The sequence below is a fragment of the Aminobacter sp. MET-1 genome (genome assembly GCF_026521175.1).
GTDB lineage: Bacteria > Pseudomonadota > Alphaproteobacteria > Rhizobiales > Rhizobiaceae > Aminobacter.
Genome location: NZ_JAMSHL010000010.1, coordinates 115,344 through 204,954, shown reverse-complemented (window position 1 = coordinate 204,954; position 89,611 = coordinate 115,344). Strand labels below are relative to the sequence as shown.

The 89,611-nt window shown below is 64.0% G+C and carries 84 protein-coding genes (1 of these 84 running past the window's edge); 58 read left to right on the top strand and 26 right to left on the bottom strand.

Going from position 1 to position 89,611, the window contains the following annotated elements:
• Nucleotides 1-193 precede the first annotated feature (193 nt).
• A complete protein-coding gene (locus tag NDO48_RS16295) occupies nt 194-1,192 on the top strand; it encodes a DUF4105 domain-containing protein (protein ID WP_040457317.1) in 999 nt (332 codons plus the stop codon).
• Nucleotides 1,193-1,287: 95 nt separating this feature from the next.
• On the opposite strand, the gene NDO48_RS16290 is transcribed toward NDO48_RS16295, so the two are convergent.
• Entirely contained in the window at nt 1,288-2,319 is a 1,032-nt protein-coding gene (locus tag NDO48_RS16290) for a LacI family DNA-binding transcriptional regulator (RefSeq protein WP_018430697.1), read from the bottom strand.
• Between the two features lie 270 nt (nt 2,320-2,589).
• Here NDO48_RS16290 and NDO48_RS16285 point away from each other — a divergent pair, with 270 nt between their 5' ends.
• The 8 genes from NDO48_RS16285 (at nt 2,590) to NDO48_RS16250 (ending at nt 10,939) form a co-directional block, all read left to right on the top strand.
• Nucleotides 2,590-3,924 (top strand): ABC transporter substrate-binding protein, encoded by a 1,335-nt coding sequence (locus tag NDO48_RS16285; RefSeq protein WP_267321786.1) that lies wholly within the window; start codon nt 2,590-2,592, stop codon nt 3,922-3,924.
• Between the two features lie 105 nt (nt 3,925-4,029).
• Entirely contained in the window at nt 4,030-4,977 is a 948-nt protein-coding gene (locus tag NDO48_RS16280; protein ID WP_018430699.1) for a carbohydrate ABC transporter permease, read from the top strand.
• Nucleotides 4,974-5,915: a carbohydrate ABC transporter permease gene (locus NDO48_RS16275; protein ID WP_018430700.1), complete on the top strand. Its 942-nt coding sequence runs from the start codon at nt 4,974-4,976 to the stop codon at nt 5,913-5,915. Before NDO48_RS16280 ends, NDO48_RS16275 begins: the two co-directional genes overlap by 4 nt.
• On the top strand, nt 5,912-6,100 hold the full coding sequence (locus tag NDO48_RS16270) for a hypothetical protein (RefSeq protein WP_018430701.1): 189 nt from the start codon (nt 5,912-5,914) through the stop codon (nt 6,098-6,100). Before NDO48_RS16275 ends, NDO48_RS16270 begins: the two co-directional genes overlap by 4 nt.
• Nucleotides 6,101-6,104: 4 nt before the next feature.
• Nucleotides 6,105-7,202 (top strand): ABC transporter ATP-binding protein, encoded by a 1,098-nt coding sequence (locus NDO48_RS16265; protein ID WP_018430702.1) that lies wholly within the window; start codon nt 6,105-6,107, stop codon nt 7,200-7,202.
• Nucleotides 7,195-8,190 (top strand): ABC transporter ATP-binding protein, encoded by a 996-nt coding sequence (locus NDO48_RS16260; RefSeq protein ID WP_018430703.1) that lies wholly within the window; start codon nt 7,195-7,197, stop codon nt 8,188-8,190. Before NDO48_RS16265 ends, NDO48_RS16260 begins: the two co-directional genes overlap by 8 nt.
• A gap of 13 nt (nt 8,191-8,203) precedes the next feature.
• Nucleotides 8,204-9,823: a dihydroxyacetone kinase subunit DhaK gene (locus tag NDO48_RS16255; protein WP_267321785.1), complete on the top strand. Its 1,620-nt coding sequence runs from the start codon at nt 8,204-8,206 to the stop codon at nt 9,821-9,823.
• A 387-nt stretch (nt 9,824-10,210) separates the two neighbouring features.
• Nucleotides 10,211-10,939 (top strand): GntR family transcriptional regulator, encoded by a 729-nt coding sequence (locus NDO48_RS16250; protein ID WP_018430705.1) that lies wholly within the window; start codon nt 10,211-10,213, stop codon nt 10,937-10,939.
• 44 nt (nt 10,940-10,983) lie between these two features.
• On the opposite strand, the gene NDO48_RS16245 is transcribed toward NDO48_RS16250, so the two are convergent.
• Nucleotides 10,984-12,372 carry an amidohydrolase family protein gene (locus NDO48_RS16245; protein WP_018430706.1) on the bottom strand — a complete coding sequence of 463 codons (1,389 nt, stop codon included), beginning with the start codon at nt 12,370-12,372 and terminating at the stop codon, nt 10,984-10,986.
• Between the two features lie 199 nt (nt 12,373-12,571).
• Between NDO48_RS16245 and NDO48_RS16240 the strand changes: the two genes are divergently transcribed.
• The 21 genes from NDO48_RS16240 to NDO48_RS16140 all read left to right on the top strand — a co-directional run bounded on the left by NDO48_RS16240 (nt 12,572) and on the right by NDO48_RS16140 (nt 35,796).
• Entirely contained in the window at nt 12,572-14,437 is a 1,866-nt protein-coding gene (locus tag NDO48_RS16240; RefSeq protein WP_026227746.1) for an adenine deaminase C-terminal domain-containing protein, read from the top strand.
• Nucleotides 14,424-15,287 (top strand): amidohydrolase family protein, encoded by an 864-nt coding sequence (locus NDO48_RS16235; RefSeq protein WP_267321784.1) that lies wholly within the window; start codon nt 14,424-14,426, stop codon nt 15,285-15,287. Before NDO48_RS16240 ends, NDO48_RS16235 begins: the two co-directional genes overlap by 14 nt.
• 119 nt (nt 15,288-15,406) lie before the next feature.
• Nucleotides 15,407-17,008, top strand: coding sequence for an ABC transporter substrate-binding protein (locus tag NDO48_RS16230; protein ID WP_018430709.1), 1,602 nt, complete (start codon nt 15,407-15,409; stop codon nt 17,006-17,008).
• A 42-nt stretch (nt 17,009-17,050) separates the two neighbouring features.
• Entirely contained in the window at nt 17,051-18,007 is a 957-nt protein-coding gene (locus tag NDO48_RS16225) for an ABC transporter permease (protein WP_018430710.1), read from the top strand.
• A gap of 12 nt (nt 18,008-18,019) precedes the next feature.
• Nucleotides 18,020-18,907 (top strand): ABC transporter permease, encoded by an 888-nt coding sequence (locus NDO48_RS16220; RefSeq protein WP_018430711.1) that lies wholly within the window; start codon nt 18,020-18,022, stop codon nt 18,905-18,907.
• A 113-nt stretch (nt 18,908-19,020) separates the two neighbouring features.
• Nucleotides 19,021-20,058, top strand: a complete 1,038-nt coding sequence (locus NDO48_RS16215) for an ABC transporter ATP-binding protein (RefSeq protein ID WP_157632936.1) — start codon at nt 19,021-19,023, stop codon at nt 20,056-20,058.
• Entirely contained in the window at nt 20,055-21,107 is a 1,053-nt protein-coding gene (locus NDO48_RS16210; RefSeq protein ID WP_018430713.1) for an ABC transporter ATP-binding protein, read from the top strand. Before NDO48_RS16215 ends, NDO48_RS16210 begins: the two co-directional genes overlap by 4 nt.
• A 413-nt stretch (nt 21,108-21,520) precedes the next feature.
• Nucleotides 21,521-23,170 carry a TIGR04028 family ABC transporter substrate-binding protein gene (locus NDO48_RS16205; RefSeq protein WP_416377206.1) on the top strand — a complete coding sequence of 550 codons (1,650 nt, stop codon included), beginning with the start codon at nt 21,521-21,523 and terminating at the stop codon, nt 23,168-23,170.
• A 62-nt stretch (nt 23,171-23,232) separates the two neighbouring features.
• Nucleotides 23,233-24,177 (top strand): ABC transporter permease, encoded by a 945-nt coding sequence (locus tag NDO48_RS16200; protein ID WP_018430715.1) that lies wholly within the window; start codon nt 23,233-23,235, stop codon nt 24,175-24,177.
• On the top strand, nt 24,174-25,061 hold the full coding sequence (locus NDO48_RS16195; RefSeq protein WP_018430716.1) for an ABC transporter permease: 888 nt from the start codon (nt 24,174-24,176) through the stop codon (nt 25,059-25,061). Before NDO48_RS16200 ends, NDO48_RS16195 begins: the two co-directional genes overlap by 4 nt.
• Nucleotides 25,058-26,755: a dipeptide ABC transporter ATP-binding protein gene (locus NDO48_RS16190; RefSeq protein WP_267321783.1), complete on the top strand. Its 1,698-nt coding sequence runs from the start codon at nt 25,058-25,060 to the stop codon at nt 26,753-26,755. The genes NDO48_RS16195 and NDO48_RS16190 overlap by 4 nt, the downstream gene beginning before the upstream one ends.
• Nucleotides 26,752-27,783 carry a putative FMN-dependent luciferase-like monooxygenase gene (locus NDO48_RS16185; RefSeq protein WP_267321782.1) on the top strand — a complete coding sequence of 344 codons (1,032 nt, stop codon included), beginning with the start codon at nt 26,752-26,754 and terminating at the stop codon, nt 27,781-27,783. The genes NDO48_RS16190 and NDO48_RS16185 overlap by 4 nt, the downstream gene beginning before the upstream one ends.
• 15 nt (nt 27,784-27,798) lie before the next feature.
• Complete coding sequence (locus NDO48_RS16180) at nt 27,799-28,422, top strand: CMD domain protein (RefSeq protein WP_051092008.1); 624 nt, start codon at nt 27,799-27,801, stop codon at nt 28,420-28,422.
• Nucleotides 28,423-28,436: 14 nt separating this feature from the next.
• A complete protein-coding gene (locus tag NDO48_RS16175) occupies nt 28,437-29,048 on the top strand; it encodes an alkylhydroperoxidase domain protein (protein WP_267321781.1) in 612 nt (203 codons plus the stop codon).
• A gap of 183 nt (nt 29,049-29,231) precedes the next feature.
• Complete coding sequence (locus tag NDO48_RS16170) at nt 29,232-30,251, top strand: ABC transporter substrate-binding protein (protein ID WP_267321780.1); 1,020 nt, start codon at nt 29,232-29,234, stop codon at nt 30,249-30,251.
• Nucleotides 30,251-31,054 (top strand): ABC transporter ATP-binding protein, encoded by an 804-nt coding sequence (locus NDO48_RS16165; protein WP_018430722.1) that lies wholly within the window; start codon nt 30,251-30,253, stop codon nt 31,052-31,054. Before NDO48_RS16170 ends, NDO48_RS16165 begins: the two co-directional genes overlap by 1 nt.
• Nucleotide 31,055: 1 nt before the next feature.
• Nucleotides 31,056-31,871 carry an ABC transporter permease gene (locus NDO48_RS16160; RefSeq protein ID WP_026227750.1) on the top strand — a complete coding sequence of 272 codons (816 nt, stop codon included), beginning with the start codon at nt 31,056-31,058 and terminating at the stop codon, nt 31,869-31,871.
• 21 nt (nt 31,872-31,892) lie between these two features.
• Nucleotides 31,893-32,603: a GntR family transcriptional regulator gene (locus tag NDO48_RS16155; protein WP_018430724.1), complete on the top strand. Its 711-nt coding sequence runs from the start codon at nt 31,893-31,895 to the stop codon at nt 32,601-32,603.
• Nucleotides 32,600-33,514 (top strand): Ldh family oxidoreductase, encoded by a 915-nt coding sequence (locus NDO48_RS16150; RefSeq protein ID WP_018430725.1) that lies wholly within the window; start codon nt 32,600-32,602, stop codon nt 33,512-33,514. Before NDO48_RS16155 ends, NDO48_RS16150 begins: the two co-directional genes overlap by 4 nt.
• Nucleotides 33,515-33,551: 37 nt before the next feature.
• Nucleotides 33,552-34,886 (top strand): acyl-CoA thioesterase/BAAT N-terminal domain-containing protein, encoded by a 1,335-nt coding sequence (locus NDO48_RS16145; protein WP_267321779.1) that lies wholly within the window; start codon nt 33,552-33,554, stop codon nt 34,884-34,886.
• A 22-nt stretch (nt 34,887-34,908) separates the two neighbouring features.
• The gene (locus NDO48_RS16140) at nt 34,909-35,796 is read left to right on the top strand and encodes a DUF1684 domain-containing protein (RefSeq protein WP_026227751.1); all 888 of its coding nucleotides are present in this window, start codon (nt 34,909-34,911) and stop codon (nt 35,794-35,796) included.
• Between the two features lie 124 nt (nt 35,797-35,920).
• Here the strand turns inward: NDO48_RS16140 and greA are convergent, their stop codons facing one another.
• Nucleotides 35,921-36,403: a transcription elongation factor GreA gene (gene greA, locus NDO48_RS16135; RefSeq protein WP_018430728.1), complete on the bottom strand. Its 483-nt coding sequence runs from the start codon at nt 36,401-36,403 to the stop codon at nt 35,921-35,923.
• A 147-nt stretch (nt 36,404-36,550) separates the two neighbouring features.
• On the opposite strand from greA, the gene NDO48_RS16130 reads away from it, so the two are divergent.
• Nucleotides 36,551-36,802, top strand: coding sequence for a hypothetical protein (locus NDO48_RS16130; RefSeq protein WP_018430729.1), 252 nt, complete (start codon nt 36,551-36,553; stop codon nt 36,800-36,802).
• A gap of 110 nt (nt 36,803-36,912) precedes the next feature.
• On the opposite strand, the gene NDO48_RS16125 is transcribed toward NDO48_RS16130, so the two are convergent.
• From NDO48_RS16125 to NDO48_RS16105, 5 genes are all read right to left on the bottom strand, one after another.
• Nucleotides 36,913-38,097 carry an aromatic amino acid transaminase gene (locus tag NDO48_RS16125; protein ID WP_018430730.1) on the bottom strand — a complete coding sequence of 395 codons (1,185 nt, stop codon included), beginning with the start codon at nt 38,095-38,097 and terminating at the stop codon, nt 36,913-36,915.
• A gap of 150 nt (nt 38,098-38,247) precedes the next feature.
• Entirely contained in the window at nt 38,248-39,099 is an 852-nt protein-coding gene (gene nadC / locus NDO48_RS16120; protein WP_267321778.1) for a carboxylating nicotinate-nucleotide diphosphorylase, read from the bottom strand.
• 2 nt (nt 39,100-39,101) lie between these two features.
• Nucleotides 39,102-40,640: an L-aspartate oxidase gene (locus NDO48_RS16115; RefSeq protein ID WP_018430732.1), complete on the bottom strand. Its 1,539-nt coding sequence runs from the start codon at nt 40,638-40,640 to the stop codon at nt 39,102-39,104.
• Nucleotides 40,637-41,611: a quinolinate synthase NadA gene (gene nadA / locus NDO48_RS16110; protein WP_018430733.1), complete on the bottom strand. Its 975-nt coding sequence runs from the start codon at nt 41,609-41,611 to the stop codon at nt 40,637-40,639. The genes NDO48_RS16115 and nadA overlap by 4 nt, the downstream gene beginning before the upstream one ends.
• 83 nt (nt 41,612-41,694) lie before the next feature.
• Nucleotides 41,695-42,627 carry an NUDIX hydrolase gene (locus NDO48_RS16105; RefSeq protein WP_018430734.1) on the bottom strand — a complete coding sequence of 311 codons (933 nt, stop codon included), beginning with the start codon at nt 42,625-42,627 and terminating at the stop codon, nt 41,695-41,697.
• Nucleotides 42,628-42,902: 275 nt separating this feature from the next.
• Between NDO48_RS16105 and NDO48_RS16100 the strand changes: the two genes are divergently transcribed.
• Together NDO48_RS16100 and scpB are read left to right on the top strand one after the other, a co-directional pair.
• Nucleotides 42,903-43,772, top strand: a complete 870-nt coding sequence (locus NDO48_RS16100; RefSeq protein WP_018430735.1) for a DUF1403 family protein — start codon at nt 42,903-42,905, stop codon at nt 43,770-43,772.
• A 2-nt stretch (nt 43,773-43,774) separates the two neighbouring features.
• Nucleotides 43,775-44,449, top strand: a complete 675-nt coding sequence (gene scpB, locus NDO48_RS16095) for an SMC-Scp complex subunit ScpB (protein ID WP_267321776.1) — start codon at nt 43,775-43,777, stop codon at nt 44,447-44,449.
• Nucleotides 44,450-44,645: 196 nt separating this feature from the next.
• Here scpB and NDO48_RS16090 read toward each other — a convergent pair whose 3' ends face one another.
• A complete protein-coding gene (locus NDO48_RS16090; protein WP_267321775.1) occupies nt 44,646-45,818 on the bottom strand; it encodes an ABC transporter substrate-binding protein in 1,173 nt (390 codons plus the stop codon).
• A 321-nt stretch (nt 45,819-46,139) separates the two neighbouring features.
• Nucleotides 46,140-47,066: a LysR family transcriptional regulator gene (locus NDO48_RS16085; RefSeq protein WP_018430738.1), complete on the bottom strand. Its 927-nt coding sequence runs from the start codon at nt 47,064-47,066 to the stop codon at nt 46,140-46,142.
• A gap of 230 nt (nt 47,067-47,296) precedes the next feature.
• Between NDO48_RS16085 and NDO48_RS16080 the strand changes: the two genes are divergently transcribed.
• From NDO48_RS16080 to NDO48_RS16070, 3 genes are read left to right on the top strand one after another with little or no spacing between them, the layout of a single operon-like run.
• Complete coding sequence (locus NDO48_RS16080; protein ID WP_018430739.1) at nt 47,297-48,454, top strand: FAD-dependent oxidoreductase; 1,158 nt, start codon at nt 47,297-47,299, stop codon at nt 48,452-48,454.
• A gap of 43 nt (nt 48,455-48,497) precedes the next feature.
• Nucleotides 48,498-49,289 carry an alpha/beta fold hydrolase gene (locus NDO48_RS16075; protein ID WP_018430740.1) on the top strand — a complete coding sequence of 264 codons (792 nt, stop codon included), beginning with the start codon at nt 48,498-48,500 and terminating at the stop codon, nt 49,287-49,289.
• Between the two features lie 12 nt (nt 49,290-49,301).
• Nucleotides 49,302-50,171: an alpha/beta hydrolase gene (locus NDO48_RS16070; protein WP_018430741.1), complete on the top strand. Its 870-nt coding sequence runs from the start codon at nt 49,302-49,304 to the stop codon at nt 50,169-50,171.
• Nucleotides 50,172-50,174: 3 nt separating this feature from the next.
• On the opposite strand, the gene NDO48_RS16065 is transcribed toward NDO48_RS16070, so the two are convergent.
• Complete coding sequence (locus NDO48_RS16065; RefSeq protein ID WP_026227755.1) at nt 50,175-51,086, bottom strand: LysR family transcriptional regulator; 912 nt, start codon at nt 51,084-51,086, stop codon at nt 50,175-50,177.
• Between the two features lie 201 nt (nt 51,087-51,287).
• Between NDO48_RS16065 and NDO48_RS16060 the strand changes: the two genes are divergently transcribed.
• The 17 genes from NDO48_RS16060 to NDO48_RS15980 all read left to right on the top strand — a co-directional run bounded on the left by NDO48_RS16060 (nt 51,288) and on the right by NDO48_RS15980 (nt 67,183).
• On the top strand, nt 51,288-52,721 hold the full coding sequence (locus tag NDO48_RS16060; RefSeq protein WP_018430743.1) for an NAD-dependent succinate-semialdehyde dehydrogenase: 1,434 nt from the start codon (nt 51,288-51,290) through the stop codon (nt 52,719-52,721).
• 35 nt (nt 52,722-52,756) lie between these two features.
• Nucleotides 52,757-53,716, top strand: coding sequence for a dihydrodipicolinate synthase family protein (locus NDO48_RS16055; RefSeq protein WP_018430744.1), 960 nt, complete (start codon nt 52,757-52,759; stop codon nt 53,714-53,716).
• Nucleotides 53,717-53,790: 74 nt separating this feature from the next.
• The gene (locus NDO48_RS16050) at nt 53,791-54,336 is read left to right on the top strand and encodes a 3-hydroxyanthranilate 3,4-dioxygenase (RefSeq protein WP_018430745.1); all 546 of its coding nucleotides are present in this window, start codon (nt 53,791-53,793) and stop codon (nt 54,334-54,336) included.
• 68 nt (nt 54,337-54,404) lie between these two features.
• A complete protein-coding gene (locus NDO48_RS16045; protein WP_018430746.1) occupies nt 54,405-55,574 on the top strand; it encodes an ABC transporter substrate-binding protein in 1,170 nt (389 codons plus the stop codon).
• Between the two features lie 7 nt (nt 55,575-55,581).
• Nucleotides 55,582-56,544 carry an MBL fold metallo-hydrolase gene (locus NDO48_RS16040; protein ID WP_051092002.1) on the top strand — a complete coding sequence of 321 codons (963 nt, stop codon included), beginning with the start codon at nt 55,582-55,584 and terminating at the stop codon, nt 56,542-56,544.
• A 27-nt stretch (nt 56,545-56,571) separates the two neighbouring features.
• Nucleotides 56,572-57,729 (top strand): ABC transporter substrate-binding protein, encoded by a 1,158-nt coding sequence (locus NDO48_RS16035; protein ID WP_018430748.1) that lies wholly within the window; start codon nt 56,572-56,574, stop codon nt 57,727-57,729.
• Nucleotides 57,730-57,805: 76 nt separating this feature from the next.
• Complete coding sequence (locus NDO48_RS16030; RefSeq protein WP_018430749.1) at nt 57,806-58,720, top strand: branched-chain amino acid ABC transporter permease; 915 nt, start codon at nt 57,806-57,808, stop codon at nt 58,718-58,720.
• A gap of 19 nt (nt 58,721-58,739) precedes the next feature.
• On the top strand, nt 58,740-59,723 hold the full coding sequence (locus NDO48_RS16025) for a branched-chain amino acid ABC transporter permease (RefSeq protein WP_018430750.1): 984 nt from the start codon (nt 58,740-58,742) through the stop codon (nt 59,721-59,723).
• Nucleotides 59,720-60,478, top strand: a complete 759-nt coding sequence (locus NDO48_RS16020) for an ABC transporter ATP-binding protein (protein WP_018430751.1) — start codon at nt 59,720-59,722, stop codon at nt 60,476-60,478. Before NDO48_RS16025 ends, NDO48_RS16020 begins: the two co-directional genes overlap by 4 nt.
• Nucleotides 60,472-61,173, top strand: a complete 702-nt coding sequence (locus tag NDO48_RS16015; RefSeq protein WP_018430752.1) for an ABC transporter ATP-binding protein — start codon at nt 60,472-60,474, stop codon at nt 61,171-61,173. Before NDO48_RS16020 ends, NDO48_RS16015 begins: the two co-directional genes overlap by 7 nt.
• Nucleotides 61,160-61,984: an aspartate dehydrogenase gene (locus NDO48_RS16010; RefSeq protein ID WP_018430753.1), complete on the top strand. Its 825-nt coding sequence runs from the start codon at nt 61,160-61,162 to the stop codon at nt 61,982-61,984. The genes NDO48_RS16015 and NDO48_RS16010 overlap by 14 nt, the downstream gene beginning before the upstream one ends.
• Before the next feature lie 195 nt (nt 61,985-62,179).
• The gene (locus NDO48_RS16005; RefSeq protein ID WP_026227756.1) at nt 62,180-62,593 is read left to right on the top strand and encodes a RidA family protein; all 414 of its coding nucleotides are present in this window, start codon (nt 62,180-62,182) and stop codon (nt 62,591-62,593) included.
• Nucleotides 62,593-63,819 (top strand): pyridoxal phosphate-dependent aminotransferase, encoded by a 1,227-nt coding sequence (locus NDO48_RS16000; RefSeq protein ID WP_018430755.1) that lies wholly within the window; start codon nt 62,593-62,595, stop codon nt 63,817-63,819. Before NDO48_RS16005 ends, NDO48_RS16000 begins: the two co-directional genes overlap by 1 nt.
• Nucleotides 63,816-64,607, top strand: a complete 792-nt coding sequence (locus tag NDO48_RS15995) for an ABC transporter ATP-binding protein (RefSeq protein ID WP_018430756.1) — start codon at nt 63,816-63,818, stop codon at nt 64,605-64,607. Before NDO48_RS16000 ends, NDO48_RS15995 begins: the two co-directional genes overlap by 4 nt.
• The gene (locus NDO48_RS15990; protein ID WP_018430757.1) at nt 64,604-65,332 is read left to right on the top strand and encodes an ABC transporter ATP-binding protein; all 729 of its coding nucleotides are present in this window, start codon (nt 64,604-64,606) and stop codon (nt 65,330-65,332) included. Before NDO48_RS15995 ends, NDO48_RS15990 begins: the two co-directional genes overlap by 4 nt.
• Nucleotides 65,329-66,231 (top strand): branched-chain amino acid ABC transporter permease, encoded by a 903-nt coding sequence (locus NDO48_RS15985; protein WP_018430758.1) that lies wholly within the window; start codon nt 65,329-65,331, stop codon nt 66,229-66,231. Before NDO48_RS15990 ends, NDO48_RS15985 begins: the two co-directional genes overlap by 4 nt.
• Before the next feature lie 7 nt (nt 66,232-66,238).
• On the top strand, nt 66,239-67,183 hold the full coding sequence (locus NDO48_RS15980; protein WP_018430759.1) for a branched-chain amino acid ABC transporter permease: 945 nt from the start codon (nt 66,239-66,241) through the stop codon (nt 67,181-67,183).
• A 112-nt stretch (nt 67,184-67,295) separates the two neighbouring features.
• Here the strand turns inward: NDO48_RS15980 and NDO48_RS15975 are convergent, their stop codons facing one another.
• The 15 genes from NDO48_RS15975 to NDO48_RS15905 form a co-directional block, all read right to left on the bottom strand.
• Nucleotides 67,296-67,994, bottom strand: a complete 699-nt coding sequence (locus tag NDO48_RS15975; protein WP_018430760.1) for a GntR family transcriptional regulator — start codon at nt 67,992-67,994, stop codon at nt 67,296-67,298.
• 100 nt (nt 67,995-68,094) lie between these two features.
• The gene (locus NDO48_RS15970; protein WP_018430761.1) at nt 68,095-69,060 is read right to left on the bottom strand and encodes an ornithine cyclodeaminase family protein; all 966 of its coding nucleotides are present in this window, start codon (nt 69,058-69,060) and stop codon (nt 68,095-68,097) included.
• A 92-nt stretch (nt 69,061-69,152) separates the two neighbouring features.
• A complete protein-coding gene (locus tag NDO48_RS15965) occupies nt 69,153-70,463 on the bottom strand; it encodes an NAD(P)/FAD-dependent oxidoreductase (RefSeq protein WP_018430762.1) in 1,311 nt (436 codons plus the stop codon).
• Nucleotides 70,460-72,757 (bottom strand): molybdopterin guanine dinucleotide-containing S/N-oxide reductase, encoded by a 2,298-nt coding sequence (locus NDO48_RS15960; RefSeq protein WP_018430763.1) that lies wholly within the window; start codon nt 72,755-72,757, stop codon nt 70,460-70,462. Before NDO48_RS15960 ends, NDO48_RS15965 begins: the two co-directional genes overlap by 4 nt.
• Nucleotides 72,758-72,786: 29 nt before the next feature.
• Nucleotides 72,787-74,058 (bottom strand): ABC transporter substrate-binding protein, encoded by a 1,272-nt coding sequence (locus NDO48_RS15955; RefSeq protein WP_018430764.1) that lies wholly within the window; start codon nt 74,056-74,058, stop codon nt 72,787-72,789.
• 537 nt (nt 74,059-74,595) lie between these two features.
• Complete coding sequence (locus NDO48_RS15950; RefSeq protein WP_018430766.1) at nt 74,596-75,579, bottom strand: beta-ketoacyl-ACP synthase III; 984 nt, start codon at nt 75,577-75,579, stop codon at nt 74,596-74,598.
• Nucleotides 75,576-76,838: an adenosylmethionine--8-amino-7-oxononanoate transaminase gene (locus NDO48_RS15945; protein ID WP_267321774.1), complete on the bottom strand. Its 1,263-nt coding sequence runs from the start codon at nt 76,836-76,838 to the stop codon at nt 75,576-75,578. Before NDO48_RS15945 ends, NDO48_RS15950 begins: the two co-directional genes overlap by 4 nt.
• Entirely contained in the window at nt 76,835-77,473 is a 639-nt protein-coding gene (gene bioD, locus NDO48_RS15940; RefSeq protein ID WP_018430768.1) for a dethiobiotin synthase, read from the bottom strand. The genes NDO48_RS15945 and bioD overlap by 4 nt, the downstream gene beginning before the upstream one ends.
• The gene (locus NDO48_RS15935; RefSeq protein ID WP_267321773.1) at nt 77,470-78,606 is read right to left on the bottom strand and encodes an 8-amino-7-oxononanoate synthase; all 1,137 of its coding nucleotides are present in this window, start codon (nt 78,604-78,606) and stop codon (nt 77,470-77,472) included. The genes bioD and NDO48_RS15935 overlap by 4 nt, the downstream gene beginning before the upstream one ends.
• Nucleotides 78,603-79,601 (bottom strand): biotin synthase BioB, encoded by a 999-nt coding sequence (gene bioB, locus NDO48_RS15930; protein WP_018430770.1) that lies wholly within the window; start codon nt 79,599-79,601, stop codon nt 78,603-78,605. The genes NDO48_RS15935 and bioB overlap by 4 nt, the downstream gene beginning before the upstream one ends.
• Nucleotides 79,602-79,835: 234 nt before the next feature.
• Nucleotides 79,836-80,594, bottom strand: coding sequence for an ABC transporter ATP-binding protein (locus tag NDO48_RS15925; RefSeq protein WP_267321772.1), 759 nt, complete (start codon nt 80,592-80,594; stop codon nt 79,836-79,838).
• Nucleotides 80,591-81,532, bottom strand: coding sequence for an iron chelate uptake ABC transporter family permease subunit (locus NDO48_RS15920; protein ID WP_018430772.1), 942 nt, complete (start codon nt 81,530-81,532; stop codon nt 80,591-80,593). The genes NDO48_RS15925 and NDO48_RS15920 overlap by 4 nt, the downstream gene beginning before the upstream one ends.
• Nucleotides 81,525-82,490 (bottom strand): ABC transporter permease, encoded by a 966-nt coding sequence (locus tag NDO48_RS15915; protein WP_051092010.1) that lies wholly within the window; start codon nt 82,488-82,490, stop codon nt 81,525-81,527. Before NDO48_RS15915 ends, NDO48_RS15920 begins: the two co-directional genes overlap by 8 nt.
• Before the next feature lie 20 nt (nt 82,491-82,510).
• A complete protein-coding gene (locus NDO48_RS15910) occupies nt 82,511-83,416 on the bottom strand; it encodes a siderophore ABC transporter substrate-binding protein (protein WP_018430774.1) in 906 nt (301 codons plus the stop codon).
• Nucleotides 83,417-83,576: 160 nt separating this feature from the next.
• Nucleotides 83,577-83,861, bottom strand: a complete 285-nt coding sequence (locus NDO48_RS15905) for a DUF2218 domain-containing protein (RefSeq protein ID WP_018430775.1) — start codon at nt 83,859-83,861, stop codon at nt 83,577-83,579.
• 331 nt (nt 83,862-84,192) lie between these two features.
• Between NDO48_RS15905 and NDO48_RS15900 the strand changes: the two genes are divergently transcribed.
• From NDO48_RS15900 to NDO48_RS15880, 5 genes are all read left to right on the top strand, one after another.
• Entirely contained in the window at nt 84,193-85,221 is a 1,029-nt protein-coding gene (locus tag NDO48_RS15900) for a substrate-binding domain-containing protein (RefSeq protein WP_026227758.1), read from the top strand.
• Nucleotides 85,222-85,311: 90 nt separating this feature from the next.
• A complete protein-coding gene (locus tag NDO48_RS15895; protein ID WP_018430777.1) occupies nt 85,312-86,847 on the top strand; it encodes a sugar ABC transporter ATP-binding protein in 1,536 nt (511 codons plus the stop codon).
• A gap of 19 nt (nt 86,848-86,866) precedes the next feature.
• Nucleotides 86,867-87,853, top strand: coding sequence for an ABC transporter permease (locus NDO48_RS15890; protein WP_018430778.1), 987 nt, complete (start codon nt 86,867-86,869; stop codon nt 87,851-87,853).
• Between the two features lie 14 nt (nt 87,854-87,867).
• Nucleotides 87,868-88,848, top strand: a complete 981-nt coding sequence (locus tag NDO48_RS15885; protein ID WP_026227759.1) for a sugar-binding transcriptional regulator — start codon at nt 87,868-87,870, stop codon at nt 88,846-88,848.
• Nucleotides 88,845-89,611, top strand: the 5' portion of a protein-coding gene (locus NDO48_RS15880) for an aldo/keto reductase (protein WP_018430780.1). Its footprint extends 223 nt past the window's final position; the window shows 767 of its 990 coding nt (coding positions 1-767); the start codon lies at nt 88,845-88,847; its stop codon lies beyond the right edge, outside the window. Before NDO48_RS15885 ends, NDO48_RS15880 begins: the two co-directional genes overlap by 4 nt.

The window sequence follows — 89,611 nt, the reverse complement described above, 5'->3', positions numbered from 1 at the left end:
AAGCTCAGCCAGCCCATCGACATCACCGACAACGAAAAGCCCGGCAAAACGCCGGGCTTTTTGCTTTTGCGATCGTGCTGCAGGGCGCGTCGTGTCGCGCCATACCTCTCACCCGCCAACCGGCACTTGCCGCCGGGCGATCGATCTGCGATCCCGGTACCGGGCAAAGAACTGGATCCACGTGGAGTTGGCATTGCGCAGTGTGGGCTTGATCGTTTCGGCCATCGTCCTTGTCGTCGCCATCGTGCTTTCGACCGCCTGGGCGGCGCTGGCGCTTTGGTATCGGCTGCCTGCGCCTGACCTTGCCAAGGCGCTCGTTGCCTGCCTTTTCGTCCTGCTCGGCCTTGCGGCAGCCATCGGGCTTTTCACCGTTTGGCGCGTCCACGCGCTGGCGCTGTTCGTCATCGGTTTCGCCGCGGTGCTGGTGTGGTGGAACACCATCGTCCCGTCCAACCATGCCGAATTCGCACCCGACGTGGCCCGCCAGGTCACCGGCGCGCGCGACGGCGACGTGCTGACCCTGACCAACGTCCGCGACTTTGACTGGCGCAGCAACACCGACTTTACCGAACGCTGGACGACCCGCAGCTACGACCTGAGTAAGCTCAAGACGCTTGACCTGTTCATGTCCTACTGGGCCGGCCCCGAGATGGCGCATGTCATCATGAGCTTCGGTTTCGAGGGTGGCGAGCAACTCGCCTGGTCGGTCGAGGTGCGCCGGCAGAATGGCGGCCAGTTCTCGCCGATCGCCGACCTGTTCAAGGCCAACCCGCTGGTCATCGTCGCCGCAGACGAACGCGACGTCGTCGGTGTCCGTTCGAATGTCCGTGGCGAGGATGTCCAGCTCTACCGGCTGAACGTCAAGCCAAGCGACGCCCGGGCGCTGCTGCTCGGCTATGTCGCCGATGCCAACGCATTGGCCGAGACGCCGCGCTTCTACAATTCGATCACCACAAACTGCACCACCGTAATCTTCAAGATGATGCGCGCCGTCGGCGACGTCAGTCCTTTCGACTGGCGGCTGATCGTCAACGGCTACCTGCCGGAATATGCCTATGCACGTGGTGCGCTCGACGGCAGCCTGTCGATGCAGGAGCTGCGCAGCCGCTCCCATATCGCCCAGCGGGCGCTGGCGGTCGGCCTGACCGATGATTTTTCGCGAGACATCCGTGAAAGGGTGCCGCAGCCTTAGCCTGCTTCTGGGTGAAGGCCATCAAATGAGATCATGTGCAGGTAGGAGCCAAGGCCTTCCTGTCGCCGCATTTGCCCCCATGACCTTTCGCCATCTCACTCGAACTGCAGATTCTCCTTGAGCAGGACCTCGATGCGGATGCGTTCCTGGGAGGCAAGGGGTTCGCGGTGGTCGGAGCGGGCGCGCAGGATACGCAGCGCGCTGCGGACGGCATGGCCCGGGTCCTGGGCGATGACGGCGTCGATGCGCTCGTCCATCAGCGCCTGCTCGCTGAACGGAGTGCGCTCGTGGGCGACGACGGTAAGCGCCCGGGCGCCTTGTGTGTTCCACACGGCTGTCAGCGGCACGCGGGCCTCGGAACTCAGCACATAGACGGCGACGGTATCCGGGTTGTGTTCCAGAGTGCGACGGATGATCAGGTCGGCACGCTTTTCGTCAGCATAGGTTTCCAGCGACGGCAGGGTCTCGAGATGCGGGAACTGGGCGTTGATGATGCTGTCGAAACCGAGGCGGCGCTGGATGCTGTCGAGCGCCATCATGGTCTCGGCGACGACCATGATCTTGCCCGGCCGTTCGCAGAGGAAGCGGCCGGCGATCTTGCCGGCGGTGGCGCCCGCGGCAAAGTTGTCGACGCCGACATAGTCGGCGCTCTCAAGCCGCTCCTGGCCCGACAGGAACTGCACCACCCGAACGCCGCGCTCGACCAGCCTGAGCATCGCGTCACGCACTTGTGGTGACTCGGGCGCCATGACGGCGACGCCATCGACAATGTCGTGGTCTATGGCCGTCAAGTATTTCGCGACATGGTGCGGGTCGCTCATGGCGATCTGCACGGCCTCGACATCGGTCGAGTCGGCGCGCAGTGCCTCCTTGGCCTCGGTGACCCGGGCGATGAGCTCGGCAAGATACTGGTCACCCGAGGTCGGCAGGACGAAGCGGAAGCGGTAGGTCTTGTTGCGGGCCAGCGCTACGGCGGCGGGATTGCGCATGAAGCCGATGCGCTCGATGGCCTCGGCCACGCTCCTTGCTGCCTTCGGGCTGACATTCGGCCGTTCGTTGAGGACGCGGTCGACGGTCGCGAGGCTGACGCCCGCGGCTTCTGCCAGGTCTTTTGTGGTTGGCCGCACGCTTTTGATCTCATTTCCAGCTTCGAACCGGATTTCTCCAACAAAAGCAGATGAAAAGCAAGTTTTGAGGTGCGTACCTCAAAAATCGCTTGCGTTGAGGTGCGCACCTCAATTATGACTCTCATCGTGGTCGCCAGGAGGATTGAGCGGGCCACACAGGCGGCGCGGAGGAGACTGGCCCGCCGGGAAGATCATTCCGCGTCAGGTGCCCGTAAAGGGCGTTTTCAGCCTTCCGATGGAGGTCGGAAGAATGGGAGGGAGGTCCCAGCCATGACATTTCGCCATGTTAGATCATTGGCCGCGTTCGGCGCCGTTTTGGCTGCCGGCGTGGCAGGTACAAGCCAAGCCAGCGCAAAGGACCTGACGCTCTGCTGGGCAGCCTGGGATCCGGCCAACGCGTTGGTCGAGCTTAGCAAGGATTTCGAGGCCAAGAGCGGCGTCAAGATGAAGTTCGAGTTCGTGCCGTGGCCGAACTTCGCCGACCGCATGCTCAACGAGCTGAATTCGGGTGGAAAGCTGTGCGACCTGATGATCGGCGACAGCCAGTGGATCGGTGGCGCGGCGGAGAACGGCCAGTATGTGAAGCTCAATGATTTCTTCGACAAGGAAGGAATCAAGATGGACGACTTCATCCCGGCGACGGTGGTCGGTTATGCAGAATGGCCAAAGAATTCGCCCAATTACTGGGCGCTGCCGGCCTTCGGCGACGTCGTCGGCTGGAGCTATCGCAAGGACTGGTTCGCGCGGCCCGAGCTGCAGGCCGAGTTCAAGCAGAAATACGGCCGCGACCTCGCGGTGCCGAAAACCTTCGCCGAGCTCAAGGACATCGCCGAGTTTTTCCAGAAGCGCGAGATCGACGGCAAGACGGTCTATGGTGCGGCGATCTACACCGAGCGCGGCTCCGAAGGCATCACCATGGGCGCGATGGACGTGCTCTACAGCTTCGGTTTCCAGTACGAGAACCCCGACAAGCCTTACGAGCTCGACGGTTTCGTCAATTCGGCCAAGGCCGTGCAGGGGCTGGAATTCTACAAGCAGCTCTATGACTGCTGCACGCCTCCCGGCCATTCCGACGCCTACATGTCCGAGGACATCGACGCCTACAAGTCGGGCCAAGTCGCGCTGCACATGAATTTTGCCTTCACCTGGCCGGGCATCAATGCCGACGCCAATGTCGGCGGCGACAAGTCGGGCTATTTCCCCAACCCGGCGGGTCCGGACGGGGTGGTGTTTGCCCAACTCGGAGGGCAGGGTATCTCAGTGGTCTCTGCGTCGGAGAAGAAGGACGACGCGCTCGCCTACATCAAGTGGTTCGCCCAGCCCGAGATCCAGCAGAAATGGTGGCAGATGGGCGGCTATTCGGCCCTGCGCAAGGTCGTCGAGGATCCGGGCTTCGCCACCAGCCAGCCCTATGCCCAGACCTTCCTCGACTCCATGGCGATCGTGAAGGATTTCTGGGCCGAGCCTGCCTATGCCTCGCTGCTGCAGGCAACGCAGAAACGCTTCCATGATTATGTCGTTGCCGGCCAGGGTTCCGCCCAGGATGCGCTCGACGGTCTCGCCAAGGATTGGACGCAGATCTTCGACGACGAAGGCAAGTACTGATCGCTGCAAAGCCCTGTCCCGCATCCTCCCAGCGGGCCATGCTACGGTGCGGAGCCGGCGCTTGCCGGCTCCGTCGCCGCACAGTTGATAATCAGGGGACTATCAATGCTGCATTCACCGGTGGATCGCGTCGCCGAAGCGACGCCGCACGCCATTGCCAAGCGTTTTCGGGGCCTGTCTGACCGTTCGCTCGCCTGGCTCTTCGTCGCTCCCTCAATCGTGCTCCTGCTCGCGGTCAACATCTTTCCGCTGATCTGGACGATCCGGCTGAGCTTCACCAACTTCCGCGTCAACCGCCCCAATGCCGAGGTCGAGTTCGTCGGCCTGAAGAACTACATCAGCATCCTGTCCGACAAGGACATCTGGCTGACCATGCAGGCGACGGCGCATTTCCTGATCTGGACCATCGTGCTCCAGGTCCTGATCGGCTTTTCGCTCGCCTATCTGATCAACAAGAAGTTCCGCGGCAACGATCTCTGGACGACGATCATCGTGCTGCCGATGATGCTGAGCCCGGCGGTGGTCGGCAATTTCTGGACCTTTCTCTACCAGCCGCAGATCGGCCTGTTCAATTATGCCATAGGCTTCCTGACGGGCGCCGATCCCTCCAGCTTCTCGATGATCGGCGATGTGGCGCTGGCGCCCTGGGCGATCGTCATCGTCGACACCTGGATGTGGACGCCCTTCGTCATGCTGATCTGCCTGGCCGGGCTGCGCTCCATTCCCGACAGCATCTATGAAGCCGCCGAATGCGATCGCGCCAGCAAATGGCGGCAGTTCTGGACCATCACCATCCCGCTGGTGCTGCCGTTCCTGATGCTCGCCGTGCTGTTCCGCGGCATCGAGAACTTCAAGATGTTCGACCTCGTCGTCCAACTCACCGGCGGCGGCCCGGGTTCGATCACCGAGCTCACCTCGATCAACCTCAAGCGCGAAGCCTTCGAGAAGTGGCGCACCGGCTATGCCTCGGCCTACGCCGTCATCCTGTTCGTGACCGTCTTCGGCCTGGCCTCGATCTATGTCAAAGCCCTGAACAAGGTGAAACAGCGATGAGCAGCTATTCCATCACCGAGCCGTCGCGCCGGCAGAAGTGGTTCGCCGGAGTGCTTGTCGTCCTCTATGCGCTGATCACGATCCTGCCGCTGGTCTGGATCATCGGCACCAGCTTCAAGTCGCCGTCGGATGCCATCGCCTACCCGCCAAAAACCTTGTTCACGCCGACGGTCGAAGGCTACGTCAACGTCTTCACCACCCGCACCCGGCTGACCGAAGAACAGTTGCAGGCGGTCGGCGAGCCCCAGACCTGGTACGACAAGCTGGTGCGCAAGGACGGGCTCGTCATCTCGGGGCCGTCGCGCTTTGCCGAACGCTTCACCAATTCGGTCATCATCGGTTTCGGCTCGACGGTGCTCTGCATCGTGCTGGGAACTGCGGCGGCCTATGCCTTCTCGCGCTTCAAGGTACCGCTGAAGGATGATCTTTTGTTCTTCATCCTGTCGACACGGATGATGCCGCCGATCGCGGTCGCCATCCCGATCTTCCTGATGTTCCGCTCGCTCGGGCTCAGCGACACCCATGCCGGCATGATCTTGCTCTACACGGCGGTGAACCTGTCGCTGTCGGTGTGGCTGCTCAAGGGCTTCATCGACGAGATCCCGATCGAATACGAGGAGGCGGCGCTGATCGACGGCTACACGCGCTTCCAGGCCTTCTACAAGGTCGTGCTGCCGCAGGCGGCGACGGGCATCGCCTCGACCGCAATCTTCTGCCTGATCTTTGCCTGGAACGAGTATGCCTTTGCCGTGCTGCTGACCTCCGGCAACGCCCAGACCGCGCCGCCCTTCATTCCGACCATCATCGGCGTCAGCGGCCAGGACTGGCCGGCGGTCGCCGCGGGCGCAACGCTGTTCCTGGTGCCGGTCATGGTCTTCACCATTCTCCTGCGCAAGCATCTGTTGCGCGGCATCACCTTTGGGGCGGTACGCAAATGACAGGGTTTCTCGACGGATTGCTTCATTTCCGGCGCGGCGCCTGGGAGATGCTGGCCTCGGTGCTGATCGCCGCCGGCGTATTCATGCTCATGCAGCCTTTCGCTTTGGTCCTCTATTCCTGGTCCTTCCTCGTAACCCTGCTGGGCACGGTGATGTTCATCATCGTCAGCCATTTCCCGGAGTAGGCCCGTGGCGCAGATCAGAATCCAGAATGTGCGCAAGGAGTTCGGCACTTTCACCGCTGTGCGCTCCTCGACCTTCACCATCGAGGACGGCGAGTTCTTCATGTTGCTCGGCCCCTCCGGCTGCGGCAAGACGACGACGCTCAGGATGATGGCGGGGCTCGAGCTGCCGACCTCGGGCGAAATCTTCATCGATGGCGAGGAGGTCGGCATGAAGCCGGCCAGCAAGCGCGACATCGCCTTCGTCTTCCAGATGTTTGCGCTCTACCCGCACATGAACGTGCGCAAGAACATCTCCTATCCGCTGGTCAGCCAGCGGATGAAACTCGAGGAGGTCAAGACGCGTGTCGAGGAGGTCGCCCGCATCCTCAAGATCGAGAACATCCTCGACCGGCCGGTGGGTGGTCTGTCGGGCGGGGACCGTCAGCGCGTCGCGCTCGGCCGAGCCATCGTGCGCCGCCCAAAGGCCTTTTTCATGGACGAGCCGCTCGGCGCGCTCGATGCCGAGTTCCGCGAGCATATGGCCGAAGAGCTGCGCGCGCTGCACGACCGCATGGGTGCAACGACAGTCTATGTCACGCATGACCAGCTCGAGGCCATGCAGATGGGCGACAAGATCGTCGTCATGAACCACGGTGTCGTCGAGCAGTTCGGCAAGCCGCAGCAGATCTACGACTGGCCGGCGACCAAGTTCGTCGCCCAGTTCATCGGCTCGCCATCCATGAACTTCCTCGACTTCGAAGGCATGATCGGCATCGGCGGCACGTCGGTCGAGTTCGGCGAGGCGAGGATCGAGGTGCCGGCGGCACGCGAGGGCAGGGCCGGCAAGCTGACGCTCGGCGTGCGGCCCGAACATGTGCGCTTCGTGACCGAGTCGGCTTACCGGGGGCGGGTCACCGCGGCCGAATATCTCGGCACCACCCAGATCGTGACGCTGCGGTCGAGCCACGGCGATCTCAAGGCGCGCATTGCCTCGGACCAGCCGGTTCGCGAGGGCGAGCTGGTCGGGCTCGCGTTCGACGCAAGGACATTGTCGCTGTTCGACGCCGAAACCGGCAAGGCGCTGCGGTCGGACGCCAATGACGGAGTGCTGGGACATGGCTGAAGTCGTCCTCGAAAATGTGACCAAGGCCTTTGGCGGCACCGTCGCGCTCGACAATGTGTCGCTGACGATCCCCGACGGTTCTTTCGTCGTGCTGCTCGGCCCGACGGGCGCCGGCAAGACGACGACCTTGCGCATGGTCTCAGGCCTCGACGTACCCGACAGCGGCGAAGTGCACATCGTCGGCCGGCCGATGAAGGGGCTGTCGCCGGCCGAGCGCAATGTCGCAATGGTGTTCCAGCAATACTCGCTCTATCCGCATCTGACAGTGCGGCAAAACCTCGAGTTCCCGCTGAAATCGCCGCTGCTCAACACGCCGCGCGACCTGATCGACCGAACCGTGAAGGAGGTTGCCGAGGTCCTGCAGATCGCCCACAAGCTCGACAACAAGGCGACTGCGCTGTCGGGCGGCGAGATGCAGCGCGTCTCCATCGGCCGGGCATTGGTGCGCAATCCGCAGATATTCCTCATGGACGAGCCGCTAAGTTCGCTCGACGCCAAGCTGCGTGCCGACCTGCGCATCGAGCTGAAGCGCATCCAGGCAAAGCTGGGGGCGACGCTGCTCTACGTCACCCACGACCAGATCGAGGCGATGACCATGGCGACCCATGTCGGCGTGCTGAACGAGGGCAGGCTGGTGCAGTTCGGCTCGCCGCGCGAGGTCTACGAGCAACCGGTCAGCGTCTATGCTGCGACCCGGCTCGGCCAGCCGCGCATCAACGTGCTGCCTGCCGATCTCTTTGCCGGCGCGCCATCGGGCGCCAAAAGCATTGGCCTGCGCCCGGAGCACATCGTGCAGGGCGATGGACAGGAGGCGCTGGTCAAGCGCGTCGAGCATCTCGGCGACCAGACACGCCTGCATCTGACGCTGAGGCGGCACGACCTCGTCACCGTCACCGACGCCCACACGCCGCTGAAGGGCGGTGAAACCATCCGGATCCAACCGTCGCGGCCGCTCTATTTCGATGCGGCAGGCATGCGTTTAGCTTGAGGAGCAACAATCCATGGCGCAATTCATCAACCGGCGCGAGGACGTCGTCACCGAGGCCATCGACGGGGTGCTGGCACTGTCGGGCGGCGCGCTGACCCGCCTCGACGGCTATCCGCATATCCGCGTCGTACTGCGCAGCGACTGGGACAGGTCCAAGGTGGCGATTGTCTCGGGCGGGGGCTCCGGTCATGAGCCGGCCCATGTCGGCTTCGTCGGCAAGGGCATGCTGACGGCGGCGGTTTGCGGCGACGTCTTTGCCTCGCCCAGTGTCGATGCCGTGCTCGCCGGCATACTGGCGGTAACAGGGCCGGCCGGTTGTTTGCTGGTGGTCAAGAACTACACCGGCGACCGGCTGAATTTCGGCCTCGCTGCCGAACGCGCCCGCGCCTTCGGCCTCAACGTCTCGATGGTGATCGTCGGCGACGACATCGCCTTGCCCGACCTGCCGCAGGCCCGCGGCGTCGCCGGCACGCTGTTCGTACACAAGATTGCGGGGGCGCTTGCCGAACGCGGCGCCGACCTGGAAACGGTGACAGCGGCGGCGAAACACGTCATCGCCGGCACCCGATCGATCGGTATGTCGCTCGACACCTGCAGCGTGCCGGGCTCGCCCAAGGAGGATCGCATTCCGCTCGGCAAGGCCGAGCTCGGCTTGGGCATCCATGGCGAAGCCGGCGTCGAGCAGATCGACTTCGCCGGCGCCCGCGCTTCGGTCGCCACCATGGTCGAGCGGCTGGCAGCCGTGATGGGCGAAGGCCCGCATGTCGTGCTCGTCAACAATCTCGGCGGCACCTCCGTGCTCGAAATGTCGGTGCTCGCCCACGACCTGTTGCAGTCGTCCATTGGCGGCAGGATCACCCATGCCATCGGCCCGTCGCCGCTGATGACCTCGCTCGACATGCAGGGCTTCTCGATCTCGGTCTTCCCGGCCGATGCGGCAGAACTGGCACTGCTCGAGGCGTCCGTCGCCATTCCCGCCTGGCCGGGTGTCTCGCTGGTCAAGCCGCTCGTGGTCGCGCCGATGCCCGACGGCCTGACGCCGATCACGCCGATGCCGTCCAACCATGCGGCGACGCGCGCCTTCCTGATCAACTGCTGCAACGTGCTGATCGCGGCCGAGCAGGACCTCAACGCGCTCGATGCCAAGTCTGGCGACGGCGACACGGGGTCGACGCTGGCGGGGGCGGCCCGGGCACTGATCAGCGCCATCGACCGGCTGCCGCTCTCCGATCACACGCAGCTCCTGCGCGCCATCGGCCAGGAACTGAGCCAGACCATGGGTGGCTCATCCGGCGTCCTGCTCGCCATCTTCTTCGCCGCCGCCGGTGACGGCGCTTCGAGTGGCCTGCCAATGCGCGAGGCGCTTCGAGCGGGGTTGGCGCGCATGCAGGAAATCGGTGGAGCAAGCGTCGGCGACCGGACAATGGTCGATGCCCTTTCCCCTGCGCTCGTGGCCCTCGATGAGAGCCTGGCCGCCGCAGCCGCAGCGGCCCGCAAGGGCGCCAATTTCACGGCGACGCTCACCCGCGCCAAGGCCGGCCGTGCCGCCTACATCAATGCCAAGCAACTCGAAGGCCACGTCGATCCGGGTGCCGAGGCCGTGGCGAGGCTGTTCGAGCATCTGGCGAACTGACGGCCCGCGTCATCAATCTGGCTGCTGTTTTGTGCTCCGATAGCGGAGCCTTCCTCTTCATCTGCGAGGCGGAGAGAAAGGCTATCGCCATCGGCAGCATGTGCACCGAGCGGCAACAGGATTTCGTCTTCGCTGTCGAAGTGAGAGAAGCTGATGTCGTTGGAAACGCTCGGTGGCGTTCGTCTATTCGGTTCGGACTTTGCGGACTTGCCGTCCTGCTGACGGTCGGAACGACACGGCGAGCAGGTTCCCAAGGATGCTATGTAACAAAAGATCATGCGGATTGGGCGCCGTTGCGCTGGGCGATTGTGCAGAACGGTTGTCCTGAGATATAGCTGATTGCTTCAGGATAGGGCGCTTGCGTCGCCTCGTTCAGCAGGAAGCAGGATGTCCAAGCACGAAGTTGTCGAACCCGAAACTGCCGAGCTCAGCACCGATGACGTCTATGCCGGTTTGGTCGAGGCGATCTTGTCGCGCGATCTCAAGCCGGCGATGAAGCTGTCGGAAGAGACGATCGCCAATTCTTTCGGCGTCAACCGCATGGTGGTGCGCGCGGTGCTCAACCGCCTGCATGGCGAGGCGCTGGTCGAGATCCACAAGAACCGCGGCGCCTATGTGTCGTCGCCGACGGTTGAGGAGGCGCGCGAGATCTTCGATCTGCGCATCGTGCTGGAGCGCGAGGTGGCTGCAAGACTGGCCAGGCAGATCACGCCGGCGCAGCTGGAGACCCTGCAAAGGCAGGTTGCCGACCATCGCGATGCCTACCGCGCCGGCCGCGACGCTGAATCGCGCAGCTATGCCGAGCGCTTCCATCAGCTTGCGGCCGAGATGGTGGGCAATCGTGTGCTGGAAGCGACATTGGGCAAGCTGATCACGCGCAGCGCGCTGGTGATGGCGCTTTATGGGCGCAGTTCGTCGTCGGAATGCGGCATCGACGAGCACGACGCCATTCTGGAAACCCTGCGCAAGCGCGATGCCGCGGCGGCGTCCGACGCCATGGTGCATCACCTCGAACATATCCTGGAGCGGGTCAGCCTCGATGGCGAACCGGCCGAGGAGCCGGGGTTGGGCGAGATTCTTTCACGCTACGCGACGCGCTCCGCCAAAACGAAGTAGGGCCGCCCCGAAGGACGGCCCGTCTCCATCGCTGTATTGGTGCCTTAGGCGACCAGCTTTTCAAACCTGTCCATGATCTCCGGCCGCCTTCTGGCGAGCCGTGCCTTGATCGTCTCGACATCGACGGTGAGGATCTCGCGATCCTTCATCACCACCTTGCCGTCGACGACGACAGTGCGGACGTCACGACCGACAGTGGTCGTCGACGCGGTGAACAGCGGATCGTAGATCGGCTGCTGGTCGATGTCGGAGGCGTCGACAAGGATGAAGTCGGCCTTGAAGCCGCTTTCCAGCCGGCCGAGCTCATGGCCGACGCCCAGCGCCCGCGCGCCGCCATGGGTCGCGATCTTGAGCAGCTCGTCGCTCGAGATCGCGGTGCGCATGTGCCAGGGCGTGCCCGCGACCAATTGCTGGCCGATGCGTGCGGCATGCGCAACCTGGAACACGTCGAGCGTGCCTGAGGAGGCCGCGCCGTCGGTGCCGAGGCCGATGTCGATGCCACGGCGCCACATCTCGGCGACGCGTGGCTGGCCGACGGAGTAGTTGTGCAGGCCGCAATGGCAGGCCGACACCTTGTGCCTCGCATACAGGTCCACTTCCTCCGGTGACAGGAAGATCGAGTGTGCGCCGTGAAAGTGGTGCGACAGCACACCCAGCTCTTCCAGATACTCCGTCGGCCGTTTGCCGTAGCGCTCCAATGCGAAGTCGATCTCGTAGATGCCTTCGCAGAGATGGGTGTGGACCTTGACGTTAAGATCCTTGGCCGCCTGGCCGATGCCCTTCACCAGCTCTGGCGTGCAGACGACGATCTGGCGCAGCGAAAGGAATGCCTTGACGCGCTCGTGCTTCGACCAGCGCTGCACTAGCTCGACATTGCGGTCATAGGCCTGCTGGGTCTTCATCATCAGCGCGTCAGGCACGCCCATGCCGGTGTCGCAAGTCGATTGTGCGATGAAGCCTCGGATGCCGACCTCGTCGGCGGCGCGACCCATCTCGTCGGGATGCGGGCCGCCGGCCTCGGCGAAGCAGGTGGTGCCGACGCGCAGCATGTTGGTGTAGGCGGCGAGCGCCGACAGATGCACGTCCTCCGGTTCGAGCATCGCCTCGAACGGCAGATAATAGTGCTTCCACACCGGCATCTTCGGCGCGCGCGTGCGGGTGATCTCCGACAGCTTGCCGCGCAAAAGGTGCTGGGCGGTGTGGAAGTGCGCGTCGACCATGCCGGGCATCGCGATCTGGCCGCTGGCATCGATGGTCCGGTCCGCCCGGTAGAGCCCCGAGGCTTCGGAGGCCTTGCCGGTCCAGACGATGCGGCCCTTGTCCACGGCAAGTGCCGCATCGCGGATGACCGTGTCGGTGTCATTCATGGTGATCAGGTCGCATCCCTTGACCACCAGGTCGACCGTTGCCGGGCCTGATGTCTGCGTAATCATCTCATCGCTCCTTCCATTGTTGATCCTGACGCTGCGGCTGTGCCGCGAGGCCGGGCAGCGGACCAGCCGTCTGCCTGCGTTGCGCGCATACCGCCAAAATTTTGAACAAACTGCAATGCTATCTTTGTGAATGATCTTCAAAAGTGATTGTAACAAAAATATCAAAATTATGTTGCAACATTTTTGGAGAGGTGCCACGATGATGAAAAGGTCGGTGGCCAAGCAGCTGCCCGACATCAGGAGGAACACTAGGATGACGCTTGAAGACGCACCGGTTGGCCCCGTAACGCCGCTGCATGACTCAGCGCCGGCGACGACAGGGGAGGCGACGCTGATCCTGAAGGGCTGCCGGCTGCTTAACGTCTATTCAGGCGTGACTGAGGAGACCGACATCACCATTTCAGGCGAGCGCATCGTCTCGATATCAAGGCGCGACAGCCATGCCGGCGCCGAGGTGATCGACTGCCAGGGCCTGTGGGCTATGCCCGGCATGATCGACGCGCACATGCATGTCGACACGACGTTCCTTTGGCCGGGTGAACTGGCGCGGGTGCTCCTGCCGCTCGGCACCACGACCGTGTTCGTCGACACCACCAACAATGCCCATACCGGCGGCGTCGAGGCAGTCGACGTGCTGCGCCGCTCTTTCGAGGGGCTGCCACTGCGAGGCTATGTGGCGGCACCTTCCTACTGTCCGTTCGATGCGTCGCTTGGCACGGCGGCGGTCGAGATGAATTCGGCCGACATTGCCGAACTGCTCAACGATGGCTGCATGAGCATCGGCGAAACGGTGTGGTCGCGGATCGCGCTCGAAGATTTCGACTACATGCGTGTCATCCAGACCTGCCGCGAAGCTGGCTTCCGGGTCAGCGGCCATGGCGGCGAGATCCGCCGCGGCGACGAAGCTGCCTTCGACGGGTATGTCGCGAGCGGCATCCAGGACGACCACTGTATTGGCCGGGGCGAGGACATCCTGCCCAGGTTGCGGCGCGGGCTGAAGCTGTTTTTTGTCGAATGCACCGGCCGGCGCGGCCAGTTGCGGCCGCTGCTCGACGAGATGCTGCGCAAGGGGCTGTCGTTCCGCCAGGTCTGCATGTGCATCGACAACAACACCTCGATCGACATGGTGACCAAGGGCTACGGCTATATCGACTACCTGGTGCGCATTGCGCTGGAGGCGGGGGTCTCGCCGCTCGACGCCTACAGGATGGTGTCGCTCAATCCGGCCGAGCATTTCCGAGTGACGGACCAGGTCGGCTCGATCGCGCCCGGCCGCTTCGCCGACATCCTTCTGATGACCGCGCCCGATGCATTCCCGCCGGAATATGTCATCGTTGGCGGCAAGGTCGTGGCCCGCCGTGGCGAGCTGCTCGTCGACATTCCGAAGCCGAACTTTCCCGAGGGCTACCGCAACTCGATCAAGCTGGACAAGGTCAAGCGTGCGTCGCTCAAATGCGAAGCGCCTGAAGATGCGACGTCGGTGCAGGCGCGTGTCTTCGAAGTGGTCGACGGCGACTCCTTCAATCGCGGTTTCGTTCACAGGCTCCCTGTTACGGGCGAAGGCATCCAGCCCGACCCGGCCAACGACATCCTGAAGATTGCGGTCGTCGAGCGTTATGGCCTGCACGGCAAGATTGGCACCGGCTTCGTCAAGGGTTTTGGGCTGAAGCGCGGCGCGCTGGCGACCTCGATATCGGTGCCGTTCAACAATGTCGTTGTGGTCGGCGCTACCGACGACGACATCTGGCATGCCATCCAGCGCATGGGCGAGATCCAGGGCGGCTTCATCGCCGTTGCCGATGGCAAGGTGCTGGCCGAAGCGCCGCTGCGCGTCGGCGGCATCATGTCGGAGGAACCCTACGAGGTGCTGCTTTCCAGCATCGACACGGCGCAGGCAGCGGCGGCTGAGCTGGGCTGCACGCTTACCGACCCGTTCAAGACGCTGGTCTCGACCATCCACACCACGCTTCCCGACCTCGGCCTGACCGACAAGGGGCTGATCAATTCGCGTATCGGCGTCGGCACCACCGTCGTCGTGGAAGGAGCTCACGATGCTGGCCACTGACGCTTCCGTCGAAACAGCGCTGGCAGGCGTTCGCGTTTCCTTGGCCCAGCAGCCGGCGGATCTGCTGCTTGCCAATTGCAATCTGATCAATGTCTGGTCGGAAGAGACCTACACGGCCTCAATCGCCATATCAGGTTCGCGCATCGTTGCGATTCGCACAGGCTATGATGGTGACGCCAGGCACGTCATCGATTGCACAGGGCGCTATGTCCTGCCCGGTTACGTCGAGCCCCTTGCGGATGTGTCGCCGGATGCCGAACGGCTCGCTGCGGCCCTGCTACCGATGGGCGTGACATCCATTGTCGCGGCCGAGGCAAGCGCAATCGAGCTAAGGTCCGGACGGGCTGATGTGAGGAGCTGGCATCTGACCGCCGAAGGACCTGGCTGGTTGGACGGTGTTGGCCGCGCTCGCCTTGTCCATCAGCGGCGGGTCTGCTCCACAGCCGGAGCCGCCGTCGATGCGGTTGCTGCGGGAATGTCGGTGGTTCTTGAAGTCGGATCCGATCCAGTCAAGCGCCTTGCCTTGCTGCGCACTGTGGCTGCTGCCGGCCTGGAGACCGCGCGGCTGATGCTTCGCCACGGCGAGGCGAATGACGGTTCCATTGCCGTGCGGCCTGTCATGGGTGCTGCCCTTCAGGCCGGCATTCCGCTTCATCACGCCGTGCAGATGACGGGCTTCAACGCCGCCGTACAGCACGGCATCGAACATGATGTCGGCTCCGTGGCGCCGGGACGCCTGGCCGACCTCCTGATCGTGGACGACATCGCCCAGGCGGTGCCTTCGGTCGTCATCCTCGACGGTTGCATCGTCGCCCGCGATGGTCGGCTGGAGGAGGGCGCCCAAGGCTGAACCGAGCCGGACCTGATGTCCGGTGCTAGAATGGCCGCCAACGGCGCGGCGGCCCGGAAGGAGCGGTCCAGGGAGGACCGAACCTTCGACGCGTCGACAATAACAAAGGGAACTCTGACATGACCAAACACACGTTCGGACGGAACCTGATCAGATGGGGCGCTGCCGTCGCGCTCGCTTCGACGATGCTGTCGCCAGGAGCCGCTTCGGCGGAGACGGTGCTGCGCGTCGCCATGACGCTTGGCGACATCCCGGCCTGGACCGGCCAACCTGATCAGGGCTACGAGGGCTACCGTTTCGTCGGTTTCAATCTGCATGACGGGCTGATCAACTGGGATCTCTCCAAGTCCGACAGGGAACCGGCGCTGCGCCCGGGGCTGGCGACCAAATGGGAGGTTGATCCCGCCAATCACAAGCGCTGGATCATCACCCTGCGCGAAGGCGTGAAATTCCATGACGGCTCCGACCTGACACCCGAGGTGGTCGCCTGGAATTTTGCCCGCCTGACCGACAAGACGACCCAGGGCTTCGACCCGGCGCAGTTTGCCCGTATGCGCACCCGCGCCAGCAACATCGACCATGTCGAGCCGCTCGGCGCAAATCAGGTGGCGTTGTTCACCAAGGCGCCGGATTCGTTCACGCCGTTCAGCCTGACCAACTTCCTCATGATCTCGAAAAAGGCGCTCGAAAAGGCGAACTGGGACTACGCCGCTTATGCGAAGGCGCCGGCGGGGACCGGGCCCTACAAGTTCGACAAAGTCGTTCCGCATGAGCGCCTCGAACTGGTGAGGAACGAGAACTACTGGGACAAGGACCGCATCCCCAAGCATGACCGCCTGGTGCTGGTGCCGATGCCGGAAGCGACGACGCGCACGGCCGCTCTTCTGTCCGGCCAGGTCGATTTCATCGAGGCGCCGTCGCCCGACACGATTCCCAGGCTGCAGTCGGCGGGGATGACCATCGTCACCAACACCTACCCGCACAACTGGACCTACCAGGTCAACATGATCGATCCGCCGTTCAACGACATCAAGGTTCGGCAGGCGGCCAACTACGCGGTCAACCGAGAGGATGTGGCGGCTCTGCTCAACGGCACGGGCGAGCCCGGTTATGCCATGCTGCCGCCAAGCTCGCGCTATTTCGGCCACCCGGTGAAATACGATTTCGATCCGGAGAAGGCGACGGCGCTGCTCAAGGAAGCGAAGTGTTTCCCCTGCGAGATCAATGTGGCGATGTCGACCGCCGGTTCGGGCCAGATGCAGCCTTTGGCGATGAACGAACTGGTCAAGTCGCAGCTGGAGGCAGTCGGCTTCAAGGTCAACTTCAACGTCATGGACTGGAGCGCATTGCACGACATCAGCCTGAAGGGCCGAGAAGCGTTTCCCGATATCGACGCCATCAATGTCAGCCGTGCGCCGATGGAGCCCTATAACGGCATTCTCGGTTTTGTCATGAAGAACCGCTTTGCGCCCAACGGCCCGAACTGGGGCTGGTTCTCGACCGACGAGATCGACGCTCTGGGCGCCAAGGCGATGGAGACCTTTGACGAGCCGCAGCGCGACGCGATGGTCACCAAGATTCACGAGCTGACGGTCGCCCAGGCGCCGATGGTCTACATCGCCCATGACCTCAACCCGCGTGCCATGTCGCCCAAGGTCAAGGGTTTCGTCCAGGCGCAGAGCTGGTTCCAGGACCTGACGCCGATCGTCGTCGAACCCTAAGCACAAGGAGAAAGGCGCCGAGGACGAACAGGAGACAGGACCATGTGGCTTTATGCATTGCGGCGGATTCTCTATGCCGTCCCCATCGCCCTCGGCGTATCGATCATTTGCTTCGGGTTGGTTTTCCTGGCCCCTGGCGACCCGCTCGGCTCGCTTTTGCCGCCCGACGCGTCACAGGCCGACATCGAGTATCTGCGCGGCGTCTACGGTTTCGACCGTCCGCTGCCGGTGCAATATTTCGACTGGCTGATGCGTGTCGTGAGCGGAGACCTTGGCAACTCGATCCAGAGCGGCCGGCCGGTGCTGACCGAGATTTCGCATGCGTTGATGAACACGGTTCTCGTGTCCTTCGGCGCGGTGGCGGTCGCTTTCTCCATTGCCTTCGTGCTCGGCACCATCGCTGCATATCATCTCGGCACATGGGTCGACCGGACGGTCACCGGCCTGTCGATCGCCGGCGTCAGCGTGCCGAACTACTGGTTCGGCGTCGTGCTGGTGATCATCTTCGCGGTCGAGTTCAACCTGCTGCCGGCCATGGGCATGGGCAGCGGCGGCTCGGAAAACTTCAGCATCTTCGAATGGGAGCAGCTGAAATACGCCATCCTGCCCATCGCCACCATGTCGCTGGTGCCGCTCGGCGTCATCATGCGCAACACGCGCTCGGCGGTCGCCGACGTGCTGTCGCAGGATTTCGTCCAGGCGCTGCGCGCCAAGGGGCTGGGCGAGTGGGCGGTTGCCCGCCACACCATCCGGAACGCATTGCCGCAAGTGCTTGCGGTGATGGGGCTGCAGTTCGGCTATCTCGTCGGCGGCTCGATCCTCGTCGAGACCATCTTCAACTGGCCGGGCACCGGCTTCCTGCTCGGCAAGGCGATCCTGACCCGCGACGTGCCTGTGGTGCAAGGCGTGGTGCTGGTGCTCGCCATCTGTTTCGTCATCACCAACCTGTGCGTCGACCTCATCCAGACGGCTGTCGATCCACGCATCAAGCGCGGCTGACGGGAGGACATCATGACAGACGCTACTTTCGACGCTGCTTCGCGTTCCACCGCCCCCAAGGTTCGGAGCTACTGGCAAAGCGTGGGCCACCGGCTGAGCTACGACCATGTGACGCTGTTCTTCGCCGGCGTCATCCTCCTGGTCGTGCTGTCGGCGATCTTTGCGCCGTGGCTGACTTCGGTCGACCCGAACAAGCCGCAAATGATCGCCCGTCTGAAGCCGATCGGCACTTCAGGTCATCTGCTCGGCACCGATGAACTCGGCCGCGACATGCTCGCCCGCCTGCTGTATGGCGGCCGCGTGTCGCTGGCGATGGGACTGGTGCCGGTCATGCTGGCGACGGTCATCGGAGGTTTCCTCGGCGTGGTCGCGGGGTATGCCGGCGGCTTCATCAACACTGTGATCATGCGGGTGATGGACGTCTTCTACGCCTTTCCCTCGGTGCTTCTGGCGGTTGCCGTTTCCGGCATGATGGGCGGCGGCATGCTCAATGGCCTGCTGGCGCTCACCCTGGTGTTCATCCCGCCGCTGTGCCGCATTTCGGAAACGGCCACTGCCCAGGTGCGCAGCCTCGACTTCGTCGAAGCGGCCCGCGCCAGTGGCGCCGGCATGGGCTCGGTCATCGTGCACCACATCCTCGGAAACGTGCTCGGGCCGGTGTTCATCTACGCCTCAAGCCTGATTTCGGTCTCGGTGCTTTTGGCCGCCGGCCTGTCGTTCCTCGGCCTCGGCGTTGAGCCACCTACGCCCGACTGGGGCCTGATGCTCTCGGCCCTGCGCCAGGCAATCTACATCGACCCGTACCTGTGCGCCTTGCCTGGTGTCGCGATCTTCATCACCTCGCTGTCTTTCAACATGGTCAGCGACGGCTTGCGGCAGGCAATGGACGTCAGGCAGTGAGATCGGAGGCGAAAATGGACGGACAATTGGCAATTCCTGCCACAGCACTTTTCGACGCCCCGGCCACGCCCGAAACGGGCGGCAGCAAGACGCTGCGCGGCGGATCGGCCGCGATGCCGGCCATGCTGGTGGTCAAGAACCTGAAGAAGTACTTCCCGGTCAAGGGTGGGCTGCTCAACCGCGAGATCGGCAATGTGCACGCCGTCGACGACATCTCATTCACCGTCTTCAAGGGTGAGACCCTCGGCGTCGTCGGCGAGTCCGGCTGCGGCAAGTCGACCCTGGCCAGGCTCCTGATGTACCTGATGCCGCCGGATAGCGGCGAGATCGCCTTCGGCGGCCGCACCGTCGGCGACAAGGACGGCCTGCCGCTGCGCGAACTCCGGCGTAATCTGCAGATGGTGTTTCAGGACAGCTATTCCTCGCTCAACCCGCGCCTGCCGGTCGAGGCCTCGGTCGCCTATGGACCACGCGTCCACGGCATGAGCGGCGACAAGGCGCGCGAGGCGGCACGCAGCCTGCTCGGCAAGGTCGGCCTGCGCCCGGAACTGTTCGGGCCGCGTTACCCGCACGAGCTGTCAGGCGGACAGAAGCAGCGCGTCAACATTGCGCGTGCGCTGGCGCTGGACCCCAAGATGCTGATCCTCGACGAGGCGGTGTCGGCATTGGACAAGTCGGTCGAAGCACAGGTGCTGAACCTTCTGCGCCAGCTCAAGCGCGAGTTCGACCTGACCTACCTGTTCATCTCGCACGACCTCAACGTGGTCCAGTACATCTCCGACCGCGTCATGGTGATGTATCTCGGCCAGGTCGTGGAAATGGGGCCCGTGGACCAGATCTACAACGGGCCGAAGCATCCCTATACGGCGGCGCTGCTGAGGTCGCGGCTGGCGATGGACCCCGACGACAAGATCGTCACGCCGCCATTGACCGGCGATCCGCCCAATCCGATCAATCCGGCGCCGGGCTGCCGCTTCCGCAGCCGCTGCCAGTTCGCCGAAGGCATTTGCGAAAGCAAGGCGCCGGCGCTCGGTGCCTGGGCCAACCGAGGTTCGCATGTCGCCGCCTGTCACATGGCCGACCCGCAATCGGGTCACACAAGAGCAGGGACCGCGGCCCACGACGCGCTTGCAGGGGAGGCGATACGATGACCGCGCCCGCAACTGAACAGAGCGCCCGGCCGCTGGTCGAGGTGCGGGATCTCAATGTCAGGTTCGAGACGCGCGACCGCACGGTGCATGCCGTCAACGGCGTGTCGTTCGACGTGATGCCGGGCGAGGTGCTGTGCATCATCGGCGAATCCGGCTCAGGCAAGTCGGTGACCATGCGTGCGCTGATGCGGTTGTTCTCGCCGCGCATCACCCGCGTCTCCGGTAGCATCCGCGTTGCCGAACACGACATCATGGCGGTCAGCGACCGAAAACTGAGCGACATCAGGGGCTCGACCATCTCGATGGTGTTCCAGGAGCCGATGACGGCGCTCGATCCGACCTACACGATCGGCGACCAGATCGCCGAAACAATCGTCCGCCACCAGCATTGCAGCCACGCCGAGGCAATGGCCAAGGCGCTGGAGCTGCTGCAGTTTGTCAAGGTGCCGAATGCCGAGCGACGGTTGAGGGCCTATCCGCATGAGCTGTCGGGCGGCCTGCGCCAGCGCGCCATGATCGCGGTCGCGCTGTCATGCCGACCGAAGCTGTTGCTTGCCGACGAGCCGACGACCGCACTTGATGCCACAGTGCAGATCCAGGTGCTGTTGCTGCTGCGCAAGCTGCAGCAGGAACTCGGGATGGGTGTGATCTTCGTCACCCACGACCTGGGCGTCGCTGCCCAGATCGCCGACAAGGTAGCGGTGATGTATGCCGGGCGCATCGTCGAATATGGCAGCGTGCGCGACGTTCTGATGCGGCCATCGCATCCCTATACGATGGGCATGCTGGCCTCGACAGTGCATGGCCAGGATCGCGACACCGACATCGACGCCATCCCAGGCACGCCGCCCGACATGAGCAGGCTCGCTGACGGCTGCAGCTTTGCGCCGCGCTGCCGCTTTGCCGTCGATGCCATCTGCACCAAGGACAGCCCACCGCCGCTCTCGCTCGCGCCGGGACGCGAAACCAGGTGCTTCCGGGCAGCGGAACTGTCCACGCGACCGGCTTTGACAACGTCATCGTCGGCACCAGTGGTTCACGCCGGCTAGACGTTCGACCTCTCCCCCGCGGCTCTAGCGCCGCGGGTCGCGCCGAGATCATTTGCGGTTTGCTTCCCCACCGCATGTTCCCATGATCCGGCGCCGCTGGTGGATTGGCTGGGAACGCAACGCCAGTCCACCAGCGCTTTTGGCCAGCTGTTGCACCAAAGGTGCGCCGCGGCAGGGTTGGCCTAGGATGGCTGTTTTGCGCCGCATAGGTCGCACGCAGGAAGCCACCTAAGGAATTCCATAAAGTCTATCAGTTAAGTAGAATTAATCCTCCTCCGGCGGCGACGATGGAACTCAGTTCCTGTCACCCAGGCAGTCAGCACGCCTATCCTTTTGACAGCAAACAGGCAGACCGGTGCGATCCCGATCCTCCCAAGGAGCGTCGATTTCCGGTCGTTATCAAGGGGATGGCTATGTCACATACACGACGCTCGACACTCAAACTCGCTCTCGGGGCGTTGATGGCCGCGACGGTGCTGGGCTTCTCGGCCCAGGCGTTCGCGCAGTCGGAGACGCCCATCAGGGGCGGCACGCTGGTCTATCTGGAGCAGCAGGCGCACACCAATCTCTACCCGCCGGCGGGTGGCTTTTATCCCAATGGCGGAGTGCTCAACCAGATCACCGACAAGCTGACCTATCAGAACCCCGAGACTCTCGAAATCGAGCCGTGGGTCGCCGAATCCTGGACGGTCAACGACACTGCCACCGAATACACCTTCAAGCTGCGTCCAGGCGTGACCTTCTCCGACGGCACCCCGCTCGACGCTGCCGCCGTGGCCAAGAATTTCGACACGTTCGGCAAGGGCAACAAGGAGCTGAAACTACCGGTCTCGGAGGTCATCAACAACTACGACCGCAGCGAGGTGATCGATCCGCTGACGGTGACGTTCCACTTCAAGGCGCCGTCGCCCGGCTTCCTGCAGGGCACTTCGGTGATCGGCTCGGGCCTTGTGTCGCCCAAGACGCTCGAGCTGCCGTTCGAACAGCTGGGCGACGCGACCAAGATTATCGGTTCCGGGCCGTTCGTTGTCGCCAGCGAAACGCTTGGACGAGAGCTCGTTCTGAAGGCGCGCGACGACTATGCCTGGGGACCGGCGAAGTTGAAGCATCAGGGCCGGGCACTGCTCGACGAGATCAAGTATCTGATCACACCAGAGGACAGCGTGCGCATCGGCGCGCTGCTCGCCGGCCAGGCAGATTTCATCCGCCAGGTTCAGGCTTATGACGAAAAGCAGGTCGAGGCGGCGGAGTACAAGGTCTACGCACCCGGCACCCGCGGCGTGAACAACTCGGTCGTCTTCCGACCGGACAATCAGCTGGTGGCCGACGTCAAGGTGCGACAGGCACTGCTGCACGCTACCAACGCCAAGGAAATCGTCGAGACGCTGTTTTCGGCCAACTATCCGCAGGCGACCTCGATCATCGCCAAGGCCGCCCAGGGTTATGTCGACCAGTCGGCAAAGCTCGCCTACGATCCGGCCCTGGCCGGCAAGCTGCTTGACGAGGCGGGCTGGACGCTGGGCGCCAATGGTGTGCGCGCCAAGGACGGCAAGGAACTGGTGCTGACCGTCTACGAGTCGCTGCCGCAACCGCAGAACAAGGAGACGCTGCAGCTGATCGCCCAGCAGTGGAACAAGGTCGGCGTCAAGCTCAGCGTGCTGGCGGGCGACTCCGGCAGTGCTGTGGCAGACAACCTCGATCCGCTGAAGACGCCTGTCGCCCCGGCAATGGTCGGCCGCGCCGATCCCGATGTCATCAAGAGCCAGTATTATCCGAAAAACCGCAACGTGCTGCAGCAGAAGGGCGGCGTCAGCGACAAGGTGCAGAGCTTCGTCGACGACAGACTCAATGGCCTGCTCGAAGCGCTCGCCTCGGAGCCGAACCGCGACAAGCGGCTGGCGATTGCTGGAGAGGTGCAGGCCTACGTGATCGACCAGGCCTATGCCATTCCGATCTTCGAGGAGCCGCAGGCCTTCGCAGGAGCGCCCAACGTTCATGACGTCGCCTTCGAGGCGGTTGGTCGCCCGTCATTCTACCGCGTCTGGCTGTCGCCGCGCGATTAAGGCGAGGACGGTCCCGTCTCCGGGCGGGACCGTAGTGCGATCATCTTCGACGGAGACCTCCAATGTCGCGATATGTCATCGGCCGGATAGGCCAGGCGGTGCTCGTCCTGTGGGCGGCGTTTACCGTCAGCTTCGTGTTGCTGCAGCTTTTGCCGGCGGACGGGGTGCTGATCAAGTTCCTCAATCCGGAACTGGGCCTCACGCCCGAGCAGATTGCCGAGATCCGTATCGCCTATGGCGCCGACGCTCCGGTCTGGCAGCAATATCTGTCGACGTTAGGGTCGTTCCTGTCGGGTGATTTCGGCTACTCGGTCCGTGCCGGCGTACCGGTGACGTCCCTGCTTGCGACGACACTGCCGACGACATTGCGGCTGGCGGCCGTGGCGCTTGCCGTGTCGGTGCTGGTCGCTGCTGTTATCGCTTATGTGGCGACCGTCAGCCGAAGTGCCTGGTTGCGCAACACGCTCCAGTCACTTCCGTCGCTGTTCATCTCGATCCCGGTCTTCTGGCTGGGCATTGCCCTGATCCAGGTATTTTCCTTCCGCCTGAAGCTGATTTCGGTGATCAATCCGGGACCGGTGGAAATGCTGGTGCTGCCGGTGCTGGCCATCGCCGTGCCGATTTCGGCGCCGCTGGCGCAGATACTCATCCGCAGCATCGACGAGGTGCGCACGCGTCCCTTCGTGGCGGTAGCGCGGGCCAAAGGGGCGAGCAGCAGGCGCGTGCTCGTGAGCCATATCGCCGGCAATGCCATACTGCCGGTGCTGACCATCGGCGGCGTCCTGTTCGGCGAACTCGTCGCCGGCGCGGTCATCACCGAGACGGTGTTCGGCCTCAATGGCATCGGCGCGCTGACCTATCTGTCGGTCAACACCCAGGATGTCGCCGTTCTCCAGGCGATCGTGCTGATCTCCGCGGCCGGCTTCGTGCTCACCAATCTCATCGTCGATCTGCTTTATCCCGTCTTCGATCCCCGTCTTCGCAATCCAGCAGGAGCCAGCGCATGACCATCATCGATTCATTGGGTGCAGTCGGTGGTATCGCCCCCCAAGCCGGTAATGCCGACGCTGACCGCGATGCCTTTTTCGCAAGGCTGAAAAGCTTGCAGCCAGGCCTGGTGCTGGCGTGGCTGGTGATTGCCCTGGTGGTGCTGTGGGCACTCCTGCCGGGACTGTTCACCGGCTACAGCGGCACCGAGGGCGTCGCCTCCGAGAAGCTCGCCGGGCCCAGCGCGCAACACATACTGGGCACCGATGCGCTGGGCCGCGACGTCTATGCGCGCATCGTCTATGGCGCGGTCCACTCACTGAGCGGCGCATTTGCCGCCGTCGGCGTCGGGCTGTTCGTCGGGACTGCGCTCGGCGTGTTTGCCGCGGCAGTCGGCGGGCGGGTCGAGGACGTCGTCATGCGCGTCGTCGATGTGCTGTTGTCGATCCCGAGCCTGCTGTTGTCGCTCAGCATCATCATTCTGCTCGGCTTCGGCACGGTGAATGCGGCCATTGCCGTCGGCGTCGCCTCCATCGGCAGCTTTGCCAGACTGGCTCGTTCCGAGGTGGTCCGCGTGCGTCGCAGCGACTATGTCGAGGCTGCCTTTGGCAGCGGCGGCCGCTTCACGTCGGTGTTGCTGCGGCACGTGCTGCCAAATTCGCTGACCCCAGTCATCGCCTTTGCCGCGCTGCAGTTCGGCAATGCCATCCTCAACATCTCGACGCTTGGCTTTCTCGGCTATGGCGCGCCGCCGCCGACGCCGGAATGGGGCCTGCTGATCGCGGAGGGCCGCAATTACGTCTCGACAGCGTGGTGGCTGACGACGGCACCCGGCGTCATCGTCGTGCTGGTCGTGCTGTCGGCCAATCGCATCAGCCGCTCCTTCGGCAGGAGCCGCGCATGACCGAGTTGACTGTGGCCAACAAGACAGCACCGGCCGGTTCGGCGGCGCCTGTGCTCGAAGTCGACAAGCTTGAGGTCTCTTATGGGCACGGGACGCACCGCGAGACTGTCGTTCACGGCATCTCGTTTTCGGTGCAGCCGGGCGAAGTGGTGGCGCTGGTCGGCGAATCCGGCTCAGGCAAATCGACGACGGCGCATGCCGTGATCGGGCTTCTGCCCGAAAACGGCCGCGTCGAGGGCGGCGACATCAGGCTGAGCGGCACAAGCATTGCGGGTTGGCCGGACAAGCGCCTGGACACGATCCGCGGCAAGGTGATCAGCCTCATCTCGCAGGATCCGGTGAGCTCCCTTAATCCGGTCAAGACCATCGGCGACCAGGTCGGCGAGATCCTCAAGGTTCATCAGTGGGGCGACCGGCGCGCGATCGACGAGCGTGTCATCGAATTGCTGGATCGTGTCGGATTGCCACAGCCGGAGCTCAGGGCCAGGCAGTATCCGCACCAGCTCTCAGGGGGTATGCGCCAGCGCGTGCTGATCGCGATTGCCGTGGCGCTGCGGCCGGCGCTGATCATCGCCGACGAACCGACAAGCGCGCTCGACGTGACCGTCCAGCGCCGCGTGCTCGATCTCATCGACGAGCTGCGGGTCGAGTTCGGGACATCGGTGCTGCTGGTAACGCACGACCTCGGCGTCGCCGCCGACAGGGCCGACCGGATCGTGGTGCTGCAAGGCGGGCAGATCCAGGAAACGGGCACCGTGACCGACGTGCTGGCCTCGCCAAAGTCGGCCTACACCCGGCAACTGCTCAAGGACGCGCCGGCCTTTGCTGCGCCGAAGGCGACGAGGAGCCGGTTCCGGGCGAACGCCGAACCAGCGGTCGTCGTGGAAAAACTGGTGCAGCATTTTCCGCTGTCGGGCGGCAGGCAGCTCTGCGCTGTCGACGGCGTTTCCTTCACGGTCGCACGCGGCACCACTCACGCTCTCGTCGGCGAATCCGGCTCGGGCAAGACGACGACGGTCCGCGCCATCGCCGGATTCCAGAAGCTCGAGTCCGGCCGCATCGTGGTCGACGGTCAGGAGGTCTCGTCCCTGCGCGGCGAGCAGCTGCGCCAGTTTCGCCGGCGCATCCAGCTCGTCTACCAGAACCCGTTCGCCTCGCTCGATCCCCGGCAATCGATCTTCGATATTGTCGAGGAGCCGCTGCTCAACTTCGACCCCGTGCCGAAAGCCGAGCGCCGGGAACGTGTGCATGCCATCCTGCAGCGGGTCGGACTGCCGGAGGCCGCGCTGACCCGCCTGCCGGCGGCACTGTCCGGCGGGCAGCGCCAGCGCGTAGCGATTGCTCGCGCGATCATCCTGAACCCTGAGATTCTTGTGCTCGACGAGGCAGTTTCCGCTCTCGACGTCACCGTGCAGGCCCAGATCCTCGAGCTGCTGGACGAACTCCAGCGTTCGCTCGGCTTGACCTATCTGTTCGTGTCCCACGACCTCGCCGTTGTCAGGCAGATCGCCGACACCGTGTCGGTGCTGCGTGACGGCAAACAGGTGGAGCAGGGCAGCGTCGAGGAAGTCTTCGAGCGTCCTGTTCACGACTACACCGGCGAACTCATCGCCGCGATACCGGGCAACCGGCTGAAGGCCAGCGCCGGCCTCGTTGGCAGGACACGCGAACCAGCTGAAGGAACTGCACAATGACCGAGAAGACCAAGCGGCTCGGGTTCTTCACCCGTTTGCTGGAGGAGGCGTCGCCTGCCGATCGCTATCGCTTCGCCACCGAGCAGATCCTGACCGCGGAGCGGGAAGGTTTCGACACCGCCTGGGTGGCGCAGCATCATTTCCGGGCCGCGGAAGGTGGGCTTCCGTCGCCGCTAATCCTGCTTGCCAATGTGGCCGCCCGCACCCGTGCCATCCGGCTCGGAACCGGCATCATCACGCTGCCGCTGGAAAATCCCCTGCGCGTCGCCGAGGATGCGGCGGTGCTCGACCTCATGTCCGGAGGGCGGCTGGAACTGGGGGTCGGCTCGGGCGGAACGCCTTCGTCCTTCACCGCTTTCGGGCTGGACAGCACCAGGCGCGGCGAGCTGCTCGGCGTGCATCTTGAGGTGTTGCGCAACGCCTTCGCCAATCGGCCGCTCGCCGGCGGCGACACGCTCCACCCGGCAGCACCTGCCCTTGCCGGACGGATCTGGCAGGCTACCTTCTCGGTAGAGGGTGGTCGGCGCGCCGGTCTCGCCGGCGACGGTCTGATGCTCTCGCGTACGCAGCCACGGCCGAAGGACAATCCGAACGCCACGCTGGATGAGGTACAGAACCCGATCATCGACGCCTATCTGGAGGCGCTGCCTTCGGGCATCGCGCCGCGCATCCTTGGGTCGCGCAGCCTGTTCGTGGCCGACAGCCATTTGGAAGCCCTGCAGCTTGCCGAGAAGGGACTGCGCCGGGTGCGCGACCACTTCATCGCCACCGGCCATACCCCGCCCGGCGACAGCGTCGAGGAGCTTGCGACTGCATTCGACACCCATGCGGGGTCGCCCGATGCGGTGGTCGCCAGCCTGTCGGCCGACACCAGTCTCAGGCGTGTCACCGACGTCGTGTTCCAGGTCCATTCGGTCGATCCCGGCCATGAGCGAACGCTGCGTTCCATCGAACTCACCGCCCAAAAGGTCGCACCAGCGCTCGGCTGGGGCAGGGCCGCACCCGCATCCCCGAAACTTGTTGCCTGAACGGAGGCCATAACCATGAGCAACCCTGACATCATCGACGAGCTTGCCGGCATCGTTGTCGGCTCCAGGCTGGATCTCATCCGCTACGACCGCGTCGAAGCCCGCGACAATGCGCAGAAAAGCTACCTGGCGCTGTTCGATCCCGACGACCAAAGCGACGTCTCGGTCCGCGACCGCTTCGCCATCGCAAGCTTCGTCGCTGGCCTGCATGGCGACGACAGGGTGACGCGGCACTATCTTGCCCAACTGGATGCCGAGAAGCCGTCGAAGGCGGTGTCGAGCGCCATCGAGCACGAGGTGCAGCAAGGCAAGGCCAGCGGCCCTTATGGCGCCTATCCCGCCGGGCCGCTGACGCGGGAAAATGTGACCGGTCCAGCCTACAGGGTCGCCGCCGCCAACCGCGATGTGCTCGGCTCGAAGCTGACTGCCGCGCTCGAACACGCGCATCTTTTGGTGCTGCATCCGCGTGATGCCGGCCCGGCAGCGCTGCAGGCCTTGCTTGACACCGGCTGGAGCACGACCGGCATCGTCACGCTGTCGCAGATCGTTGCCTTCCTCGCCTTCCAGATCAGGGTGGTGGTCGGCTTGCGCGTGCTCGACAGGAAATTTGCAGCCGACCGCCTCGACGCGGCGGAATGACAGGGAACATCACCATGACCGATCAAGTGATCACCTATCCCGACAACATCGAGCCCAATGTCTTCACCCGCGAAGAGCTTGGCTGGGTGCCATGGCTGCAGCCGCTGTCCGAGGAAGAACTGACCGACCGCCATCGCGCCGGCCTGGTCGACCCCTCACGCGCCAAGTCGCCCTATTTCATGCTTCTGGCGCGCGACCCGGATATCCTTGCTGCGCGCACGAAGACCGACAAGGATATCTTCTACAACATCAAGACCGGCCTGCCGCGGGCCGAGCGTGAGATCGCAGCCGCCGCCACGTCGCGCACCAATGGCTGCATCTTCTGCGCCTCCGTCCACGCGCGCTTCGCCTGGCAGCACTCCAAGCGCAGCGACGATGTTCAGAAGTTGCTCGGCGAGGGCATTTACGCCGACATCGACCCGAGCTGGAACGCCATCATCGATGCGTCCGCCGCTCTGACCAAGACGCCGCAAGGCTTCACCGAGAGCCACATCGACGAGCTGCGTCGGGCCGGGCTGGATGACGTCGCGATCGTCGACGTGATCAACGGCGCGGCCTTCTTCAACTGGGCCAACCGCCTGATGCTGTCGCTGGGCGAACCAACGCCGCCGGCCGCAGCAGCGTGAAGCCTTGGGCGTAAGAAATGGCTCATAGAGTGCGAAAGGCCGGCGCCGCCCGACAAAATCCCGCGCCCGGCGCGATATCTCTTATTCTGATGGAAATATCAGGTTGCGGAGGTGATGCATCAGTTGTAAGCATTCGGTTCCGGTCAGATGATCGGCTGCACGCGGTACGGAGGAGTCTCGCGCATGTCTTCAATCACTCGTCGTGAGCTCTTGGCTGTCGCGGCAGCCACCGCTTTGGCCTCTTCTCTTGCCCTGCCTGCCTGGGCGCAAAAGCAGCCCAAGCTTGAGTTCCTCTATTCGCCTTACGCCGACTACGCGCCGTTCTTCGTCGCCAAGGAATTCGGCTATTTCGACGAATTCGGCGTCGAGGTGACGCTTTCGCCCAAGGGCGATACGGCTGAGACGATCCAGATGCTCGCTTCCGGCAACATCGAGGCCGGTGGTGCCACCTGGGGTGCAAGCCTGTTCAACGCGCTTGACCGTGGCGCGACTGTTTCCATCATCGCGACCCTGGCCCGCATGCCGAGCACGGTTCCGTCGCCGTCGCCCTTCATGGTCTCGCAGAAGGCCTGGGACGAAGGGATCAAGACGGTCGCCGACCTCAAGGGCAAGCGCGTCGGCATTCCCGGTCCGGGCGGGTTTGGCATGTACTCCACGGCCAAGGCGCTCGAAAAGGGCGGGCTGACGCTCGAGGACGTCGAGGCGGTCTTCCTGCCGCCGCCCGCCACTGCAGCCGCCTTCGCCAACGGCGCGCTGGAAGCCGGCTGGAGCATCGAGCCCTTCGCCCATCAGCTCGAGAAGGAAGGCCTTGGTCGTCGCCTCGTCGAGGACCACACTTTCGGCACCGAACTCGGGCTGATCGCCTTCAACCAGGATTTTGTCGCCGCCAACGAGGATCTCGTTGTGCGCTTCATGGCGGGTTATCTGAAGGCGGCGCGCCTACTCGACAATGGCGGATGGCAGGACGACAAGGTCGTTTCGGTCGTGTCGAAATATACCGGCACCGAGCCAGACACATTGCGCGGCATCCCCTACACCGTGCGTTCCGAGGACGGCGCCATCGACATGGCTTCGGTGCGCGAGCAGGAGGAATTTTTCCGGAAGCGCGGCACGCTCGAATATGAGGGGCAGGCCAAGATCGACGAGGTCTATCGCCTCGATCTGCTGAAAGCCGCCAACGACCTGCTCGCAAGCAAAAAGTGATGGCGGCCGTGGGTGAGGCGGTGCGTCCGTCCGTGGCGGAGGCAACTGCGCCGGCCATCGAGGTCAACAATCTGACCAAGGCCTTCTATGACAGCGAAGGCGACCGCGTCACCGTGGCCGTCTCCGATGTCAGCTTCTCGGTGGCGCGTGGTGAGTTCGTCTGCATCGTCGGCCCCAGCGGTTGCGGCAAGACCACGGTGCTGCGCATCCTCGCCGATCTCGAGCAGCAGCTCGCCGGCACGGTGAAACTGCACAGCGCGACCCCGCCGGCCATGGTCTTCCAGGAGGCATCCGTGTTGCCCTGGCTGACGGTGTCGGAGAACATCGCGTTTCCGCTCAGCCTCAAGGGTGTCTCCCGGGCAAAGCAGGAAGCGCGGGTGAGCGAGCTCTTGGCGCTGACGGGTCTCACCGACTTTGCCAACGCACGCCCTCACCAACTCTCAGGCGGCATGAAGCAGCGCGTCTCGGTGGCGCGCGCTCTGGTCGACGACCGCGAAATCCTGTTGATGGACGAGCCCTTCGGCGCGCTCGACGAGCAGACTCGCCTCGTCCTGCAACAGGAGTTGTTGCGGATCTGGGAGACGACCGGCAAGACCGTCGTCTTCATCACTCACAGTGTCGACGAGGCGCTGACGCTGGCCGACCGCGTGATCGTCATGTCGCCGCGCCCCGGCACATTGGTCGCCAATCTGACGGTTCCCTTCGAACGGCCGCGCGACGTCGTCGAGATGCGGCGGGACAAGCGGTTCTGGGACATGACTTACGAGGTCTGGCGTCTGCTGGCCTCTCCTGCGGGAGCTTGAGATGAGCGCCACTCCCTTGACGCTGACGGAAGAGCAATGGCGTCGGTTGAAGGCGCCGGCGCGGCGCGAACGCATCTTCCGCATCGTGTCTTATTTCAGCCCGCTGCTGCTGCTTCTGCTGTGGGAACTGTGCAGCCAGTTCAATCTGATCGACCGGCGCTTCTTCCCGGCGCCGAGCGCAATTGCCGGCACCGCCTGGCGCATGATCGTAAGCTTCGAACTGTTCGAGCATATAGGCGCTACGCTGCGTCGCGTCGGCATCGGTTATGTCATGGGTGCCGTGCCCGGCATCATCATGGGGCTCATCCTCGGCCTGTCACGACCGGTGCGCCGGATGCTGGGGCCGATTTTTGCAGCTCTCTATCCCGTGCCGAAGATCGCCATTCTGCCGCTGATCCTCTTGATCTTCGGCGTTGGCGACGCATCGAAGTTCGTCGTCATCGCCATCGGCGTGTTCTTCCTCATGTTCTACAACACCATGGGCGGGGTGATGCAGACGCCGCAGATCTACATGGACGTCGCCAAGAATGCGGGTGCGACCAGATTGCAGATATTCCGGCGCATCGCTTTCCCGGCAGCGCTTCCGAGTATCTTCACCGGACTGAAGCTCGCCGCCGGTTCGTCCTACATCATCATCGCGGCCGCCGAGTTCCTGGGTGCGCGCAGCGGCGTCGGCTTCTTCATCTGGGCTTCGTGGCAGACTTTTGCGGTGTCGCGCATGTTCGTCGGCATCGTCGCCATCTCCGCCATGGGTTATCTCACCATCCTCGCGCTCGAGGCGCTGGAGCGGCGTTTCGTGCCCTGGGCAAAGCACTGAGGGGCTGAGGAGCACAAGCGCATGATCGTCGACGCCGATGCAATCGCCCATGCACCTGTCTCGGAGCGCATCTACCTGGCGCTGCGCCAGGAAATCATGCGCTGCGAGATCGTGCCGGGAACGACGCTCGACGCAGCTTCTATCGCCAGCAAGTACGAGGTCTCCAAGACGCCGGTGCGCGATGCCATGCAGAAGCTCGCCTCCGACGGGCTGGTGACGATCCTGCCACGCAGCGGCTACCGTGTCGCGCCCATCACCTTCCAGGCCGTGCACGACATCCTCGATATGCGCATGGCAATCGGACCGCATGCGGCGAGGCAAGCGGCGCGCTATGCCACGCCTGCCGAGATTGCGCTGCTGCGCCAGATCGTCAGGGAATATGCCGCGCCGATGGATATCGGCACCATGCAGCAGGTGGCTAGGCGCTTTCACATCGCCATTGCGCGTTGCAGTCGCAACAAGCGCGTCGTCGCCCTTTCGGAGACGCTGTTCGACGAGCTCGAACGCCTGCTGCGCTTCGCCATCGACTTCACCGTCAAGGCAGGGGAGCACTCCGACGAGCACACGGCACTCGTCGATGCAATTGCGGCCGGCGACGGTGAGCGGGCTGCGGCAATCGAGTTCGAGCATATCAAGCATTCCAGGGAATTCCTGATCGAGCGCCTGATGACCTTGGGCTATCTGTCGGAAAGCGAAATCCAGCTTGGTGGCGCGCGGAGCCCCGGCGAATGATCCCGATCCCTGAAGCAGTTGGTCGGCTGTCCGCAGCGCTGGGCGACAGCCCGGCAGCGAAGCTGGCGGCTTCGGCGTTGGTCGAGGCCGATGCGTTCGGCTTGCCGCGCTTCGGCATTGCCATGCTCGATGAATGGACTGTCGATGCTGCCCCGGTGCCGGCGAGCGATGGTGAACAGGCCATAAGTTGGCTCGACTGCACTTCCTGCTTTGCGCCACTGGCGGTCGCAAGTGCCACGCTCGACCTGGCCAGGACCGCGCGACAGTTCGGCGTCGCTGCCGTCTTCCTGCGCGGCGTCAGGGGCTTTGGTAGACTCGCTCCCTTTGTCCGCCATCTCGCCGATGCCGGGCTGCTTGCCATCGCCGGCGCCGAGGGGCCGCCTTTCGTAGCGCCCCATGGCGGCACCCGTCCGGTGATAGGGACCAACCCACTGGCGCTTGCCATGGGGCAGGGCGTCGATCGCGTGGTCATCGATGTTGCCACCAGCACGGCCACCATGGCCGATATTCGCAATGCCCGTGTTTCTGGCGCGACATTGCCTGAAGGGATCGCTCTGAACAGCGAAGGCCGGCCGACCAGTCTCGCATCAGAGGTTGCGGCCCTGCTGCCGCGCGGCGGACAGATCGGTTCGCTGTTAGGGCTCGTTGTCGAACTCATGGCTGGCGTCGCCGGCGGCGGCAGGGGTGATCCGAAAGGTCGGGGCGTGTTCCTGCTCGCCTTCGATCCGGCCCGGGCCGAAGTCAGCATCGACTGGCAAGCCAGGCTCGCCGGGCTGAACAGCGACTGGACCGATGGCGGCGGTCACTGGCCGCGTGGCGGCAGCCTGTCGCCAGAAGCCAAGCTGGGCGGCGATTTCGAAGAGCGTCTCGACTCCTATCTCGCCCACATGACCGGCCAGGCAGGCCGATGATCACGTCGGCCACCCTGTTGCAGAGTTTGTAATCCCGATGACCACAAAGCCCGCTTCAGCCCCCGTCTTTTCCATCGATGCCGTCGACGGCCTGATCGACGAGCCGCGCCGGATCGTCGTCTCCGGCCTCGCGCCTGATGAGCTCGTCGCCATCTCCGCCCGCACCGAGCGTTCACGCGGCGTGACCTGGATGAGCCAGGCGACCTTCATGGCCGATGGGCAAGGCGTGGTCGACCTGACCCGTGACGCGCCCGTCGGCGGCGACTATGCCGAAGTCTCGGCCATGGGGCTGATCTGGAGCCAGCAGCCGGTCGACAGCAGCAGCGCCGAGCTTTTTGCCGACGATGTCATGCAGCCCCTGCGGACGACGCTGACCGCGGAAACCGCCGATGGCGTGCGGGCCGAGGCCAGGCTCTCCCAGGGGTTCGCCGCGCCTGGCGTGGAGCGGCAGGAAATCCGCAAGGACGGGCTGGTGGGCACGCTGTTCACGCCGGTCGGACAAGGTCCTCATCCCGTCGTGGTGGTGCTCAACGGCTCCGGTGGCGGGATCAATGAGCCACGGGCGGCCCTGCTTGCCTCCCGTGGCTACCGGGCCTTTGCGCTCGGTTACTTCAAGGCGCCGGGTCTGTCGCCCTTCATCACCGAAACTCCGCTCGAATATCTCGAGACCGGCCTGCGTTGGGCGCGGCGGGAACTTCAGCCAAAGGACGGCTTCGTTGCGGTCAGCGGTCAGTCGCGTGGCGGTGAGCTCGCTCTGCTGCTTGGCGCCACCTTCCCGGAACTCGTCTCCGCCGTGATCGCATTCGTGCCTGGTGCAATGGTCCACGGTGCCCAGGGCGCCGGCGACCCGGCACGCGGCGGCTGGCAAGGCACGACCTGGACGAGGGGCGGCGAGCCGCTGCCGCATCTGTGGCAGAACAATGCTGCCGTCCATTGGCATCCCTGGGCCGGCGATGTCCCGCCCAGCCGGCATCATTCGGTCTTCTTCGAGGGGTTGAAGGACACAGAACTTGCCGCACGTGCGCGTATTCCGGTCGAAAACATCGCCGCTCCGGTTCTGCTGATTTCAGGCCGCGACGACCGCGCTTGGCCGTCCAGCCTCTATTCCCGCATGGTCGTCTCGACATTGCGGAAGCACGATCATCCGCATCTGGTCCGCCATCTCGACTTCGACGACGCCGGCCACGCCATCAACCTGCCGATCGTGCCGTCGACCCAGATCAGCCGCCTGCATCCGGTATCGAAGGTGCCCTACACGAACGGCGGCACGCCCTCCGGCAACTCAAGCGCCGACACCGGCTCCTGGCACGGGATGCTCGCCTTCCTGGACGAGACCACCGGTACAGCTCGGAATGCCCAAGCAAAAAGCTGAATTCTTCGAAAGGGAGACGAACATGCCCACAAAAGAACATTTGGAAGGCCAGTGGCGTGAATGGCGCTACGCCCATGTCGCCAAGATGTTCCGCCCCTATGGCTGGACCTCGCTGGTTGCCCAGTACTGGCTGGAAGCGGACGACAAGGACCTGAGCTTCGACCTGCTGCCCGGCACCTGGTCGGTCGAGAACGGCCGGGTCATGTATACTCCGCCTGCCTCGGGGGCGAACCTTTCGGTCAACGGCAAGTATCCGACGGGGCCGGTCGAGATCATCCCTGGCCGCAACCAGACTTATGGCCATGGTAAGAGCGAGCCGGTCTATTTTGGCGTCAACGAGGTCGAGACCATTCTGCGCAGCAAGAATGACGGCCAGTCGCTCTATGGCGTGCGCGTGCGCGATCCGAGGGTGGCGACGACGGTCGAAGAGGCAGGCGTCACCGCCTTCGATTACGATCCCGCGTGGCGCATCCCCGGCGTCTACACGCCGACCGGAACGACCGAATACGAAGCAGAGACCGTGGAGGCCGGCGTGCGTGAATCGACGCCGCGCATCGGCACCTTCACCTTCGATCACAACGGCAAGAGCTACACCGTCGAGCTGATCGGCAAGGACACGGCATCAGGCATACAGCCGGTGGCGCATGTCCGCGACAAGACCAGCGGCCCCGTCACCTACGGCGCCGGCCGTGTCATCGAGCTTCAATTCACCGATGACACCAACAGCCGCATCGACTGGATCGATTTCAATTACGCTGTCGCGCTGCCATGCGCCTTCACCAACTTCGTCACCTGTCCGCTCGTCCCTCGCGAGAACCAGCTCGATTTTGAGGTGCTCGCCGGCGAAAAGCGCCCCGCGCAGGATGTGGCGAGGACAATGACCTACCAGGCCGGAGCAAACGCTGCCTGAGACAGGCAGTTGGTAACTCCAGGTGTCCATGATGGACACCTGCGACACCTGGCGGTGAAGGGCGGCGGCGTTGATGCTGTTGAGGCCAAAGAACATGCTGCGCGCGTCGCACTCGACATGCCAACTAGGAAATGGACAGGATCTCGAGTTCGCGCTGGCCTAACTGGACGACGTCGCCAACTCTCTTGCCTGTCAGCGCGATGGCTACAGGCGAGCCGTGCGATATGGAAGCCTGGGACGGGTTTGCCTCATCCTCGCCGACGATGCGGAAGGTCTGCGTGCGGCCGTCGTCGCGCTCAAAAGTGACGGTGTGGCCGAAGGCGATGACTTCATTGGAGGTCGGCACCGGCATCAGCTGGGCCGTACGAACGCGCTCGGCGTAATAGCGCATGTCACGGACCGGAACCGCCGATTGCCGGCGCCTCTCGTTGACATCTTCCAGCTCGTTGGCGGCCGCAAGAGCCTGCTGGGCGCTGGCCAATTCGTCCTGCAGCATTTTGAGGCCGGCCTCGGTGACGAGGTTGATCCGATCGGAGATGGGACGCGCCGGCAGGATGGTTTCGGATGCCGCCTCGGCACTTTCCTCCTTGGCAAACGCTACGCTCAATTGGTGGGCACTCCTCGTCGAACACTGTCAGCAAGCGGATAATCTACAGCCCACAATAAAGCTGCAACAATTTGACGGCTGGCTTCGGCATCGAAACATCGCTCGGCTTCGCTTCTCTGATGTCTTGGTCGGAACAAGCCAGAAGAGGTGAAGGTCGAGAACGACCGGGTGCCTGCTTTCGACTGGAACGCCTATCCCATCTTGAAGTTTTCGGAGATCCTCGAGATCGAAACGCGCTTCATCATCGATCCGATACGACCGCCGCTCGGCGCCGGCGAGGCGTCGCAGGGGCCGGTGTCCGGAGCAATCGGAAACGCCGCGTCCCGCGCGCTTGGCCTCAGGATGCGCGACCTGCCCCTCACGCGGGACAGGTTGGTCGAGGCGCTGATGGGCGGCTGAAACACGAGGTTTTCCAACCGCAGGGCGATACCCTCGCCTGTACCGGTGGCCGCCGCCCGTCAGTTGAAGTCGGAAGTCGAGGCGACGAACCGCGGCCTGCCGGCCCAGCATCACTCCAGGACCGAAACGATGGCCTTGGCGAGTTCGGTCATCTTGCCTTCTGGCAGGCCGGCGACGTTGATGCGGCTGTCATCGACCATGTAGATGCCGTGCTCGACGCGCAGGCGCTCGACCTGCTGCGGCGTCAGGCCGAGCCGGGAAAACATGCCGCGATGCTGCGCCAGAAAATCGAAGCGGTTGGAGTTCGACTGGAGGCGCAAGGCGTCGGCCAGTTCGACGCGCAGCCTCAGCATGCGCTCGCGCATCGCGTTCAGCTCGCTTTCCCAATCGGATCGCAAGGCGTCGTCTTCGAGCACGATCCGTACCGCTGCGGCACCGTGGTCCGGCGGCATCGAGTAGATGGCGCGTGCTGCCGAAAGCATGTTGCTGAGCGCTATGTCGCCCTGGGCGCCATCCTTGGCCAGCACCATGGCTGCGCCGACGCGGTCGCGGTAGACGGCAAAATTCTTGGAGCAGCTTGCCGCCACGACCATCTCGGGAACCTTCGCCGCAACGATCCGCAGTCCCTCGGCATCGGCATCGAGACCTTCGCCAAAGCCCTGATAGGCGATGTCGATGAAGGGTATGAGCTGGCGTTCCACCAGGAGGTCAGCGATCGCCTCCCATTGCGCGGCGGTGAGGTTGGCGCCGGTGGGGTTGTGGCAGCAGCCGTGCAGCAGAACGACATCGCCGCTCGGCGCCTGCCTAAGCGTTGCCAGCATGTCGTCGAAGCGAACGCCGCCGGTCGCGGCGTCGAAATAGGGGTATTGCTCAACCTGCAGGCCGGCGCCGCGCATCATCGGAATATGGTTCGGCCAGGTCGGGTCGGAGACCCAGACTGTCGCATCGGCACGGGTCCGCTTCAGCAACTCCGCCACCAGCCTGAGCGCGCCGGAGCCGCCGGGCGCCTGGGCGGCGCGGATGCGCGACATGTCGGCTGTCGGGCCGAACACCATCCTGGCCATGGCCGAATTGAACTGGGTGTCGCCGGCGAGGCCGAGATAGGTCTTTGTATTCTGCTCGGCATAAAGCCGTTGTTCGGCCTCGCGGACGGCGCGCATCACCGGTGTTGCGCCAGTCTCGTCTTTGTAAACGCCGACGCCGAGGTCGACCTTGTCTGCTCGTGGGTCGGCCCGGTAGAGGCCGATCAGCGCCAGAATCTTGTCGGCGGGTGCGGGCTGCAGCTTTTCGAACATTGTCTCTTCCAGTCTTTTGCGGCGACGAAGTGGTATCCGCATTGCACGGCGCTCGCCAGCCCCTGGTTGGGCTGGTCCGCAAAAATCCGCTTGTCTGTCTGTACGCGATTGGCTGCAGTCGTCGAGGCAGCTGCCGACCAGGCTGTCCCGTCAGGAGATCGTGTCCAGTCCAATGTCGAGGATAGGTGCGCTGTGGGTCAGCCAGCCGACGGAAATGAGGTCGACGCCGCTGGCGGCGATGGCAGGCGCGGTGGTGGGATTGACCCGGCCGGAAGCTTCGGTGATCGCCCGTCCGTCGACCATGTTGACGGCACTCGCCAACATCTCCGGCGACATGTTGTCGAGCAGGACTGCCTCGACGCCGAGCGCAAGCACTTCGCCCAGCTGTTCCAGCGTGTCGACCTCGACCTCGATCTTCACCAGATGTCCGACATTGGCCCTGGCACGTTCGATGGCTGGGCGTATGCCGCCTGCGATTGCGATGTGGTTGTCCTTGATCAGCACCGCGTCGTCGAGGCCGAAGCGGTGGTTGGAGCCGCCGCCGGCACGCACTGCGTATTTCTCCAATGCGCGCAGGCCGGGCGTGGTCTTGCGGGTGCAGACGATGCGCGCCTTGTGGCCACTGACGGCGTCGACGATGGCAGATGTGGCGGTGGCGATGCCGCTGAGATGGGAGAGGAAATTGAGCGCAACGCGTTCGCCGGTCAAAAGGCCGCGTGCCGGGCCCCGCAGCGTCGCGATAACGTCGCCCGATGCGACGCGGCTGCCGTCGGGCTTTTCGACCTTCATCTCGATCGACGGATCGATCAGGCCAAAGGCGAGGGATGCGAGATCAAGGCCTGCGACCACGCCCGGCTGGCGTGCCGCAAGCACCATGGCGGCCTGCGCCATTGCCGGCACGATTGCGTCGGTGGTGATGTCGCCGGCGCGGCCGAGATCTTCCAGCAGTGCTGTACGAACCAGCGGTTCGAGCATCATCCGGGGCAGAGGTGTCAGGTGCATGATCAGGCGCTCCGGGCCAGTGGCTTGAGGTCGACGTGGCAAGCGGTCTTGATTGCTTGGTCGAGGGTGAGTTTCGAGCGGCGCGCGGTTGCATCCTTGGTCGGAAAGTCAGTGCGGCAATGCGCGCCACGGCTTTCCTCACGGCTGAGTGCCGCGACAGTCATCATCAGCCCGACCGCTGCAGGGGCGGCGCCAGCCGTCGTGCCGGTTGCGAGAGGCAAAAGAGCGGAAGCTGCTTGCCTGAGACCCTCGCCGTCGCGCAGCACGCCCAGCGCCTGCGAGACGATGGACCGCACGAAGGACGGGTCGGGGCGGACGGGAACCTGTTCCGGCAGGGGCTGCGTTGCGTGTACCTTTCTTGCGCCCCTGATGCTCTCAGCCACCCAGCCGGCGGCAACGACGGCTTCGGTCAGCGAGTTGCTGGCCAGCCGGTTGGCGCCATGCAGGCCGGTCGAGGCGACTTCGCCGCAGGCCCAGAGGCCCGCGATCGAGCTGCGGCCCTGATCGTCCACTGCGACGCCGCCCATGTGGTAATGGGCGGCGGGACGCACCGGGATCGGGTCGACTGCCGGGTCTATTCCGGCCTCGCGGCAGAACGCATCGATGGCCGGGAAGCGTGTGGCGAAGCGCTGCCCAAGGCATTGGCGCGTGTCGAGGAAAACCCTGTGGCCACGGGCGAGGTGGCGGAAGACCCCGCGCGCCACCGCATCGCGCGTCGCGAGCTCGGCGCCCGGCAGATCGGCGAGGAAACGCCGGCCGATTTCGTCGACCAGCACGGCACCCTCGCCGCGCACGGCTTCGCTCACCAGCCGCATCGGGCGCGCCGGCGTGTCCAGCGCTGTTGGGTGGAACTGGACGAATTCGAGGTCGGCAAGTTCTGCGCCGGCACGGGCGGCGAGTGCCAGCCCCTGGCCGAAGCAGCCGAGCGGATTGGTGGTGTCGAAAAACAGGCCGCCCACGCCGCCGGTGGCGAGCACGACATGGCTCGAGGCAAGCGCGATATCGCCGTCCAGGCCCGAGGCCATGACGCCAGAAATGGTGCCGTCCTTGGCAACTAACCTCCTGGCCGCAAGGCCTTCGAGCACCGTGATCGACGGTGTGCGGCGCACCGCCGCCACCAAGGCGCGCACCAGTTCCCGCCCGGTGGCATCGCCGCCGGCATGGACGATGCGCCTCCGGCTATGGGCGGCCTCCAGTCCCAATGCGATGCCGCCGGGTGTCCGGTCGAAGGCGACGCCCAGTCGTTCAAGCTTCTCGATTGCCAGGGGCGCTGCCTCGACGATGCGCGTGACGACCGTCTCGTCGCACAGGCCGTCGCCGGCAGCCAGAGTGTCCGCGAGATGCAGCACCGGCGAGTCGTCCTTGCCGATTGCCGCCGCCAGTCCACCTTGGGCGAGCGGGCTCGACGCCTCGCCGCCGAGAGGTGCTGCCGAGAGCAGGACCACGGGCATGGGCGCAAGTTCCAGCGCTGTCATCAGCCCGGCTACACCGGCACCGATGATGACAGGGCGGCCATCGAGGGCGCGGAGGTCGGTGGTCATACCCTCAGCATCCGCTCGACGGCGAGCCGTGCGCGGTCCGAAAGCGTGGGTTCGATGTTTACCGGATGCTGCATCTGCTCAAGGGCCGTGCGGATGTTGGCCAGCGTGATCCGCTTCATGTGCGGGCATAGGTTGCAGGGGCGGATGAATTCGACGTCGGGATGGTCGACCGCGACATTGTCGCTCATCGAGCATTCGGTCATCAGCACGACGCGCGCCGGCTTTTCTGTGCCGACATAGTCCGACATCGCTGCGGTCGATCCGGCGAAATCGGCCTCGGCAACCACCTCCGGCGGGCACTCGGGATGGGCAAGCACGGTTACGCCGGGATGGGCGGCGCGCAGTTCGCGGATATCGTCTGGCGTGAAGCGCTCATGCACTTCGCAATGGCCCTTCCAGGCGATGATCTCGACATCGGTCTGGGCGGCGATGTTCTGCGCCAGATATTCGTCCGGCAGCATGATGACGCGCGGCACGCCGAGCGACTCCACCACCGCCTTGGCATTGCCCGAGGTGCAGCAGATGTCGGAGGCGGCCTTCACCGCCGCCGAGGTGTTGACATAGGTGACGACGGGGACGCCGGGATAGCGCTGTCGCATCAGCTGCACGTCCTCCGGCGTGATCGAATCCGCAAGCGAGCAGCCAGCAGCCATGTCGGGGATCAGCACCGTCTTGCCGGGATTGAGCAGCTTTGCCGTCTCGGCCATGAAGTGCACGCCCGCCAGCACGATGACGTCGGCCTTAACGTCCATCGCCTTGCGCGCCAGGGCCAGGCTGTCGCCGACGATGTCGGCAACGCAGTGGAAGATTTCCGGCGTCTGATAGTTGTGGGCCAGGATGACGGCGTTGCGCTCGCGCTTGAGCTTCAGGATCGCCTCGATGTCATCGGTGAAGGCGGGCCATTCGATGGCGGGAATGACCTTTTCGACGCGGCTGTAGAGCGCGGCTGCGGACAGGGACATGCCAGTCATTCATCCTCCTTATTATGCTCGATATGAGTATAATAAGGACATATGCTTATCATGAGTATAAGGGCTGTCAAGCGTCGTTTGGGTTATTTCGTTCCGGCAACGGCACGTTCGTCGAGGACCGCATGGCGGAAGCGGAACAGCTTCGCCGGGCGTCCACCGGTGTCGGCGGACATCTGGCCCGTCTCCTCGACGAGGTCCTGCTGTTCGATGAGCCGGCGAAAATTCTGCTTGTGCACGGTCATTCCGGCCAGCGCTTCGACAGTCCGCTGCAGCTGCAGCAGCGTGAAGGCCGGCGGCATCAATTCGAACACGACGGGTCGGTACTTGATCTTGGTGCGCAGCCTGGCAATGCCGGTCGCGAGAATGCGGCGATGGTCGCCGTTCATCGTCCGGCCGGGCACGAAACGGGCGTTGGCCTGCCGGTTGCTATGGATGCCCTCCTCGACGAGCCCTGCTTCATAGAGGAGCTCATAGCGCTGCAGCACCAGCTCCTCGTTCCAGGGGCGATCGTCGAAGCCGAAGGCGGTGGCTGCGCGCTGCAGACGCTTGCGCCGCCGCTCTTCCTGGTCGGCGGCCTCTGCCCATTGCCGCAGGGCCGGTTCGATGACGTCGAAAACAACTGCAGGCGCGCCGTAGCGGTGGTCTTCCCAGGGAAAGAACTCATACCAGTTGCGCCAGCCGCCGGGGGCGGCGCGATGCTGCGGCTCTTCGCGCGTCAGGCCCAGATAGCTGATCGAAATCACTCGCCGGCCGGGCTCCTCGCCGCTGCGGTCGCGGTCGGCAAAGGTATAAAGCTGCTCGATATAGCCAAGCGGATGCCCGGTCTGCTGCAGCACCCAGTCGTGCAGCCCTGCCTGCAACGAACGATGGCCCGATTCGAGCGGACCCGAGGGCAGGGCAGCGGCATGTCCGACCGTCAGCACGGCAGGGTCGCCATTGACCGTCGCGACAAGCACCGCGGTCAGGTCTACCTGCACGCTGCGGTCTTCGTCGGCTCCAGCGGACCTGTCTGGCATATGGGCGTGTTTCTCTTGCATTTTCAGTCGGTTGTTGGCTGGCAGCAGTGAAGGTGGACTGGCCGCGCCATGCCGTCAATGTCGATGCGGATTTTCCCTACTCCGGGCAGTAGACACAGGCAAAGCGGTTGACAAGATGTGCGTTTCATCATGCCGCTTCTGGCCAGAACCGCACGTGGTTACTACGTTTGCAGGCGATGAGTCGGCACGTTTCAACCGCTGTTCCTACTTTTGTTCCGCCTGTCCTGCCCGGGTGGGCGAACCCGCGCGGGCCGGTGACCGACGTTGCCGAGGCGGCGTTTCTCGCCGGTGCGGCAGTTGGCGCGCTGGATCAGCTGGTGCGCGCGCAACCGGCCTGGGCCGGCGCCTGGCGCCAGCGCCTTGCACTGAAATGTGCCGCGAGCGCCTGCCGTCTGCTGGGGCGAAGCGAAGACGAGGCGGACCTGCGCGACGCCTGGTATCTGCGCAAGGCCAGCGACGACCCCGGTCCTGCCGGCAATGTCTACCGGGCCTTTCGGCAGCAGGCGGCTCGGCCGACGGCGCTCGACGCGGACAGCCTTGCGCAGGCGGTCGAAGGCCTCGGCCTGCGCAAAGATGATCGTTTTGCCAGCCTGCCGGTCGAATTTGACGAGTTGGTCCGTACCGGCCGGCCGGCCCCTTTTGCTGCAGCTGAAATGGCCCAGCGCGTCGTGGAAGCGGCACCTGATGCCGAGTCGCTGGCCTGGTGGGTCGCGGATATGACGCTGGCAGCCAAGCTGCGCTGGCCGCGACCGGTGCCGCTGCTTATGGCACAGGCATTTGGCCCGGCTTTCAGGGCAGCCAGCGGCAGCAGGATTCGGCCAGGCGAAGACGGCTTTGCTGGCGCGCTTTGCCTCGGGTTGGCGCAAGGTGCAGCGGAGGCCTGCCGGACAGCGGGGGAGGTTGCCCGCCGTGCCGAGCGGCTCGAAGCGGTTACGCCCAAGCTGCGCGCCAAGGGTGCGGGAGACGCAATCAAGCGGCTGCTGGAAGACGACGCCGTGCCGGGCACGCTTACGACCGCAAGGCTGTCGCGTTTTGCGGCACGGCGGCTGTTCGAACGGCTGGACATGTTCGAGGCCGTGCGTGAGCTCTCCGGGCGCTCTTCCTTCCGGCTCTACGGGCTCTGACGATGGACGAAGAGACCGCGTCCAAGACCCAAAGCCGGCTGATCGACACCGAACTCGAGCATCTTCCGGCCGAACTCAGATGGCGCGAATGGATGGGGCGCATCGAGGCGGTGATCTTTGCTGCGAGCGAGCCGGTGGCGCGTGAAACGCTGGCACGTATCGTCGGCAGAAACTGCAACATCGACCTGATCATCGACGACATCAGGGCGGAGCTGCGCGGCCGACCCTACGAACTCGTCGCGGTCGCCGGCGGCTGGCAGCATCGTACCAAAAAAGCCTTTGCCGATGTCATTCGCGCCGCGACCGGCCAGGGCGGCGATATCCGCCCGCTGTCGCGGCAGGAGATGCTGGTGCTGATGTGCATCGCCTATTTCCAGCCCGTCACGCGCGGCGAGCTTTCGACCTTCCTTGGCAAGGAGGTGAGCCGCGACCTGATATCGGTCCTCCGCGGCGAGGACTTCATTGCCTCCGGCCCGCGCTCGCCCAAGCCCGGCGCGCCCTACACCTATGTGACGACAAAATTCTTTCTCTCGGCATTCGGTCTCGCAACGCTGCGCGATTTGCCGGACTTCGAAGCGCTCGAGGACGCCGGCCTGCTCTCGAAGGAGCGGGGACTGGCCGAGGACATGCCGATCGGTCGCGCCGGCGAAATCGATGGCGGCGGCGAGCTCGAATGATTGCCGCATGGCGAGACCTGGCTCGCGTCTTGCGATCGCCAGGGAGATGGGTGAAAGGCCGGGGACCAATCGCACTGATCCGCCGGCAGCCATTTGGTCGGCCGGTTTCCCGGCCGACGGGCACTTATCCGGTACTAGGACCGGTGGCGCAATTCCAGGAAACCGCAAAACGCCTTTCCCGGTTTGCTCCAGACGATTACTCCGCCGGCATCTTGCACTCTGCGGCGTAGCTGTCGCTGTGGGCGGTGAGCACCTTGCGTTCGGTCTTCAGCACCATCTTGCCATCGGCGCCCTTCTCGGCCTTGAGCGAGTACCAGTCCTGGACAGGGTGCTGGTTGGGGCCGAATTTGAACGAGCCGCGCACGGTCGGGATCTCGGAGGTCAAAAGAGCCTTGCGGAAGGCCTTGAGATCGTCGACGCCTGACTTTTCGAGACCGGTGCCGATCAGAAGTGCTGCGTCATAGCCTTGGGCGGCGTAGTAGGTGATCGGGCGATCGCCGAACTTGGCCTTCCAGGCAGCGACGAAGCTCTTGTTGACCGGATTGTCGAAGTCGTCGTTCCAGTGGCTGGTGACTTTCACGCCGAGGGCTGCGTCGCCGACAGCGCCGACGATGACATGGTCGAGGGAGGCCGGATGGACGACCATCGGGATGTCCTTGAGCAGGCCAGCCTGCTGGTATTGGCGCATGAAGGCGATGCCCAGGCCGCCCGGCTCGAACTCGTAGACGACGTCGGGCTTGGCGGCACGGATCTGCGCCATCTCGGCGGCGAAGTCGGTCTGGTCGAGGCCGGTATAGGTCTCGCCTGATATCTCACCCTTGTAGAAGCGCTTGAAGGCGCCCATCGTTTCCTTGCCGGCTTGGTAGTTCGGCGCGATCAGGAAGGCCTTCTTGTAGCCGAGCGACTGGGCGAGCGCGCCGGCACTTTCGCCCTGGCTGTCATCCTGCCACGAGCTGACGAAATAGTTGGGGTGGCAATCCTTGCCGGCGAAGGTGGCAGACGCCGTGTTGGCGCTGACATAGATCGCGTCATTGTCGAGGATGTCGGGCACGGCGGCATAAGCGACATTGGCGAAGACCATGCCGGTGAACAGCTTGATGCCCTGGTCGGACAGCATTTTCTCGGCGATCTGCTTGGCGTTGCCGGGCTTGAGGCCGTCGTCCTCGACGACGAGCTCGACATCCTTGCCGCCGAGCTTGCCCTTGGCCTGGTCGATAGCCAGCTGGAAGCCGTCGCGGATGTCCTGGCCGAGATAGCCGGCCGGCCCTGACAGCGTCGTGATCATGCCGATCTTGACCGGATCCTCGGCGTAGGCGGCACTTACCGACAGCACCAGGGCGGCGGCCGACAGAATTCCCTTGAATTTCATTTGCGTTCCTCTCGTCAAAAGTTCCCCACCGCTCGGGCGCTGCTGCCGCGATCTGAGCTTCGCGGTTGTGTGCGGCACCGTTGCGGACAAGCCTGATAGGACGGGAGTTGCAGCGTCAGGCGATCATGCATCCGCGCTTGGGTGGCGCCCGGCCTCCTCTCGGGCGGGCGGCAGCGAATGAGGGGTCGCAGGCAACACGCTGCTCCTCCGCAGTGTTGTCCGACCCGTCAAACTTGGCGCAACGGGCAATCCGGTAAATGGAAAACTCGTCATCCAGACATGACTAAGAGGAATAGTTGGGAAAAGCCGATTACTGATACGTCATTGCGCGAGGTCGCCGGCGGTACGCCTCAACGTTTCGACCAACACCTCGGCCGCAGGGGACAGGCGCGCATTGGTGCGAGTTGTGATGCCGATCGGGATGGCCGTCGCCTGTAGCGTCACCGGCAAGATGACGATGGCGCCGAGTGCTGCTTCGCGCCGCGCCACCTGGGCCGGGAAAACGCCGAGATAGTCGGCGTCGATGAGCAGCGCCCGATTGGTCAAAAGCGAGACGGAATCCACCGCATGCGGCGGCGGCTCAAGCCCTTCCTCGCGGAAGGCGATGTCGATCTGGCGCCGCAGGCTGGTCTCCTGGGGCGGCAGGATCCACTCCCAGCCGATAAGGTCGGAGAGGCTGAGATCTGTGCGCTCGGCCAGCGGGTGGCCGCGTCGGGCGACGACGCAGGCGATATCGTCCATCAGCACCTCCTGGACGACGTTGAGCCTGTCGCGCAGTTCGGACAGGCGGCCGACGACCATGTCGAGTTCGCCGGCCCGGAGCGCCGGGATGAGCACGTCGTTGGTGCCCTCGACGATCTTGACCACCAGCTTGGGCCGTTCCTTGCGCAGTCGGGCGATGGCTGTCGGCAACAGCTCGGCGGCGGCCGACAAAAGCGTGCCGATGGCGACGCGGCCGCCGGTGCCGTCGCGCAGATCGGCTAGGTGTTCCTCGGCGTGCGCCAGCTGGGTGATGACGAGACGGGCGTGCTGTGCCAGCGTGTCGCCGAACATGGTGGGCACGACGCCGCGGTTGGTGCGGTCGAACAGGCGCGCCTTGGTGATCGCCTCGATTTCCTGCAGCGCCTTGGTGACGGCCGACTGGGTCATGTTCAGCCGCTTGGCGGCGCGAACCAGGTTTCCCTCCTCCACGATGGCCACGACCATGCGCAGGTGCCGGATGGTGAGCCGGCTCGTCAAAAGCTTCATTGCGCATCATCCTCCCAAATGATTGTCCGAGAATTGGTATTCCAAATCCTCATAGAGATTTCCAGAGAATTCACTTGTCTGCATTTCCATTCGCTGGAACTTTTGTCCCAGAGGCGTTGGCCGCCCACGAGGATGGCCGGCGCGTGGAGGTATTTTGGCCGGTATCCGCCGCCGTTGCGGGCCGGCTGCAAGCGTCGGCGGGCATGCCGTACGGGGAGGACAATCCAGACATGACCGAGACAAGTGGAACCGGACGCCGCGCAGAAATCGCTGGCGCGGGGATTGGCGGGCTCACGGCTGCTGCGGCGCTGGCCCAGCGCGGCTGGTCGGTGACGGTGCATGAGCGCGCGCCGAACCTGCGCACCTTCGGCGCCGGCATCTACATCTGGAGCAACGGCCTGCGCGTGCTCCAGGCGATCGGCGCCTACGACCAGGCAGTCGTCGGCGCCCATATCGGGCCGCAGTTCCACACCCGCGACCACGACAACACGACGATGGAGGAAATCCCCATTAACGGCGCGGGTGACGCCAGGCTGATCACCATCCTGCGCGAGCAGCTGATCAACTCGCTCGTCGACACCTGCCGCCGCAGCGGCGTCGAGATCCTGACCAATTCGGAAGCGGTGGGCGCGACCGCTGAGGGCGAACTGCTGCTCGCCGACGGAACCAGGCGCAAGGCCGATCTCGTTGTCGGCGCCGATGGCATCAATTCGAAGGTGCGCGACTCACTCGACCTGATGATGTACCGCAAGCATCTTGGCTATGGCGCGATCCGCATGCTGATTTCCCGCGACGACGCCGACGTGCCATCAGAGGATCGCGACCGCTATATCGAACATTTCACGGGCACGCGCCGCATTCTCTACACGCCGGCCAGCGCCACAGACCTCTATGTCGCGCTGTGTTGCGCGGCCGACGATGCGGCGGCGCTCAAGGTTCCGGCCGACCGCGCTTTGTGGACCGAGTCCTTCCCGCATCTCGCCCATCTCGTCTCGCGCTTCGGCGATGCCGGCCGCTGGGATGCCTTCGAGGTGGTCAAGCTCAAGAAGTGGAGCAAAGGCCGCACGGCGATCCTCGGCGATGCGGCGCATGCCATGCCGCCTTATCTCGGCCAGGGCGGTGGTTGCGCGCTGATGAACGGCCTGGGGCTAGCCGCTGCCGTAGCCGATGCTGTCGACATCGAGCAGGCGCTGGCCGCCTGGGAAGAACGCGAGCGGCCGATCACCGAGCACACGCAGGATACCGCCGAGCGTCTCGGCGACATGAATTTCTGGCCCGACGATCTGCGCTCGCAGGTGATGAAGATTACCGGCAAGAGCCGCGAACTTGGCGCCGAGCGCATGAAGACGGCGCGTTATGCGCCGACGGCCACCGAGCCGCTCGCCTGACCACAGATGACTGGCGCATCGCGCCTTGAGTTTCCGGAGACCAATGATGAAATCCATCCAGATCGGTGCCAACACGCTTTCTTATGACGAAGCGGGCGAGGGCGAGGTGCTGCTGCTTCTGTCGGGCTGGTGCCAGGACCACCGTCTGTTCAAGACGCTCGCGCCGGAATTGGCCAAGACCCATCGCGTCGTCCGCCTGGACTGGCGCGGCCATGGCGAGCATCGCGAGCATGACGGCGACTTCACCGTCGACGACCAGGCGTCTGACGTCGTTGCCTTCCTCGACAAGATGAACATCGACAAGGTGGTGCCGGTGTCGACCTCGCATGGCGGCTGGGCCAACATCGAGGTGACCGACCGTCTCGGCACGGCGCGCATCCCGCGTTCAGTCGTGATCGACTGGATTCAGACCACGCCCCACGAAGACTTCTTCCGCATGATCGACCATATCCAGGATCGGACCAACTGGGAGAATGGCCGCGGCGACTTCTTCAACTACTGGATCGGCGACACCGAGAACCAGGACATCATCAATCACGTCAACAACGAGATGGCCAAGTACAGCTTCGAGATGTGGGCGCGTTCGGGCCGCGAGATCGGCAAGGCCTACCGCAAATGGGGCAACCCGATGCAGCGCATGGCCGCGCTCGGCGAGAAGCGTCCGATCACCCACATCTATTCGCAGCCTTTCGAGCCGGAATATGCTCAGGCGCAGCTCGATTTCGCTGCGGGCAACAGCTGGTACAAGCCCAACAAGCTGCCCGGCAAGACGCACTTCCCGACGCTCGAGCAGCCGAAGGTGGTGGCCGACACCATCCGCGCTTTCGTCGCCTGACAGGAGTAACGCATGAGCGTGCTTGCCGAAGAAGCCAACTGGAAGCGTGAAGTCCTCGACCGCGACTACGGCGCGCGGGCTTCCGTGACGCCTGAGGTCTTCGAGGCCGCCATGCGCTGTTATCGCGGCCGCTCCGAAGAGATGCGGAGCCACGCCACGCATCTCGATGTCGTCTATGACGAGCAGAGCGGCCAGACGATCGACATCTACGGCACATCAGGCGGGCTGCGGCCGGTGTTCGTGTTCATCCATGGCGGCTATTGGCGCATGCTGTCCAAAAACGACTCCGCCTTCATGGCGGCGATGCTGGCGAAGAATGGTATCGCCACCGCCGTGGTCGACTACAAGCTGGCGCCCGAGGCGTCGCTTGACGAGATCGTGCGCGAGGTGAGGGCGGCCATCGGCTTCTTGTGGAAGAACGGCCGCGCGTTCGGCGTCGATCCCGATCGTATCTATGTCGGCGGCAGCTCGGCCGGCGGACACCTGACGGGTGCGGTGCTTTCGGGCGGCTGGCACGATGCTTCAGGCGTGCCAGAGAATGTCATCAAGGGCGCTTTGCCGATCAGCGGCCTGTTCCATCTCGCGCCGATCTCGAGATCCTTCGTGCAGGACTGGATTAAGCTGGACGAGGCGGCCGTCGAGCGACTGAGCCCTACGGCAAACCTGCCCAGGGTCGGCTGTCCAATTATCGTCGCCTATGCCGATGGTGAGCCGGACGGGTTCCGGCGGCAATCGGCCGAATATGATCGTCTCTGGCGCGAGGCAGGCTTTGTCTCGGAGCTGTTGGTAATCCCCGACCGCAACCATTTCGACGTGCTCCTCGACCTCGCCTCCGCAGATGCCGCCTTGTCCAAGGCTCTGGTCAGGCTCATCAACGGCTGACCGTCAGCTGGTTTCGCGCGGCGTCAATTGCTGGGCGTAGCGGCGCACGACGGCAGCAAAGGCCGAGACGGCAGGCGAGACCGAGCGGCCGGTCGCATGGATCAACGACACCTCGCGCGAGATGGTAGGCTCTGCCAAGGGCTTGCCCGAGACCTTGCGGAAACGCGCTGCCGCCAGTGCGTAGGTGGGCAGCACGGCGATGCCGAGGCCTGCCTCGACCAAGGCGATGGCCGTCGTCACCTGCGTCACCTCGAAGGCCGGCTTGAACGGTATCTGCGCCATTTCGAAGCCTACTTCGACCAGCAGCCGGATGCCGCTGTCGCGTGTCAGCGTGATCAGCGGCTGCTCCGCCAGCTCGGCCCATTTGACCTGCAACTCGCTATGGAACGGGCTGCGGTGGTCGCAGAACAGCATCAGGCTGTCGCGCACCAGGGACAGTCGTTCGATGCCATCCTCTGCCGGCGAGAAGGTGCCGAGGCCACAATCGGCCTGGCCGCTGCGCACGCTTTCGACGATCTGCTCGGTGCCGACGTCTGCCAGCTGTACCGAGATGCCGGGATAACTCTTCTGGAACTCGGCGATGGCCTGGGGCAGCACGACCGAGGCGAGCAGCGGAGGCGCTGCGATGCGCAGGCGTCCGCGCCGCCGTTCCGCCAGCATGTGCACGCCTTCCACTGCGTGCTCCAGCTCCTCGACCACCTTGGTTGCGGAGTTCTGGAATTCGCGGCCGGCATCGGTCAGCTCGACGCGGCGGGTGGTGCGATCGAACAGGCGCACCGACAGCTCCGCCTCGAGATCGCGGATTGCCTGCGACAGGGCCGGCTGCGCCGTGCCAAGCCGCTTCGAGGCGCGCGAAAAGCTGCCAAGCTCTGCGACCGCCAGGAACTGCTGGATCTGCTTGATGGTGATCTTCACGCAGGCGGCCTCCTTGACGCAGGGCTGGAATGTAGACGTCTGCCGCATGCCCGGCATTTATACAGAAAAGAATATTAATTTATCAGATAAATCCGTCTTGTCGATATAATCGTTTCCATTGATCTTGGGGTCCACGACGTCGGAGCCGAGGGCTTCCAGGCGCCTCGCAGAAACATGCCACTACGGAGCTGAGACGCCCCAATGCCCAACTATCCCGATCTCCAGCTCTATATCGGCGGCGCCTGGCGCAAGACGGCGGAAACGCTGCCTGTCATCAATCCGGCCGACGAGAGCGTGATCGGCGCGGTTCCGGTTGCATCCACTCACGACCTCGACGCGGCCCTTGAGGCTGCCGAGCGTGGTTTTGTCACCTGGCGCAAGACCTCGCCGGCGCGCCGCGCCGAAGTGCTGCGCAAGGCGGCGTCGCTTCTGCGCGAGCGTATTGACGAGATCGCTGCCGACATCACCCGGGAGCACGGCAAGCCATTCCAGCAGGCGCGCCTTGAGGTGATCCGCGGTGCCGAGTTCTTCGAATGGGATGCGGGCGAAGCACAGCGCATTTATGGCCGCGTCATCCCCAGCGAGCCGGGCATCCGCTACATCGTCCATCACCAGCCGATCGGCACGGTGGCGGCATTCTCGCCGTGGAACTTTCCGATGAGCCAGCCGGCGCGCAAGATCGCTGGCGCCTTGGCCGCAGGCTGTTCGATCATCATCAAGGCTGCGGAAGAAACCCCGGCCGGCTGCCTGCACATCGCCCGGGCCTTCCATGACGCCGGCTTGCCGGCTGGCGTGCTTAACCTCGTCTTCGGCGTGCCTGCCCAGATTTCCGAATACCTGATCCCGCAGGAGCCGGTGCGCCTGATCGCCTTCACCGGCTCGACCGCTGTCGGCAAGCGCCTCACCGGCCTTGCGGCCCAATATGTGAAGCCGGTGCTGATGGAACTCGGCGGTCATGCACCCGTGATCGTTTGCGACGATGCCGACCCGGTGAAGGCCGGCATCGCCTCGGCCATCCGCAAGGTGCGTAATTCCGGTCAGGTCTGCACCTCGCCGACGCGCTTCTTCGTCCATGAGAGCATCTACAAGCCGTTCACCGAAGCCTTCATCGAGCGTGCTCGCGCCGTGAAAGTCGGCAACGGCCTCGACGAGGGCACCGAGATGGGCCCGGTGGCCAACCACCGCCGTGTCGAGGCGATGGAAATGCTGGTGGCGGACGGGCTGTCGAAGGGCGCCAAGCTGTTGCTCGGTGGCGAGCGTCCGCGCAACAGCGGCTACTTCTACCCGCCGACGATCCTGTCGGAATTGCCCGACGATGCCCGTGTCATGCGCGAGGAGCCATTCGGCCCGCTGGCGGTGATCAATCCCGTTTCCTCGCTCGATGAGGCGATCGAGAAGGCCAATGGCGTGCCCTTCGGACTTGCCGCATACGCCTTCACCAATTCGGCCGCCAATGTCGACCAGCTCACCGACGACCTAGAAGCCGGTAACGTGTCGATCAACACGCTGGAGGCCTCGGTCGCCGAGACGCCGTTCGGCGGCGTCAAGGAGAGTGGTTTCGGCCGCGAAGGCGGAGCGGAAGGCATCTTGCACTACACCGTGGTCAAGAACATCTCGCACCGCATGGCGATCTAGCCGAAGCCCGAAGTCCCCGGAAAGGTTCGCATTCGATGAAGTACGACAAGAAGACCGCCAAGGCCCATTCGAGGGCGACTATGAAGGGCGTCTGGGCCGCAGCGCTGATGCCGTTCAAGGATGACCTGTCGATCGACGAGGACGGTTTCCGCCGCAATGTCGACCACTGGATCGGCGATCTCGGCATCGACGGCTTTTTCATCGCCGGCAAGCAGGGCGAGTTCTTCTCGATGTCGATCGACGAGCGCAAGCGCAGCTTTGATCTGGCGGTCGAAGCCTGCGCCGGCCGCGCCCAGACCATCATGTCCTGCTCGGACCAGAACATGGACGTGGTGATCGATCTGGCAAGACATGCTGAGAGATGCGGCGCCGACTACATTGTCGTGCACGCACCGATCCTGCATTTCTTCAAGGAGCAGGACGAGACGCTGCTCAACTACTACCGCACCATTGCCGACAAGGTGGACATCGGCATAGCGCTCTGGAGCCATCCCGACAGCGGCTACCTTATGAGCCCCGAACTGTGCAACAAGCTGGCCGACATCGAGAACGTCGTCGCCATCAAATACTCGGTACCGCGGCCGATGTACTCCGAACTGACCAGACTCGCGGGCGATCGCATCCTCGTCAGCACGGCTTCCGAGGAGGAGTGGCTGGACAACATTCTGGAGCTCAACTGGCAGCTCTATCTGTGTTCGTCGCCGCCCTATCTCATTCAGACCAGGCACGACAAGCGCATGCGCGAATACACCGACCTTGCTTTTGCCGGCAAAGCGGAAGAGGCACGCCGCATCCGCGACAGCCTCGATCCGGTGCGCGCAGCGCTCAAGAACACACGCCCGGCCGAGAAGCCGCATTCGCACCAGAAATACTGGCAGGAGCTGCTGGGTCAGTCGGGTGGACGTGTGCGGCCGCCGCTGCTGGAACTTACCGAGGCCGAGAAGCGCGCCACCCGTGCTGCCTTCGAAGCCTGCGGTCTGAAGACCTCAGCCTGAAGGGTGAAGCCTGAAGACTGGGGCCCGACCTGCCAAATCCGACGCTTGCGCGCCGACCAAAAGGAGGAACGACAATGACCAGACGCCTTTCGGCCTTCAGCTTTTCGAAGTGGATCGACGAGCACGCCCACCTGCTCAAGCCGCCTGTCGGCAATCAGCAGATCTGGGAAGACGCCGACCTGATGGTGACTGTCGTCGGCGGCCCCAACAAGCGCACCGACTATCACGACGATCCGGTCGAGGAGTTCTTCTACCAGCTCAAGGGCGACATGATGCTCAAGGTGGTGGACAACGGCAATTTCTACGATGTGCCGATCCGCGAAGGCGAAATCTTTCTTCTGCCGCCGCATGTGCGCCACTCGCCGCAGCGCCCGCAGGAGGGCTCCATCGGCTTGGTCGTCGAACCGAAGCGCAATGACGGCCTGCTCGACGCCTTCGAATGGTACTGCTTCGAGTGCAACGGGCTGGTCAAGCGCGTCGAAGTCACGCTGAAGAGCATCGTCCGCGATCTGCCGCCGATCTACCAGGCGTTCTATGCCGACGAAAAGGCGCGCACCTGCCCGAAATGCGGCGCGCTTCATCCGGGCAAGACCCCGCCGGAGGGCTGGGTGAAGCTCTGATCGGCCTGCCTTCGTGATGCATGCGCGCCACTCGGTGGCGCGCCGCCCCTCAGATCTGGAACCAAGACATGAAACTGAAGTCCTCGCTCATTGCCCTCGCGGTCGCCTCGCTGTGCAACTCGACTGCATTCGCCCTGGAACCGGTCAAGATCGGCATGATCACGACGCTTTCCGGTCCGGCGGGCTATCTCGGCGAGGATGTGCGCGACGGCTTCCAGCTCGCGATCGACCTCGAAGGCGGAAAGCTTGGCGGCGTCCCCGTCAAGGTGCTGGTGGAAGACGACGGTCTCAAGCCTGGCAACGGTCGCCAGATCGTAGAGAGGTTTCTGAACGATGAAGGCGTCAGGCTTTTTACCGGCATCGTCTTCTCCAACGTGGCGGGTGCGGCTGTTCCCGAAATCGTCGACGCGGACGCGATCTTCGTCAGCCCCAATGCGGGGCCTTCCGAATTTGCCGGCAAGGGCTGCCACCCGAACTACTTTGTCCTTTCGTGGCTAACCGACACGATGCAGGGTAGCGCGGGCCAGAACGCCACCGACCTCGGCTACAAGAAGGCGTTCGTGCTTGCGCCGAACTACCAGGCCGGCAAGGACGCGGTCGCGGGTTTCAAACGCTACTTCAAGGGCGAGATATCGGGCGAGATCTATACGCGCCTTGACCAAACGGACTTTGCAGCGGAGATGGCCCAGATCAAGGCGGCCAATCCGGACGTGGTATTCCAGTTCCAGCCAGGTGGGCTTGGGATCGCCTTCCTGCGCCAATACCAGCAATCTGGCCTGCTTGGCACAGTGCCGATGGTGGTTGCCGAGCCTTCGATGGACCACGCCATCCTCAAGGCAGTGGGCGAGGCGGCGGAGGGATTGAATGTCTCGGGCTCCTGGAACACCGACCTCGACAATGACACCAACCGCGAGTTTGTCGCGAGGTTCTCCGAGACCTACAAGCGCACGCCGACGATGTATGCAGCGCAAGGCTACGATACCGCACTTGCCATCGCTTCGGCGCTCAAGCAGTCCGAGGGCGACGTAGAAGATCTCGATACATTCCGTGCAGCGCTGCTCAAAACCGAGTTCAAGACCACGCGCGGCAGCTTCAGCTTCGGCAAGAACCAGCATCCCGTGCAGGACTGGTATGCGATGCAGGTGGTGAAGGACGATGCCGGCCAGCTAACGCTGAAGACGCGCAAAAAGCTGCTCGAAGCGCATGGCGATCCGTTCGCCGGCGAATGCGACCTCTGAGGGCGGAATGAGGGTCCGTCGGCTCCAACTTCCAGAATTCGGCATCGAACTGGAGCAGCTACATGCCGGCTCAGTTGTGGTGACCTGCATCCCCGACATGGCAAATGTTGCCTGGCCGGCGCGTGCGATCTTCGCGGGGCTGTCACGCGAGGATCTGGAAGCTGCTCGCAGGCGTTCGCCTGAAGGCACTGTCGATCCCGAGGGCGGGACGGTGGCGCTCAGCTTCAATTGCTACGTCATCGAGACACCTGATTATGTGGCGCTGATCGACGGTGGCATCGGCGACGCCAAGGAGCGGCCGCACCGGCCGGCCTGGCATCGCCGCGAAACCCAATTCCTCCAGACGCTGCTGGCGCTCGGCATTTCGCCCGAGCGTGTCGACATCGTCATCAACACGCATCTGCACGCCGACCATGTCGGCTGGAACACAAGGCGGGAAGGCGAAACCTGGCGGCCGACCTTTCCCAATGCGCGCTACGTCGTCGCCGAAACCGAGCTTGCCCATTGGATTGGTATCCACGAGGCGTCGGTCGACGGCAACACGCTGCATGGCGCCTTCGCCGATAGCGTGTTGCCCATCATCCGGTCCGTAGGCTTCGAGGCAGTGGCTTCGGACGCCGAGGTGGCCAATGGGCTGCAACTGAAGCCGGCGCCCGGACATTCGCCCGGCATGGTGGTGGTCTCGCTCGACACGGGCGAGGGCGAGGTGCTGTTTCTGGCCGATGCTGTCCACCATCCGCTGCAGCTCGGCGATGACAGCATCGTCTGCAATTTCTGCGAGGACCCGGCCCAGGCGCGCGCGACGCGGATCGGCCTGCTCGGTGCGGCGGCTGCTGCGGGCACCGTACTTGCGCCTTACCATTTTCCCGCCCCTGTCTTCGGCCGGTTGACGGCGGAGGCGGCTTCGTTCCGGTTCGTGCCTCTAGACATCGACGCACCCGGCCAGCCTGCAATCAACAATGCGCGCTAGAACGTGCCGACCAGAGGAGAACCGACTGTGAGGAAAACCATTCTTGCCGCATCGATCGCAGCGCTTGCGGCGTTTCCGGCTTTCGCTGCCGACCCGGTCAAGATCGGCATGATCACCACGCTATCGGGCCCGGCCGGCTATCTCGGCCAAGACATTCGCGACGGCTTCAAGCTTGCCATGGAAGACGGCAAGCTGGGCGGCGTGCCGGTCGAGCTGGTCGTCGAGGACGATGGCCTGAAGCCTGGCCAGGGCAAGCAGATCGCCGAACGCTTCCTCGGTGAGGAAGGCATCAAGCTGTTCACCGGCATCGTGTTCTCAAACGTCGCCGGTGCCACCGTTCCCGATATCGTCGACAACGACGCCTTCTACATCAGCCCCAATGCCGCGCCGTCGAACATGGCCGGCAAGGAGTGCAACCCGAACTATTTCGTCGTCTCCTGGCAGAACGACAGCCTGCATGAGAGTGCCGGCCAGAACGCCACCAATCTCGGCTACAAGAAGGCTTTCGTGCTGGCCCCGAACTATCAGGCCGGCAAGGACGCCATCGCCGGCTTCAAGCGCTACTTCAAGGGCGAGATCGCAGGCGAAATCTACACCCGTCTCGACCAGACCGATTTCGCTGCAGAACTCGCTCAGGTCCGCGCGGCCAAACCCGACGTGGTCTTCCAGTTCCATCCGGGCGGCCTCGGCATCACCTTCCTGCGCCAGTACGAGCAGGCAGGCCTGATGAAGGAAATCCCGATGGTGGTGGCCGAGCCGTCGATGGACGGCGTGACGCTCGCCGCCGTCGGCGACGCGGCCCTCGGCCTCAACGTTACGAGCCACTGGAACTCCGACTTCGACAACGCGGCCAACAAGAAGTTCATGGAAGCCTGGACCAAGGCCTACAACCGCCCGGTCACCTACTATGCCAGCCAGGGTTATGACGCGGCTCTTGCCTATGCCTCGGCGTTGAAGGCGACCGGCGGCAGCCTCGACGACGCCGATGCCTTCCGCGACGCCCTGCGCAAGGCCGACTTCGAATCCGTGCGCGGCAAGTTCGCCTTTGGCCCCAACCAGCACCCGGTGCAGAACTGGTACGCGCTGAAGGTCGAGAAGGGCGCCGATGGCAAGCCGATGCTGAAGACGGTCGGCGACGTGTTCAAGGACCACGGCGACGCCTATTCGGCCGAATGCAAGATGTAATCCCGGCCCTGCCGGTTGGGGGGAGACGGTCCGCGTCGTCTCTCCCCAAGAGTTCTCCTGTGTGAAGTGATCCGAGATGACGCTCTTCCTCGAACAATTGCTCAACGGCGTGCAGTTCGGCGTGATGCTGTTCTTGCTGGCTGCCGGCCTGACGCTGATCTTCGGCATCATGGGCGTCATCAACCTGGCGCATGGGTCGATCTACATGATTGGCGCCTATGCCGGCACCTGGGTCGCGGCCGAGACCGGATCGTTCTGGCTCGGCATTCCAGCAGCCCTTGCGGCGGCAGCCATTGCTGGCGTCGCCATCGAATTCCTGGTCGTGCGCAGGCTTTATCAGCGTGACCATCTCGACCAGGTGCTGGCGACTTTCGGCCTGATCCTGATCTTCAACCAGACCATCACCATCCTGTTCGGCCGCCAGCCGCTGTTCGTGTCGATGCCGGCGCTGCTGGACGGCTCGGTTGAGCTGCTGCCCGGGCTGTTCTACCCGATCTATCGCCTCACCATCATTCTGGTTGGCCTGCTGGTTGCCGTCGGCCTGTATCTGCTGATCAACAAGACCCGTATCGGCATGTTGGTTCGCGCCGGCTCGACCAATCGCGAGATGGTGCGCGCGCTCGGCGTCGACATCCGCCTGCTCTACACGCTGGTCTTCGGTCTCGGCGCGTTGCTTGCCGGTCTCGCCGGCTTCATGGCCGGGCCGATCCTCGCAGTGCAGGTCGGCATGGGCGAGCAGATCCTGATCACCACCTTCGTCGTTGTCGTCATCGGCGGTGTCGGCTCTATCCGCGGCGCTTTCTTCGCCAGCCTCGTGCTCGGCATCGTCGACACCAGCCTGCGCGCCTATCTGCCGGGCCTGCTGCGTCAGGTGATGGTTGGTCCCGAGGCCGATGCGCTGGGCGCCGGCATCTCGTCGATGGGCATCTACCTTCTGATGGCGATCGTGCTTCTGATCCGGCCGAAAGGCCTCTTCATCCGGAATTCCTGAGTTGGGTACTGCTGCGCCAATGGAAACTTCACTCAAGCGACCTGCCTTGCTAGCCGGTGTGCTGATCGCGCTGATTGCGCTGCCGACGGTGGCGGACCTCACCGGTTACACCGCGCTGACGTCGCTGGCGACGCGCGTGCTGATCTACGGCATCGCAGCGGCCAGCCTCAATTTCGTGCTCGGCTATGGCGGCATGGTCAGCTTCGGCCACGCGGCCTTCTTCGGCATCGGCGGATATGTCGTCGGCATCCTCTACCAGCACTATGCGCTGGGCGAGCCGCTGCTCGGCTTCATCCCAGGCACCAACCAGCTGTTGATCACCATCCCTGTGGCGCTGGTGGTCTCAGGCATCATGGCGGCGCTCATCGGCGCGCTGTCGCTGCGCACCGGCGGCGTCCAGTTCATCATGATCACGCTCGCCTTCGCCCAGATGCTGTTCTTCCTGTTTGTCTCGCTCAAGACCTATGGCGGCGACGATGGCCTGATCATCCGCCGCGCCAACGAGCTGCCGGGCCTCAACATGCGCGATAAGCAGACGGTCTACTATGTCTGCCTCGCCTTCGCGGTGCTGTTTTTCTTCGTGCTCTGGCGCATCGTCAATTCGCGCTTCGGCAACGTCATCGTCGGCCTGCGACAGAGCGAGCGGCGCATGGCGGCGATCGGCCTGCCGGCGTATCGCTACAAGCTGATGGCTTTCGTGATCTCGGGCATGGGCTGCGGTCTTGCGGGGGCGCTGATGGCCAACTTCCTGCGCTTTGCCAGCCCCGATATGCTGCATTGGACCAAGTCGGGCGAACTGATGGTGATGGTCATCCTCGGCGGCGTCGGCACGCTGTTCGGGCCGCTGATCGGTGCCGCCGTGTTTATCGTGCTGGAAACGCTGCTCGCCTCGTGGACCGAGAACTGGCAGCTCGGCCTCGGCCTGATCCTGCTGTTCGTGGTGCTCTACACACAAGGCGGCGTGCAGGCGCTGGGCGCCCGTCTTTTCGGGAGGCGCGCATGAGCCAGCCGATCCTCAATGTCCGCGGCCTGGTCAAGCGCTTCGGCGGGCTGCTTGCCACCGACCATGTCGACATCACCGTCAATCCGGGCGAGATCCACGCCCTGATCGGCCCGAACGGTGCTGGCAAAACGACGCTGATCTCGCAGTTGATGGGCGAGATCAGGCCCAATGAAGGTACGATCGAGATTGACGGCAGGTCGGTCGACGGTGTGCCGACGTCCAGGCGCGTGTTGCTCGGTCTGGCTCGTACCTTCCAGATCACCTGCTTGCTGCCCGACTATACGGTACGCGACAACGTCGCCATCGCCGTGCAGATTCGGCAGGGACACAGTTTCCGCTTCTGGGGTGATGTGCGCCGCGAGAAGATGCTGGCCGAGGAGGCGGCGCACCACCTCGCGACCGTGGGGCTCGAGTGTCGCGCCGACGAGCTGGTCGCCAATCTCTCCCATGGTGAGCAGAAGCAGCTGGAACTGGCGGTGGCCCTTGCGACCAAGCCGCGACTTCTGTTGCTCGACGAGCCGATGGCCGGCCTCGGCCATGTCGAGAGCCAGCAGATGATCGAGACTTTGCGCGGTCTGAGGAGCCATGTCTCGATGCTGCTTGTCGAGCACGACATGGAGGCGGTGTTCGCTCTTGCCGACCGCATCTCGGTGCTGGTCTACGGGCGCGTCATCGCCACCGGCACTGTCGACGAGATCCGGGACAATCCGGACGTGCGCACCGCCTATCTTGGTGAAGGAGACGAGCTGTGCTGAGCGTCGCCAAACTGCAATCGGGTTACGGCCGGAGCCAGGTTCTCTTCGACGTCGAACTGGAGATCGGCGAGGGCGAGGTCGTCACCCTGCTCGGCCGCAACGGCATGGGCAAGACAACCACCGTCAAATCGATCATGGGCCTCGTCCGGCCGATGTCGGGCGAAGTGCGTTTTACCGGCCGCGATGTGCGCGGCGCGACGCCAGAGACGGTCGCCCGCCTTGGCGTCGGCCTGGTGCCGGAGGGCCGCCAGACCTTTGCCACGCTGACCGTGCGCGAAAATCTCGTCGCCACCGCCGCCAATCGTCTCGGCCGCAAGGACCCGTGGACGCTGGAACGCGTCTACGCGCTGTTCCCTAGGCTGAAGGAGCGGGCCGGGCAAGCTGCGGGAACTCTCTCCGGCGGCGAGCAGCAGATGCTGGTCGTCGGCCGGGCGCTGATGACCAACCCGAAGCTGCTCATCCTCGACGAGGCGACCGAAGGTCTTGCGCCGGTCATCCGCGCCGAGATCTGGGGATGCATCGAGGCGCTCAAGGCTGAAGGCCAGTCTATCCTCCTGATCGACAAGAACCTCAACGTGCTGAAGCGCCTCGCCGACCGCCACTACATTCTTGAGAAGGGCCGTACCGTCTGGTCGGGCACCGGCGTAGACCTGACCAGCAATGCCGAACTGGTGCAGCGCTATGTCGGGCTCTAAACCCCGTCGCCCTCTGCGGCTCTGCTTCGTCGGCTGGGGGGCAATTGCCAGCCGCGTAGGCGCACTGCTGGCCGAGCGCCAGCCCGATGCGATCGAGGTCGTCGCGGTCGCTGTGCGTGATGCCGGGCGCGAGCGTGCTGGCCTGCCGCAAGGCGCGCGCCTGATCTCCCGCCCTGACGAGCTGGCCGGGCTCGATCTGGACATGGTGATCGAGGCGGCAGGTCGGCCGGCCGTGTCCGCCTGGGGCGAGGCGGCGCTGCGCCACGCCGGAAGCTTCGTGGTTTCCTCGACCAGCGCCTTCACCGACGAGGCGTTGCTCGGCCTGCTGCTGTCGGTCGCCGATGAGGCCGGAAGCCGCATCCTTGTACCCTCCGGCGCACTCGGCGACCTTGGCGCGCTGGCCGCAGCCTCCGTGCTGCCGCTCGACGATGTCCGCCATTCGATCGTCAAGCCGCCCCGTGCCTGGCACGGCACCAAGGCTGCCGAACTTGTCCACCTCGACAGTCTCACCGAGCGAACCGAATTCTTCGTCGGCTCGGCGCGCGAGGCGGCAGCAAGCTTCCCACAGAATGCCAATGTCGCCGTTATAACAGCACTGTCGGGCATCGGCCTCGAGCGCACGCGCGTTGCGCTGGTTGCCGACCCCCATGTCAGCCGCAACGTCCACGAGATCAGTGCTTCCGGTGCCTTCGGTAAGCTCGACCTAAGGCTCGAAAACGAGCCACTGAAGATCAATCCCAAATCCTCCGAGATGACCGCGCTCAGCCTCGTACGCCTCATCGAGAACGGTACGGCGACGCTGGTACGCTGACTGCGGCAGATCGCGAGCCGCGCTCCGATCCCTGGAGAGCCGGATGAACGGCGGCGTTTGTCGAACGCTGGCCGCCTGTCGTCACCTATCTTGCCACCACTTTTATCTGGACGCGATCGTCGGTTGAAATCGCTCGCGACTTGCTATATCCAAGATGATGATTTGATCAAATGAGCGTTTGCCAAGAGGCTTTAGGTGACGAGAAAAGCTATCTATTCCGGCTCTCCCTTTGAGGAACTGGCCGGTTATTCCCGGGCGCTGGTGGACGGCAACTGGGTTTTCGTTTCCGGTACCGCCGGACATGATCCGGCGATTGGCGGGTTCGCGCCCGAGGCAGAAGCGCAGGCGCGACGCTCGCTCGCCATCATCGCCGGGGCCCTGGCTGAGGCGGATGCGCACATTTCGGATATCGTGTCGGTGCGCGTGTATCTCGCCAGCCGCGACGACGTGATGGCTGTTTCCAGGGTGCTCGGCGAGACCTTCGCCGATCCTCGGCCAACCAACACGACCATCATCTGCGGCTTCCCCGTCGAAGAGATCAAGGTCGAGATCGAAGTGATCGCGCGCCGCAAGGCCGGCGCTGCGGAAAATGACAGTCAGGTGATTTGATGAAGCGGGTAGCCAGGCGTATCTCGGAGACGCCGCAAAAGTCGTTCGGCATGTATCAGAAGGCTGCGGCCCTTGCCGGCAGCGGGCGCGATCTCATTCATCTGGAGCTGGGGCGCCCTTCTGCCGATACGCCGGATCACATCAAGCAGGCAACGATCGCGGCGTTGCTGGCTGGCGACGTCCACTACAGCGACCTCAAGGGGACTGCCAGCTTCCGCGAGGCGCTCGCCGAAAAGCTGCGCCGGCAGAATGGCATGGATGTCACCGCCGCCGATGTCCTTGTCACCAACGGCCTCACTCATGCGTCCTTCGCTGCTTTCCTCGCGCTGCTTGATCCGGGTGACGAGGCGATCCTGCTCGATCCGTTCTATCCGCAGCATGTCGGCAAGATCGAGCTCGCCGGTGCAAAGCCGGTATTCGTCCAGCTCGATGCCGGCAACGACTTCACCATCGACATCGATCTGATCGAAGCCAAGATCACGCCGCGCACCCGGATGATCGTGCTGGTCAATCCGGTCAATCCGACCGGCCGCGTCTACTCCCGCGCCGAACTGCAGGGCCTGGCCGATCTGGCGATCGCGCGTGACCTGCTCGTGCTTTCCGACGAGGTCTATGAAGACATGGTCTATGACGGCCATGCCCATACCAGCATTGCAGCGCTTCCCGGCATGGCCGAGCGCACCATCACAGCCTTTGCATTCACCAAATCCTTTGCCATGGATGGGTGGCGTCTAGGCTATCTGACAGCGCCGGCGTGGGCCATGCCGGGTCTGCTCAAGATCACCGCCAACGACGCCACCCACGTCAATACATTTATCCAGGCCGGTGGTCGCGCTGCGATCACCGGCCCTTCTGAAGTGCTTGCCGACCTGGTTGACGACGACCGGCAGAAGCGCGACCTGGTCGTGCGCCGGCTGAACCAGATGCCTGGGGTGAAATGTCCTTCGCCCCAGGGCGCCATCTACGCCTTCCCTGACATCTCCGCGTTCGGTATTCCCTCGCAGACGCTCGCGGAAAAGATCCTCAACGAGGCGGATGTGGTGGTCGAGGCGGGCAGTTTCTACGGTCAATCGGGCGAGGGCCACTTGCGCGTCTGTTTCGGTTCCGAAAGCCTGGAGCGTCTGGACGAAGGCATGGATCGCTTGTCGCGCTTCTTCAACAATCTGTGGGACGGGCGGGACGGCGCGGCAAGCCAGGCGGTCGAAGCCAAGCGAGGCAGTGCATGATCCGGACGGGAGAAGTCATCCTCGAGACCCGCGGACTGTCGCGCAGCTTCGGTGCCCTCAAGGCGGTCGACGGCGTCAACATCTCGGTGAAGGCGGGGCAGATCACCGGCCTGATCGGGCCCAACGGTGCCGGCAAGAGCACGCTGTTCGGTCTCATTGCCGGTGAAGTCCAGCCAAGTGCAGGCGAGGTGATCTTCGCCGGGCAGGGCATTTCAGGTCTTCGGCCCGACCGGATCTTTCGTGCCGGCCTGGCACGCACCTTCCAGATACCTCGCCCTTTCCCGCAGATGTCGGTGCTGGAAAATGTCATGCTCTCGGCGACGGGCCAGTCGGGCGAAAAATTCTGGAACAACTGGTTTCGCAGTGGGCTGGTCGGCGCTGAAGAGCGCCGCGCGCGCGAAAGGGCGATGGACGTGCTTGCCTTCACCGGCCTGGCCGACAAGGCACGCGACCTCGCCGGCGTGCTCTCGGGCGGACAGCAGAAGCTTCTCGAGCTTGCCCGCGTGATGATGGTCGATCCGCCGCTGATCCTGCTCGACGAGCCGACGGCAGGTGTCAATCCGACCCTCATTGAAACGCTGATCGACAAGATCGTGGCGCTCAACCAGCGCGGTGTGGCCTTCCTTATCGTCGAGCACAACATGGACATGGTCATGCGCATCTGCCGCCACATCGTGGTGATGGCGCAGGGCAAGGTGATCTTCGATGGCGAGCCTGCAGGCGTCATGAAGGATCAGCGCATCGTCGATGCCTATCTTGGCGATGTGACAGTGGGAGAACTCGCATGAGCGTGCCCGTCTGCGAGGCGCGCAACGTGCGCGCCAGCTACATTCCCGGCATGCCGATCGTGTTCGACATCTCGGTCGCCATCGATGCCGGCGAGCTTGTCACCCTGATCGGCCCCAACGGCGCCGGAAAGTCGACCTTTCTCAAGGCGTTGGCCGGGCTTGTGCTGGTCGAGGGCGGCGAGGTCAGGCTTGGTGGCGAGCGCATCTCCGGCCTGCCGACGCATGAGATCATCGCTGCCGGTGTCGGTTTCGTGCCTCAGACCAGCAATGTCTTTTCGTCCCTGTCGATCGAGGACAACCTCATCAGCGGCGGCCATACGCTGTCGCGGCCGCTGATGCGCGAGCGCGTCCAGCGCGCTTTCGAACACTTCCCCGCCTTGGCCGAGCGCCGCCGCGCTCCGGCCAACGTGCTTTCGGGCGGCCAGCGCCAGATGCTGGCCGTGGCGCGCGCGCTGATGACCGATCCGCGTGTCATCATGCTCGATGAACCGACCGCCGGTCTCGCGCCGAAAATCGTTCACGAGGTCCTCGATGACCTGCGCCGTCTCGCTCAAAGCGGCGTCGCGGTCCTGATGGTCGAGCAGAACGCCAAGGCAGCGCTTCGCGTCTCCGACCGTGCCTATGTGCTGGTCGAGGGCCGAAACCATATGACGGGGACGGCATCCGACCTGCTCGACAACGACGCCATTGCCGAAGCGTTCCTGGGCTTCCGGAGGAAATCATGATCGGACAAGCAATTGCCGACGGTCTACTGACCGGCGGCATCCTCGCGCTCGGGGCAATCGGCTATTCGCTTTGCTCCCACATGCTCAAATTCGCCAACTTCGCGCATGCCGAGATGCTGACCTGGGGTGCCTATCTGGCGTTTGCGGTCGTGACGCTGCTGCCGGCAGCACCTGCGATCGGTCCTTTTTCCTTCGGTTGGACGCTGCTTGTCGCCATCGTGGTTTCATGCATCGGCACCGGATTGATCGCCATCGCTGCCGACAGCCTGGTGTTTTCCAGACTCAGGAAGCGGCGGGCCGGCAGCCTGACCCTGGTTTTTGCCAGCTTCGGCATAGCGCTCATCCTGCGCAATCTGGTGCTGTTCATCTGGGGTGCTGATGCGCACTACTACAGCGAGGAACTGCAGATATCGCTGGAAGTCCTGCCCAATGTCCGGCTGATGCCCGATCAGGTCCTGGTCCTGGTGCTGACGGTGGCGCTGGTGGTGGGGTTGCACCTGTTCCTGAAATACAGCCGCATCGGCATCGCCATGCGTTCGATGGCCGAGAACCCCGCACTTTCGCAGGTCTGCGGCATCGACATCGCCAAGGTGGTGCGTTGGACGTGGATGCTGAGCGGCGCGCTTGCCGCGATCGCCGGCGTTTTCGCGGGTCTTACCGTGCAGATTCGCCCGGAGATGGGCTTCAGCATGCTGCTTGCCCTGTTTACGGCGGCGATCCTCGGCGGTACCGGCAGCCTGTTTGGAGCGGTTGCCGGCGGTCTCATCGTCGGCCTCACCGAAAGCCTTTCGACGCTGATCATCCCGACCGGCTACAAGGCGGCGGTGCCATTCGGCCTCCTGCTTATCATTCTCTTCCTCCGGCCGCAGGGCCTGTTTTCCAGATCGGCTCGTGCGTGAGGTTCAGATGATCGGGTTTGCTTCCTACATCGTATTTTTCCTGACCGTTGCCCTGATCCTGGGGATTGCAACCCTCGGCCTTAACCTTCAGTGGGGTGGCACCGGGCTGTTCAACGCCGGTATCGTCGGCTTCTATGCGATCGGCGCCTACACCTTTGCCATTCTTACCGCGCCGGCTCGTCCGGAACTGCTCGGCAACTTCGAACTGCCCTGGATCGTCGGCATCCTGGGCGCAATGGCGGCGGCGGCACTTGCCGCCCTGATCACCGGGCTCGCGACGGTTCGGCTCAGGGGCGACTATCTCGCGGTCGCCACTTTCGGCATCGCCGTCACCATTCAGCTGGTTGCCACCAACTTCGAAGCGCTGACTGGCGGCACTCTGGGTATCGCCTCGATCCCCAATCCGTTCCGCGGCGTGTTTGAAACGCCGCTCGCCAACAATCTGGGCTATCTCGCCGTCGTCATCGCCATCCTGGCTGTCGCCTACATTGCCCTCGAACGTATCGCGCGTTCGCCCTGGGGACGCGTGCTCAAGGCGATCCGCGAGGACGAGGTGGCTGCCGAGACCCTGGGCAAGGACACCCGTGCCTTCCGCCTGCAGGCCTTCATCATCGGATCGACGTTGATGGGGCTCGCCGGCGCTCTCTATGCCAGCTTCATCGGCTTCGTCAGCCCGTTCGATTTCCTGCCCATCATCACCTTCCAGATCTGGACGATGCTGATCATCGGCGGCAGCGGCAACAACCGCGGCGCGATCCTCGGGGCGATCGTGGTCTGGGGTATCTGGAGTGCCATCGGCGCGGCATCTTCCAAAATGGTGCCCGAGCAATACCAGATTTACGGCGGTGCGGCACAGGCGATGGTCATCGGCCTGGCGCTTGTTCTGGTCCTGCTTCTGCGGCCGCGCGGCCTGATCGGCGAGGAGCCGGTCACCTCGAGGCACGCCGCCTGAAAGCGGCGAGCCGACATCCGGCTGTTGAAGCCGCGTTTCGTGATTCCCGAAAACCGCTTCCGGTTTTCGGGCCGATGCGCCGAAGCGGGGTCGGACGTCGAAGTCCGACCGCTCAGGCCTTGTCGACCATTTCCTTGCAGAGACGGCGCAGCAATGCCTGCGTCGTTTCGATATCGCCTTTGACGGCTTTTGCCGCGGCGCGGCCGTCTCCTGCGTCCATGGCGTCGATCAGGTCGCGATGATGCGAACTCGGCTTGTATTTGCCCGACACCAACACCGGTTCGATATGGCCCGACAGCATGCGCATGTACGGGCCGAAGCGCAGCCACAGGCTCTGGATGAACTGCGTGATGACAGGCGAGCCGCAGCATTCGTAAATGGCAAAATGCAGTTCCTGGTTTCGAGCAAGCATGTCCTCGAGATTTCTGCCGTTGGCTGCCGCCTCGTGTTCCTCCACCAGGTTGCGGAAGGTGCGCCGGTCGGCCGGCGTGGAGCGCTCGGTTGCAAGCTTGGTAGCAAGCGTCTCCAGCGCGACGCGCGTCAGGCAGAGATCGTCCAGCGCGGCCAGGCTGACCGTCGGCACCTGGGCCGAACCGGTGGTCAGAACCACAAGTGCGTTCTCGGCGATGAGGCGGCGCAGGGCTTCACGCACCGGCATGTGGCTGGTCTTGAACGTGTCGGACAGCATCGCGATCGTGAGGGTCTGGCCCGGATCGAAGTGGCCGGACATCAAGGCCTTGCGCAGCTGGCGATAGACGCCGTCCTGAATTGTCGAGCGCGACGATACCGGTTCCAGGAATTCGACGTTCATTCGTCTTCCTCTTTGATCAAACGATGAATGGTCACATAACATAGAAAAAGTGCCGTGCCGTATCAATTCGGCGGCGGCGCTTATGCATCGCTTTTCGGCGCTACCATTCGACGTGCTGGCCGATGCCGAGCGCTGTAGCGTTGTTCACGGCGCATAATGCGGCCGCGGCATCCTCCACGGCGATGCCGAGCGATTTGAACACGGTCAGGTCAGACGCCGAGGCTCGACCGGGCTGCATGCCTGCCAGCACTTCGCCGAGTTCGGCGCTGATATGATCGTCGCCGATTACGCCCCGCTCGAAAGGTTGGAGCAACTCGCCGCATTCGACTGCAGCTTGGCTGCGCGAATCCACGAAGAAGCGTGACACTGCCACGATGTCGTCGCCCAGTTCCCGCGCGCCGCGACTGCTCGATCCGACGGCGTTGATATGGCAACCGACCTTCAGCCAGCCAAGCTCGAGGATCGGCTCCTTCGAGCCGGTCAAGGTGCACACCACGTCGGCGTTGGCGACAGCCTCTCTGGCACTGTCGGCGATCTCGATGTCATTTGTGCGGGCAAGCTCGTCGGCCTTGGCGCGGGTGCGGCCCCACACAACGAAGCGTGCATCCGGCACGACCAGGCGCAGCGCGTCGATGTGGGTTTGTGCCTGCGTGCCGGTGCCGAGGATTGCGACTGTTTTGGCGTCGGCCCTTGCCAGTGCGGCTGTCGCGACCGCCGATGTGGCGGCGGTGCGTCGTGCGGTAATCTCGGTGGCGTCCAGCACGGCGCGCAATTGACCGGTTTCGCCATCGTTGAGCAGTACCGCACCCTGATGATTGTCGAGACCTCGCGCCGCATTGTCACGGGCGACGAGCACGTCCTTGAGGCACCACATCTTCTGCCCGCCAGAGTTTGCGAAGACAGGCATGAGGCCCATCAGAACCTCACCCGGGCCGGCGTTCAGCTGGTGGCGCGGGAACAGGCGATATTCGCCTTTGGCGAAGTCGCTTAGGGCTGCACGCATGGCGACGATGCAGTCTGCCATCGGCAGGGCCTCGGCCACGGCTTGCTGGTTGAGGATCAGCATGGATCTACGAACTCCCTGAGCGAGAACAGTCGGCTTGCCGCCGCGATGCGCCGATTCGAGCGCCTGGTGCGTCCGGTCGCAGGCGCGGCGTCCTAAAGTCCTTCCCGCCGGTCCTGCCACTTGGCTTGCGCAATGGCAACCGCGGGCGCTGCCGCGGCAAGGCTGCGGAATGGCAGACCGCGCGGTGAGGCTTGAGGGATGGGCAGGTCGGCAAGCCGCGTGCCCGACACGGCATCCGCCAGCACTTCGCCCAGCATTGCCGTCAAAGCGATGCCGCGGCCGTTGCAGCCGATGCCGCCGATGAAACCGGGAGCGAATTCGTAGATGTGGGGCAGGAAGTCCGTGGTCATGGCCGCTGTACCGCGCCAGATGCTGTCGACGGCAGGTACGTGCTTGAGGCCAAGCTCTGCCTGCAAGCGTTGCGCGATCATCCGGGCCATGCGTGGTGCAGCACCCATCGGCAGCATGGACATGCCGCCGCTGATCAGGCGATTGTCGCGGTCTAGCCGGAAGGTAAACAGATTGGCGCGGGTATCGGCGACAGGGTTGCGTCCGGGCGAGATGCGCCGAACCGTCACCTCATCCAGCGGTTCGGTGGCGATCTGGTAGACTTTCAGTGGCACGACGATGCGGCCGAGGCGGCGTGCGACACCCGTCTCCGCCGCATTGCTGCACAAGAGCACGGCGCGTGCACTTATCCGGTGCTCGCCGCTCGCAAGTTGCCAGCCATTGCCGGACCGCGTAACAGCGTCGACTTCAGCATGTTCATGCAGCACGGCACCTGCCGCGATGGCCGCGTCCGCTAGTCCATAGGCATAGTTGAGCGGGTGCACCGTGCCGCCGCTCCGGTCGATCAATGCTCCGTAGGAATGGCGCATGCCGGCGCGCCGGCGCGCTTCGGTGGCGTCGAGCATGCTTACCGGCCTGCCCAGGTCCTGCCACGCTCTGGCGCGGCGCTCGAGCATCGGCAACATCTTCTCCGAGTGCGCGACGTGCATCCAGCCGACCTGCTCGGCGTCGCAATCGATGGCGTTTTCGCGCGCCGTGGCAAAGACGCGATCTGCGCCGACGGCGATCATGTCCAGCAGTCTTGCGCCACGTTCTCTGCCGAGCTTGGCCACAACGGCAGCAGGATCGGCCTTGGCGAAATTTGGGACCACGAAGCCGGCATTGAGCCCGCTGGCCCCACTGCCGATCACATCGGCCTCAAGCACGGCGACGCGCGCGCCGCGCCTGGCCAGGTGCAGAGCAGCCGTCAGTCCGGTGAAGCCGGCGCCGATGATGGCGATGTCGGCTGTCGTCGTCGCGGTAAGAGGGCGGCCGATCGGGTTCGTATTGGCGGTCTTCCACCAGACTGTTCGTTCATGCTGGGAAGAGGCATATGCCGGTGTGGTGGACTTCATGGCTTGACGAACTCAGGCAGGCAAAATGCGGTAACGACAGGGGGGATGCCGGTGAAGGCTGTGATTTCGATCAGGCAGGTCTGTGCGCTGCAACCCTGCGACAAACCCGATGCCGGCACGTCAAGCGTCAGCACATTGGGGTTGCCGTGCTTGTCGAGCCCGGTTTTTGGATCGGGATCGAACCACGCGCCGGTGTTGAGCCGTGCAACGCCGGGCATGATGTCGTCGCTGATCGCCACTGCCGCCAGGCAACGGCCGCGGTCGTTGAACAGTTCGACGACCTGGTTTTCGTTCAGGCCCCGCCGTGCCGCATCGGAGGCGTTCATATAGACGCGTTCGCGGCCGTCCGATTTGCCGCCCTGGCTGTAGGGGCTGGCGTCGAGCTGGCTGTGCAGCCGGCGTGCCGGCTGATCCGTCAGAAGATGCAATGGAAATGTGCCGGCAAGGTCGGCACCGAGCCATTCCTGCGGCTCGAGCCAGACGGCATGGCCCGGACAGTCGTCGAGGCCGAAGCTGGCAATGCGTTCGGAAAAGATCTCGATCTTGCCGGACGGGGTACCGAGCGGCTTTTTTTCGGGATCGGCGACGAAGTCGCCCAGCATGTTGACGGGTTTGTCCAGCGGCGTCAGGTCGATAAGCCCGTCTTGCCAGAATGTATCGAAGTCAGGCAGGTCGAGACCGCGCTGGCGGTTGATGTCCCGACATTCCTCGTAGAGACGCGGCAGCCAGCCATCCGCGTCCAGGCCTTCGCTGAAGATGTAGCCGCAACCCAGCCGCTCGGCGAGTTCGGCAAAGATCGCATAATCGTCGCGTGCCTCGCCTGCAGGCGGGACGGCCTGTTTCATGGCAACGAAGTATGCCTCCAGTGTCGATGAGCCGATGTCGTTGCGCTCGAGCGAGATCGTTGCAGGCAGCACGATGTCGGCGCGCTTGGCCGTCGGCGTCCAATATTGTTCATTGACGATGACGGTGGCCGGCTTCTGCCAGGCTGTCAGGAAGCGATTAAGGTCCTGATGGTGATGGAACGGATTGCCGCCGGCCCAATAGATGAGCCGGATGTCGGGATAGTTCCGGGTCTTGCCATTGTAGGTAAACGGAGCGCCGGGGTTGAGCAGCATGTCGGAGATGCGGGCGACCGGAATGAAGTCCGGCACGCCTGGCTTGAGCTGCGAGAAGGTCGGGCCCTTGACCTTGGCATGCGCAGATCCGACCAGATTGGCTGCACCGTAACCCACGCCGAAACCACCGCCGGGCGTGCCTATCTGGCCAAGCATCGCCGCCAGTGTCACCACCATCCAGAATGGCTGTTCGCCATGGCTGGCGCGTTGCATCGACCATGACACGTTGAGCATGGTGCGCGATGACGCCATGCTGCGTGCAAGGTCGACGATCGTCGTGGCGGGCACGCCGCTGATCGCTTCCGCCCAGCGGGGCGTCTTGGCGATGCCGTCGGCCTCGCCGGTGAGATAGGGCGCAAACTTGTCGAAGCCGGTGCAGCAGCGCTCGAGGAAGGCCTGGTCGTGCATGCCTTCTGTGTAGACAACCCAGGCGAGCGCAAGCATCACCGCCGTGTCGGTGTTGGGCCGGCAGGGTATCCAGCTGGTGACGTCGGCATTGGCGCCGATGTTGTCACGCACAGGGCCGATATTGACGAAGCGGACGCCCGCCTTGCGCATGGCCGCCAGGCCGGAAGGCACGCCATGCAGGTTCACTCCGCCGGCGTTGATCTGTGAATTCTTGACCGGCACGCCGCCAAAGGTGACGAACAGTTCGCAATGCTCGGCCAGCAAATCCCATGACGAGTGACTCGCCATCAGCTCATCCATGCTGGCGACGATGTGCGGCAGAATGACGTTGGCCGCACCCAGGCTGTAGGAGTCGACATGCCGGACATAGCCGCCGGCGGCATTGAGGAAGCGATGGACCTGGCTCTGGGCATGGTGGAAGCGGCCGGCGCTCGACCAGCCATAGGAGCCGCCGAAGATCGCCGAATTGCCGAAGGTGGTACGCACCCGGTCGATCTCGGCTGCGACCAGCTCAAGGGCCAGTTCCCAGTCGACCTCGACGAATGGATCGAGCCCGCGACGCTGCGGTGCAGAGCCCGGGCCGTTGTCGAGCCAGCTTTTGCGGATCGAAGGACGCCGGACCCGAAGCCTGTTGAGCTCCGGGGCCAGCTGGTAGAGGCCAATCGGGCTGGGATCCCGATCGCGCCCGAACGCCTTGAGGGAGGGCATTTCGTTTCCTCGGGGTTCGACCTCATAGGTGCCCCAGTGGGAAAGCGTGTAGTTGGTCATGCCCTGTGGTCCGTTGCCCGCCCGAGGTCTTAGCTCTCGATTTCGGCGAAGAGCTTCTTCATATCCTCGTTCGAGTAGGTCTTGTCGATGATCAGTTCCTCGCCCTGGATGTGCCAGGACAGGGCTGGGCCGCTGATGTCGCCATAGGCATCGAACTCGATCGTGCCGAGCGAGCCGACGAACTTGATCGGCTTGCCTGCCTTGATCAACTCCAGCGCTTTCTTGAACTCGGCCGGACCCGTGCCGATCACTTCGCCATCCGCGGCCTGCGTTTTGCGGACCGCATCGCGGATAGACGAACCGGACAGGTCCGGTGCGATGTTCATGGCAAGGCCGAGGATCATGACGGCGTCGTATTCGCTATAAATGCCGGGGCCGTCGGAGCTGATCCCGTATGCGGCGTTGAACGCCTGCTTGAAGGCCTCGATCTCGGGGCCGGCCACTGATGCATTGTCGGTGCCGAAGGCCTTGGTCAGATATTTGGCGCCAACCGCCTTCACGAAGTCGGGGCTGCGCAGCGCGTTGTTGAGAATCAGGTCCTGGGTGCCGCCAAGCGAGATCCATTCGCGGGCGATCGTGGCGCCGTCCTGCGGGAAGGCGACGAGGAACATCGCATCCGGCTTTTCGGCGAGAGCTGCCGAAACCTCGGCGCGATAGGAAGCCTGGTTCTCGTTGAAGGCGACCGCCTTCACCACTTCGCCCCCGAGTTTTTCTGTCGCCTTGGAGAAATCCTTCACCAGGCTCGCGCCGTAGTCGTTGTTGACGTAGATGACCGCGATGCGCTTGAAGCCGCGCTCGGCGGCGATCTTGGCCGGCGGATAAGCAAGGTTCTTGACCGTCGGCTGGGTGCGGAAGAAGAACCCGCCGGTCTTGCCTTCCTGGGCGAGCGTGGTCAGCGTCGGCGCCGAAGCGCAGCAGGCGATCTGGGGGATTTGCGAAGGAGCTGCAACCGAAGTCAGGATCGGGATGGTGACGCCGCTGCCGATGCTGGCGGTCAAGGCCTTGACGCCCTCGACATCAACCAGAAACTTGGCCGCGTCGACGCCGACATTGGGCTGGCCCTGGTCGTCGCGCAGCACGAACTCTACCTGGCAACCCTTGATGCCGCCGCCCTCGTTGATGTTGGCGATGGCGAGCTGCGCGCTTTTGGCGATGTTCTTGCCCACCGCGCCCATCGAGCCGGTCAGCGACAGCACGCCGCCGATCTTGACCGGGCAGGCTGCATCTTCGGCCTTGGCCGAGGTGGAGAATGCGGTTGCCGCGAGCAGGCTGGCCAGCAGGAGGCCCTTTGTCTTGTTCATCTCGAGTCTTCCCCTTGTTTGCATGATGGCATCCGCGTGCTTCGTCTCGGGCCTTTGTTGCCCGTTGGTCAAGCCGCCGCGGAGCGTTCCTCTTTCTCCATCATTTGATCATAAGCGCACAAAAAACTACGCTTGTAAAGCAACCTCGGAAATGCGCTCGAAGATCCCGGCTGGAGAGGGATTTTTATGATAAAATGTAGCGATAACAACATGTTGATTGCAATGTCGCACTGCGCGATGCCATGCTTTCGACCCATCTCCGGCACTGGTTCTGGCCCGAAATTGCCATTGAACGGATCACATTTTTTGCAAGTTTCGCGCCTTAACGAGCTGTCGGACCCGCGTCCGACCGTTCGGCTCAGGATACCGACTTGCCCTCAGGCGGCCACCTGTAAGGACGGCCGGTTCGCACGGATGATCGAACCGGGATGTACGGTAGCGATGACCAATGGTGGGTTGACGATTGTTGTCACGGCTGGCAGCCGTGGGCCATTTCGATCCACGCGGATCGCCAATCGTTCGAAAGGCTCTTTCCCCTTAGAGGCCGAGGACCAGCGCTCCGCCGGTCAACCCCGCGCCGGCGGCCGCGAGCAGCAGCTTTTCGCCTGACAGGAATGGTCGGATGCAATGTGTCAATGAAAGCGACAGCGGGATCGTCGCGGCAGACGAATTGCCGTAGTCGGCGATGGTCTTGACGATCCTGTCGTCGGCGATGCCGAGCGATTTGCCGACGGCGTTGAAGATGCGCGCGTTGGCCTGGTGCGGTACGAAGCGGCTGACATCGCTGGCGGCGAGGCCTGCAGCAGCGAGCGCGTCCGCCGAGCAGCGGCCCATCATCTCCACCGCCTTGACGAAGACCTCGCGGCCGTTGGCAATGGTCATGCGCGTGTCGGCAATGTCGAGCTCGTCGGCGAAAGGCCGGCTGCTGCCGCCGGCCGGGATCTGGATCAGGCCGTAGCCGCTGCCGTCGGCGGCGACCGAGGCGCCGAGGATGCCATGCCCGGCTTCCGCAGAAGGCGCCAGGACGACAGCACCGGCGGCATCGGCGAACAGCACGGCACTTGCGCGCTCGGCCGGGTTGATGCGGCGGCTCAACATGTTGGCGGCGATGACTATGGCCGGTTTGTTGTGCAGCCGCACGAAGCCGTCGGCAAAGGTAAGTGCATAGATGAAGCCGGCGCAGGCGCCGGCGAGGTCGACGCCGCCGGCATTGGCGAGCCCGAGCCCGTGGGCTACCAGCGGGGCGCTCGGCGGCAACAGATGATCTGGCGTCGAGGTGGCAAGCAGCAGCAGGCCAATGTCGCCGCGCGCGATTCCGGTCTGTTTCAGCGCCATTTCGCCGGCCTTGGCGGCCAGTCCCGACAGCGTGTCCCCGGGTTCTGCCCAAAAGCGTGAGCGGATGCCGGTGCGGGTTTCGATCCAGCCGGCGTCGAGGCCAAGGCTCGCCTCGATCTCGGCGTTGTCGACCTTGCGGGCCGGAACGTGGTGGCCGAAGCCAGCGATGCGCGCGGTGCGGCTCATCCTGTAGCGGCCAGCTCGGCCGCCTCGTCGACTGTATCGTAGAGCCGGTCGAGTTCGGCAGAGGTCACACAATAGGGCGGCAGCACGTAGATGACGTTGCCAAGCGGCCGGACCAGAAGCCCGCGATCGAGGAAGAACGCGCGCAGCTTCGGCCCGACCTCGGCGAGGTAACCTGCCTTGCCGACATGCAGGTCGACGGCGGCGATGGTGCCGGTGCTGCGCAGGTTCTCGAAGCGCGCGTCACCGTTGAAGCGCGCGATCTTGTCCGCCTGCATCTTCGACAACGCGGTGACCCGCTCGACCACCGGCTCGTCGCGCCAGATCGCAACATTGGCGAGCGCTGCGGCGCAGGCGATCGGGTTTGCGGTGTAGGAACTCGAATGGAAAAAGGTCTTGGAGCGGTCGGTGGAGAAATGCGCGCGAAAGATCGCGTCGGTGGCCAGCGTCGCCGCCAGCGGCACAGAGCCGCCCGTCAGGCCCTTCGACGTGCACAAAATGTCGGGTGAAATGCCTGATTGTTCGCAGGCGAACATGGTTCCGGTGCGGCCCCAGCCGGTCATCACCTCGTCGGCGATGAGCAACGTGCCCGACTTCTCAGCGATACGCTTGAGCTCGGTCAGCACCCGGGCTGGATACATCAGCATGCCGCCCGCTCCGAGCACCAAGGGCTCGACGATCAGTGCTGCCGCCTTGCCGTCGCGCGTCAGCGCCTCGAAACGGTCCAGCGTTTCCTGCTCATGGCCGGCGGCCGGGAAAGGAATGGTGTCGACCTCGAACAGCAGCGGGTCGTAGGCGGCGTTGAACACGCCGCGTTCGCCGACGCTCATCGTGCCGATCGTGTCGCCATGGTAGCTGTGCTCCATGACGACGATACGCGAGCGGGCGTCGCCATTGTTGCGGTGGAAGCCAAGCGCCATCTTCAGCGCCACCTCGACGCTGGTCGAGCCGCTGTCGGAGTAGAACACCCAGTCGAGCCCTGATGGAGCCATCTCGACCAGCGCGGTGGCCAGTTTTTCCGCCGGCTCGTGGGTCAGGCCGGCGAAGATGACTTGGTCGAGCGTTTCGGTGGCGTTGCGGATGGCGCTGACGATTTTTGGATGCCTGTGGCCGTGGGTGATGACCCACCAGGACGAGATCGCATCGAGGATGCGCTTGCCGTCTACAGTTTCGACATAGGCGCCCTCGGTGCGCGCAATCATGGGCGGCACAGGCTCGGTGGCATGCTGGGTGAAGGGGTGCCAGACAGCAGACCGGCTCATGGCCTGGCCTCCAGGAAATCGGCGGCGCGGAAGTTCGCCTGCATGGCCTGGGCGAGTGTCCCAGGTGTCAGCGCTTCGAGGCGCGGCAGGCGGCCAAGCACGCGCACCTTGCCCATCTCGGCGATGGTGCGCTGGGTGTCGACCATCTCGTCGCCGATGAAGGCCACGCCCAAAAGCGGGACCGCACGGCTGCGCAGCGCTTCGATCGACAGAAGCGTGTGGTTGATCGTGCCGAGCCCGGTGCGGGCACAGAGCACCACCGGTGCTGCCCAGCGCGCGAAGACGTCGATGTACAGTGTACGCCTGTTGACCGGCACCATCAGGCCGCCGGCGCCTTCGACAACCAGCGGCCGCTGAGTGACTGGCAGGGCCAGCGCGTCGGCATCGATCTCGACACCGTCCAGTTCTGCAGCGCGGTGCGGCGACAGCGGTTCTTTCAGCCGCCACGTCTCCGGCAGGACCCGCTCGCCGGGCAGGCCAGCAAGACGGGCGACGATCTCGCTGTCGGTCTCCTCCTCGATGCCCGACTGCACCGGCTTCCAATAGACGCCGTCGAGCAGGACGGTGAGGCCCGCTGCAAACACGGTCTTGCCAATGCCGGTGTCAGTCCCGGTGACGACAATTGTGTTGCTCATTGCTTCCATTCCTCGGCCAGCGCGTCGAACAGCGCCGTAACATCGTCCTCGCCGACATTGAGCGTCAGCGAAATTCGCAATCGCGCTGTGCCCTCCGGCACGGTCGGCGGGCGGATGCCACGCACATCGAAGCCTCGTGCCTGCAGCACCTCGGCCAGCGCCATGGCTCGAGCATTGTCGCCGACGATGATCGGCAGGATCTGCGATCCGCTCGGGGGGAAGCCCAGCGCTAGAGCCTTTTCGCCCGATAGCGTCACCAGCTTCGCCAGCCTCTGGCGGCGTTCGGGTTCGTCGGCAACGATGTCGAGCGCGGTAGCCGACGCCACCGCCATCAGCGGCGAGGGGGCCGTAGCGTAGATGAAGGGCCGGCAGCGGTTGACGAGATAGTCGCACAGTACTGCAGGTGCAGTGACCAGCGCGCCCGAAGCGCCCAGCGCCTTCCCGGATGTGTGCAGCGAAACCACATTGTCACGGCCTTCGAGATGGTGCGCCAGTCCACGCCCTTCGGGGCCGTAGATGCCTGTTGCGTGCGCCTCGTCGATGAACAGGAAAGCCTCGTGCCGGTCGGCGACGGCCATCAATTCGTTCAGCGGCGCGGCGTCGCCATCCATGCTGTAGAGGCTTTCGACCACGATCCAGGCCCGTCCGGTGCCGCCGCCCGTGCGCCAGACCCTTATGGCGTCTTCCACAGCATTGGCGTCGTTGTGCCTGACTTCCACCACCTCGGCTCGGCCGGCGCGCGCGCCCTCATGGGCGCTGGCATGGACCAATTCGTCGAGGACGATCAGGTCGCCCTTCTGCGGCAGGGTGGTGAGCACGGCGAAGTTGGCGACATATCCACCGCCGAAAAACAGTGCCCGTTCAGCGCCGAAGAAGCTTGCTGCCTTGGCCTCCAGCGCCTCATGCTCCGGATCGTTGCCGCGCAACAACCGTGAGCCGGTGGCGCCCACCGGCGTGCCATTGGCCAGCGCTGTCGCGACCGCATCGGCCATGCGCTTGTTGCCCGCCAGTCCAAGATAATCGTTGGAAGCAAAATCGAGCCCGGCGCGACCGTTCAATGAGCGCAGCCGGCTCTTGCGGGCCAGCCCGCGCAGGCTGGCCTCGTAGCGGTCGAGCAACGCTCGCCCGGTCACTCCGCCTCGCGCTCCATCGGCTGGATGCCGAGGCGGCGGAACAGCATGGTGTCCTTGTCCTCGCCCGGGTTCTCGGCGGTCAAAAGCGTGTCGCCGACGAAGATCGAATTGGCGCCGGCAAAAAAGCACAGCGCCTGCATCTCGTCGCTCATCGCCGTGCGGCCGGCCGACAGGCGCACATGCGACTTCGGCATCATGATGCGGGCCAGTGCGATGGTGCGCACGAATTCGATCGGCTCGATCGGTTCGGCCTCGCCGAGCGGCGTACCTTCGATCGGGATCAGCATGTTGATCGGCACCGAATCGGGATGTTCGGGCAGGTTCGCCAGCGTCACCAGCATGTCGACGCGGTCGGTCTTTTCCTCACCCATGCCGACGATGCCGCCGCAGCACACCTTGATGCCGCTGTCGCGCACATTGGCCAGCGTGTCGAGCCGGTCTGCGAAGGTGCGGGTGGAGATGACTTCGCTGTAGTAGCGTTCCGAGGTGTCGATGTTGTGGTTGTAATAGTCGAGGCCGGCCTGCTTCAGGCGCTGTGCCTGGCCGAGATCGAGCATGCCAAGGGTCATGCAGGTCTCCATGCCGAGTTCCTTGACGCCTTCGACCATGGCGACAACGGCATCCATGTCGCGCTCCTTGGGGCTGCGCCAGGCAGCCCCCATGCAATAGCGCGTGGCGCCGGCATCCTTTGCCTTTTTCGCTTCGGCCAGAACGCGCTGCACTTCCATCAGCTTGGAGGCCTTGAGCCCGGATTCATGGCGCGACGACTGGCTGCAATAGCCGCAATCCTCGGGGCAGCCGCCGGTCTTGATCGATAGCAAGCGCGACAGCTGGACCCGGTTGGGGTCGAAGTTTTGGCGATGAATCGTCTGCGCCCGGAAGATGAGATCGTTGAACGGCAGGTCGTAGATCGCCTGGGCGTCTTCGCGGCTCCACTGGGGAAGTGCCCCATTGAGCGGCTCCGCGGCTGCATTCAGGTGCAATTCGGCGTTCATACGCTCTCCACTGCCAAGATGTGTCCTTGCCATCCCTACCCGAGGCGGGACCTTTGCCTTGGTCAGGGGACCGTGTCCAGTCCAATATCGAGGATGGGGGTGCTGTGAGGCAGCCGACCGCCAGAGAGGAGGGCGATGCCGGCGCTGGAAAAACCAGTGCTGCGCCGTCGGGAGAGGTGGCGCGCACGGCCTTGTCGCAGTTGCCGGTCTCCCTGACGAAGATCTGGGCCGTCTTTATCGGTGATGCAGCACCAGCGGCGTCGGGCCTATCTTGATGACCTCCATGCGGTAGCCGAACACCTCTTCGAGGATGTCAGGCTGCAGCACTTCGCTTGGCGCGCCGTCAGCAATCACGCGCCCGCCTTTCATGGCAACGATGCGGTCGGCATGGATGGCGGCGTGATTGATGTCGTGCAGGACGACGATCACGGTGCGTCTTTCGCGGTCGGTGGCGGAACGCAGGTCGCGCATCAGCTGGCGGGCGAACTGCATGTCGAGATTGTTGAGCGGCTCGTCCAGAAGCATGTAGTCGGTGCCCTGGCAGAAGGCCATGGCGACGAGCGCGCGCTGGCGCTGGCCACCGGAGAGATGATCGAGAAAGCGGTCGGCCAGGGGCACCAGGTCGAACTGTTCCAGTGCCGCCTCGATCAGCGCGCGGTCGCGCTCGTCGGCGCGGCCGCGATTGTGCGGGAAGCGGCCGAAGCCGACCAGCTCGCGCACCTTGAGGCGGCTTGCCACCGTTGGGTCCTGGCGAAGGATGGCGAGCTTCTGCGCCATCAGCCTTCCCGGAGTGGTGTCGACGGGCAGCCCGTCGACCGAGATCGAGCCGGTCTCCAGCGGCTGCAGCCGTGCGACCAGCGACAGCAGGCTCGATTTGCCGGCGCCATTGGGGCCGACCAGTGCCGTCAGCCCGCCCTTGGGCAGCGTCAGCGAGATATCGTGCAGCACCCTTGAGGTGCCGTGGTTCAAGGAAACGTTGTTGATCTCGATCATCGCCGGCTCACTGACCAAAGCATGCACAGGAAAACGATGCCGCCGACGAACTCGATGACGACGCCGAGCGTCGAAGCACCGCCGAGCCCGTGCTGCAGGATTGTCTGGCCGCCGAGCAGCACGACAACAGAAGTCAGCGTTGCTGCTGGTAGAAGCAGGCGGTGCCTGCGGCTGCCGACGATGCGCTCGGCCAGCGCCACCACCAACAGGCCAAGGAAGGCGACGGGGCCGACAAGCGCTGTCGACACCGCGACGAGCGCTGCCACCAGAAGCAGCAGGCCGGCCAGCGTCCTCGTCCAGTCGACGCCGAGTCCGATGGCGCTGTCGGCGCCCAAGGCTACGATGTCGAGCAGGTGGCGCTTGTGCCAGACGATGGCACTTGCTGCGAGCGTCACCACCAGACCGATCAGCACGAGGTCGGTGCGTACGGTGTTGAAGTCGACATAGCTTGCGCCTTGCGCAACCGCGAAGGCGTTGGGGTCGATGACGCGTGCCAACAGGCTGGCGAGGCTGCGGAACAACACGCCCATGACGACGCCTGCCAGCAGCAGCAGTCCCATGTCGTAGCGGCGGCGTAGCATCGGTACGAAGATTGCGAGCGCCAGGGCCATCATGACAGCGGTTTCAACGGCGAATTTTAGCCGCGGTTCAAGCGCCACGAACCCGGTGACGCCGAGCGCTGCGACCATGGCGATCTGGCCGAACATGTAGAGCGCATCGAGCCCCATGATCGAGGGCGTGAGGATGCGGTTGGCGGTGACGGTTTGGAAGACGACGGTCGAAACCGCGATCGCCACGCCGACTTGCGCAAGCGCCAGTAGCCTGACGGCACGCAGTTCGAGCGCGAACCAGATGCTGCCGCGCAGGCCGACGCCCATATAGGCGCAAGCTGCCAGCAGTGCCGCGCCGGCAAGAAACCACAGCCGCCGCTCAGCCATGGTCGGTCCGCCGAAAAAGAATCCAGAGGAACAGCCCGGCCCCGACGACGCCGAGCACGGTGCCGACGGGGATTTCGTAAGGGTAGCGGATGATGCGGCCGAGGATGTCGCAGCCGAGCACCAGGGTCGAGCCGGTGGCGGCGACCCACGGCAGGGCGGCGCGCAGATTGTCGCCCATCAGCCGCGATACGAGATTGGGTACGACCAGGCCGACGAAGGGGATCATGCCGACCACGACCACGCCGAGCGCCGAGATGATGGCGATCATCACCAGTCCGAGCTGGACGATGCGCTGGTAGTTCAATCCGAGGCCGGTGCTGATGTCCCGTCCCATTGAAGCAATGGTCAGCCTGTCGGCGATCCACCAGGCGAAGACGACGGCAGCGGCGACGAGCCACAACATTTCATAGCGGCCGCGCAGCACTCCCGAAAATTCGCCTTTGGTCCACACATCGACGAATTGCAGCAGATCGAACTGCCAGGCGATGAAGGTGACGGCGGCGCCGACGACACCGCCGAAGATCAACCCGAACAGTGGGATGAGGAAGGGCTGGGTCGGCGGAAGGCGATGCGCCATGGCGAGAAAGGCCGATGTGCCGGCAAGTGCCGCGCTGGCGGCCACGACAGTCTTCGTCGCGATGGAGGCGGCCGGAAAAAGGATGGTGACGGCAAGCACGCCGAGCGCCGCGCTCTGGTCGGTTCCTGTCGTCGTCGGCTCGACGAAACGGTTGCGCACCAGGATCTGCATGACCAGTCCGGCGATGGCGAGCCCGGCGCCGACGAGGATCGCCGCGAGCGTTCGCGGCAGGCGGCTCACCAGCAACAGCTGAAGTGCTGCAGAATCGACTGCAGCGCTTCGGATCGACAGGTCGTCGACGCCGATGCCAAGACTGAGCAGGAACAGCAGGACGAGGCTGGCGCCGACCGCAACACGTGCGGCCGGCAGGGTCTTCGGCATCACCGCGCCTCGGTCACTGATCACTGGGCCTTGGCGAAGGCCTGCTCGATGACCGAGAGCACGCGCTGCGTCGAGTTCACGCCGCCGGCGGCGATGTAGAAGTCGGCGGCCGGCAGGTAGATGACCTGCCCCTTTTCCCAGGCGGCGGTGCCGGCGACCAGCTCGTTGTCCAGGGTCGCCTTGGCACCCTGGTCGCTGGAGCCGATGGCAGCAGCGCGGTCGAGAACCAGCAGCCAGTCCGGATTGGCCTTGCTGATGAACTCGAACGAGACCGCCTCGCCATGGCCGGAAGCCTCGATGTTGGCGACAGCGGGCTCAAGGTCGAGCGCCTTGTGCACCCAGCCGAAGCGCGAGCCGGCGCCATAGGCGGTGATCTTGGGGCCGTTGGTCATGATGATCAGGGCCTTGCCCTTGCCCTTCACGGCCTGGCGCGCGGCCTCGACCGCCGCGTCCAGCTTCCCGGCGGCGGCAGCCGCCTCATCGGCCTTGCCGAAGATCTCGCCATAGGCGGCGAGTCGTTCCTTGGCCTGGCCGAGCAGGTCGTCGCCATCCATGGTCATGTCGATGGTGGGCGCCACCTTGGCCGTGGCCTCAGCCTTTGCCGACGAGCGGCCGCCGACCACCACGAGGTCTGGGGCCAGTTCGTTCAGTGCCTCAAGATCAGGCTCAAACAGCGTACCGATCTTTGCGGCATCCTTGTTGGCCTCGGTCAACTCTGGAACAAACAGCTTTTCGGGAACGCCTGAAGGCTTGATGCCGATGCTGGCCAGCGTGTCGATGGCGGCCATGTCATAGACGGCAACCTTTTGCGGCACCTTGTCGATGGTTTTCGGTCCGGCGGCCGTCGATACCTCCACCGCCAGGGCGGGGGTCGCGACCATGGCCAGCGCTGCGGCCATAGTGGCCAGCTTCCGAGCGAACTTCATGACTTGGCTCCGTATCTTATCGAAGGCTGAATAAACCTTCCTGTTTATCTCCAGTTTTCGCTTATCAGGATTTTTGCGGCGGCAACAAGCCCTCATGGCACTTGTTAGAGTTTTTGTGATTGCGCCGGAAAAGACACGGCCACGCCTCGCCTCTGCTGGGTCAGGCGCTCCATTCGGTGGACTTGTCGGCTTCGCGAAAGGCAAAACGGACGAGATGGTCGTCGATCACGGATTTGGCGCGGGCCAGTTGTTCGCCGTCGGGCGCGACCAGATGGATCGTCAGGCCGCTGTCATCGGCATCCATCACCGCCTTGGCGAACGGAAACAGGCATTCGGCATGGCGCTCGGAAAAGGTGACCTCGATCTTGTGGGCAAAATGCTTGCAGAGCTGGGTCATGTACTTCTGCCCGTGCTCGCTCTCGAACCGACCGGTTGTCTTGTGCATAGAATCTTTCCTCTAAAACTCAACTTATCGCACATAGGTACTCGCCGGGGTTCATTTGGCAATGGTTCAGTGCCGTTGGCCCGTGGCAGGCGTATACGGCACTTGCCTATTGCTCAGCGATCCGCTGCAATAAATTTCACCGAATGAACGATCCGACCGCTTGTCAGTCTGAAATATATTTCATATTGTGAATTTTATTGACAGCTGGACGCAAGGCTGCAATTCTCATTTCACCGGACTTCGGGAGGAAGTTCGGGCAATCAATCCATACGGCGCAGCATCTCCGGTGCTGGCGAAGGTTATTGATCTGGCTTCGGCCAAGGGAGGGAACTTGCGTAAATTTCTGAGCACTTTCGCGGCCGCGGCTGCGGTCTCGACCATTCTCGGGATGGGCCATGCCCAGTCGGCCGAGAACCCGTTCAAATGCGCGCCCGGCGAAAAATACGTCATGAACGTCATGGTGTCGGGCGTCGAATACTGGTTCCCGGTCTACGAGATGTTCAAGCAGGCCGGACAGCAGTTTGGCTGCGAGACCGCCTACACCGGCACGCCGGAATATGACGTCAACAAGCAGATCGCGACCTTCGACCAAGCGCTGGCCCAGAAGCCGGCCGGCATCCTGGTGCATCCGATGAACTCCGATCCTTTCATCGAGCCGATCAATCGCGCCATCGAGCAGGGCACCGCAGTCGTCACCTTCGCCGCCGACTCGCCCAATTCCAAGCGCGTCTCCTACATCACCTCCGACAACGTCGCCGAAGGCACCTATGCTGCCGATGCTGTAGCCAAGTCGATGAACGGCAAGGGCGAATACGCCGTGCTTGAGAATCCCGGCCAGGACAACCATGACAAGCGCGTCAACGCCTTCGTCGCCCGCATGGAGGCCAAGTGGCCGGACATGAAGCTGGTCGGCCGCGCTGCCTCGAACCAGGATCCGACCAAGGCCTACCAGGCTGTGCTCAGCCTCGCTCAGGCCCACCCCGACCTCGGCGCCGTGTTCATGCCGGAAGCCAATTCGGCGATCGGTGCTGCTCAGGCGGCCAAGGAAGGCGGCGGCAAGATCAAGGTGATGCTGGCCGACGTCAACGCCAAGATCCTCGACATGATCAAGGCCGGCGAGATCTTCGGTTCGGTCAACCCGAACCAGGGCATGCAGGGCTACATGGGCTTCATGCTCTTGTGGATGGCCAAGCATCCTGAGCTGATCGACCCGATGAACGACGCCAAGCGCTCGGGCTTCAATCCGATGAGCGTGCCTTTCGTCGACAACGGCTTCTCGATCGTGACCGCCGACAACGCCGACGACTTCTACTGGGACAAGTACCTCAAGCGTCGCGGCACCAAGGGCATCGAGGAATAGATTTCCCCGCCCTTTCATGCCTTGCTGAAGACAGCCGGGGCGCCTGCGCCCCGGTGCTCTCAGAACCCAAACCACAGCGAAAGTTGACAGATGTCGACGCCCATTCTCGAGATATCAGGAGTTTCGAAGTCGTTCGGCGCCATCAAAGCGCTGACCGGCATCGACTTCTCGCTGACGCCAGGCGAAGTGCATGCGCTGTGCGGCGAGAACGGTGCGGGCAAGTCGACACTGATGAACATCATCGCCGGCGTGCTGCAGCCTGACGAAGGCGTGATCCGCCTCGCCGGCGAGCGCACCGAGATCGCCAACCCAGCCGCTGCCCAGAAGCTCGGCATTGCGCTCGTGCATCAGGAGATCGCGCTCTGCCCCGATGCGACGGTTGCCGAGAACATCTTCATGTCGGCGATCAATGCCCGCCGCGCGCCGCTGATGAATTTCCAGCGCCTCAATGGCGAGGCGCAGAAGGTGATGGACCTGCTTGCGCCCATCCCGGTGCGCACCAAAGTCGGCGATCTCTCCATTTCCAATCAGCAGCTGGTCGAGATCGCCAAGGCGCTGACGCTCGACTGCCGCGTGCTGATCCTCGACGAACCGACGGCAGCCCTGACCGAGCCGGAAGCGCAGCGGCTGTTCGCGATTGTCCGCGAACTCAGGTCGCGCGGCATCTCCATCATCTATATCAGCCACCGCATGGCCGAGATCTTCTCGCTGTGCGACCGGGTGACGGTGTTCCGCGACGGCCGCTATGTCGCCACCGACGAGATCGCCGCGACCTCGCCCGACGAGGTGGTGCGCAGGATGGTCGGCCGCGAGATCGCCCAGCTCTACCCCGACAAGCTCGACCCAGATGAAATGCCTGGCGGCACCTTGCTCAAGGTGTCCGACCTGTCGGACGGTGCGCGCTGCTTCGGCGTCGGGCTGGAGCTTCGCGCCGGCGAAATTCTCGGCATAGGCGGCCTGATCGGATCGGGCCGCAGCGAAATGGCACAGACCATGTGCGGCCTGCGGAGATCGGTTTCGGGCGCGATCGAAATCGACGGCCAGCCAAGCAAGATTTCTTCCTATGCCGATGCGGTGAAGGCTGGCCTTGTCTATCTCTCCGAGGACCGCAAGGGCTCTGGCGTATTTCTCGACATGTCGATTGCCGCCAATGTCTCGGCGCTCGACCTCGGCAAGCTCACAGGCAAACTCGGCCTGCTCGACCGTCGGGCCGAAACCGCGCAGGCAACAGAGCTGGCGAAGCGGCTCGGCGTGCGCATGGCGGGCGTCGGCGCTGCCGTCTCGACGCTCAGCGGCGGCAACCAGCAGAAGGTGGCGATTGCCAAGCAGCTGTCGGTCGGCCCCAGGGTCATGATCATGGACGAGCCGACGCGCGGCATCGATGTCGGCGCCAAGGCCGAGATCCATCGCCTGCTGCGCGAGCTTGCCAGGCGCGGCGTCGGCGTCATCGTCATCTCCTCCGAGATGCCAGAACTCATTGGCCTGTGCGACCGCGTTCTGGTGGTGTGCGAAGGACGGATAGCAGGCGAACTCGCTGCCGACGAACTCGGCGAGGAAGCCATCATCATGCTCGCCTCCGGCGTGCAGCCAAACTCACAGAATGCCAGGGCTCAAAATGTCGCCTAGGGAAGCGGAAGCACCGATCATGACGGCTCAGATCAAGACCGAAAGCCAGGGCGCGCGCTGGAACCTTGCGCGGCTCGGCTCGATGCGCGAGGCAGGGCTGATCGTCATCATCCTGGCGCTGTGCATTGCCATGTCGTTCGCCTCGCCGCACTTCCTGACATGGGGCAACTTCCGCGCCATGCTGATGAGCTTCTCCATCGAGGGCATTGTCGTCGTCGGCATGACCATCCTGCTCATCGTCGGCGGCATCGACCTGTCAGTCGGCTCGGTCGTCGCCTTTTCGATGGTGGTGTCGGGTGCGCTATTTCTCGCAGGGCTCGATCCGTGGACCGCCAGCCTGATCGGCATCGCGGTCAGCGCACTGATCGGCGCGGTCATGGGCTTCTTCGTCACCGTGGTTGGGCTCAACCACTTCATCACTTCGCTCGCGGCAATGGTGATCGTGCGCGGCCTGTGCCTGATCGTCACCAAGGGCACGCCGCTGTCGCTGTTCACCTTGCCGCCGGCTTTCAAGGCGATTGGCCAAGGCAGCTTTCAGGGCGTTCCCTATGTCATCATCATCTTCGTGGTGGTGGTTGCGATCTTCGACTTTTTGCTGCGCCGGGCGACCGCTTTCCGCAAGGTTTTCTACACCGGCTCCAACGAGAAGGCGGCGCAGTATTCCGGCATCCGCACCAAGCAGGTGAAGTTCTGGGTCACGGTGCTGAGCTCGACGCTCGCAGGTTTCGCAGGTGTCATCTACATGTCCCGCTTCGGGGCGGCCACGCCCACCTTCGGTGCCGGCATGGAGCTCAACATCATTGCCGCAGCCGTCATCGGCGGAGCCTCGCTCAATGGCGGCTCGGGCACCATCTTCGGCGCGATCCTCGGCATGGCGCTGCTGTCTGTGGTCACCAGCTCGCTGATCCTGCTCGACATCTCGGTCTACTGGCAGGACATGATCAAGGGCTGCATCCTGCTCGCTGCCGTCTCCATCGATCACCTGCTTCACCGCAGGAAGGCATGAGCGGGAGGCGCATGATGGCAAATGGAAACTCACGCGACGAAATCGCCAGTGCTCGCCAGATGCACCAGGCGCTCGTGCTCCACTACATGGAAGGCAAGACCCAGGCTGAGATCGCCCACGAGCTGGGCATCTCGCATGCGACGGTCAACCGCCTGATCAAACGCGGCCACCAGATGGGGCTGGTCGAAATCAGGATCAAGTCGCCGATCGAACACCTCGTCGCCATCGAGGCGCGGCTGGTGGCGCTTGGCGGCCTCAAGCGCGCGGTGGTCGTGCCGTCGCTCGGCGACAATCCGCAGACAGCACTTCAGCGCGTCGGCGAAGCCGCAGCAACGCTGCTGCAAGACACGATCAAGGATGGCGACACCATCTCCATCACCGGTGGCAAGGGCGTCTCGGCCGTGGTCGCGGGCCTCAATGGCGGGCGGCAGGTCAAGGTCGAGGTCATTCCGGCGACCGGGCTCGTGCAGGGCAAGCACTACACCGACGTCAACCATGTGGCGTCGCTGATGGCCGACAAGCTCGGCGGCCGCGCCTTCCAGGTGCATGCGCCGCTGTTTGCCGACAGCCCCGAGCAGCGCAACATGCTGATGGGGGTCAGCTCCGTTTCCGACGTGTTCCGCAAGGCGCGCGAGGCCAATGTCGCGGTGGTTGGCATCGGCTCGATCCTGACCGACGACTCCAGCTATTACGACCTGCATCCCTCGTCGAGCACCGACCGCCAGGCCATCGAGCATTCGGGTGCGGCGGGCGAGCTTCTCGCCCATCTCGTCGATGCTCAGGGCAAGGTCTGCGACTACAGCCTCAACCGCTGCCTGGTGTCGCTGACCCTGGAAGAATTCGCCACCATCCCGCGCACCATCGGTGTTGCCAGCGGCACAAGCAAGGTCGCGCCGATCCTGAGCGCCATGCGTGGCAACCACCTTGAAACCATCGTCACCGACGAAGCCACGGCCCTTCAGGTCCTGGAACTCGCCGAAGGAAAGAGACCATGAGCCAGCTTGTTCGCAACATCGGTCGATCGGGCATCGCCGCATCCGGCGTCGGCCTCGGCACCTGGGCCATCGGCGGCTGGATGTGGGGCGGCACCGACGAGGATGCCTCGATTGCCGCGATCCAGGCGTCCATCGATGCCGGCGTGTCGCTGATCGACACGGCACCTGCCTACGGCCTCGGCCGCAGCGAGGAGATTGTCGGCAAGGCGATTCGTGGGCGCCGCGACAAGGTCGTCATCGCCACCAAATGCGGGCTCAACTGGCATTCCGGCAAAGGCAAGCACTTCTTCGACCAGGACGGACTGCCCGTTCATCGTTATCTCGGCGCCGACGGCATCGCCCATGAGATCGAGCAGAGCCTGCGACGCCTCGGCACCGACCATATCGATCTCTACATCACCCACTGGCAGGACCCGACGACGCCTGTTGCCGAGACGATGGACACTCTGTTGCGGCTCAAGCGGCAAGGCAAAATCGGCGCCATCGGCGCAAGCAATGTCAATGCCGACGAGCTGAATGCCTATGTCGAAGCGGGCCAGCTCGACGCCATCCAGGAGCGCTACTCGATGCTCGACCGCGAGATCGAGGACACGCTGCTACCGATCACGCGGGCCAATGATGTCGCCACGCTCAGCTACTCGTCGCTGGCGCTCGGCCTGCTCTCGGGCGCCATCGACCCGTCGAGAAAGTTCGAAGGCGACGACCAGCGCAAGGACAATCCGCGCTTCTCCGAGGTCAACCGGCAGAAGGTTGCCGCGCTCAA

What these genes read in the sequence shown, in the direction of transcription:
- NDO48_RS16055 (WP_018430744.1), top strand. Translation starts at nt 52,757, where the DNA reads ATGAAGTACGACAAGAAGACCGCCAAGGCCCATTCGAGGGCGACTATG.
- NDO48_RS16220 (WP_018430711.1), top strand. Translation starts at nt 18,020, where the DNA reads ATGACAGACGCTACTTTCGACGCTGCTTCGCGTTCCACCGCCCCCAAG.
- NDO48_RS16240 (WP_026227746.1), top strand. Translation starts at nt 12,572, where the DNA reads ATGATGAAAAGGTCGGTGGCCAAGCAGCTGCCCGACATCAGGAGGAAC.
- NDO48_RS16140 (WP_026227751.1), top strand. Translation starts at nt 34,909, where the DNA reads ATGCCCACAAAAGAACATTTGGAAGGCCAGTGGCGTGAATGGCGCTAC.
- NDO48_RS16285 (WP_267321786.1), top strand. Translation starts at nt 2,590, where the DNA reads ATGACATTTCGCCATGTTAGATCATTGGCCGCGTTCGGCGCCGTTTTG.
- NDO48_RS15925 (WP_267321772.1), bottom strand. Translation starts at nt 80,594, where the DNA reads ATGATCGAGATCAACAACGTTTCCTTGAACCACGGCACCTCAAGGGTG.
- NDO48_RS15890 (WP_018430778.1), top strand. Translation starts at nt 86,867, where the DNA reads ATGACGGCTCAGATCAAGACCGAAAGCCAGGGCGCGCGCTGGAACCTT.
- NDO48_RS15910 (WP_018430774.1), bottom strand. Translation starts at nt 83,416, where the DNA reads ATGAAGTTCGCTCGGAAGCTGGCCACTATGGCCGCAGCGCTGGCCATG.
- NDO48_RS15960 (WP_018430763.1), bottom strand. Translation starts at nt 72,757, where the DNA reads ATGACCAACTACACGCTTTCCCACTGGGGCACCTATGAGGTCGAACCC.
- NDO48_RS16230 (WP_018430709.1), top strand. Translation starts at nt 15,407, where the DNA reads ATGACCAAACACACGTTCGGACGGAACCTGATCAGATGGGGCGCTGCC.
- NDO48_RS16170 (WP_267321780.1), top strand. Translation starts at nt 29,232, where the DNA reads ATGTCTTCAATCACTCGTCGTGAGCTCTTGGCTGTCGCGGCAGCCACC.
- NDO48_RS16200 (WP_018430715.1), top strand. Translation starts at nt 23,233, where the DNA reads ATGTCGCGATATGTCATCGGCCGGATAGGCCAGGCGGTGCTCGTCCTG.
- nadA (WP_018430733.1), bottom strand. Translation starts at nt 41,611, where the DNA reads ATGACTGGCATGTCCCTGTCCGCAGCCGCGCTCTACAGCCGCGTCGAA.
- NDO48_RS15965 (WP_018430762.1), bottom strand. Translation starts at nt 70,463, where the DNA reads ATGAAGTCCACCACACCGGCATATGCCTCTTCCCAGCATGAACGAACA.
- NDO48_RS16180 (WP_051092008.1), top strand. Translation starts at nt 27,799, where the DNA reads ATGAGCAACCCTGACATCATCGACGAGCTTGCCGGCATCGTTGTCGGC.
- NDO48_RS15990 (WP_018430757.1), top strand. Translation starts at nt 64,604, where the DNA reads ATGAGCGTGCCCGTCTGCGAGGCGCGCAACGTGCGCGCCAGCTACATT.
- NDO48_RS16075 (WP_018430740.1), top strand. Translation starts at nt 48,498, where the DNA reads ATGATGAAATCCATCCAGATCGGTGCCAACACGCTTTCTTATGACGAA.
- NDO48_RS15915 (WP_051092010.1), bottom strand. Translation starts at nt 82,490, where the DNA reads ATGCCGAAGACCCTGCCGGCCGCACGTGTTGCGGTCGGCGCCAGCCTC.
- NDO48_RS15970 (WP_018430761.1), bottom strand. Translation starts at nt 69,060, where the DNA reads ATGCTGATCCTCAACCAGCAAGCCGTGGCCGAGGCCCTGCCGATGGCA.
- bioD (WP_018430768.1), bottom strand. Translation starts at nt 77,473, where the DNA reads ATGAGCAACACAATTGTCGTCACCGGGACTGACACCGGCATTGGCAAG.
- NDO48_RS16020 (WP_018430751.1), top strand. Translation starts at nt 59,720, where the DNA reads ATGAGCCAGCCGATCCTCAATGTCCGCGGCCTGGTCAAGCGCTTCGGC.
- NDO48_RS16090 (WP_267321775.1), bottom strand. Translation starts at nt 45,818, where the DNA reads ATGAAATTCAAGGGAATTCTGTCGGCCGCCGCCCTGGTGCTGTCGGTA.
- NDO48_RS16245 (WP_018430706.1), bottom strand. Translation starts at nt 12,372, where the DNA reads ATGATTACGCAGACATCAGGCCCGGCAACGGTCGACCTGGTGGTCAAG.
- NDO48_RS15975 (WP_018430760.1), bottom strand. Translation starts at nt 67,994, where the DNA reads ATGAACGTCGAATTCCTGGAACCGGTATCGTCGCGCTCGACAATTCAG.
- NDO48_RS16275 (WP_018430700.1), top strand. Translation starts at nt 4,974, where the DNA reads ATGAGCAGCTATTCCATCACCGAGCCGTCGCGCCGGCAGAAGTGGTTC.
- NDO48_RS16175 (WP_267321781.1), top strand. Translation starts at nt 28,437, where the DNA reads ATGACCGATCAAGTGATCACCTATCCCGACAACATCGAGCCCAATGTC.
- NDO48_RS16235 (WP_267321784.1), top strand. Translation starts at nt 14,424, where the DNA reads ATGCTGGCCACTGACGCTTCCGTCGAAACAGCGCTGGCAGGCGTTCGC.
- NDO48_RS15985 (WP_018430758.1), top strand. Translation starts at nt 65,329, where the DNA reads ATGATCGGACAAGCAATTGCCGACGGTCTACTGACCGGCGGCATCCTC.
- scpB (WP_267321776.1), top strand. Translation starts at nt 43,775, where the DNA reads ATGGACGAAGAGACCGCGTCCAAGACCCAAAGCCGGCTGATCGACACC.
- NDO48_RS16215 (WP_157632936.1), top strand. Translation starts at nt 19,021, where the DNA reads ATGCCGGCCATGCTGGTGGTCAAGAACCTGAAGAAGTACTTCCCGGTC.
- NDO48_RS15920 (WP_018430772.1), bottom strand. Translation starts at nt 81,532, where the DNA reads ATGGCTGAGCGGCGGCTGTGGTTTCTTGCCGGCGCGGCACTGCTGGCA.
- NDO48_RS16105 (WP_018430734.1), bottom strand. Translation starts at nt 42,627, where the DNA reads ATGCCAGACAGGTCCGCTGGAGCCGACGAAGACCGCAGCGTGCAGGTA.
- NDO48_RS16025 (WP_018430750.1), top strand. Translation starts at nt 58,740, where the DNA reads ATGGAAACTTCACTCAAGCGACCTGCCTTGCTAGCCGGTGTGCTGATC.
- NDO48_RS15905 (WP_018430775.1), bottom strand. Translation starts at nt 83,861, where the DNA reads ATGCACAAGACAACCGGTCGGTTCGAGAGCGAGCACGGGCAGAAGTAC.
- NDO48_RS16225 (WP_018430710.1), top strand. Translation starts at nt 17,051, where the DNA reads ATGTGGCTTTATGCATTGCGGCGGATTCTCTATGCCGTCCCCATCGCC.
- NDO48_RS15955 (WP_018430764.1), bottom strand. Translation starts at nt 74,058, where the DNA reads ATGAACAAGACAAAGGGCCTCCTGCTGGCCAGCCTGCTCGCGGCAACC.
- NDO48_RS16205 (WP_416377206.1), top strand. Translation starts at nt 21,521, where the DNA reads ATGTCACATACACGACGCTCGACACTCAAACTCGCTCTCGGGGCGTTG.
- NDO48_RS16060 (WP_018430743.1), top strand. Translation starts at nt 51,288, where the DNA reads ATGCCCAACTATCCCGATCTCCAGCTCTATATCGGCGGCGCCTGGCGC.
- NDO48_RS16280 (WP_018430699.1), top strand. Translation starts at nt 4,030, where the DNA reads ATGCTGCATTCACCGGTGGATCGCGTCGCCGAAGCGACGCCGCACGCC.
- NDO48_RS16255 (WP_267321785.1), top strand. Translation starts at nt 8,204, where the DNA reads ATGGCGCAATTCATCAACCGGCGCGAGGACGTCGTCACCGAGGCCATC.
- NDO48_RS16195 (WP_018430716.1), top strand. Translation starts at nt 24,174, where the DNA reads ATGACCATCATCGATTCATTGGGTGCAGTCGGTGGTATCGCCCCCCAA.
- bioB (WP_018430770.1), bottom strand. Translation starts at nt 79,601, where the DNA reads ATGAACGCCGAATTGCACCTGAATGCAGCCGCGGAGCCGCTCAATGGG.
- NDO48_RS16165 (WP_018430722.1), top strand. Translation starts at nt 30,251, where the DNA reads ATGGCGGCCGTGGGTGAGGCGGTGCGTCCGTCCGTGGCGGAGGCAACT.
- NDO48_RS16070 (WP_018430741.1), top strand. Translation starts at nt 49,302, where the DNA reads ATGAGCGTGCTTGCCGAAGAAGCCAACTGGAAGCGTGAAGTCCTCGAC.
- NDO48_RS15885 (WP_026227759.1), top strand. Translation starts at nt 87,868, where the DNA reads ATGGCAAATGGAAACTCACGCGACGAAATCGCCAGTGCTCGCCAGATG.
- NDO48_RS15950 (WP_018430766.1), bottom strand. Translation starts at nt 75,579, where the DNA reads ATGAGCCGCACCGCGCGCATCGCTGGCTTCGGCCACCACGTTCCGGCC.
- NDO48_RS16040 (WP_051092002.1), top strand. Translation starts at nt 55,582, where the DNA reads ATGAGGGTCCGTCGGCTCCAACTTCCAGAATTCGGCATCGAACTGGAG.
- NDO48_RS16190 (WP_267321783.1), top strand. Translation starts at nt 25,058, where the DNA reads ATGACCGAGTTGACTGTGGCCAACAAGACAGCACCGGCCGGTTCGGCG.
- NDO48_RS16155 (WP_018430724.1), top strand. Translation starts at nt 31,893, where the DNA reads ATGATCGTCGACGCCGATGCAATCGCCCATGCACCTGTCTCGGAGCGC.
- NDO48_RS16150 (WP_018430725.1), top strand. Translation starts at nt 32,600, where the DNA reads ATGATCCCGATCCCTGAAGCAGTTGGTCGGCTGTCCGCAGCGCTGGGC.
- NDO48_RS16080 (WP_018430739.1), top strand. Translation starts at nt 47,297, where the DNA reads ATGACCGAGACAAGTGGAACCGGACGCCGCGCAGAAATCGCTGGCGCG.
- NDO48_RS15945 (WP_267321774.1), bottom strand. Translation starts at nt 76,838, where the DNA reads ATGAGCCGGTCTGCTGTCTGGCACCCCTTCACCCAGCATGCCACCGAG.
- NDO48_RS16145 (WP_267321779.1), top strand. Translation starts at nt 33,552, where the DNA reads ATGACCACAAAGCCCGCTTCAGCCCCCGTCTTTTCCATCGATGCCGTC.
- NDO48_RS16010 (WP_018430753.1), top strand. Translation starts at nt 61,160, where the DNA reads ATGTCGGGCTCTAAACCCCGTCGCCCTCTGCGGCTCTGCTTCGTCGGC.
- NDO48_RS16115 (WP_018430732.1), bottom strand. Translation starts at nt 40,640, where the DNA reads ATGACCACCGACCTCCGCGCCCTCGATGGCCGCCCTGTCATCATCGGT.
- NDO48_RS16085 (WP_018430738.1), bottom strand. Translation starts at nt 47,066, where the DNA reads ATGAAGCTTTTGACGAGCCGGCTCACCATCCGGCACCTGCGCATGGTC.
- NDO48_RS16030 (WP_018430749.1), top strand. Translation starts at nt 57,806, where the DNA reads ATGACGCTCTTCCTCGAACAATTGCTCAACGGCGTGCAGTTCGGCGTG.
- NDO48_RS16270 (WP_018430701.1), top strand. Translation starts at nt 5,912, where the DNA reads ATGACAGGGTTTCTCGACGGATTGCTTCATTTCCGGCGCGGCGCCTGG.
- NDO48_RS16160 (WP_026227750.1), top strand. Translation starts at nt 31,056, where the DNA reads ATGAGCGCCACTCCCTTGACGCTGACGGAAGAGCAATGGCGTCGGTTG.
- NDO48_RS16125 (WP_018430730.1), bottom strand. Translation starts at nt 38,097, where the DNA reads ATGTTCGAAAAGCTGCAGCCCGCACCCGCCGACAAGATTCTGGCGCTG.
- NDO48_RS16000 (WP_018430755.1), top strand. Translation starts at nt 62,593, where the DNA reads ATGAAGCGGGTAGCCAGGCGTATCTCGGAGACGCCGCAAAAGTCGTTC.
- NDO48_RS16250 (WP_018430705.1), top strand. Translation starts at nt 10,211, where the DNA reads ATGTCCAAGCACGAAGTTGTCGAACCCGAAACTGCCGAGCTCAGCACC.
- NDO48_RS16210 (WP_018430713.1), top strand. Translation starts at nt 20,055, where the DNA reads ATGACCGCGCCCGCAACTGAACAGAGCGCCCGGCCGCTGGTCGAGGTG.
- NDO48_RS15995 (WP_018430756.1), top strand. Translation starts at nt 63,816, where the DNA reads ATGATCCGGACGGGAGAAGTCATCCTCGAGACCCGCGGACTGTCGCGC.
- NDO48_RS16260 (WP_018430703.1), top strand. Translation starts at nt 7,195, where the DNA reads ATGGCTGAAGTCGTCCTCGAAAATGTGACCAAGGCCTTTGGCGGCACC.
- NDO48_RS15980 (WP_018430759.1), top strand. Translation starts at nt 66,239, where the DNA reads ATGATCGGGTTTGCTTCCTACATCGTATTTTTCCTGACCGTTGCCCTG.
- NDO48_RS16045 (WP_018430746.1), top strand. Translation starts at nt 54,405, where the DNA reads ATGAAACTGAAGTCCTCGCTCATTGCCCTCGCGGTCGCCTCGCTGTGC.
- NDO48_RS16185 (WP_267321782.1), top strand. Translation starts at nt 26,752, where the DNA reads ATGACCGAGAAGACCAAGCGGCTCGGGTTCTTCACCCGTTTGCTGGAG.
- NDO48_RS15895 (WP_018430777.1), top strand. Translation starts at nt 85,312, where the DNA reads ATGTCGACGCCCATTCTCGAGATATCAGGAGTTTCGAAGTCGTTCGGC.
- NDO48_RS16050 (WP_018430745.1), top strand. Translation starts at nt 53,791, where the DNA reads ATGACCAGACGCCTTTCGGCCTTCAGCTTTTCGAAGTGGATCGACGAG.
- nadC (WP_267321778.1), bottom strand. Translation starts at nt 39,099, where the DNA reads ATGCACCTGACACCTCTGCCCCGGATGATGCTCGAACCGCTGGTTCGT.